121 protein-coding genes and 3 tRNA genes (1 of these 124 only partly in view) are annotated in these 110,566 nt (G+C 64.7%); 75 read left to right on the top strand and 49 right to left on the bottom strand.

The window, feature by feature from the left end; translation table 11 throughout:
* Positions 1-252 precede the first annotated feature (252 nt).
* Positions 253-987: a class I SAM-dependent methyltransferase gene (locus ACYQ3J_RS01810; RefSeq protein WP_460123672.1), complete on the bottom strand. Its 735-nt coding sequence runs from the start codon at positions 985-987 to the stop codon at positions 253-255.
* A gap of 61 nt (positions 988-1,048) precedes the next feature.
* On the opposite strand from ACYQ3J_RS01810, the gene ACYQ3J_RS01805 reads away from it, so the two are divergent.
* Positions 1,049-1,735 carry a hypothetical protein gene (locus ACYQ3J_RS01805; protein ID WP_460123670.1) on the top strand — a complete coding sequence of 229 codons (687 nt, stop codon included), beginning with the start codon at positions 1,049-1,051 and terminating at the stop codon, positions 1,733-1,735.
* A 215-nt stretch (positions 1,736-1,950) separates the two neighbouring features.
* The gene (gene cyoE / locus ACYQ3J_RS01800; protein ID WP_460123667.1) at positions 1,951-2,832 is read left to right on the top strand and encodes a heme o synthase; all 882 of its coding nucleotides are present in this window, start codon (positions 1,951-1,953) and stop codon (positions 2,830-2,832) included.
* A gap of 631 nt (positions 2,833-3,463) precedes the next feature.
* Here the strand turns inward: cyoE and moaA are convergent.
* Together moaA and ACYQ3J_RS01790 are read right to left on the bottom strand one after the other, a co-directional pair.
* Positions 3,464-4,555 (bottom strand): GTP 3',8-cyclase MoaA, encoded by a 1,092-nt coding sequence (gene moaA, locus ACYQ3J_RS01795; RefSeq protein WP_460123664.1) that lies wholly within the window; start codon positions 4,553-4,555, stop codon positions 3,464-3,466.
* Positions 4,556-4,655: 100 nt separating this feature from the next.
* Positions 4,656-4,732, bottom strand: a tRNA-Ala gene (locus ACYQ3J_RS01790).
* A 221-nt stretch (positions 4,733-4,953) separates the two neighbouring features.
* Between ACYQ3J_RS01790 and ACYQ3J_RS01785 the strand changes: the two genes are divergently transcribed.
* The 3 genes from ACYQ3J_RS01785 to ACYQ3J_RS01775 all read left to right on the top strand — a co-directional run bounded on the left by ACYQ3J_RS01785 (position 4,954) and on the right by ACYQ3J_RS01775 (position 7,756).
* Positions 4,954-6,201, top strand: a complete 1,248-nt coding sequence (locus tag ACYQ3J_RS01785; RefSeq protein WP_460123662.1) for an ORC1-type DNA replication protein — start codon at positions 4,954-4,956, stop codon at positions 6,199-6,201.
* Complete coding sequence (locus ACYQ3J_RS01780; protein ID WP_460123659.1) at positions 6,170-6,733, top strand: endonuclease dU; 564 nt, start codon at positions 6,170-6,172, stop codon at positions 6,731-6,733. Before ACYQ3J_RS01785 ends, ACYQ3J_RS01780 begins: the two co-directional genes overlap by 32 nt.
* Before the next feature lie 93 nt (positions 6,734-6,826).
* A complete protein-coding gene (locus ACYQ3J_RS01775; protein WP_460123656.1) occupies positions 6,827-7,756 on the top strand; it encodes a malate dehydrogenase in 930 nt (309 codons plus the stop codon).
* A 31-nt stretch (positions 7,757-7,787) separates the two neighbouring features.
* Here the strand turns inward: ACYQ3J_RS01775 and ACYQ3J_RS01770 are convergent, their stop codons facing one another.
* From ACYQ3J_RS01770 to ACYQ3J_RS01760, 3 genes are read right to left on the bottom strand one after another with little or no spacing between them, the layout of a single operon-like run.
* A complete protein-coding gene (locus ACYQ3J_RS01770) occupies positions 7,788-8,081 on the bottom strand; it encodes a hypothetical protein (RefSeq protein ID WP_460123653.1) in 294 nt (97 codons plus the stop codon).
* Positions 8,082-8,083: 2 nt separating this feature from the next.
* Positions 8,084-9,088, bottom strand: coding sequence for a methionine synthase (locus ACYQ3J_RS01765; protein WP_460123651.1), 1,005 nt, complete (start codon positions 9,086-9,088; stop codon positions 8,084-8,086).
* 14 nt (positions 9,089-9,102) lie between these two features.
* Positions 9,103-10,122, bottom strand: coding sequence for a uroporphyrinogen decarboxylase/cobalamine-independent methonine synthase family protein (locus tag ACYQ3J_RS01760; RefSeq protein ID WP_460123648.1), 1,020 nt, complete (start codon positions 10,120-10,122; stop codon positions 9,103-9,105).
* Between the two features lie 178 nt (positions 10,123-10,300).
* Here ACYQ3J_RS01760 and ACYQ3J_RS01755 point away from each other — a divergent pair.
* Positions 10,301-10,379, top strand: a tRNA-Gly gene (locus ACYQ3J_RS01755).
* A 35-nt stretch (positions 10,380-10,414) separates the two neighbouring features.
* On the opposite strand, the gene ACYQ3J_RS01750 is transcribed toward ACYQ3J_RS01755, so the two are convergent.
* From ACYQ3J_RS01750 to ACYQ3J_RS01740, 3 genes are read right to left on the bottom strand one after another with little or no spacing between them, the layout of a single operon-like run.
* On the bottom strand, positions 10,415-10,786 hold the full coding sequence (locus ACYQ3J_RS01750) for a hypothetical protein (RefSeq protein WP_460123645.1): 372 nt from the start codon (positions 10,784-10,786) through the stop codon (positions 10,415-10,417).
* Positions 10,732-11,748 (bottom strand): hypothetical protein, encoded by a 1,017-nt coding sequence (locus ACYQ3J_RS01745; RefSeq protein ID WP_460123642.1) that lies wholly within the window; start codon positions 11,746-11,748, stop codon positions 10,732-10,734. Before ACYQ3J_RS01745 ends, ACYQ3J_RS01750 begins: the two co-directional genes overlap by 55 nt.
* A complete protein-coding gene (locus ACYQ3J_RS01740; protein WP_460123639.1) occupies positions 11,745-12,401 on the bottom strand; it encodes an HAD family hydrolase in 657 nt (218 codons plus the stop codon). Before ACYQ3J_RS01740 ends, ACYQ3J_RS01745 begins: the two co-directional genes overlap by 4 nt.
* Positions 12,402-12,542: 141 nt before the next feature.
* Here ACYQ3J_RS01740 and ACYQ3J_RS01735 point away from each other — a divergent pair, with 141 nt between their 5' ends.
* Positions 12,543-12,731 carry a 50S ribosomal protein L24e gene (locus tag ACYQ3J_RS01735; RefSeq protein WP_460123636.1) on the top strand — a complete coding sequence of 63 codons (189 nt, stop codon included), beginning with the start codon at positions 12,543-12,545 and terminating at the stop codon, positions 12,729-12,731.
* Positions 12,732-12,776: 45 nt separating this feature from the next.
* Positions 12,777-13,205: a nucleoside-diphosphate kinase gene (gene ndk, locus ACYQ3J_RS01730; RefSeq protein ID WP_460123634.1), complete on the top strand. Its 429-nt coding sequence runs from the start codon at positions 12,777-12,779 to the stop codon at positions 13,203-13,205.
* On the opposite strand, the gene infB is transcribed toward ndk, so the two are convergent.
* Positions 13,202-15,052 (bottom strand): translation initiation factor IF-2, encoded by a 1,851-nt coding sequence (infB, locus tag ACYQ3J_RS01725; RefSeq protein WP_460123631.1) that lies wholly within the window; start codon positions 15,050-15,052, stop codon positions 13,202-13,204. The genes ndk and infB overlap by 4 nt on opposite strands.
* A gap of 117 nt (positions 15,053-15,169) precedes the next feature.
* On the opposite strand from infB, the gene ACYQ3J_RS01720 reads away from it, so the two are divergent.
* Both ACYQ3J_RS01720 and ACYQ3J_RS01715 read left to right on the top strand, forming a co-directional pair.
* Positions 15,170-15,880, top strand: coding sequence for a S6e family ribosomal protein (locus ACYQ3J_RS01720; protein WP_460123628.1), 711 nt, complete (start codon positions 15,170-15,172; stop codon positions 15,878-15,880).
* 2 nt (positions 15,881-15,882) lie between these two features.
* Positions 15,883-16,302, top strand: coding sequence for a hypothetical protein (locus ACYQ3J_RS01715; protein WP_460123625.1), 420 nt, complete (start codon positions 15,883-15,885; stop codon positions 16,300-16,302).
* A gap of 28 nt (positions 16,303-16,330) precedes the next feature.
* Here the strand turns inward: ACYQ3J_RS01715 and ACYQ3J_RS01710 are convergent, their stop codons facing one another.
* Positions 16,331-17,128, bottom strand: a complete 798-nt coding sequence (locus ACYQ3J_RS01710) for a carbon-nitrogen hydrolase family protein (RefSeq protein ID WP_460123622.1) — start codon at positions 17,126-17,128, stop codon at positions 16,331-16,333.
* 128 nt (positions 17,129-17,256) lie between these two features.
* Here ACYQ3J_RS01710 and surE point away from each other — a divergent pair, with 128 nt between their 5' ends.
* Genes surE through ACYQ3J_RS01695 form a run of 3 tightly spaced genes read left to right on the top strand, consistent with a single transcriptional unit; the run spans position 17,257 to position 21,032 of the window.
* Positions 17,257-18,093, top strand: coding sequence for a 5'/3'-nucleotidase SurE (surE, locus tag ACYQ3J_RS01705; RefSeq protein ID WP_460123619.1), 837 nt, complete (start codon positions 17,257-17,259; stop codon positions 18,091-18,093).
* On the top strand, positions 18,074-19,342 hold the full coding sequence (locus ACYQ3J_RS01700) for a molybdopterin molybdotransferase MoeA (RefSeq protein WP_460123616.1): 1,269 nt from the start codon (positions 18,074-18,076) through the stop codon (positions 19,340-19,342). Before surE ends, ACYQ3J_RS01700 begins: the two co-directional genes overlap by 20 nt.
* Positions 19,335-21,032 carry a molybdopterin molybdotransferase MoeA gene (locus ACYQ3J_RS01695; RefSeq protein WP_460123613.1) on the top strand — a complete coding sequence of 566 codons (1,698 nt, stop codon included), beginning with the start codon at positions 19,335-19,337 and terminating at the stop codon, positions 21,030-21,032. The genes ACYQ3J_RS01700 and ACYQ3J_RS01695 overlap by 8 nt, the downstream gene beginning before the upstream one ends.
* 489 nt (positions 21,033-21,521) lie before the next feature.
* Here ACYQ3J_RS01695 and ACYQ3J_RS01690 read toward each other — a convergent pair whose 3' ends face one another.
* The 5 genes from ACYQ3J_RS01690 to ACYQ3J_RS01670 all read right to left on the bottom strand — a co-directional run bounded on the left by ACYQ3J_RS01690 (position 21,522) and on the right by ACYQ3J_RS01670 (position 24,064).
* On the bottom strand, positions 21,522-21,707 hold the full coding sequence (locus tag ACYQ3J_RS01690) for a chromatin protein Cren7 (protein WP_460123610.1): 186 nt from the start codon (positions 21,705-21,707) through the stop codon (positions 21,522-21,524).
* Positions 21,708-21,850: 143 nt separating this feature from the next.
* Positions 21,851-22,384 carry a hypothetical protein gene (locus ACYQ3J_RS01685; RefSeq protein WP_460123607.1) on the bottom strand — a complete coding sequence of 178 codons (534 nt, stop codon included), beginning with the start codon at positions 22,382-22,384 and terminating at the stop codon, positions 21,851-21,853.
* Positions 22,385-22,441: 57 nt separating this feature from the next.
* Positions 22,442-22,786, bottom strand: a complete 345-nt coding sequence (locus ACYQ3J_RS01680) for a hypothetical protein (protein WP_460123604.1) — start codon at positions 22,784-22,786, stop codon at positions 22,442-22,444.
* Positions 22,787-22,795: 9 nt separating this feature from the next.
* Positions 22,796-23,119, bottom strand: coding sequence for a hypothetical protein (locus ACYQ3J_RS01675; protein ID WP_460123601.1), 324 nt, complete (start codon positions 23,117-23,119; stop codon positions 22,796-22,798).
* Between the two features lie 486 nt (positions 23,120-23,605).
* Positions 23,606-24,064: a 30S ribosomal protein S15 gene (locus ACYQ3J_RS01670; protein WP_460123598.1), complete on the bottom strand. Its 459-nt coding sequence runs from the start codon at positions 24,062-24,064 to the stop codon at positions 23,606-23,608.
* Positions 24,065-24,167: 103 nt separating this feature from the next.
* Between ACYQ3J_RS01670 and ACYQ3J_RS01665 the strand changes: the two genes are divergently transcribed.
* The 4 genes from ACYQ3J_RS01665 to ACYQ3J_RS01650 all read left to right on the top strand — a co-directional run bounded on the left by ACYQ3J_RS01665 (position 24,168) and on the right by ACYQ3J_RS01650 (position 27,500).
* Positions 24,168-25,427, top strand: a complete 1,260-nt coding sequence (locus ACYQ3J_RS01665) for a hypothetical protein (RefSeq protein ID WP_460123595.1) — start codon at positions 24,168-24,170, stop codon at positions 25,425-25,427.
* A 20-nt stretch (positions 25,428-25,447) separates the two neighbouring features.
* A complete protein-coding gene (locus ACYQ3J_RS01660) occupies positions 25,448-25,699 on the top strand; it encodes a KEOPS complex subunit Pcc1 (protein ID WP_460123592.1) in 252 nt (83 codons plus the stop codon).
* Between the two features lie 51 nt (positions 25,700-25,750).
* Positions 25,751-26,401, top strand: coding sequence for a 30S ribosomal protein S3ae (locus ACYQ3J_RS01655; protein ID WP_460123590.1), 651 nt, complete (start codon positions 25,751-25,753; stop codon positions 26,399-26,401).
* Positions 26,402-26,489: 88 nt separating this feature from the next.
* A complete protein-coding gene (locus ACYQ3J_RS01650) occupies positions 26,490-27,500 on the top strand; it encodes an MraY family glycosyltransferase (RefSeq protein WP_460123587.1) in 1,011 nt (336 codons plus the stop codon).
* A 35-nt stretch (positions 27,501-27,535) separates the two neighbouring features.
* Here ACYQ3J_RS01650 and ACYQ3J_RS01645 read toward each other — a convergent pair whose 3' ends face one another.
* Together ACYQ3J_RS01645 and ACYQ3J_RS01640 are read right to left on the bottom strand one after the other, a co-directional pair.
* On the bottom strand, positions 27,536-28,306 hold the full coding sequence (locus ACYQ3J_RS01645; protein ID WP_460123584.1) for a rhomboid family intramembrane serine protease: 771 nt from the start codon (positions 28,304-28,306) through the stop codon (positions 27,536-27,538).
* A gap of 18 nt (positions 28,307-28,324) precedes the next feature.
* Positions 28,325-29,134: a hypothetical protein gene (locus ACYQ3J_RS01640; RefSeq protein ID WP_460123581.1), complete on the bottom strand. Its 810-nt coding sequence runs from the start codon at positions 29,132-29,134 to the stop codon at positions 28,325-28,327.
* Between the two features lie 21 nt (positions 29,135-29,155).
* Between ACYQ3J_RS01640 and ACYQ3J_RS01635 the strand changes: the two genes are divergently transcribed.
* Positions 29,156-29,536, top strand: a complete 381-nt coding sequence (locus ACYQ3J_RS01635) for a hypothetical protein (protein ID WP_460123578.1) — start codon at positions 29,156-29,158, stop codon at positions 29,534-29,536.
* A gap of 426 nt (positions 29,537-29,962) precedes the next feature.
* Here ACYQ3J_RS01635 and ACYQ3J_RS01630 read toward each other — a convergent pair whose 3' ends face one another.
* Both ACYQ3J_RS01630 and ACYQ3J_RS01625 read right to left on the bottom strand, forming a co-directional pair.
* A complete protein-coding gene (locus tag ACYQ3J_RS01630) occupies positions 29,963-30,628 on the bottom strand; it encodes a LysE family transporter (RefSeq protein ID WP_460123575.1) in 666 nt (221 codons plus the stop codon).
* Positions 30,603-30,995 (bottom strand): DUF120 domain-containing protein, encoded by a 393-nt coding sequence (locus ACYQ3J_RS01625; protein ID WP_460123572.1) that lies wholly within the window; start codon positions 30,993-30,995, stop codon positions 30,603-30,605. Before ACYQ3J_RS01625 ends, ACYQ3J_RS01630 begins: the two co-directional genes overlap by 26 nt.
* Positions 30,996-31,094: 99 nt before the next feature.
* Here ACYQ3J_RS01625 and ACYQ3J_RS01620 point away from each other — a divergent pair, with 99 nt between their 5' ends.
* From ACYQ3J_RS01620 to ACYQ3J_RS01610, 3 genes are all read left to right on the top strand, one after another.
* Positions 31,095-32,477 (top strand): hypothetical protein, encoded by a 1,383-nt coding sequence (locus tag ACYQ3J_RS01620; protein ID WP_460123569.1) that lies wholly within the window; start codon positions 31,095-31,097, stop codon positions 32,475-32,477.
* Positions 32,478-32,630: 153 nt separating this feature from the next.
* Positions 32,631-32,903, top strand: coding sequence for a hypothetical protein (locus ACYQ3J_RS01615; RefSeq protein WP_460123566.1), 273 nt, complete (start codon positions 32,631-32,633; stop codon positions 32,901-32,903).
* 28 nt (positions 32,904-32,931) lie between these two features.
* Positions 32,932-33,957 (top strand): hypothetical protein, encoded by a 1,026-nt coding sequence (locus ACYQ3J_RS01610; RefSeq protein ID WP_460124605.1) that lies wholly within the window; start codon positions 32,932-32,934, stop codon positions 33,955-33,957.
* On the opposite strand, the gene ACYQ3J_RS01605 is transcribed toward ACYQ3J_RS01610, so the two are convergent.
* Positions 33,920-34,513 carry a tRNA-wybutosine modification methyltransferase TYW3 gene (locus ACYQ3J_RS01605; RefSeq protein WP_460123563.1) on the bottom strand — a complete coding sequence of 198 codons (594 nt, stop codon included), beginning with the start codon at positions 34,511-34,513 and terminating at the stop codon, positions 33,920-33,922. The two genes, ACYQ3J_RS01610 and ACYQ3J_RS01605, sit on opposite strands and share 38 nt — an antisense overlap.
* A complete protein-coding gene (locus ACYQ3J_RS01600) occupies positions 34,479-35,354 on the bottom strand; it encodes a class I SAM-dependent methyltransferase (protein ID WP_460123560.1) in 876 nt (291 codons plus the stop codon). Before ACYQ3J_RS01600 ends, ACYQ3J_RS01605 begins: the two co-directional genes overlap by 35 nt.
* A gap of 145 nt (positions 35,355-35,499) precedes the next feature.
* Here ACYQ3J_RS01600 and ACYQ3J_RS01595 point away from each other — a divergent pair, with 145 nt between their 5' ends.
* Positions 35,500-35,775, top strand: a complete 276-nt coding sequence (locus tag ACYQ3J_RS01595) for a PolB1-binding protein PBP2 family protein (RefSeq protein WP_460123557.1) — start codon at positions 35,500-35,502, stop codon at positions 35,773-35,775.
* Between the two features lie 50 nt (positions 35,776-35,825).
* Here ACYQ3J_RS01595 and ACYQ3J_RS01590 read toward each other — a convergent pair whose 3' ends face one another.
* The 3 genes from ACYQ3J_RS01590 to ACYQ3J_RS01580 all read right to left on the bottom strand — a co-directional run bounded on the left by ACYQ3J_RS01590 (position 35,826) and on the right by ACYQ3J_RS01580 (position 38,471).
* The gene (locus tag ACYQ3J_RS01590) at positions 35,826-36,905 is read right to left on the bottom strand and encodes a CARDB domain-containing protein (protein WP_460123554.1); all 1,080 of its coding nucleotides are present in this window, start codon (positions 36,903-36,905) and stop codon (positions 35,826-35,828) included.
* A gap of 74 nt (positions 36,906-36,979) precedes the next feature.
* Positions 36,980-37,993, bottom strand: coding sequence for a hypothetical protein (locus tag ACYQ3J_RS01585; protein WP_460124603.1), 1,014 nt, complete (start codon positions 37,991-37,993; stop codon positions 36,980-36,982).
* 25 nt (positions 37,994-38,018) lie between these two features.
* The gene (locus ACYQ3J_RS01580; RefSeq protein ID WP_460123551.1) at positions 38,019-38,471 is read right to left on the bottom strand and encodes a hypothetical protein; all 453 of its coding nucleotides are present in this window, start codon (positions 38,469-38,471) and stop codon (positions 38,019-38,021) included.
* A gap of 342 nt (positions 38,472-38,813) precedes the next feature.
* On the opposite strand from ACYQ3J_RS01580, the gene ACYQ3J_RS01575 reads away from it, so the two are divergent.
* Both ACYQ3J_RS01575 and ACYQ3J_RS01570 read left to right on the top strand, forming a co-directional pair.
* A complete protein-coding gene (locus tag ACYQ3J_RS01575; protein ID WP_460123548.1) occupies positions 38,814-39,965 on the top strand; it encodes an AAA family ATPase in 1,152 nt (383 codons plus the stop codon).
* Positions 39,966-39,975: 10 nt separating this feature from the next.
* Positions 39,976-41,355, top strand: a complete 1,380-nt coding sequence (locus tag ACYQ3J_RS01570; protein ID WP_460123545.1) for a vWA domain-containing protein — start codon at positions 39,976-39,978, stop codon at positions 41,353-41,355.
* Positions 41,356-41,363: 8 nt separating this feature from the next.
* Here ACYQ3J_RS01570 and ACYQ3J_RS01565 read toward each other — a convergent pair whose 3' ends face one another.
* The gene (locus ACYQ3J_RS01565; protein ID WP_460123542.1) at positions 41,364-42,230 is read right to left on the bottom strand and encodes a TatD family hydrolase; all 867 of its coding nucleotides are present in this window, start codon (positions 42,228-42,230) and stop codon (positions 41,364-41,366) included.
* A gap of 153 nt (positions 42,231-42,383) precedes the next feature.
* Here ACYQ3J_RS01565 and ACYQ3J_RS01560 point away from each other — a divergent pair, with 153 nt between their 5' ends.
* Complete coding sequence (locus tag ACYQ3J_RS01560; protein WP_460123539.1) at positions 42,384-42,716, top strand: hypothetical protein; 333 nt, start codon at positions 42,384-42,386, stop codon at positions 42,714-42,716.
* Positions 42,717-42,735: 19 nt separating this feature from the next.
* Here the strand turns inward: ACYQ3J_RS01560 and ACYQ3J_RS01555 are convergent, their stop codons facing one another.
* Together ACYQ3J_RS01555 and ACYQ3J_RS01550 are read right to left on the bottom strand one after the other, a co-directional pair.
* Positions 42,736-43,899 (bottom strand): PhoH family protein, encoded by a 1,164-nt coding sequence (locus ACYQ3J_RS01555; protein WP_460124600.1) that lies wholly within the window; start codon positions 43,897-43,899, stop codon positions 42,736-42,738.
* 118 nt (positions 43,900-44,017) lie between these two features.
* Entirely contained in the window at positions 44,018-45,175 is a 1,158-nt protein-coding gene (locus ACYQ3J_RS01550) for a glycosyltransferase family 39 protein (RefSeq protein ID WP_460123536.1), read from the bottom strand.
* A 170-nt stretch (positions 45,176-45,345) separates the two neighbouring features.
* Between ACYQ3J_RS01550 and ACYQ3J_RS01545 the strand changes: the two genes are divergently transcribed.
* Entirely contained in the window at positions 45,346-45,936 is a 591-nt protein-coding gene (locus tag ACYQ3J_RS01545; protein WP_460123533.1) for a hypothetical protein, read from the top strand.
* On the opposite strand, the gene ACYQ3J_RS01540 is transcribed toward ACYQ3J_RS01545, so the two are convergent.
* Positions 45,887-46,978 carry a geranylgeranyl reductase family protein gene (locus tag ACYQ3J_RS01540; protein ID WP_460123531.1) on the bottom strand — a complete coding sequence of 364 codons (1,092 nt, stop codon included), beginning with the start codon at positions 46,976-46,978 and terminating at the stop codon, positions 45,887-45,889. The two genes, ACYQ3J_RS01545 and ACYQ3J_RS01540, sit on opposite strands and share 50 nt — an antisense overlap.
* A 122-nt stretch (positions 46,979-47,100) precedes the next feature.
* Here ACYQ3J_RS01540 and ACYQ3J_RS01535 point away from each other — a divergent pair, with 122 nt between their 5' ends.
* Entirely contained in the window at positions 47,101-47,541 is a 441-nt protein-coding gene (locus ACYQ3J_RS01535; protein WP_460123527.1) for a hypothetical protein, read from the top strand.
* Here ACYQ3J_RS01535 and ACYQ3J_RS01530 read toward each other — a convergent pair.
* Positions 47,521-48,267: a DUF72 domain-containing protein gene (locus tag ACYQ3J_RS01530; RefSeq protein ID WP_460124597.1), complete on the bottom strand. Its 747-nt coding sequence runs from the start codon at positions 48,265-48,267 to the stop codon at positions 47,521-47,523. The genes ACYQ3J_RS01535 and ACYQ3J_RS01530 overlap by 21 nt on opposite strands.
* A gap of 138 nt (positions 48,268-48,405) precedes the next feature.
* Between ACYQ3J_RS01530 and ACYQ3J_RS01525 the strand changes: the two genes are divergently transcribed.
* A complete protein-coding gene (locus ACYQ3J_RS01525) occupies positions 48,406-50,673 on the top strand; it encodes a DEAD/DEAH box helicase (protein WP_460124594.1) in 2,268 nt (755 codons plus the stop codon).
* Here ACYQ3J_RS01525 and ACYQ3J_RS01520 read toward each other — a convergent pair.
* From ACYQ3J_RS01520 to ACYQ3J_RS01510, 3 genes are all read right to left on the bottom strand, one after another.
* Complete coding sequence (locus tag ACYQ3J_RS01520) at positions 50,648-51,511, bottom strand: potassium channel family protein (RefSeq protein ID WP_460123524.1); 864 nt, start codon at positions 51,509-51,511, stop codon at positions 50,648-50,650. The two genes, ACYQ3J_RS01525 and ACYQ3J_RS01520, sit on opposite strands and share 26 nt — an antisense overlap.
* Before the next feature lie 158 nt (positions 51,512-51,669).
* Entirely contained in the window at positions 51,670-53,511 is a 1,842-nt protein-coding gene (locus tag ACYQ3J_RS01515) for a phosphoenolpyruvate carboxykinase (GTP) (protein WP_460124591.1), read from the bottom strand.
* A 118-nt stretch (positions 53,512-53,629) separates the two neighbouring features.
* Positions 53,630-54,937 (bottom strand): BPG-independent phosphoglycerate mutase family protein, encoded by a 1,308-nt coding sequence (locus ACYQ3J_RS01510; RefSeq protein ID WP_460123521.1) that lies wholly within the window; start codon positions 54,935-54,937, stop codon positions 53,630-53,632.
* Positions 54,938-55,099: 162 nt separating this feature from the next.
* Here ACYQ3J_RS01510 and ACYQ3J_RS01505 point away from each other — a divergent pair, with 162 nt between their 5' ends.
* The 6 genes from ACYQ3J_RS01505 to ACYQ3J_RS01480 all read left to right on the top strand — a co-directional run bounded on the left by ACYQ3J_RS01505 (position 55,100) and on the right by ACYQ3J_RS01480 (position 60,346).
* Entirely contained in the window at positions 55,100-55,342 is a 243-nt protein-coding gene (locus ACYQ3J_RS01505; RefSeq protein WP_460123518.1) for an Lrp/AsnC ligand binding domain-containing protein, read from the top strand.
* Positions 55,343-55,513: 171 nt separating this feature from the next.
* Positions 55,514-56,914 carry a TiaS agmantine-binding domain-containing protein gene (locus ACYQ3J_RS01500; RefSeq protein WP_460123515.1) on the top strand — a complete coding sequence of 467 codons (1,401 nt, stop codon included), beginning with the start codon at positions 55,514-55,516 and terminating at the stop codon, positions 56,912-56,914.
* A gap of 316 nt (positions 56,915-57,230) precedes the next feature.
* On the top strand, positions 57,231-57,776 hold the full coding sequence (locus ACYQ3J_RS01495) for a 2-oxoacid:acceptor oxidoreductase subunit gamma family protein (RefSeq protein ID WP_460124588.1): 546 nt from the start codon (positions 57,231-57,233) through the stop codon (positions 57,774-57,776).
* Between the two features lie 111 nt (positions 57,777-57,887).
* Complete coding sequence (locus ACYQ3J_RS01490; protein ID WP_460123512.1) at positions 57,888-58,187, top strand: 4Fe-4S binding protein; 300 nt, start codon at positions 57,888-57,890, stop codon at positions 58,185-58,187.
* Between the two features lie 7 nt (positions 58,188-58,194).
* On the top strand, positions 58,195-59,406 hold the full coding sequence (locus ACYQ3J_RS01485) for a transketolase C-terminal domain-containing protein (RefSeq protein WP_460123509.1): 1,212 nt from the start codon (positions 58,195-58,197) through the stop codon (positions 59,404-59,406).
* The gene (locus ACYQ3J_RS01480) at positions 59,390-60,346 is read left to right on the top strand and encodes a 3-methyl-2-oxobutanoate dehydrogenase subunit beta (RefSeq protein ID WP_460123507.1); all 957 of its coding nucleotides are present in this window, start codon (positions 59,390-59,392) and stop codon (positions 60,344-60,346) included. Before ACYQ3J_RS01485 ends, ACYQ3J_RS01480 begins: the two co-directional genes overlap by 17 nt.
* Before the next feature lie 44 nt (positions 60,347-60,390).
* Here ACYQ3J_RS01480 and ACYQ3J_RS01475 read toward each other — a convergent pair whose 3' ends face one another.
* Together ACYQ3J_RS01475 and ACYQ3J_RS01470 are read right to left on the bottom strand one after the other, a co-directional pair.
* Entirely contained in the window at positions 60,391-61,230 is an 840-nt protein-coding gene (locus tag ACYQ3J_RS01475; RefSeq protein WP_460123504.1) for an ABC transporter permease, read from the bottom strand.
* Positions 61,231-61,237: 7 nt separating this feature from the next.
* Complete coding sequence (locus tag ACYQ3J_RS01470) at positions 61,238-62,230, bottom strand: ATP-binding cassette domain-containing protein (protein ID WP_460123501.1); 993 nt, start codon at positions 62,228-62,230, stop codon at positions 61,238-61,240.
* Between the two features lie 189 nt (positions 62,231-62,419).
* On the opposite strand from ACYQ3J_RS01470, the gene purB reads away from it, so the two are divergent.
* Genes purB through ACYQ3J_RS01455 form a run of 3 tightly spaced genes read left to right on the top strand, consistent with a single transcriptional unit; the run spans position 62,420 to position 66,264 of the window.
* Entirely contained in the window at positions 62,420-63,769 is a 1,350-nt protein-coding gene (gene purB, locus ACYQ3J_RS01465) for an adenylosuccinate lyase (protein WP_460123499.1), read from the top strand.
* 16 nt (positions 63,770-63,785) lie between these two features.
* Positions 63,786-64,805, top strand: coding sequence for an adenylosuccinate synthetase (locus ACYQ3J_RS01460; protein WP_460123496.1), 1,020 nt, complete (start codon positions 63,786-63,788; stop codon positions 64,803-64,805).
* 13 nt (positions 64,806-64,818) lie between these two features.
* Entirely contained in the window at positions 64,819-66,264 is a 1,446-nt protein-coding gene (locus ACYQ3J_RS01455; RefSeq protein ID WP_460123493.1) for an NAD(P)/FAD-dependent oxidoreductase, read from the top strand.
* A gap of 31 nt (positions 66,265-66,295) precedes the next feature.
* Here the strand turns inward: ACYQ3J_RS01455 and ACYQ3J_RS01450 are convergent, their stop codons facing one another.
* The gene (locus ACYQ3J_RS01450) at positions 66,296-67,009 is read right to left on the bottom strand and encodes a phosphoribosyltransferase family protein (RefSeq protein ID WP_460123490.1); all 714 of its coding nucleotides are present in this window, start codon (positions 67,007-67,009) and stop codon (positions 66,296-66,298) included.
* 166 nt (positions 67,010-67,175) lie between these two features.
* Between ACYQ3J_RS01450 and ACYQ3J_RS01445 the strand changes: the two genes are divergently transcribed.
* From ACYQ3J_RS01445 to ACYQ3J_RS01380, 14 genes are all read left to right on the top strand, one after another.
* The gene (locus ACYQ3J_RS01445) at positions 67,176-67,916 is read left to right on the top strand and encodes a phosphoribosylaminoimidazolesuccinocarboxamide synthase (protein ID WP_460123487.1); all 741 of its coding nucleotides are present in this window, start codon (positions 67,176-67,178) and stop codon (positions 67,914-67,916) included.
* Positions 67,916-68,200, top strand: coding sequence for a phosphoribosylformylglycinamidine synthase subunit PurS (purS, locus tag ACYQ3J_RS01440; RefSeq protein ID WP_460123484.1), 285 nt, complete (start codon positions 67,916-67,918; stop codon positions 68,198-68,200). Before ACYQ3J_RS01445 ends, purS begins: the two co-directional genes overlap by 1 nt.
* On the top strand, positions 68,172-68,840 hold the full coding sequence (gene purQ, locus ACYQ3J_RS01435) for a phosphoribosylformylglycinamidine synthase I (RefSeq protein WP_460124585.1): 669 nt from the start codon (positions 68,172-68,174) through the stop codon (positions 68,838-68,840). The genes purS and purQ overlap by 29 nt, the downstream gene beginning before the upstream one ends.
* A gap of 2 nt (positions 68,841-68,842) precedes the next feature.
* On the top strand, positions 68,843-71,008 hold the full coding sequence (purL, locus tag ACYQ3J_RS01430; protein ID WP_460123481.1) for a phosphoribosylformylglycinamidine synthase subunit PurL: 2,166 nt from the start codon (positions 68,843-68,845) through the stop codon (positions 71,006-71,008).
* Position 71,009: 1 nt separating this feature from the next.
* Entirely contained in the window at positions 71,010-72,383 is a 1,374-nt protein-coding gene (locus tag ACYQ3J_RS01425; RefSeq protein WP_460123478.1) for an amidophosphoribosyltransferase, read from the top strand.
* Between the two features lie 6 nt (positions 72,384-72,389).
* A complete protein-coding gene (locus tag ACYQ3J_RS01420; protein ID WP_460123475.1) occupies positions 72,390-73,607 on the top strand; it encodes a phosphoribosyltransferase family protein in 1,218 nt (405 codons plus the stop codon).
* Complete coding sequence (gene purD / locus ACYQ3J_RS01415; RefSeq protein ID WP_460123472.1) at positions 73,604-75,082, top strand: phosphoribosylamine--glycine ligase; 1,479 nt, start codon at positions 73,604-73,606, stop codon at positions 75,080-75,082. Before ACYQ3J_RS01420 ends, purD begins: the two co-directional genes overlap by 4 nt.
* A gap of 72 nt (positions 75,083-75,154) precedes the next feature.
* On the top strand, positions 75,155-76,390 hold the full coding sequence (purT, locus tag ACYQ3J_RS01410; RefSeq protein ID WP_460123469.1) for a formate-dependent phosphoribosylglycinamide formyltransferase: 1,236 nt from the start codon (positions 75,155-75,157) through the stop codon (positions 76,388-76,390).
* A gap of 2 nt (positions 76,391-76,392) precedes the next feature.
* Positions 76,393-77,436 (top strand): phosphoribosylformylglycinamidine cyclo-ligase, encoded by a 1,044-nt coding sequence (purM, locus tag ACYQ3J_RS01405; protein WP_460123466.1) that lies wholly within the window; start codon positions 76,393-76,395, stop codon positions 77,434-77,436.
* The gene (locus ACYQ3J_RS01400; protein ID WP_460123462.1) at positions 77,402-78,511 is read left to right on the top strand and encodes a formate--phosphoribosylaminoimidazolecarboxamide ligase family protein; all 1,110 of its coding nucleotides are present in this window, start codon (positions 77,402-77,404) and stop codon (positions 78,509-78,511) included. Before purM ends, ACYQ3J_RS01400 begins: the two co-directional genes overlap by 35 nt.
* A gap of 1 nt (position 78,512) precedes the next feature.
* Positions 78,513-78,947, top strand: coding sequence for a 5-(carboxyamino)imidazole ribonucleotide mutase (purE, locus tag ACYQ3J_RS01395; RefSeq protein WP_460123459.1), 435 nt, complete (start codon positions 78,513-78,515; stop codon positions 78,945-78,947).
* 49 nt (positions 78,948-78,996) lie between these two features.
* Positions 78,997-80,016, top strand: a complete 1,020-nt coding sequence (locus ACYQ3J_RS01390; protein ID WP_460124582.1) for a formate--phosphoribosylaminoimidazolecarboxamide ligase — start codon at positions 78,997-78,999, stop codon at positions 80,014-80,016.
* 45 nt (positions 80,017-80,061) lie between these two features.
* The gene (gene rpiA / locus ACYQ3J_RS01385) at positions 80,062-80,775 is read left to right on the top strand and encodes a ribose 5-phosphate isomerase A (RefSeq protein ID WP_460123457.1); all 714 of its coding nucleotides are present in this window, start codon (positions 80,062-80,064) and stop codon (positions 80,773-80,775) included.
* 42 nt (positions 80,776-80,817) lie between these two features.
* The gene (locus ACYQ3J_RS01380) at positions 80,818-81,189 is read left to right on the top strand and encodes a hypothetical protein (protein ID WP_460123454.1); all 372 of its coding nucleotides are present in this window, start codon (positions 80,818-80,820) and stop codon (positions 81,187-81,189) included.
* Here the strand turns inward: ACYQ3J_RS01380 and ACYQ3J_RS01375 are convergent.
* The gene (locus ACYQ3J_RS01375; protein ID WP_460123452.1) at positions 81,186-81,344 is read right to left on the bottom strand and encodes a preprotein translocase subunit Sec61beta; all 159 of its coding nucleotides are present in this window, start codon (positions 81,342-81,344) and stop codon (positions 81,186-81,188) included. The two genes, ACYQ3J_RS01380 and ACYQ3J_RS01375, sit on opposite strands and share 4 nt — an antisense overlap.
* A gap of 270 nt (positions 81,345-81,614) precedes the next feature.
* Here ACYQ3J_RS01375 and ACYQ3J_RS01370 point away from each other — a divergent pair, with 270 nt between their 5' ends.
* Positions 81,615-81,899 (top strand): MazG nucleotide pyrophosphohydrolase domain-containing protein, encoded by a 285-nt coding sequence (locus ACYQ3J_RS01370; protein ID WP_460124579.1) that lies wholly within the window; start codon positions 81,615-81,617, stop codon positions 81,897-81,899.
* Positions 81,900-82,116: 217 nt separating this feature from the next.
* Here ACYQ3J_RS01370 and ACYQ3J_RS01365 read toward each other — a convergent pair whose 3' ends face one another.
* Together ACYQ3J_RS01365 and ACYQ3J_RS01360 are read right to left on the bottom strand one after the other, a co-directional pair.
* Positions 82,117-82,878, bottom strand: a complete 762-nt coding sequence (locus ACYQ3J_RS01365) for a phosphoglycerol geranylgeranyltransferase (protein WP_460123449.1) — start codon at positions 82,876-82,878, stop codon at positions 82,117-82,119.
* Positions 82,823-83,173, bottom strand: a complete 351-nt coding sequence (locus ACYQ3J_RS01360; RefSeq protein WP_460123446.1) for a hypothetical protein — start codon at positions 83,171-83,173, stop codon at positions 82,823-82,825. The genes ACYQ3J_RS01365 and ACYQ3J_RS01360 overlap by 56 nt, the downstream gene beginning before the upstream one ends.
* Positions 83,174-83,257: 84 nt before the next feature.
* Here ACYQ3J_RS01360 and ahcY point away from each other — a divergent pair, with 84 nt between their 5' ends.
* Complete coding sequence (gene ahcY / locus ACYQ3J_RS01355) at positions 83,258-84,505, top strand: adenosylhomocysteinase (RefSeq protein ID WP_460123443.1); 1,248 nt, start codon at positions 83,258-83,260, stop codon at positions 84,503-84,505.
* Between the two features lie 72 nt (positions 84,506-84,577).
* Positions 84,578-84,654, top strand: a tRNA-Ile gene (locus ACYQ3J_RS01350).
* A gap of 429 nt (positions 84,655-85,083) precedes the next feature.
* Here ACYQ3J_RS01350 and ACYQ3J_RS01345 read toward each other — a convergent pair.
* Positions 85,084-86,934 (bottom strand): CBS domain-containing protein, encoded by a 1,851-nt coding sequence (locus ACYQ3J_RS01345; RefSeq protein WP_460123441.1) that lies wholly within the window; start codon positions 86,932-86,934, stop codon positions 85,084-85,086.
* 278 nt (positions 86,935-87,212) lie between these two features.
* Here ACYQ3J_RS01345 and ACYQ3J_RS01340 point away from each other — a divergent pair, with 278 nt between their 5' ends.
* The 3 genes from ACYQ3J_RS01340 to ACYQ3J_RS01330 all read left to right on the top strand — a co-directional run bounded on the left by ACYQ3J_RS01340 (position 87,213) and on the right by ACYQ3J_RS01330 (position 88,811).
* A complete protein-coding gene (locus ACYQ3J_RS01340) occupies positions 87,213-87,554 on the top strand; it encodes a TFIIB-type zinc ribbon-containing protein (protein ID WP_460123437.1) in 342 nt (113 codons plus the stop codon).
* 129 nt (positions 87,555-87,683) lie between these two features.
* Entirely contained in the window at positions 87,684-88,073 is a 390-nt protein-coding gene (locus ACYQ3J_RS01335) for a Rid family detoxifying hydrolase (RefSeq protein WP_460123432.1), read from the top strand.
* A 114-nt stretch (positions 88,074-88,187) separates the two neighbouring features.
* Positions 88,188-88,811, top strand: coding sequence for a hypothetical protein (locus ACYQ3J_RS01330; RefSeq protein ID WP_460123429.1), 624 nt, complete (start codon positions 88,188-88,190; stop codon positions 88,809-88,811).
* Positions 88,812-88,814: 3 nt separating this feature from the next.
* Here the strand turns inward: ACYQ3J_RS01330 and ACYQ3J_RS01325 are convergent, their stop codons facing one another.
* Positions 88,815-90,065 carry a M20 family metallopeptidase gene (locus ACYQ3J_RS01325; RefSeq protein WP_460123426.1) on the bottom strand — a complete coding sequence of 417 codons (1,251 nt, stop codon included), beginning with the start codon at positions 90,063-90,065 and terminating at the stop codon, positions 88,815-88,817.
* Between the two features lie 91 nt (positions 90,066-90,156).
* Here ACYQ3J_RS01325 and ACYQ3J_RS01320 point away from each other — a divergent pair, with 91 nt between their 5' ends.
* Entirely contained in the window at positions 90,157-90,882 is a 726-nt protein-coding gene (locus tag ACYQ3J_RS01320) for an MBL fold metallo-hydrolase (RefSeq protein ID WP_460123423.1), read from the top strand.
* Positions 90,883-90,983: 101 nt separating this feature from the next.
* On the opposite strand, the gene speD is transcribed toward ACYQ3J_RS01320, so the two are convergent.
* Complete coding sequence (gene speD, locus ACYQ3J_RS01315; protein ID WP_460124576.1) at positions 90,984-91,340, bottom strand: adenosylmethionine decarboxylase; 357 nt, start codon at positions 91,338-91,340, stop codon at positions 90,984-90,986.
* A 147-nt stretch (positions 91,341-91,487) separates the two neighbouring features.
* Here speD and ACYQ3J_RS01310 point away from each other — a divergent pair, with 147 nt between their 5' ends.
* Together ACYQ3J_RS01310 and ACYQ3J_RS01305 are read left to right on the top strand one after the other, a co-directional pair.
* Positions 91,488-92,264, top strand: coding sequence for a nucleoside phosphorylase-I family protein (locus ACYQ3J_RS01310; RefSeq protein WP_460123420.1), 777 nt, complete (start codon positions 91,488-91,490; stop codon positions 92,262-92,264).
* Between the two features lie 27 nt (positions 92,265-92,291).
* Positions 92,292-92,486, top strand: coding sequence for a hypothetical protein (locus tag ACYQ3J_RS01305; RefSeq protein WP_460123417.1), 195 nt, complete (start codon positions 92,292-92,294; stop codon positions 92,484-92,486).
* On the opposite strand, the gene ACYQ3J_RS01300 is transcribed toward ACYQ3J_RS01305, so the two are convergent.
* A complete protein-coding gene (locus ACYQ3J_RS01300; protein ID WP_460123414.1) occupies positions 92,470-93,900 on the bottom strand; it encodes an NfeD family protein in 1,431 nt (476 codons plus the stop codon). The two genes, ACYQ3J_RS01305 and ACYQ3J_RS01300, sit on opposite strands and share 17 nt — an antisense overlap.
* A gap of 4 nt (positions 93,901-93,904) precedes the next feature.
* Complete coding sequence (locus tag ACYQ3J_RS01295) at positions 93,905-94,633, bottom strand: slipin family protein (protein ID WP_460124573.1); 729 nt, start codon at positions 94,631-94,633, stop codon at positions 93,905-93,907.
* Between the two features lie 215 nt (positions 94,634-94,848).
* On the opposite strand from ACYQ3J_RS01295, the gene hjc reads away from it, so the two are divergent.
* Positions 94,849-95,301, top strand: coding sequence for a Holliday junction resolvase Hjc (gene hjc, locus ACYQ3J_RS01290; RefSeq protein ID WP_460123412.1), 453 nt, complete (start codon positions 94,849-94,851; stop codon positions 95,299-95,301).
* A gap of 2 nt (positions 95,302-95,303) precedes the next feature.
* Here the strand turns inward: hjc and ACYQ3J_RS01285 are convergent, their stop codons facing one another.
* A complete protein-coding gene (locus ACYQ3J_RS01285) occupies positions 95,304-96,833 on the bottom strand; it encodes a PINc/VapC family ATPase (RefSeq protein ID WP_460124570.1) in 1,530 nt (509 codons plus the stop codon).
* A gap of 89 nt (positions 96,834-96,922) precedes the next feature.
* On the opposite strand from ACYQ3J_RS01285, the gene ACYQ3J_RS01280 reads away from it, so the two are divergent.
* Positions 96,923-97,798 carry a hypothetical protein gene (locus ACYQ3J_RS01280; protein WP_460123410.1) on the top strand — a complete coding sequence of 292 codons (876 nt, stop codon included), beginning with the start codon at positions 96,923-96,925 and terminating at the stop codon, positions 97,796-97,798.
* Between the two features lie 161 nt (positions 97,799-97,959).
* On the opposite strand, the gene ACYQ3J_RS01275 is transcribed toward ACYQ3J_RS01280, so the two are convergent.
* The gene (locus tag ACYQ3J_RS01275) at positions 97,960-99,156 is read right to left on the bottom strand and encodes a tRNA sulfurtransferase (RefSeq protein ID WP_460123407.1); all 1,197 of its coding nucleotides are present in this window, start codon (positions 99,154-99,156) and stop codon (positions 97,960-97,962) included.
* A gap of 124 nt (positions 99,157-99,280) precedes the next feature.
* Between ACYQ3J_RS01275 and ACYQ3J_RS01270 the strand changes: the two genes are divergently transcribed.
* From ACYQ3J_RS01270 to ACYQ3J_RS01210, 13 genes are all read left to right on the top strand, one after another.
* Positions 99,281-100,540 carry a translation initiation factor IF-2 subunit gamma gene (locus ACYQ3J_RS01270; protein ID WP_460123404.1) on the top strand — a complete coding sequence of 420 codons (1,260 nt, stop codon included), beginning with the start codon at positions 99,281-99,283 and terminating at the stop codon, positions 100,538-100,540.
* On the top strand, positions 100,504-100,953 hold the full coding sequence (locus ACYQ3J_RS01265) for a type II toxin-antitoxin system VapC family toxin (protein ID WP_460123401.1): 450 nt from the start codon (positions 100,504-100,506) through the stop codon (positions 100,951-100,953). The genes ACYQ3J_RS01270 and ACYQ3J_RS01265 overlap by 37 nt, the downstream gene beginning before the upstream one ends.
* A gap of 93 nt (positions 100,954-101,046) precedes the next feature.
* Entirely contained in the window at positions 101,047-101,622 is a 576-nt protein-coding gene (locus ACYQ3J_RS01260; RefSeq protein WP_460124567.1) for a DNA-directed RNA polymerase, read from the top strand.
* Positions 101,612-101,845: a transcription elongation factor subunit Spt4 gene (spt4, locus tag ACYQ3J_RS01255; RefSeq protein ID WP_460123398.1), complete on the top strand. Its 234-nt coding sequence runs from the start codon at positions 101,612-101,614 to the stop codon at positions 101,843-101,845. Before ACYQ3J_RS01260 ends, spt4 begins: the two co-directional genes overlap by 11 nt.
* Complete coding sequence (locus ACYQ3J_RS01250; protein ID WP_460123395.1) at positions 101,842-102,366, top strand: DUF359 domain-containing protein; 525 nt, start codon at positions 101,842-101,844, stop codon at positions 102,364-102,366. The genes spt4 and ACYQ3J_RS01250 overlap by 4 nt, the downstream gene beginning before the upstream one ends.
* Before the next feature lie 182 nt (positions 102,367-102,548).
* Entirely contained in the window at positions 102,549-102,890 is a 342-nt protein-coding gene (locus ACYQ3J_RS01245; RefSeq protein WP_460123392.1) for a 30S ribosomal protein S24e, read from the top strand.
* Positions 102,891-102,906: 16 nt separating this feature from the next.
* Complete coding sequence (locus ACYQ3J_RS01240) at positions 102,907-103,092, top strand: 30S ribosomal protein S27ae (RefSeq protein ID WP_460123389.1); 186 nt, start codon at positions 102,907-102,909, stop codon at positions 103,090-103,092.
* A gap of 100 nt (positions 103,093-103,192) precedes the next feature.
* Positions 103,193-104,206 carry a KEOPS complex N(6)-L-threonylcarbamoyladenine synthase Kae1 gene (kae1, locus tag ACYQ3J_RS01235; protein WP_460123386.1) on the top strand — a complete coding sequence of 338 codons (1,014 nt, stop codon included), beginning with the start codon at positions 103,193-103,195 and terminating at the stop codon, positions 104,204-104,206.
* Positions 104,188-104,874, top strand: coding sequence for a Kae1-associated kinase Bud32 (locus tag ACYQ3J_RS01230; protein WP_460124564.1), 687 nt, complete (start codon positions 104,188-104,190; stop codon positions 104,872-104,874). The genes kae1 and ACYQ3J_RS01230 overlap by 19 nt, the downstream gene beginning before the upstream one ends.
* Before the next feature lie 16 nt (positions 104,875-104,890).
* On the top strand, positions 104,891-105,460 hold the full coding sequence (locus ACYQ3J_RS01225; protein ID WP_460124561.1) for an XTP/dITP diphosphatase: 570 nt from the start codon (positions 104,891-104,893) through the stop codon (positions 105,458-105,460).
* The gene (locus ACYQ3J_RS01220; protein WP_460123383.1) at positions 105,421-106,578 is read left to right on the top strand and encodes an SPOUT family RNA methylase; all 1,158 of its coding nucleotides are present in this window, start codon (positions 105,421-105,423) and stop codon (positions 106,576-106,578) included. The genes ACYQ3J_RS01225 and ACYQ3J_RS01220 overlap by 40 nt, the downstream gene beginning before the upstream one ends.
* Complete coding sequence (gene glmU / locus ACYQ3J_RS01215) at positions 106,541-107,791, top strand: bifunctional sugar-1-phosphate nucleotidylyltransferase/acetyltransferase (protein ID WP_460124558.1); 1,251 nt, start codon at positions 106,541-106,543, stop codon at positions 107,789-107,791. The genes ACYQ3J_RS01220 and glmU overlap by 38 nt, the downstream gene beginning before the upstream one ends.
* On the top strand, positions 107,767-109,275 hold the full coding sequence (locus tag ACYQ3J_RS01210; RefSeq protein ID WP_460123380.1) for a radical SAM protein: 1,509 nt from the start codon (positions 107,767-107,769) through the stop codon (positions 109,273-109,275). Before glmU ends, ACYQ3J_RS01210 begins: the two co-directional genes overlap by 25 nt.
* Here the strand turns inward: ACYQ3J_RS01210 and ACYQ3J_RS01205 are convergent.
* The 3 genes from ACYQ3J_RS01205 to ACYQ3J_RS01195 all read right to left on the bottom strand — a co-directional run.
* Complete coding sequence (locus tag ACYQ3J_RS01205; RefSeq protein ID WP_460123377.1) at positions 109,272-109,940, bottom strand: RNase P subunit p30 family protein; 669 nt, start codon at positions 109,938-109,940, stop codon at positions 109,272-109,274. The two genes, ACYQ3J_RS01210 and ACYQ3J_RS01205, sit on opposite strands and share 4 nt — an antisense overlap.
* A 12-nt stretch (positions 109,941-109,952) precedes the next feature.
* Positions 109,953-110,390, bottom strand: coding sequence for an RNA-binding domain-containing protein (locus tag ACYQ3J_RS01200; protein WP_460123374.1), 438 nt, complete (start codon positions 110,388-110,390; stop codon positions 109,953-109,955).
* A gap of 89 nt (positions 110,391-110,479) precedes the next feature.
* Positions 110,480-110,566: the final stretch of a 50S ribosomal protein L15e gene (locus ACYQ3J_RS01195; RefSeq protein WP_460123370.1), read on the bottom strand. 591 nt of this gene lie beyond the right edge of the window; the window shows 87 of its 678 coding nt (coding positions 592-678); its start codon lies beyond the right edge, outside the window; its stop codon occupies positions 110,480-110,482.

Genomic DNA, 110,566 nt, shown 5'->3' with positions numbered 1-110,566 from the left:
CTGCCCGGCGAAAACACTGTGTAAGCTAGGTCAGCCGAGGGTACTGTCGTCATCCCCTGTCGGGTCCACTCTAAAGCGCTTCATCAATCCCCTCGCCCTCGGAGTCCAATTATTCTTCTCATCGCGGAGATGCCCGCGACCGTTCAGGGCCTCCATTAATCGTGTAACTGTAAATGGGCCATTAAGCTCTACTAGGGGCGGTTGAAGCCGAGCCTTCACGATTTTCTTGGTGGGCTTTTCCGCGATTAAGAATTAAGGGCATACGTCTTTGCGTGGTTTCTCTGCCTTGATTAGCGCTGTGCCCGGGAGTATTTTCTCGGCCTCAACGGTCTTGAAGTACTTACTCAGCATGCCGGTTAACTCGCTAAGCCTAGGCATTCTCTCAATTGTTTTAACCAGGTCGAGGTACCTTAGGAATGCACCCCTCTTGATGCAGCCAAGCATCAGGGCTGCCAGTAGCGGGATAACGGTTATGTACACCTTTACGGCGATCTCCTCTAGGCGCGAGTCGGGCTTAATGAGGTCTAAGATCACGAATAGGCCGTCCTCCTTGAGGACCCTGCAGATCTCGCGCGCCGCCTCCTCATAGTCTATGGCGTCCCTGAAGGCGAACATTGAGATCACGCCGTCGACTGAGCTGTCCGGGAGAGGCATGGATTCGAAGACTCCTACAACCGCCTGGGCCCTGCCCCTCCACTGCTCGAGGCTCTTGTAGGCTACGCCGAGCATCATTTGGCTAGGGTCTAGGAGGATCAGCTTGCTCGGGCCTGCTTCCCTCATCAACTCGACCGAGGAGTACCCCGGCCCGGCGCCGGCGTCGACTACGGTCTCCCTCCCGTGCAGGAGGGAGGCTGCCCTCCTCCTCAGCCTGCCGAGCAGAGCAAGGCTAGTGATGAAGTTGACCCGCTCATAGCACCCTATTTGGGTGAGCTCCTCTATATCCGACACTATGGCGTTCCAGGCTTCATCTACGCCGTTTTTACCCATCTACGTTCACCGGCCCTTATCCAAGGCGGGTTAGGGCGGGTTGAAGAGGCAGGAATTAAGCGTGACTAGGGCGTCAGCAGCCATAGCCATTGCCTACAGCGTCGTCGATGTGATCGAGTCCATATACGAGGATGAAGTCCCGCTCTGGGAGATAGGCGTGGGGGGCTCAGTCCTAGCCCCTCCGAGAAGCAGCACGGTAATCATCGACGTCTGCTACCCCGGCCGGTCTGGGGTCCTCGGCGAGAGGAAGCTGGAGCCCTTGGGGGTCACGGTCCGCGTCGTCGCCGGGGAGCGGGGTGCGCCCGAGTACTCGCTGGTAGACCTCTACCGGGCAATAGCTATGCAGCCACTGCAAGGCGACGGCGAAGTCATTAGGAGGCTCGCCCTCGAAACGGCGAGAACGGGCGTTGAATACGCTCTAATATACACTAGCCAGGGCTACGCGGCAATCCTCGAGGGCGACGTCTACAGGGTTAGACTGCCTTTCATCAAGGCTGCGGTCCTCTACCACACCCACCCCGAGGGGGCGTGCAGCCTCTCATACAAGGACTTGGAGAGCAGCCTCGACCTAATGGTTGAGGGTGGGGTGGGTGGAGGAGCCGCCACTACGTCCTGCGCGGCTGTAGCGTACAGGGTAGGCTTCGTCGTAGAAGACGACTACATTAAGATTAGGGAGGCTATCGTGAGGAAGAAGCAAGTAAACCCCGGCGAGCTTAGAACCGTGAGACTTGAGAGGGTCTCGTACTGAGTGCATCATAAACCAGGGCTTTGGCTGTTAAGCGTTACTCGAGACAGCCGACGATGCTCCATCTTTCAGCCTTTGGGAGCGCCATGCTGGATCCCGCTCACGCTTGATTGCAGGATGATTACTTCAGCGCCAACCGCCATTGACTCGTTACCCTCCTTTATTACTCAACTATTTTAGCCTCCTGACCCAACTTTGCCAGTTGGTGGCGGTGCTCAATGAATATTTCATCGAAGCTGAAAGCGATAATGGTAATGACAAAGCCTATGCAGCTAATGCTATTATCGATAACCATGTACGGCGCGTACTTCGCCGCTGGGGGCCTGCCGAATTTGAACGCCCTACTCCTAGCCGTGGCGGCCTTTGGAGGCATAGGTGGGGTCACCGCTTTAAACATGGTTATCGAGAACGACATCGACAGCCTCATGGAGAGGACTAGGAGCAGGCCGGTGCCGAGCGGGATCCTAGGCAAGGGCGAGGCCGCAGTTTACTCAGTGCTGCTCACGCTAATCGGCGTCTTAGCCGCCGGGCTAATCAACAGGTACGTGGCCGTCGCCGTCCTAGCCGGGTTGTTCTTCGACACTATAATGTACACTGACATAGCTAAGAGGAGCACTCCACTCAACATACTCCTCGGCGGAGTCGCCGGCGGGATGCCCGCACTCGGAGGCTGGGCCGCCGCCCGCGGCGCTATCGACGTCGGCGGGTTGATCCTCTCCGGAATAGTAATGGCGTGGATACCGATGCACATATGGTTCATCTCATACTACTACAAGAGCGACTATGCCAGGGCAGGCATCCCAATGGCGCCTGTGCTGATGCCGGTCAGAGACGTGGTTAGGCTCGTGAAGGCCTCCCTAGCAGTGATGGTCGCGCTCGCCTGGGCCTTCGCCTTCACCCAAGGCTACGGGGTCCTGGCTGCTTTAGTCGTGACGCTGCTATCCATACTCGCCTACGCCAGGATATCGAGGTTTGCTGCTGAACCGTCTCGCACCGCGGCTAGGGGCATCTTCAAGTTTGCAAGTCCAATAATAGCGGCCGTGTTCCTAGCTCTTCCAGTAGACTACTGGCTCATCGGGAGAATGGTGGCAGCGCTATGAGCAGGCTCCTCTACTGGGCCGGCTGCCGCGGCCCTGGAGCGGTTTACTGCATGCTAGTAGCCCTCGCATCCGCGGCCTCGCTCGCGTACGCCGCGGGAGTCCAGGCTGGGGTCTACGCTGCAGCCATCCTAGCCTCGAGCGTCGTGGCCCTAGTCTCCACGGGCAGCACCGTTGCTCCAGCTGCGTGGCTGGCCCTGTCGTCGCTGCTTCTCCTAGCCGCGGGCCCCGGAGCGCTGCCGGCCCGCTACGCCAGCCTTGCCCTGCTGGCCGCCGCTGCTCTCTGGGCGGCGGCTGCGCGCAGGCCTGAGGTCGCCTACGCCGGGCTAGCTGCGGGGGCTTTCGGGGACCCCGCGACGGCAGCTGCCGCGGTGGTGGCCTCGGGGGTGGCAGGCTTGCTCTCGACCCGCAGGCTTCACGCAAGCCTCGCGCTGGCGCTAGTTGCCCCGCTCGTCTACTACTCAACCCCGGCCGCGGCGGCGATGGCTAGCTCAAGCCTAGCCTTAGCCCTCGTCGCCGCCGCTGGGGGGCCCGCTGGGTTGAGGGGCTGTCCCGTGAGGACTGACAGCGCGCTAGCCGTCCCCGCCCTATCCATCGCAGCCGTAGGCTTTGCGCTGGAGCTGGCGGGCTCCAGCTACTGGGCCTCACTGGTGTGGCCCATGGGCTTCATGCTCCAGGCCTCCAGCATTCTAACCCCCGAGCCCGCCTTCTTCGGCAGCTCAAGCCTAAGCCCTGAAGGCGAGAAGCGCCTCCCAGACGGCTCGTAGCCTATCCCCCAGAGGTAGAACGGCCTCCTCAACAGGTTAACCTCGACCAAAGCCTCAACCGCCTTTCTCACCTTCTCTTCCAGCGACTTAGCCCCCCTGACCCTGCCGAGGAGGTCTACGAGGGGCCCCCTCCAGTTTAGGCAGGGCGAGAGCTTCCCCTCGGGGTGGAGGCGCACCCTGCGGCAGCCCGCGCAGAACCACGGGTTGCTGTAGGGCCTCACAACCTCCACTCTCACCCCATCGGGGAGCACGTAGATCGGCCTGTTGTGCAGCCTCCTCCTGGTAACCCTTGCCCCCCTCTCGATCAACTCCCTCTCAATGGCTTCGAGGGAATAGTAGTACTTGGAGAAGAACCTTGCACCCAAGCCGACGGGGTGCAGCTCTATGAGCTGGAGGGTTGCCCCGTAGCGCCTGGCGAGCTCTACTAGATCCCACACCTCCCCGTCGTTAACCCCTTTGAGTATGACGGCGTTCACCTTGAGCTTCAGGCCGTACTCGGCCGCCGCCTCGAGCCCCTTCAAAGCCCTCTCTAAGCCATCCACCCTCGTTATGAACTTGTAGACCTCGCGCCTCGTGCTGTGTATCGAGACGTTAACCCTATTCAGCCCCGCCTCGACCAGCCTGGGGAGTAGCCTGTAAAGGAGGTACCCGTTGGTGGTCATGGATATCCAAGCCTGCGGGTGGCCCTCCTTCAAGCTTGCGATAACTTCGACTATATCCTTCCTCACAAGGGGCTCTCCCCCGGTTATCTTAAACGAGTCAATCCCGAGGACCCGCGCGGCCCTGGCTACGATGTAGTAGTCCCCCGGCTTCATGGCGGGCGGTAGCTGCGTGATCCTTGCAGGCTCGCCAAGCGGGTGCCCCTCAACGTGGCAGAAGATGCAGCGATAGTTGCACTCGGCGGTCACGCTAATACGGAGGTTCGTGAGGGGGCGCCCGTAAGCGTCACGCAACGCCATCAGAGACACCGCGTGCTCCAACCGACACTACAAACCGGCTACGCCCCTTTTATCCACGTGTTCCTGGCGGCGGGCACGCAGGAGGACAGTGTGGGGAGGGTGGTGGACCGGCCGGGATTTGAACCCGGGACCTCCCGGATGCCAACCGGGCGCTCTTCCAGGCTGAGCTACCGGCCCACCCGCCTGCTAGGCCTCCGTGCCGCGCTAGGGCGGTGGAGGGCAGTCCTTTAAAGCGTTACTAGCACCTTGAGCGCGTCCCGGGCGACGCGGGCTCCAGCGTTTAGCCTTATCTCTTTAAACCGGGTTACCCCCCAAGCCGGCCGGGCCCCTTCTAAGCTGCCTCCCCAGGCAACTGGGCTAGTGCGCTTGAATCCAGTGGAGGCTGGAGGTAGCCGGCGTTGTCGTTTATAGACGATATCTTCGAGAGATCGGTGAAGTCCAGGATATTCAAGCGTAGAGAGGTCTTGATGCCCGACTACGTGCCCGAAGTACTGCCTCACAGGGAGGCTGAGATCCGGAGGCTCGCGGCCACGCTCGCCCCCGCCCTGAGGGGCGAGCGCCCGAACAACGTCTTCATCTACGGCTTGACGGGTACAGGCAAGACTGCTGTGACCCGGTTCGTCCTGAAGAAGCTGGAGGAGAAGGCTGGGGAGCTCAGGGTCCCTGTTAGGGGGATCTACGTTAACTGCAGGCACCGCGACACCCCCTACCGTGTTCTAGCCGATATAGCCGAGTCCCTGGAGGTCAGGGTTCCCTTCACGGGCCTCTCCACCGGGGAGGTGTTCTCGAGGCTTGTGAAGAAGCTGCGGGGGCGCGCCGGCGTGTTAATCGTGGTGCTCGACGAGATCGACTTCCTCGTCAAGAGGCATGGGGACGACGTGCTCTACAAGCTCACCAGGATCAACGAGATGCTCGACGGCGGATCGAAGGTCTCGATCATCGGGATAACTAACAGCGTCAGGTTCGTCGAGTCCCTGGATCCGCGGGTGAAGAGCAGCTTGAGCGAGGAGGAAATGGTCTTCCCCCCCTATACCGCCGAGCAGATAAGGGACATCCTCGAGGCCAGGGCTGAGGAGGCTTTCCAGCCCGGCGTTCTAGACGACGACGTTATACCGCTCTGCGCCGCGCTGGCCGCGCGGGAGCACGGCGACGCCAGGAGGGCCCTGGACCTGCTCCGGGTCGCCGGCGAGATCGCCGAGAGGCGGGGCTTGGACCGGGTGACGAGGAGCCACGTCATGGAGGCTAGGAACGAGATTGAGAGGGACAGGGTGGCAGACGTGGTTAGGAGCCTCCCGCTTCACGGCAAGCTTGTGCTGGCAAGCATAGTCATGGCCACCGGCGGAGGCCGGCACTACACCACCACGGGGGAGGTTTACGACTTGTACCTCCAGCTCACGTCGTCCATCAACATCGAGAAGGTCACGTTTAGGAGGGTCTCGGGCATAATAGGGGAGCTCGACATGCTGGGGTTAATAGTTGGGAGGGTGACGAGCAGGGGGAGGTATGGGAAGACCCGCGTCATCGAGCTCGCCAGCGACGCGGAGGCTATAATTGAGGCGCTATCCGAGGATCCCATGCTGGATGGCGTGCTGGAGGTTATCGAGCGCCGTGCTGGTGTCAGCGTGCGACGACGGGAGAGTCCATAAGCTGGGTGGGGGGTACACTACCGCAGCCTGCGTCTGCTACGACGGCCTAGACCCGGTCGGCGTTAGCATGGGGATCCTGCGGGTCGACGGGCTCGAGGCAAGCGGGGTCATAGCGCACCTGGCAGTCTCCGCCTGTAGGGCCCGCCCCGACGCCGTCCTCCTGGACTCCGTAACCATAGCGGGCTTCAACGTTGTGAGCCCCCCGGCGCTTGTAAAGCTCACGGGGGCCAGCGTGATCGTCGCGTACACATACAAGCCCGCCTATGAGAGGCTGGCACCCGCACTCGCCCACGCCCCCGGACCGCTCGGTGTAAGGAGTAGGGTGCTATCCATCGTCGACAGGGCTGTGAGGGTGGATACGCCGAAGGGGCCGCTATACCTAGTGACCTGGGGCACCACGCCGGAGAGGGCCACCGCTCTAGTCTCCAGACTGCAGATCCACGCCAGGATCCCTGAGCCGCTTAGAGTGGCGCATATGGTAGCCTCCGCCGCCAGCGAGGCGCTTAAGGGCCTCCTCCGGCGGTGCGGCTAGCAAGCCTCCCCCGGGGGCCCGCGGGCCGCCTGGCTGCTTGGAAACCGCATTTAACCACCCGCTCCATCCGTGGGCACTGCATGGTGCGCCGCCTTGATCACGATTGTTGGGGCTGGCAGAGTCGGCGTAGCCGCCGCCCTGTTCATGATGCTCAGGGAGCTCGATGACATCCTACTCATCGACATCATCGAGGGGAAGCCGCAGGGTGAGGCGCTTGACCTCGCCCACGCCGCTGCAATCCTAGGCTTAAGCGTCGACGTGAGGGGCTCCAACGACTACAGGGACATGGCTGGGAGTGACTTGGTAGTCGTAACCGCAGGCTTCCCCAGGAAGCCTGGGATGACTAGGGAGGAGCTTCTCGCCAAGAACGCGGGCATCATAGCCGGCATCGCCGATAATATCCTGGAGTACGCCCCCAACTCCGTAGTCATGCTGACGACGAACCCCGTGGACGCGATGACCTACGTCATGTACAAGAGGCTGGGGTGGGAGCGCAGGAGGGTCATAGGCTTTAGCGGAGTCCTCGACGCGGGCCGGCTCGCCTACTACGCGTCGAGGAAGCTGGGGGTCAGCCCGGCTAGCATCACGCCCGTAGTCATAGGGATGCACGGGGAGGCAATGCTCCCGGTCCCCAGGCTCTCGAGCGTCGCCGGCATCCCGCTCACAAGCCTCCTGACGGAAGAGGAGCTGAGGGAGGTGGCCGAGGAGACGGTGAAGGCGGGAGCTGCGATAACCCAGTTGAGGGGGTACAGCAGCAGCTACGGCCCCGGCGCCGGGCTGGCTCTCATGGCTGAGTCGGTGAAGAAGAACCAGCGGAGGGCGTTCACCGCCAGCGTGTACCTGGACGGCGAGTACGGCGAGCGCGACGTCGTCGCCGAGGTGCCCGTGGTCCTAGGGGGCGGGGGCGTGGAGAGGATACTCGAGCTACCGCTCACCGAGGAGGAGAGGAGGGCGTTCCACGAGTCCTGCAGCGCGGTAAGGGATCTAGTGAAGCGGCTACCCAGGGAGCTGCTGGAGCGCTAGGCCCTCGCCGCGCCCGGGGACTCGCTGGCCGCTACTCCTCCTCTTCTTCGAGGACCTCCTCCTCGACCGGGGTGGCGTTGAGGTACTTCCTGGCGAGCTCGTCGACTTCAGAGCCGCTGGCCTCCCTGTACTTCTTGTTGAGGGCCTCCCGCAGCTCCTCGCACGCCTTCAGGAGCTTGTCGGCGGGGATCGGAGTTATGTACTCCTCGTCCTCGAAGAAAACCTGGACCATCTTCTTCCTTTCGTCAAGGACCACGTGTATGCACGGCGGCTCGTCGCATCGGTACTCCCTGGGCAGCCCTTGACGAGCGCCGCGCCTGGGCAAGCTCACCACTCCTCCCTGGCCAGCCTAGCCGCTTCCACCATGTTCCTCAGCTTGGCTTTAGCTATTTCGCGGGGCAGCCTCTTCAGCCCGCAGTCCGGGTCAACATACACCTTCTCGGGGCCTATTATGTCGAGCTTCATCAACGTGTCTATGGCGTCCTTGATCTCCTTAACAGTCTCCACCTGGAAGCTGTGAACGTCGATGACTCCATAGCCCAGCTCCTTGTCGTAACCGTATTCCTTGAGGTACTTGAGGAGTCGGAAGTTGCTGTTCTTGAACTCGAGGTCGAACTGGTCGACCGGGAAGTCGAGGAGGTAGGGCAGTATCTTCTCGATTCTGCCGTAGCATATGTGGACTATCCTCTTAGCCTGCAGGCCCTTGAAGACTATCTCCAGGGCCTCGCGGGCGAGCTCCACCTCCTCCCGCCACGGCCTGGTTGAGAGGGCGGGCTCGTCTATCTGAACATACTCAGCCCCCCGGGCCACGAACTCGTCGAGCTCCCTGCGTATCACTCTGGCGATCTCCATCATGAACTCGCGCCTGTCCCTGTAGTGGAGGTCGAAGCTCCACTCGACCATGGTGTAGGGCCCGGTGAGTATGGCCTTCACAGGCCTCCCCTGGGAGACGCTTGTGGCGTACTCCCAATCCGCAACCGCCATGGGCGCCTTCCAGGCCAGCCTGGACGTGACCACGGGCTTCCTGAAGTAGACGTTGTCGAAGATCCTAGTCCACTCGCCGGGAGCGTAGCCCTCGATCCTCTCGGCGAAGTAAACTACCATGTCCTCCCTCGACTGCTCGCCGTCGCTTATAATGTCGACGCCGGCCTCAATCTGGTCATCCACAACCGCCTTAATCGCGGGTTTCACGAGCTCGTGGAACTCCTCCTCGCTGATCTCCCCCGCCCTCCTCTTCTTTATAGCCTCGTCGGCGGGCGGGATCTTCGGGTAGCTACCCACGACCGTCGTGGGGAACTTCCTCGGAACCTCGTAGAGCGCCACGCCGACCACCCGGGGCTACCCTGCTACACGTGCCTTAGGGGGGTTTTCAGCTCGAAACCCAGCTCCTCAGCGACTCTCTCTGCGAGCCTCCCGAGGAGCGCGGTCTTCCTGAGACTGTACCTGTAGGGTATAAGCTCGAAGCCCGAAGTCGTCGTCACCACGACCTCCTCGAGGCTGAGCGTTTTAGCGGCTGACGCTATCCTGGAGGCGAGCCTCTCAATGTCATCGTCGTAGATTTCTCTACCGTTAATCTCGCCGAAGGCGGGCGTCCACTGGCCCCGGCCGAGGCTCTGGAGCGTGTCGTAGGCGCGGCTCGGTGCGTCGCCGAAGTCGAGGGCGACGTAGTCAGCTTTGACGTCTAGCAGCTTCTCGTAGACCTTCCTGTCGGGGAAGTTGTAGTAGATCGAGACGACTAGCTTGGCCCCGGCGCTCGCCTCCCTGATTGGCTTCAGGAGCTCGTCGAGTAGCTCGGCGTCCTCAGGCTTGGCGTCTACGTCGGCTAGGAAAGGCTCCTGGACCTCGACGAGCCCGGCGCCCGCCTCTACCGCCCCCTTGACCTCCACCGCCAGAACCTTGGCTATGGCCTTGCCCAGCTCCTCGTCCTCAACCCCGGCCTCGTTCTTGGACAGCTTGAGGAATGTGAACGGTCCGGGTATTGTGGCCTTGAAGCCCGCCGGCCACGCCACTGGGTGGAACCTCCTAACCCTCGGCGGTACCAGTACGTCGCTGGGCTCGGGCTCCCCGTGGAACACCGGTATCCTGTAGAAGAAGTTGTTGTCGAAGAACCTGAGCAACCCGCCGAGGCTCACGTTCCTCCAGGAGACTGCGAACGGCCTTAAGACGTCGTGCCAGTCCATGCAGCCGTCCCCGGCGAAGGCTAGGCCAGCCGAGACCTGGGCCCCGATAACCGAGGCGGCGCCCAGGGCTATGGACTCCTCCGCAGCGCCGAAGGGGATGACCCCCCTCTCCCGGTCGCGCAGCGCCAGCCTCACGTGCCTAGGCCTCGGGTAGCCCGCGACCACGAACCCCCAAACCACGCCCATCCAAGCAACACCACGCCTTCCAGCTCGCACTAGGGGCGGGGCTCGAGGGCTCCCTGAAATTCTTTCAACACCTACGCGATAGAATTGAAAGAATGGCCGGAGATAAACTTAAATACCGTCACCTCTAAACCCTATGCCTGGCGGGGGCATCTCCGCGATAGAAATGAAAAGTGGAGGTGCGGCGGTCGTCTAGCCTGGACTAGGACGCCGGCCTGCCAAGCCGGAGGTCCCGGGTTCAAATCCCGGCCGCCGCACCACTCGGCGCCCCGCCACCCCGGGGGGCCGAACCCCTTCACTCCCAGGGCCGCCTTCTCAGGGTCCAGCGCATGGTCTCCACTGCCAGGAGCAGCTGCGCCAGTGTGAGGGCTAGGCTGTAGTAGACGTATGCCAGGTCGCTGAGTATGTTTAGCGACGCGTGCTCCAGCGCCTTGACCACTAGCCTGTTCGGGCTGGGGATGTGGACGTGTGCCCAGAAGCTTACCGGGTACATGAGGGGCCAGAGGCCTGCAAGCAGCGCGACCGCCCCGGATAGGGCCTTGACGGATGGCCTCCCAGCCCTCCCGGCGAGTAGGAGGGCGAGCGCGACGGTGGGGACGAGGTACTGGGGGTTCACCCTCCAGTAGGTAGCGGTGTAGGCGGCGTAGGAGAGGCCGGCAGCCGCCACCGGGTCGCCCGTTTCCCGGCGGCTAGCAGCGCGGCGGCGTAGAGGGGGGCGAAGAGCAGGGGCCACGCGGCGAGCGCTGCCCTAGCCGCGCCCGCGTCGCCCCTGCTCCAGGCGTAGAAGGCTATGCTGGAGAACCCGTTGAAGCTGTAGGCGACCGGCTCGGGGTGGCTCGGCGAGGCGACGGACTCCACCGCCTTAACGTAGACAGCCACGCCATAAGGGTCTGCCAGGGCGAAGGGTAGGTAGGGTAGCAGCGCGCCGGCCAGGAGGGCCGGCAGCGCCTTCAAGGCCCTCCCCCAGCCCCGGCTGGATTCAGCCGCTAGCAGGCCCAGAGCCGCCACGGCCATGGTGGGCTTAACCGACGCGGCGAGTCCGGCGGCTAGGAAGGCCGGGATCCTCCTGCCCTTGAGGAGCAGGTAGAGGCCGGCTAGTAGCGTGAAGAGGGCCACCTGGTCGAACATGCCGTAGATGCTGGACACGTACACGACCAGGGGGTTGTAGAAGTAGAGGAGCATGCACACGGCGGCCCCCCGCTCGCCCGCGCCCAGGAGCCTTGCGACTGCGTATAGGGCAACGGCTGACGCCGCGTCGAATGCTATGAGGAGCGTTTTAACGGCCACTATCCAGTCGGTGGGGACGTAGACGTGGTAAACACCGCCCTCCCAGTGCTTGGTTACCGGCGTGGGGGCGAGGATCCTCAGGGCGGCTAGTGTAACGGCGAGCGGGGGGCCGTAGACGTAGGGCCAAGGGTACGGCCAGCCCTCCCCCGCGGCGTGGGAGCCATCGCTGTAGGAGAAGAAGCGGAGGCCACGCCTAAGCGTCGTGTCGGCGAAGCCGGCGAACTGGGCTATGTCGCTCCCGCAGGTGTACGGCGCCAGGACGGCTCTGAGGAGCAGCCCAGGCAGTAGTAGGACTGCAAGCCTGAGCACCCGCCGGCCCCTCGAAGCCAGCCGAGTCCTCAACGCCCCCGGGGCCCCCGGCATGAGGCCATGGAGAGCACCCTCTCGACAGCGTCATCCCCGGGATCCCAGAGGCCCCGGGTCCTGACGACCCTAACCCCCAGGCTGGAGTAGAGCCCCAAGTCGTAGTCAGTGTCGCCTATGAAGACTACTTCGCCGAGGCCGACCCTCTCGCGCCTGAGAACCTCCTCCAAGTGCTCCCTCCCCTTCCTCAGCCCCCTCTCCTCGTCGTAGCAGAGGACCCCGTCGAAGAGGCTCGTGAGGCCCCTGTTGACGGAGATGACGCGGCACTCGTTATTCGTTGAAAGGTAGACCCTGAGGCCCGCCCTCTTGAGGGCCTCCACCCGCTCCACGACGAGCCCGTCGAGGCTCAGCGAGGCCAGGATCCTCTTCTTAGCCTCCTCGAACGCCCTGGCAACCCTCTCGGCCTCGGCGCCCCGGACACCGAGGATCCTGAGCTGCTCCCTGAAAGCCCTGCCAGCCGTAGCAAGGTAGAGGCGCCTAGCCTCCTCGAGCCCTACGCGCAGGGCGGCGGCGAGCAGGGGGGCAGCCAGGTCGGCGTAGGCCTTCATGGTGTCAACGACCGTCCCGTCAAAGTCCAGCAGCACAACCCTGACGCAGCCGCCCAAGGACCCCACCAGGACGCCTCCCGGCACACCGGGCAGGCAGGGGCCCGGGCCGTCAATTAACTCTAGAAGGCGCTGCACCGAGCCCTACGAGCCCCCAGGGAGGCCGGGGTTTAAGTTGCATTTAAAGAGGCGCCCGCCGCACGGGCGCTGACCCCGGGGAGTAGCGGGATGCCAAAGGCTAGGACCTGCGCGTACTGCGGCAGCTTAATAGAGCCAGGCACGGGGCTGATGTACGTAACCAAGCGCGGCCACATCTACTGGTTCTGCTCCAGCAAGTGCTTCAAGAACTTCGTGAAGCTCCGCAGGAACCCGGCGAAGGTCACGTGGGTTAGGAAGAAGCGCGCTGGAGTGATCTAACCAAGCTAGGGCAGCCGAGCGACCCGAGTCGGGGGTTGAAAGGAGATGGCGGTAGAGAGGACTCTCGTACTCATCAAGCCGGACGGCGTCAGGAGGGGGCTTGTGGGCGAGATAATCTCGAGGTTCGAGAGGAAGGGGTTCAAGATTAAGGCTTTGAAGATGCTCTGGATGACCAGGGAGCAGGCCGAGGAGTTCTACAAGGTGCACAAGGGCAAGCCGTTCTTCGAGGAGCTTGTGGAGTTCATCACCAGCGGCCCAGTGGTGGCCATGATCCTCGAGGGCGACTCGGCTATTTCGGTTGTGAGGCTGATGATCGGCGCTACTGATGGGAGGAAGGCGGCGCCCGGCACCATCAGGGGGGACTACGCCCTCTCGGTGGGGGAGAACGTGGTGCACGCCAGCGACTCCAAGGAGAGCTTCGAGCACGAGTCCAGGGTCGTCTTCAGGGAGGAGGAGCTGGTGGGGGACTACTAGCCCCCCTTCGAGAGCTTCTTGAGCTTGATGAGCACCGTCGTGTAGCTCTTGTCCCCGATCTTCTTCTTGATCTCAGCTATCTCCTTCAACACGCTTATCTCGTCGTCGCTAATGTAGGGCCTTAGCTCGGTGAGCAGCTCTACCGCGTGGGAGGCAGGCACGTCCGTGTAGACCACGTCCCCCTCGTCGACGTGCCTGCCGATGAGCACCCTGCCCTGGATTGAGACGGCTACCGCCATCCCCGGCCTCGCCTCCGGCAGGCTCCTGTCCCTGTCCTTGATCGCCATTATCCTCCCGAGCGGCCTGCCGTCAGCGCTCATCACGGGGTATCCTGGCTTCACCACGCCGCCCAAGACCTCGATGCCTACTATCGCGGGATCGCTCCTCCTGAACACGTAGCCCGGCAGGATCCTGAACTTACCCGGCCTCACCAGCTCGTCGAGCCGCCTCCTCTTCTCGGCCTCCTTCTCCTTCCTCACCCACTCATCGTACTCCTCGATGAGCCTGTAGATAACCTTCTCCTCGAAGATGGGGACGCCGGATGCCGCCGCCTCCTCCCTAGCCTCCGGCAGCACTTTAACGTTGAACGCGAGCACAACCCCCAAGTACTTGTCGCTCGCCCTAACTGCCTCGGCCTCGATCACGTCGTTCCTGGTGACCGGGCCTATGTCAGCCACTCTCACCGGGATCCCCCTCCTCCTGAGGGCCTCGACTAGGGCCTCCAGCGTGCCGAGCGTGTCCGCCTTAACGATGACCCCCACGTTATCCGTCCTTATCCTGAGCTCCTCTAGCTCCCGCCTCACGGCGGCGACCAGCTTCTCGACGTCCTCATCGCTGGCTGCGACGAAGAGCGGGGACCCGGCGATTACCTCGTCCAGGTTCGGGGCCACTATCCTCACGCCCGCGGCCGCGTGGACCTCCTCAACGTGGGCGAACCTGGCCTCCCTGCTCCTGATCTCGTGGAGAGGCTTAGGCATTAGCAAGGCCCTGACGGTCGTCACTATGGGGCCGCTCTTCCCACCCACAACTATCCTATCACCAACCCTGAGCACTCCATCATAGATTATGGCGTCGACCGTAGTCCCGAGGCCGGGCTGCTCCTTGACCTCCAGCACCACGCCCTTCGCCGGCCCCTCGGCGTACCTGAGCCTGCCGCGGAGGTACTGCTGGGTGAGGCCGGCAAGGACTGCGAGTAGCTCCGGGATCCCCTCCCCCGTCTTGGCTGAGACGGGGACGACGGCTATCGCCTTCCTGAAGTCCTTTATCCTAGTGAACAGCTCGGCGGGGATCCCTTTCTCGTAGAGCTTCCCGACTATCTCGTAGACCCTCCTCTCCAGCTCCGCCTGAACCCTGGGATCCTGCTTCCTGATCGTGAATATGAAGGGCTCGCCGGGGTTAGGCTTCCACCCGGGGATCTTGTCGATCTTGTTCGCGGCCACGACGAATGGGACCCTCCTCTGGAGCAGGATCTCGAGCGCCTCGTAGGTCTGGGGCTTGAACCCCTCCATCACGTCGACTACCAGGATGGCGAAGTCCGCCACGCTGCCGCCGCGCCTGCGGAGGTTGCTGAACAACTCGTGGCCAGGCGTGTCTATGAACAGGAGGCCGGGTATGATGAGTTTCACCGGGATAACCTTCTTCAGGGGCTCCGCTATCTTCTCGATCACATCCGCCGGCACGAGGCTCGCTCCAATGTGCTGCGTTATCCCCCCCGCCTCCTTCGCGGCGACAGCAGTCCTCCTAATCTTGTCGAGCAGCGTAGTCTTCCCGTGGTCGACGTGGCCCAGCACCACCACTATCGGCTGCCTGAGCTTCCTCACCGTCTCCCCACGCTGGCTGGCAGCCATCACTCCACACCCGGCAATGTATATGCGGCTCGATAGAGTTTATAGACTCCACAAGCCGGCCCCGCCTCCGCGGCTCAAGAGGAACTGGTCCCCGCAGGGGACCGGGGGTGTGATGGGTTGAGTAGTGAGGAGAGACCTCCCCTTAGAGTGGTCATATCCGACCCCAGGGCTGGCGATAAGGTGGTTAAGGTTAAGGTTACGGCTGACGAGGGGTTGGAGTACACGGAGGAGATGAGGAAGGGGAAGGATAAGGAGAGGACGAAGCTCCCGCCCGCCAAGGTCAGCAGGAAGCTGGCCGAGGAGTTGAGGCTTGACGAGGTCGGGGTTCTAACGCTGCGGTTCAAGGGGGAGGACGGCAAGAAGGTGAACGTACCATTCAAAGTCATCGTAGACGATGGCCTCCAGGACTACGAGGTCAAGGTCCCCATGGAGCTGCTCGGCGAGGTCGCCGGGAACCTGGAGGCCGAGGCTGAAGCCTTCAGGGCGAAGGCGTGGCAGATAGCCGTCCCCGACGATGTCCACGTGAAGCTGGCAGGCCTCGCCATAGGCGACGTCTTCGACGGATCCCTCATCGGCCTGGAGGGAGTGAGGCTGAAGATCAGGGGCGGCAGCGACGCCACCGGCACGCCGATGCACCCGGGAGTCCCGGGCGCCGGGAAGAAGAGGGTCCTCCTCTCCGGCCCCCCGGGCTTCCACCCGAGGAGGAAGGGTGAGAGGAGGAGGAAGCTCGTCAGGGGCCGCGTCATCCCCGACCCGAGGGGCGAGAGGAGGAAGACCGCGCTAGCCCAGCTCAACGTAGTCATCTACTACGGCGAGGGGGAGGAGTAGCCGTGGAGTTCGCTGAGGAGGGGATCCCGGGCCACGCGGCGAAGTCTCCATGGGCCCACAGGCTCCAGTCAAAGCTGAAGGAGCTGCAGGTCCCCTTCGAGGCCGAGGGTGAGGCCACGAGAATCAGGCTAGCTGAGGGCGTCTACGCCGAGGTCAGGGAAGCCGGGGGCGGGAGGGGCTACGCAGTCTCAGTCACCGTGCCCCTGCCCGTGAGCGGCGACGACCCGGAGAGCGCGGCGGAGGCGTTCAAGGCCGCCGCGGGCTTCATCACCGCCCTAGGCAGGGACGTGAAGTACGAGGTCGACGAGAGCCTGCCGGGCTACCCCATGCTCAGGGCCGTCGTGGAGTTCAGCGACCCCAAGGAGCTGGCCGACGCCGTAGTGAAGGCGTTGAAGGCCTCTGAAAAAGCCTCTGGAAGGTAGCCCAGCCCTCCCGGGGGGCGTAAGGGGGCTACATGCTGGGGTAGAGGCTCGGCCTCCTGAGCCTGAGCACCGGCAGGATCCTCCTCGCCTCCTCAACCTCCCCGGGGTCTATCTCGTGCTCCACGTACCTCTCCCCGGGGCCCGCGTCGGCCCTGACCACGCCCATGGGGTCGACTATCATGCTCCTCCCGACGAAGTTCGCGCCTGGGTTTGAGGCCACTACGAGGAAGACCGTGTTCTCGTGCGCCCTGGCCTGGGCTAGGAAGCGGAGCGCCTCCTCCTTCAGCGGGCCCCGGTACCATGCGGCCGGGGTCACCACCAGCTCGGCCCCCCTCAGGGCCTGGGCCCTGAAGATCTCCGGGAACCTGAGCTCGAAGCATATAGCCGCCCCGACCCTCAAGCCGCAGAGGCTGACGGGCTCGAAGAGGCTTTCGCCGGGCTTCGTGAAGGAGGACTCCCTGTACCCATAGGCGTCGAAGAGGTGGGTCTTCCTGTACACGGAGACGAGGGCGCCGTTCCTGTCGATGAAGGCTAGAGTGTTGTAGACCCTCCCGTCCCCCGCCTTCTCTAGCAGCGTCGCGGCGAAGCAGGCCCCCATCTCCCTCGCCTTATCCCTGAAGAACCCGAGCCACTCCCCCTCCAGCTCCTCCGCCTCCCCCTCAATCCTCTCCCTCGGCAGCCCGGTGGGGTCGATCATGAGGTACTCCGGAGTCACGATGAGCGACGGCTCCACGGCCCTGCCCAGGAGGCGGTCCACCGCCTTGAGGGTCTCGGCCTTGGAGCCCCTAGGCGCCGCCTGCACTATGCCTACCCTGAAGCCAGCCAAAACGCCGGCCCCCCGACGCGGCCGGGGCCCGCATCGATTTAAATCCAAGCGACGCCCAAGCGGGCCGGCCCGGGCCACCCACCCCTACTTTACTGCCAAATAGGCAATTACAGGTTGGAGGGGGCGCCTTGGCCGCTCGGGCCAGGATTCTAGTCACCAACGACGACAGCTACCTCTCGAGGGGGCTCTACCTGCTCTACGAGTCCGTCAAGGGCCTCGGCGAGGCTAGGATATACTCGACGGAGTGGCCCAGGAGCGCTGTGGGGCGGAGCGTCTCCTTCAACATGCCCCTGAGGCTGGCTGAGACGGAGTTCATGGGCTACCGGGTCTACGTCACGGACGGGTCGCCCATCGACGCCTTCCACCTCGCCCTGGGGGTCCACGGCTTCGAGCCGGACCTAGTCGTCTCAGGAGTCAACGTGGGGGAGAACCTTAGCCTGCAGCACATCTTCTACAGCGGTACGATCGCCGTGGCGTTGGAGGCCGCCCTCATGGGGATCCCGGCTATAGCATTCTCCGCCGACGTCGGCCTCTTCAGTGAGTTCAACGATAAGAGGCTCTCCACCGCAGTGAGGGTGGTCGCGGGGGGCCTCGCGAGGCACGTGCTGGAGGAGGGCATGCCGGAGGGGGTGGATGTCTTAAGCGTCAACTTCCCCTCACCCCGCGACATCAGGGGGTGCGTCAAGTACACTAGGGCCGCTAGGAGGAGGTGGAAGCCCGCGTTCGAGTCCAGGCTCGACACGAGGGGCAGGCCCTACTACTGGCTCCAGCCCATCCCGGTCCACGGCGCCCCCGGGACCGACGTGTACACCGTGCTCAGCGAGGGCTGCATCTCAGTCACCCCCCTGAGGCTCGACTTAAACGCGCAGCCCGCGAGCAGCGCGGAGTCCAGGCTTAGAGGGATGATTAGCGAGGTCGAGTCGGAGCTTAGGGAGGTGCTGCAGCGTGGCCCGGGAGGTGATTAGGGAGCTCCACCCGGTCGAGGAGGCCGTGGGGCTCCTCCTCAGGTCGAGCTTCAAGCCGTCCACGGAGGAGGTCCCGCTCACGGCTAGCCTCGGGAGGGTCGCCGCGGAGGAGGTGAGGTCCCCAGGGGACGTGCCCCCCGTGGACAGGAGCGTCCTCGACGGCTACGCCGCCAGGTGGGTTGACGTGGCGGCGGCCTCCGAGGAGAGCCCGGTGAGGCTAAGAGTCACCGCCAGGATCCCCATCGACGCAGAGGACCCGGGCTCCATCGGGCCGGGGGAGGCGGCCGAGGTCGCGACGGGGAGCCCGCTCCCCAGGGGCGCCGACGTGGTGGTCCCCGCCGAGTACGCTAGGGAGGACGGCGGCTTCGTCGAGGTCTACAGGGGGTTCGCCGCGGGCTACGGCGTCTCCGCGAGGGGCGAGGACCTCAGGGCGAGCGAGGTCGTGGTTAGGAGGGGGGACGTGGTCACCGAGTATCATATAGGCGTGCTGGCCTCGATTGGCGTCGGCAGGATCAAGGTCTACAGGCGGCCCACGGCGGTGGTCCTCAACACTGGCGACGAGGTGGTCGAGCTCGGGAAGCCCCTGAGGCCCGGCCAGGTCTACAACAGCACCGGGATCCTCGTGGCTGCGTGGCTGGAGAGCAGGGGCGTGAGGGTCGAGGGGGTGAGGGTGCTCCCCGACGACTACGATGTCATCAGGAGCGAGGTGGAGCGGTGGGTGGAGCGGGTGGACTTCGTCTTCACCACGGGCGGGACCAGCGCCGGGAGGAGGGACCTGACCGTCAAGGCGGTCAGGGACCTTGCCGAGGACATGGTGCACGGCCTCGCCTTGACCCCGGGGAGGCCGGGCGGCGTCGCGCTGGTGCAGGGGAGGCCCGTCGTCATGCTAAGCGGAATGCCTGTCGCAGCGTTCAGCGAGCTAGTCGCGGTGTTCGACGAGTTCTACAGGGCCAGGCTCGGGAGGAGGGATCCCTGGGAGCCCGTGGTGAGCGCCAGGCTGAGGCGCAGGTACACCTCCCGCCCCGGCTTCGTGAACGTGGTGAGGAGCCTGGCCTGCAGGGGGGGCGAGGGGCTCGCGGTGGAGCCCCTGAGGGTCACTGGCAGCGGGATCCTGTCGACGCTCATCAAGGCCAACTCCTTCTTCATAGTACCCGCCGACGTCACCGGATACGAGGAGGGGGAGCTGGTTAATATCAGGCTCACCGGCCAGGGGATCCCCGAGTGCAACGGGGTGGCACGCATTGGCTAGCGGTGGCAGGAAGGTCTTCAAGAAGCTCGCCGAGCCCAGGGAGGCGGTGGAGAGGGCGGCGGCGCTCATAGGCTCCAGAGCCCGGAGGCGCCTCCTCTCGGAGGCCGAGACCGTCGGCGTCGAGGACCTCCACGGGAGGCTCCTGGCCCGGCCGGTGAGGGCCCCGAGGAGCCTGCCATGGTACCCCCGCAGCATCGTGGACGGCTGCGCCGTTAGGAGCGTAGACGTCGCCGGAGCCTTCGAGGACAGGCCCGTCGCCCTGGAGTACAGGGGCAGGGTCAAGATAGGGGAGAAGCCGGGGCTCACCCTCGAGCCCGGGTCTTGCATTGAAGTCGACACGGGGTCCTGGGTGCCGCTGGGCGCGGACGCGGTCGTCCCGATAGAGCACGTCAACATCGAGGGCGGCAGGGCGTGGATCCTGAGGGCTGCAACGCCAGGGAGCAACATAGCCGCCCCCGCCAGCGACGTCGCCGAGGGGGACCTAATCGCCCCGGCCGGCACGCCGTGGACCCCGGAGCTCACCCCCGCCCTAGCAGCTCTCGGCATCAGGAGGGTCGAGGCCAGCCGGAGACCCCTCGCCGCCGTGTTCAGCGTTGGCGACGAGCTCGTGGAGCCGGGCAGCGACCCCGGGGAGGCCGGGGTGTTCGACGCGAACAGGTACTACCTCGCCTCCGCCCTGAAGGCGATGGGGTGGAGGGTGCTAGACCTCGGCATAGCCGGGGACAGGGTTGAAGACGTGGAGGACCGGGTCGCCAGGGCCCTCGAGCGCGGGGCCGACCTGGTGCTCACCAGCGGGGGGACGAGCGCGGGAATCGACGACGTCGTCTACAGGGTGGCCTCGCGGATGGGGTCCCTCGTCGCCCACGGGCTCAGGATCAAGCCCGGGAAGCCCACCGTGATCTCGGTAGTCGACTCAACCCCCTTCATAGGGCTCCCCGGGAACCCGAGGAGCGCGTTCAACGTCTTCCTCAAGGTCGTGGTTGACCTGCTGGACACGCTGAGGCTCCCCACCTGGCCCTTCACGAGGAGGGGCAGGGTGAGGGCGGTGCTCACCTCGATGCTGGCGGGAGAGCGGGGCAGGGACACCACGGTCCCCGTTGCTCTCGTCGGCGAGGCGGAGCCGGCGGCGGTGCCGGTGGCGAGGGATAGCTACATGATAGCCTCGCAGGCGTGGAGCGATGGAGACGTCGTCGTCCCCGCCAGCCTCCACTCGCCCTACGAGCCCGGGGAGGCCGTGGAGGTGGAGACCCGGGGATCCCACCGCCGGAGGCTGCTAGTCCTAGCCGACGATATCGACGTCGCGGGCGTGGTTGAAGAGCACGGCCTCGACGGGGCGGTCTACGCGCCCACTGCGAAGCCGAGCCAGGTCATGAGCCTCCTCCCTAGGGGAGCGCTCGTAGTGGCCTCAACCATCACCCTCCCAAGCACGCCCGAGGGCTGGACGGTCGAGGGCGAGCTCGGCGAGAGAAGAGTCTCCATAGCCAAGTCCTCAAGCGGCGACTGCCAAAGGACTGCGATCCCGGCAGTCTACACGAGCCTCAGGCCAGCCAACACCATACCCTACCCCGTCCCCAGGATCCAGAGCGCCCGCATACTCCTAAGCCAGGGCTACGTGGACTGCGCAATCCTCCCAGGCAGCGAGGGGGAAGTCGTGGGGGAGGAGAGAATCCTCATCCTAAGGAAGAAGTAAGCCCCCCACAGCAGCTCACTATTAAGCCCCTCCCGGCGACTGCACCCCTAACCGGGCTGTGAGGAAAGCGCCGGAAGCTGCGCTGAAGGAGTGAAGACATTCTGGGGACCTCACCGAGCCCAACCCTCCCCTCCACGCGGGCAGGACTCTGCGAGCCACGGGAGGAGTAGGAGCCCCCGCTCAGACCCGGTGGAGGCTCGTCACAGCACCCCGGACACCCGGGGGGCTCCGGGACGTGCAAACCTCATCATTACTACCAATAATCCAACCAGTAACCTGCCCGGACAAGGGATCCCGGGGGCTGCTAATAAGCCTTCCAGCACGTGCGCCGCTTAGGAGGACCGGGGGGATCCCGCGTTTCAGCCTCCCCTCGGGGCGTGTTTAGCCTTTGCAGGCAGGGGAACCGGCTGCACGGGAAGGAGAATTAAAAGGGTAAGGAAAAGAATTAGGGGAGACTTGAGGCCCTTAACGGTCTCCCTTTCTACTCGTCTAGGGCGCTGGGTAGTCGTCGGGCACCTTGGCCCTGAAGTACTTGCCGGACTCGCTCTTGAAGAGGCCGATCTTCACGCCTTTCCTGGTCCTGGGCGCTAGCACCCACACCTTGATGGGGACTAGCTCGACCTCCTTACCCGTGTAGGGGTCCTTTACCTTTACCGGGGGTAGCTGCTTGGACATACCCTCTCACCCCTCTCCCATGGGTTCTAGCCGTGCTTCTATGTACGTCGAGCAAAGGTAATAAAGATTATTGGTCTGTTTCGCCGGCGCATACCATTACCGGGGTCTTACGTTCAAAGGTCTAATTAAAGGAATCCTTTAACCTAGCACCTCGCCCCGGCCTCCCTCGAGCACTTGGCTAGGTCCGTCTCTACCGCTCTTAGATGGGCCTCCAGCCTCTTCAGAGCGTAGGAGATGAGGTAGTACCGTGTGTAGATTGTTTCCACGTCCGTCAGCTCCACCTCCTCGGGCTTCCTCGTGTCGCCCGCGCGGAGCCTTAGCACGAGCCTGCCGGGCGTGACCGTTATCCCCACGTTTTCATCGTCCACGGAGACGGCGCCGTCCTCGATGGAGGCGGAGAACGCGTGGCTCCCGATCTTCCACACCCTAACAGAGCCCTCACCGGCTAGGGCGTAGATCCCCGCGCAGCCGGTGTTGTAGAGGATCCCGGCGCCCGACTTGGCCTGCAGGCCCTTAACCGTGGCCAGGCACTCCGCCCTGGAGGCTATCGCCTCGAGCCTCGAAGCTAACCCGGCCAGCCTCAGGACGAGGCCCGTGACCCTGGTCGCCTTCAGGCCGCTCTTGGGGAACGACTCCATGAGCCTCTCTAGCCTCTTAACGAGCGCCTCCGCGCTCACCCGAACCCACCCCAGGTGGATGGAGGCACCGGCCGGGTCGAGGCTATTATGGACTCCTCACCAGGCAACAGGCCGTACGACCCTGAGCGCGAGCCGCGCCGCCCCCCTCAGCCGAGCCGGCGAGGGCCTGGGCCTCACACCCCTCCTGTAGCACTCCACGCACACCCTCCTCACGTTGTCGATTTGAACAGAGCACTCCACGCAGACGAGCCTACCGCAGGAGACGCAGTAGCCCACGCTGAGCCTCTCCCCGCAGATCATGCAGAGGGCCTGCTCGCACACCGCGCAGATAGGCCTGCCGCTCCGAGGATCCCGGCGCAGGTGCCTCTCGCACACCCTCCGCCCGCACACGCTACAGGAGGCGACGGCGGGGCGCTCGCCGCAAACCTCGCACGCGGCCAAGAGCCGCCGTCACCACTCCACGACTCCCAGCGTATCCGGGATAACGCCCCTGCGGACGAGCGTCTCGTATACCCTCCAGATCCTCTTATCAGTCACGAGCCCCACGTAGAAGCCCTTCTCCTCCAAGTGCTCCCTCACGAGGTCCGGGAACTCCTGGGGGTCAGAGCCCCGGGCGGCCAGGGCCACCTCCCTCACAGCCTCAGCTATATCCCTCGCAGAGGGGTACCTACGCCTAGGCCTCCTCCCGCCACCAACCTCCCTCTCAATCTCCTCCATAGCCTCCTTCAGCTCCTCAAGGACATCCTCCGGGATCCCATCCAACTCTCCCGCCAAGCGCTCGACACCAAAAAGAATAAACCTAGTGAACCGCGGGTTAAAATGCACGACCGAGTCCCCCTTGTTTTTAATGAACAGCATGGACGAGGGGAGGGGTTAACCCGGGCTTGAAGGAGTCAAGCATCGCGGGCCACCTCCTCTCCTCCGGGGGCAGAGGGATCCAGGCAGGAGTTGGCCCACTAGCCTAACCCCTAACCCCGGGATCCCGCGCGTGCACCCACCAATCCCCCTTAACGACTCTAGGGGTGCCGCCGGAAGCTGAGGAGCCGGGACTCAGGCCCCAGGGGGAGGCGTTTGCGTTTTGGGGAAAGAGGGCGAGGGGAGGGGCCGCCCTACTGGGGACTCAAAGCCAACCCTGCAAGGATGCGGGAGCATCCCGGGGTTCTTCCCAGGGGAAAGCGGTGGTGGACCCGTCTAAGGGGGAGGGCTGGCTGTGGCGCTCCCTCCTTCCTACGTTGCCCGCCACTAGTAGCCCTGGATGGGTTACCCGGCCTTGGCGATGAGTAGCTTTGCCTGCTCTGGGTCGTACTTCCAGTCGGGCGGCAGCTTCCCGACCCTCTTGTAGTACTTGACTAGCCTGTGTATCTTGCTCTCCAGGTCCATTAGCCCCTTCTTGGCGTGGAGGTCTTTCGGGTGCTCCTCCAGGTGCCTCCTGAGGTTGACGGCCTTCCTTATGAGTGCCATCAAGTCCTCGGGCAGCGGGGGCGCTAGGCCCTTCTCCTCCAGCACCTGGGTTATCTTCTTCCCCAGTATAGGCTTGACTAGGGGGATCCCGAACTGGTCCCTGAGGATTATCCCGATCATGCTGGGCCCGTAGCCCTTCTTCGCCAGCTCAGTTATGAGCAGCTCTATGTCCTCGGGCTTGAAGGTTAGCCAGGTAGGCGGGGTAAGCCTGGCTGGCCTCGTGGAGTGGGATTGACCCTTCTCTCTGCGCTTGTTCATAGTCCTACACCTTCCCCTCAGCCGCCCGCCTGGGGGCCCGGGGCCCGCTAGCCTCTTAAAGCGTTTCCCAGCCCAGCATCTCCGGCGAGGTGCTCCAGGCGCCTTGCTGAAGCTCACCCTCACTCCTGGGGACGTCGACAGGGTCCTTGATGCAGCGGCTAAGGCGTATGTTAGGGTGCTCGACAACGCGCTGAAGGGGGGCGTGCTCAGGATCTACTTCTACCCGGACCCCGACTCAATGGTCGCAGCTGCATACACAGCCTCCCACGCCTACTACTCCGGGGCCAGGCCCTCCCTCAAGGCCTCCCTGAAGCCCCCGGCGCGGGTGGCCGTCCCCACGGTGCTCCTAGGCTTCAACACCCTCCAGCTCAAGGCCTCGGACGTGGAGGCCACGGTGCTAGCCGTGGCCTCGGGATCCCTCCAGGGCACCCCCCCGCCGGACGCTTTCTTCCTCGAAGCGGAGGGGAGCGTGTCGGCCTCCATGCTCCTGGTGACCTCTAGGGCGGGACCCAGGCCCCCGTTGAGCGTCGCAGCCCTAGCCTTCGCAGGCCTCTACGGGGGCAGGTACGTCGCCCCGCACGGCGCCTTCGCCGGGCTCGACAAGCACCTCCTCGACCACGCCGAGGACCTGCTCGGCCTCAAGCCGGTAATGACCACAACCGTCAAGGTCTACAAGCCCTCGGAGGGGACGCTCTGCGAGGCCATAGCCAGGACGGTGAACCCCTACTACCCGGGGCTCACCGGGGACCCCGAGGCGTGCAGGGAGGCGCTGGGCGACCCCGGGCTCTACAATAAGAAGGCGTCCGCCCTCGAGAAGGGCGAGATAACCAAGTCGCTCGACTCCATCCTGAACCGCGTAGAGTCCATAGTAGGCGAGGTCGACCCGCGCCTCTACATAGGTGGGATCCTGGAGTTCAGCGACGTGGCGCCCCGGGATCCCAGGGAGGCGCTGGACGCGCTGATCCACGCAGCGGAGGCAGCGGGGGACCAGTCAGTCCCCCTCGCCGCGCTCCTCGACCCGGAGCTGGAGTACAGGCCGCTCGAGGCGGCCCTGGAGGAGTACGCCAAAGAGCTGGCGGAGGGCCCGCCCAAGGCGAGGAGGCTCAAAGGCCCCGGCTGGCTCAGGATATACGCCGTGGACGAGCCTCACACTCCCAGCCTCGCCTGGAGAGCCCTACGGGTGGCCAAGAGGGTGGAGGAGGACGCAGTGATAGCCATTCACCTCCCCAGCGATGAATACGTCGCCTCCCCCTTCCAGGTCGAGGGGGCCCTGGGGCCCGGGGGCGCGAGGCGGCTGGTGGAGACGAGGGTCGCCTCGATGCAGGGCCTGTGGCTTAAGCTCCAGCTCAGCCAGCAACAGTAACCCAGGGAGGCGTTGACGCCATGCCCCACTGTAGGGCCGTGCTGGAGGTCGAGGACCCCCACGCCGAGGCGCTTGCCAGGGCGCTGGAGCCGGACAACCTCCAAGCCCCCAGCGGCGTCGAGGTCGCCTGCCGGGCCGAGGGGCGGAGACTCGTCTGCGAGGCGCTGGTGGACTGTAGCGAGCCCCGGGGGGTGCTCAGGCTGAGGAACACGCTCGACGACCTCATACTAAACCTTAAGGCTGCCCTCTCGGCGCTCGAGGAGGGAGGTTAAGCTCTAAAAGGCTCTTGGCGGCCAGCCCGCGGAGCCCGGGAGGGTGCTGGTATGGCTAGGAGGAAGGTTAGGGTAGGCGACACTTGGAAGGAGAAGAAGTGGTACAATGTAGTCGCGCCCCCAGTCTTCGGGGAGGCGCCGCTCGGCCTGACTCCGGCCGACGACCCTGACAAGCTGATAGGGAGGGTTATGGAGGCCACGCTCTACGACATAACCGGCGACTTCGCCCATATACACGTAAAGCTGTACTTCCAGATAATCAAGGTTGAGGGCGACACTGCGTACACCAGGTTCAAGGGCCACGAGCTCATGAGGGACTACATCAGGAGCCTGACGAGGAGGAAGACGAGTAAGATCACCGGCATCTTCAACGTGTGGACCAAGGACGGCTACGGGCTCAGGGTAACCACGATGGTGTTCACGAGGTACAGGTGCAAGACGAGCCAGAAGAAGCTGATCAGGAAGCGCGCCCAGGAGGTGGTGACCCGCAGGGCGGCTAACAGCACGCTCGACGAGTTCATCCAGGCAATGGTGTTCAGCGACCGGGAGGGCAGCCTGGCCCAGGAGATCGAGGAGGCCGCTAGGAAGATCTACGCCATAAGGAAGGTTGAGATCGCGAAGAGCAAGCTGCTCTGGATACCGGGGCCGGAGGGGCCGGTGAAGGCGGTCGTAGTGTCGCCCCTCCAGCTGAAGAAGACGTAGCAGCCGGCCACAGAGCCCGGGCCCCAGCGGCGCCTACTCCTTAATCCACAGCCGCCCCTGCCCTTCAGGGCCTGAGCCGGTGAGTGTGGTGGGTGAGTGGCGCCTCTACCTGGCCGCCGCCTCCCTCCTGGCTGAGGGCTTAACTGTAGCCATGCTCAGGGCCTGGGTGTCCCTAGCCACCCGGGCCGGCCTGGTTGGCAGGGACATGAACAAGCCGGGCAGGCCGGGGGTTGCCGAGGCGGGCGGGGTGTGGGTGGTCTTCTCGGCCGTGATAGGCCTCCTCGCCTTCGAGTCGTTCTTCGTCTACACCAGGGGCTCGCTCGTCTACTTCAGCCAGCTCGCCAGCCTGGCGCTCACCCTCTCCCTGGCAGGCCTCATGGGGTTCGTCGACGACGTGCTCGGCTGGAGGAGGGGGCTCCCCGTGGCTTACAGGATCGCCCTGGTGGCCCCCATCTCCGCCCCCCTGGCTCTCCTGAAGCACGGCGTCTCAAGGGTGGACCTGCCTTTCGTGGGCGTGGTGGACTTCGGGGTCTACTACCCCCTGGTCATCGTGCCCGTAGGAGTCGTGGGCGCGGCCAACGCTTTCAACATGCTCGCAGGCTACAACGGCCTCGAGGCTGGGATGGGCCTCCTCCTCATGGCCTTCACCTCCCTCTACGCCGCCTCCAAGGGGCTTGAAGCCGTCGCCGCTGCAGCGCTCGTCATGGCGGCGGCGCTGGCCGGCTTCCTCGCCTTCAACTGGTACCCGGCGGCGGTGTTCCCGGGCAACGCTCTAACCTACGCGGTGGGAGCGTACTACGCGGGCCTCGTGGTCATCGGCGACTTCCAGAAGTTCGGCCTCTCTCTCTTCGCCCTCTACTTCCTCGAGCTCGCCCTGTTCCTCAGGGGCCTCCTGCACGGCGTCTACAAGCAGAACTTCGGGGTCCCGCAGCCGGACGGCTCGCTTAAGCCCCCCTACGAGAGGTCCTACAGCCTCACCCACCTAGCCATAACGGTGCTCAGGAGGCTGGGGGTTAAGGCCACTGAGGCCAGGGTGGTAGCGTTAATCCTCGCAGCCCAGACTGCCATCGGGGCTGCTTGCCTGGCCTACTTCACCTAGCCCTCCCCGGGCCTCCCCAGGCGTGTCGGGGCGCGCTACTCAGCTGCTAGAGTGGGCGTGTAGTAGTAGAGCAGCGTCACCCTGGCTAGCCTGGCCTTGCTCACGAACAAGGGCGTGAGGGCTACCCCGGTTAGGAACCCGCCCACGTGGGCCCAGAACGCTACCCCAGCGGTGACCCCCGTGAGGCTCACCGCGAGCCCCATTATCAGCTGGTAGATGAACCACACCAGTATGTAGATGAAGGCGGGGAGGCGCAGGACTATCGGGAAGAACCCCCAGAAGGTGAGTATCCTGATGTTGGCGGTGGGGAAGAGGAGCGTGTACGCCCCGAGGACTCCTGAGATGGCTCCTGAGGCCCCTATGGCCGGGATCAGCCAGGGCGACACGCCCGAGGTGAGGATACTGTTTATCAGGGCGCTCTCAGGCATTAGTGCTATGCTTGCTATGTGGAAGAGCGCGGCTCCGAGGCCTGAGAGTAGGTAGAAGGCTAGGTACCTGAGCCTGCCCATCAGGGCTTCAACGTTGTCCCCGAAGATGTAGAGGTAGAGCATGTTGCCGAGGAGATGCGCTAGGCCCCCGTGGAGGAACATGCTTGTCACGAGCGTGTAGAGCCTCCGGCCGGCCAACACGTCCGCCGGCACCATGCCGAGGCTCCTTACCACCTCCTCGTAGCTCGAGGCCCCGGGCAGTAGGAGGGCGGGCGCCGTCACGCCCAGGAAGAACACGGCCACGTTAACCGCTATCAGGGCCATGTTGACGACCGCAGGCTCCCCCCGGTGTGCCTCGTCGCCGATAGGTATCTCCATTAGGAGGCCTCCACCCCGCTACGTAACCGGTAGACCGGGATTCTCGTCTAAGACTAAAACTGTTGCAGCGAAAGTCAGCCCGAGCAGGCCGTCCAGCCTCGCCTTCCTCCTGATCTCCCTGTCCGCCTCAATCAGCTTCCTCAGGCTGCCCGCTTGGAGCCTGTAGCCCGCCCTCCCGGCGGCCTCCAGGTAGGCTAGCAGGATAGCCGCCGCGAGGCTCTTACCCCTAGACGCGGCCCTCGCCAGGTCCACCACCCTTGAGTACCCCCTTATGTTGATGGAGAAGCCTTGGTCCACCGCTTCAAGCTTCTCGAACACGTCCCCGAGGGGCACGTTCTCCAGCCTTATAGTGCTCTTAGTCAGCCCCCCATCCTCAAGCCTCCCTATGAGGTCCGACGCCCCCGTCGCCTCGAGCCCCTCGATGAACGTTACGGTATCCTCGCCGGGGTTGTTGTAGAGCAGCGCGGTCACTGCCTGGCGGAGCCCCTCCCTCAAGGGCTTCCCCAGAGCCGAGAGGTACCCCGCGGCGGCCGACATGGCTAGGACGGAGGCTGAGAGGCCGTGGAGCGGCCTGACGTCAACCTGCTCAAGCACCCTCCTGTAGAGGAGGGAGAGCTGGGATCCCAGCCCAATCATCCCTGACGGTATCCTCCCCCTCGCGACGCTGACCCCCCTCTCGTAGACAGTGGGTATGAAGTCCATGATTAGTACCGCCTCGGCCAGCCTCCTCTCGAACTCGGCGGACTCCATGAGCCTGTGGAGGCTGCCCGGCTTGACGGGCGTCGAGAGCGTTAGAGCTAGAACGGTTCTTAGCTCGTTCACGTTCACCATACACCCACCCAGGCCAGCGTGGGGCTGCGGGGTGAATTAACCCTGAGCAACGGTTGCCCGGCTAGCCTTGGGCTACTCGTCCTAGGCAGGTTCCCCGGCGACGAGTCGAAGATAATCAGCGTCATAGAGGAGGTGCTAGCGGAGAGGAGCTGCGAGAGCATACGCTTCAACGGCTGGATCTTCTCCTGCTGCAACGGCTCCACAGTAAAGGCCTACGCCACCATAGAGCAGGCCGGCCTCGGAGCCGCATTGCCGAGGGTCAGGGTTTCACTGGAAGGGGAGTGCAGGGAGGTCCTGGCACTCGCCGGAGCCCTCGCCGAGGCGGCCCGGAGGAGCGGCTACCCCACGCTAATGGACGGCCAGGAGGGCCTCATAGGAGGCGGGCCGCCCCTGGGATAGGAGCCTCCACCCTAAGCGCCTGCGCCGAGGCAAGGGCCTACAGGGACCCCGAGGCGGGCTCCCAACGCTTTCACCACACCCCACCCAGACGCGGCTGGCGACGCGAGTGAACGCCGCCTTCAAACTGGGGGCGCCAAAGTTGCCGTATCGAGCCGGCGGCTACGCGGGCTGAAGGCGGCCACCAAGGCAAGGACGCGAGGGCCTCCTGAGGAGCCTGGGCGTCGAGGCCCTAGCCGGCCGGAGGCGGGCTTCAAGGCATCCAAGCGGCTGTAGCCGAGACCGGGGAGGGCAACGCCGTTAAGGCTGACGGGCCAGCGCCCCGCTCCACGGGCCCCACTGCGGGATCCCCCTCGTCACGGCGGCGGGGCTGCTCGTGGAGGCGTTAAACCCTAGGAGGGCCGGGGAGGGTGTCGGTCCCCCGGGGCCTTACCGCTTCCAGGCAAGGGAGCTTGCAGCCATCTTGACGCCATAGTAGACTAGGATGGCTCCTATCAGCGCCATTAGCGCGGCGTAGAGCCTCATGTTACCCATGAGCAGGTTCGCGGCGAGGGCTAGGAGCGAGAGCCAGGCGAAGTCCATCCAGAGGTGGGCCGTGTACATGACTGCGAACCCTGCTAGGCCGTGGGTGGCCGCCCCCTCAACCATTGGCATGCCGACGCTGAGCCACCAGAGGAGGAAGTGGGGGTTGAGAATGGTCATCGCCGAGCCTACGCCTAGAGCCCCAAGGAGGCTTCCGGCGCTTCTCCCGCCGCTGAATACAGCCTCCTCCCCCCTCCACGCCGCCGCGGCCGCCTTGAATGTTAGGGCCGCGAAGAAGAATATGAAGGCCGAGGCGAAGAGGCCGAGTACCCAGCCCTTCCTCCTCAGCAGGCTCTTCATCCTGATGGATGAGTACATGACTAGGAGTACGTAGGGGATCTCGGCTAGCATGTGGCCGAGCGCCAGCGCCAGGCCACCCATCACGCCTAGCTGGGCCCCGATCACCATGGCGCTGGCGCTCAGGGGGCCGGGGCTGAGCGCCCCGCTCGGGGTTAGGGCTAGTGTGACCCGGATGAGGGAGCTGTAGTCAGCCGCAGTCAACCTCGACCTCAACCCTATCACCGTCCGAGAGGTTTAGGAGGCCCCGCAGGTAAGCCTCGGATATGAGCTCGATCACGTCGTAGCCGTAGACCGTTACGTCGGGGCGTACAACGTAGGCCGGGATCCCCTCGATCCTCGCCGGGTACACCCTGACCCTTGCGAGCCTCTCCCCAGCTATCCTAGGGGGCTCCACCAAAACACCCCCCCGGCTGAGGCAGTTCCTCAACGCATCCCCACCCCTATCGATTTTAACGTTTAAAGTGCCCGGGTAGGGCGTGAACCCCAGCGCCCTCCTGAACGACCTAGCGTAGATGCTGACGTAGAAGCCGCCCTCGCCCCTGCCGCTGAACACTGTTCCCTCGACGCGTATCTTTCCCATAGCCACCACACCGGCTGCCGGGCGCTTGAGGGGGGCCGTGCTGGAGCCACGATACGCTAATTATTCCACTTAAACGTGCATGGGCGCAGGGGTCTTAGGTTGCAGGGGCCCAGGCTCCGGGGAGGATCGAGGCCTTCAGTTGTTAAGCTGGCCGCCCTGGCTCTAGCCCTCCTCGCCGCCTCCCACGCATCGTTCTTCGCTAGAGCCCTAGCCCAGGCCGGAGGGTGGTACGCTGTCGACGAGAACAAGGGCCTCGTCAACGTGGAGACAGACTTCTTCAACGTCACCCTGGACCTGAGCAAGGGGGGCGGGTTGACCTCGGCCACGCTCCTCTACGGTGGGGTGGAGGCGAACCCCCTCCAGGCCGCGGGCTGCCTCCCCTCGCTCTTCATCTACGCCTACTCCAACACTTCATCCAACGCCCCAGGCGCCTCCATGATTAACGTCACCTGCGGCGGCAAGACTAGCGCGGTCTCCTACCCAGGCCTGCTGGCGTTGAAGCCGTGGAGGGCCAGCGTCGTCTACGCTGACGACGAGACCCTACTGCTCCGGCTAGAGCCGGGGCCGGAGGCCTCAGTGGATATAGAGCCCATCAAGCTCACGGTCGAGGCTAGGTTCTACAGGCACCTGCCAGTCATCGACTACACTATCACGTTCACGAACCCCGCGAGCGAGCCCGTGGAGCTGTACAGCCTGGAGCTGGCGGGATCCCGCTGGGGGCCAATCGTGGAGCTAGTCGCCGGCGACGAGTCCCCGGAGAGCTGGAATCTAACCGTGCTCTACACCCTAGAATCCGGCGGGGCCCGGCTGGAGTCGTCGAGCAAGTCCGGGTACCTGGTCAGCTTCGCCAACGCCTCACGCGTCGACGCAGTGGCCCTCCTTAAATCCCAGCCCACCCCGAGGTACCTGGTTGCAGTGGAGCCCTACACGAAGCCCGCCCTCGCCGAGCTGGTGAAGGGCTACGCAGACCTCTCCAGTGAAGCAGTGAGGGCGAGGCTCATCTACCCCCTCGCGGTGCTCCAGCCCGGTGAGTCCTACGTGATCAGCTTCAGGGTAGCGCTCGCATGGTGGGACCCGGGATCCCTGAGCCTCGCGGGCCTAGGCGGCCTCTACTGCAAGCTCGGGGATCCCACCCGCCTCAAGTCGGTCTTCGAGCACGAGTCAACCATAGAGAACCTCACGAGGCAGCTGTCCAGCCTCAGGGAGCAGCTCAACGAGACCAAGGCCAGGCTTGAGGAGGCCGAGAAGAGGGCTGAGGACGCGGAGAAAAGGGCTGGCGAGCTCAAGGGCCTCCTCTCAAAGTGCATGGCCGACTACAACTACACGAAGGCGAGGCTCGAGGCGGCCAACGCTAAGGTCAAGAGGGCCGGCGCCCAGGCTGTTGCAGCGCTGCTCGCGGGGGTAGTCCTTGGACTGGCCGGCTACAGGTATGCGATCCAGCCACTCCTGGAAGCGTCGGTCAGGCGTAGAAGGCTGAGGTGAAGCCGTAGCCGAGGACGCCTTCCACCGCCCCCAGCATCCCGGGGGTTACCCAAGCCCAAGCTTCTGCCTCTAACCATGGGTTGGAGCCCCGCCGGGGCGGCCCCGGCTTATAGGAGCCCCCGCCGGGAGCGTTTCCACTGGTGCGGCCCGGGCTTGATGGGAGCGGAGCGCGCTGAGCGGGAGCTGGAGGAGCTGATACTTACCGCCTGCAGCAACCCCTGCCTTGAAGCCGAGTGCAGGGCCATCAGGAGCGTCGCGGCCGCCGCCTTGGGCGGTTCAAGGCTTTCCGTTGAGGCGCTGAGGCTCCTGAGGAGGATCCTGGCCGACGCCGCGGAGTCGGCGAGGGCGAAGGGGTGCTTCGAGGAGGCTGCTAGCCTCGACAAGGCGGCTTGGCTGGCCCGGGTTTTAGCTAGAGCCCTGGGCTAGCGGCGCTGCGGGAGGGTGCCCCGGCTTGGTGCTGCTGAACCGCTACCCCTTCACAGTGTCCCTCAAGAGCTACAGCCGGGCGGTGGCCGGCGTCGAGCTGGGAGTCGAGAGCCTGGCTAGAGACGAGGCGATTAGGAGGCTAGCCCTCAGGAGGTTTAGGGCCGGCATGGAGGGCTCCGAGTACAAGCCCAGCCCCGACGCCACTGTCGACGATGAAGTCTTCTCGTTCCACCTAGCCCTAGCCCTCGCCGCCGCCGTGGGGCCCGCTGCCCTCAAGAGGTTCGCCGAAGCCGAGGCCTCCCGCGCCCGGAGAGCCTTCAGCCTTGAAGGCGAGGCCACTCTGCTCGAGCTAGCCTCCAAGCTGGGAGTGAAGGTGGAGATGGGCCGCCAGTCGCTGGCGTGGCTCGTCTCCCCTAGGGGGGACGTCAGGAGGAGGATCCTGACATACCGGGTCCACGTCTCGGACTTCCTCAGGGTCCACGCTGAAAGCGAGAGGGATGACGCCCTCTCCAACTCGTTCCTGCTGGGCGGCTGGGTCTACCTCGACAGGCAGGGGTTGGAGGAGCTTCTCTACGACGCCGTGAAGCTGAGGATAGAGAGGCTGGCCGGCGAGCTGGACTACTCGGAGCTGCCGGGCGAGGTCGTGGCGAGGGCTAGGGCTATCTTCGAGGAGGCGCTCGACTCGAGGAGCCGCAGGCTTCTGGACCTTAAACCCGAAGCCTTCCCCCCATGCGTCAACGCCATAGTGGAGAAGGCTTCGAGGGAGGGGCTCAGGTCCCTAACGGATGAGGAGGGCTACACGCTCGCAACTTTCCTAGCCTACACCAGGGTCGACCCGGACGCGGTGAAGAAGCTGCTCGGCGCCGACGACAGGGACGCCATCGCCCTCGTCTCGCTGGCGAGGTACGCCCGCTCCAGGGGCTTCAGGCCCTTGAAGTGCAGCGCCGCGCGGGAGGTGGGCGTGTGCAGGTGGGAGTGCAGGGGGCCAACGCCCCTAGCAGAGTACAGGAGGCTCCTCAGGAGCAGTCCCGGAGGGCCTCGGGGGCCAGGCTGAGCAGCTTGGCGAGCCTGCTCCTACCCTCCGCGAGGGCCCTGTTAGCAAGCTCCACCGCCTCGACGAGGGCCCAGCCCGTCACGAGGATCCTGCCCCGTATCTTGAGCGGGATCGCCACCTCCGTCGGGGACGAGACCTCGACGACGCAGCAGCCCGGGTCCCCTGCGAGCGTTATGGCCCCGCTGTGCTTGAAGCCCGCCGCCCTCGCCGCCCTCAGGAGGGCCTCTCCGCACTCCATCGAGTAGACCCTGAAGTGTATTATCGGCCCGGACGCCTTGAGCCAGAGGTTGTCGAAGGGCCTAGCCATGACCATGGCGACCCTCTCCGGCGAGAGGCGCGTGTGGCTCTTCAGCACTATCCTAGTCTCCTCCCTCCGCTCCCACGGCCACTCCCCCTCAATCACCGTCACCCTGCCCATGCAGCTGCTGGTAGTCTCGGCCACGCCCTCGACGTTGAGCGCTCTGAGCACGCCCTCAGCGCCGGGGTCCAGGTAGCCTATGAGCCTCTCCTCAAGCAGCACCTCATCCAGGCTTTTCGACGTGCGCGTCGACGACAACCTGGAACAGCCTCGGCCCCACCTTCCTCACGACCCTGGCGTGGAGGATCTTCACTCTAACCCCCAGCCTCTCCGCTGCCCCCGCCACCATGCCGGCGGCCCTGGCCCTCGGGTCCTCCCCCCGCCCAGCCCTGACGTGGAGGTACACGTGCACCACTCCCCTTGAGTCGAGGGCCTCGACGGCGTAGGGGAAGTAGTCTAAGGCAAGCTCGGGGAGCGGCATGAGGACCCGGTCAGCCGCTCCCCGCAGCTTCTCGAGCACCACCTCCTTGGCGTCCCCCAGGTAGGGGATCACGATCCCCTCCACCTTGTTCAGCCTGATGTTCTCAACCATAGCCCTGTAGGCGTGGGGGTTGACGTCGATGCTGTGGACGACCCTGGGCTTTGCCTTGCAGGCTATTATTATGGAGAAGAGGCCGGCCCCCGCGAACATGTTAACCACCCTCTCCCCCTCCCCGACGAGGCGTGCGACCCGGATGTGCTCGAAGCTAAGCCTGGGGGTGATGAATACCCTAGCTATGTCAACCTTGAACCTGCACCCGTGCTCGACGTAGACCGTCTCAGTCCTCCTCTCCCCAGCCAGGTGCACGAACTCCCTAACCCTCTCCGCGCCCATCATGGGGCTTGCCGCTAGCCAGACGGATTTAACGTAGGGCAGCCTCCTGGCTAGCTCCTCGGCGAGCCTCCTGAAGTCCTCCAGGGTCAAGCCCTCCACGCCGCCGTGGATCGCGGGCGACTTTATTATGGCAATGTCCCCGACTAGGTCGATGCGGCTCCACACCCTCCTAGCCTTCTCCGGCCCCAGCACCTCCTCGGCTATCCTCCTCAAAACCCTGCTCAAAGGGCGCGCTCCCTGCAAACCCAGCGGTAGCCTGCCCGGGTTGAAGAGCCCGGCCCCGGGGGCTGAGTGGATTTAGGGGTGGCTGACTCCTAAGAGTGCGGTGCGCCTGACTCCTTCCAGCAGAGCCGCGTTGAGGTGGCCCGTGTTGGCTGAGGAGTGGCTGATAGAGGCCTCCAGGCTCCTCGAGAAGGCTAGGAGGCTTAGCCGGGACGAGAAGGCGGTCTTCAACTACTTCATGGACAACGTCTCGGTGGGGACTATAAGGGCGGTAAAGGAGCTCAAGTACAAGGGCGTCAGCGACCCCATGAAGATTATTATGAAGCTAGTGGACGAAGGCCTCCTGGAGAAGGGCTACGACTGCTTCAACCTACCAAAACCGCTCAGGGTATACAGGACCAGGAGGGGCCCCGTCAAGGTTTGAGTGGAGGATGCAGGCCCCGGGGAGTGGGCTAGCCTGCCCTCCCCTCAGGCCTAGGCGTAGCTGACCTGGGATTCGCTCACGTAAACCCGGCCCAGGTTGTTCCACACAGCCCTTACCACAGCCGTCGAGGCGTTCTCCGGCAACCTCGACTTGTCTATCTTCAGGGTCACATCCCTGGACTCGCCCGGCTTCAGGGGGTCTACCTCGAGCCTGGCCACTGGGAGGCCTGCGACTATCACTGACAGGATGACCTTGCTCGGCTCTGCATTGCCATCGTTTCTCAGCGTCACCTGAATCTTCAAGGAGTCTCCTCCAGACTCTACGCCTGCGATGCTCAGCTTCAGGTTGGCCCTTGGTGCTATGGCTTCACTCACGACGACGCTGGTCAGGTAGGCTACCTTCGGGTAGACGTGGGCCGATCCGGACTTGTAGTCGACGACAACCCTCACCCTCTCCCCCTCCACGTGTGCAGGCAGCTCTACAAGGACTGGGCCCACTATGCCCGTGATGTTCCTAACGCTGTCACCCACCCTAACCTCCATCTCGGAGAACCTTGAAGGCACCACCAGGCCTACCTGCACGCTCTTAGAGGGGGTCTTGGACTCTGGGAGCTTGGCGTTGACTACTATCTCCTCGCCCGGCTCGAAGCCGATGGCCCCGGCCATGTAGACGTAGGAGTGCCACGACTCCTCAATGTTGTAGACTACTAGAAGCCCGACATCGTCCACGTTGACTATTCTCGAGGAGTCGTAGATTAGGCTAACCCTGTGCTGCGGCCTGGACTTCAACCTAGCCGCCGCTAGGGACCTCACGTCATACACTGCCTTAGCGTAGCTCCCCTCATCCCCCTTGCAGACGAATTGGGGCTTGAACTCCCTCGTTACCGTGGCGCCGTTGAGGAGCACCTTCATCCTTATGGGGAACTTCACGTCCTTACCAGCGTAAACGCCGAGGTCCAGGATGGCCTTGGAGATCTCGTAGTCGCCCTCGACGCCCGTTGTCACGTAGACGACCTCCTTCTTCCTCGCCCCCGGCCCGCTGCCAAGGCTGAGCCTGCCCACATAGGCCCCCCTAACAACGTACCCGGGGCCCGACCCCTGATCCAGGGCCGCAAGCCTTCCCGCAGCCACTGCGGCTACCTCCCTGCTACTCGGCGTTACCCCTTGAAGGGTAAGGGATAATAGAGGTGTGAGTCCCAGGGCCTCTAATAGTACCAGGTATTGAGGTAGACGTGCTCGTTAACCAGGTACCTGCGGTCGGCCCTCGCGAGGCATAGGTCCTCAAGCAGCGCCTTGCCCCCGCGGCACCCCCCGATTCTCTCGCACTCCTCGGTGCACCCGTAGATGCAGGCTGGCCGCTCCCTCGTGCAGCAGCTCCTCCCGTAGAGCCAGAGCATGTCATCCATTATGAAGGGGTCCACGCCCCCCGCCCTGGCCGCCTCCTTGTAAGCCATCCTGGCCGCCGTCCGAATCAATACATCCTCCTCCCACGTGAACTCTACCCCGGCGGCTATCTTCTCAATCGCCTCATCGTCGAGTGTGACCGCGCCTATCCTAACCGCTATCCTAGCCAGGTGGTTGTCGACGGGGACCTCCTTGTTCCAGGGATCCCTGACCTCGAGGATCCCCCTCCTCTCCAGGAACTTCGCGAGGAGGAACGGCTTCTTCTCAACCGGGTCCTGGTACGCCCGGAAAACCTTCAGCCTGTCTATGAAGCCCTCGACGCCCCTCTCCCCCCTGAGGAGCCCGTGGCTCTCGGCTACCAGCCTGTAGGCCTCCCCGCCGTAGAGTTTAGCCAGTTTAACGCCTATGTCCCGGAGAAGCCAGGCCCTCACCCCGGGATCCGGCGGCCTAGCCACGCCGCCCCTCGGCTTGGGGGCGCTGAGCCACTCAACCACGTCGCGCTCCGTAACCCTGGCGAGCCTCTCGGCGGTGAAGAAGTCCGGGTCCTCCTCCAGCTTCTTGGCTCCTAGCCTGTAGAGCAGGTCGGCCCCGTGGTAGAGTTCGCCGTCAACCAAGCCCTCGTACGGCCTCCCCGGCCTGCTGAGCCGGTGGTCCATTGCAACCATCACGAGGAAGTACATCACCACCGTTTCCCTATCAGCGCTGGCCCTCGGGTATAGCCTGGGGTCGATGAAGGGGTCAGGCTCGATCCCCCTCAGGGCTTCAGCCAGCCGGGAGCCCGCGGCTCTAGCCCGCTCGACGTTAACGCCGAACATCAAGGGCCAGCACCCCCGCCCGGGGCTAGACTAGCATTATCCTCTTAAGGCGGCCCTCATCCATAACGTAGACCTGGCGCCTCCCCAGCGTCTTTAGGAACATGCACCTAGTCGTTATCACCGCGTAGTCGTAGAGGAAGCCGGGCGGCGGGTGCACGGTTAAATAATACTCGACGCCGTCGAGCACGGTGTAGACTACGCCGAAGGGTCCAACGCCGAGTTCGGTGGAGCTGAGCATCAGCGCGGGCGGCGTCCCGCCACTCTTACCCCTTAGGGGGAAAGCGAAGTGAATGTAGATCCCCTTCCTTTCCTGGCGTCCATCGAGGAAGTGCTCGCTCAACCCATAGTATAATCCGTCGATGTCGACCTCGCGGGGTAGTAGCGTTATCCGAGAGTTCCCCGCCTCCACGACTAGCCCGTCATCCACATATACCTCAACATACCCTCCAAGCCACGCGAAAGCGACGCGCCTAGGCATCCCTTACAGGCCCGCTCTTCCCGCGTTGGTCGAGGGCTTTATAGTAGAGATGCTTCCCGTCAAGTCAACCCACATAAACCCCGAAAGCGCCCCTTAAGGCCCTGCGCGGCGGGATGAGCGCTGCCTCGGTTTCAGCGGATCGTGCATGATGAAAGGTTACTCCAGCGACCGCCGGGGGGCCAGGCGTCTTAACCTGCTAGGAAGCCGCGGGTGGCCCAACTCAAAGCCTCGGGGCTCGAGCCATGGACTTCTGCCCCGCCTCCTTCCAGGGAGCCGGCGGCGGGCGTTGGGGAGTAATAGTAATAATTCCTGGCTGCATCCCACCGGTAGGGGTATTCGGGCTTGAGCGATGCTCAATCAGTAAAGGCGCTCCTAGCGAAGCTCAGGGACTTTATTAGCTTGCTTAAGGCGCCCTTCGTGGGCAGGGATGATGAGGCTCTAGTTATAACCATGGCTATAGTTAGCGGCGAGCACGCAGTCCTCATCGGCGAGCCTGGAACCGCTAAGAGCGCGATGGCTAGGAGGGCTGCCGACCTGCTTCATGCAAGGTTTTTCAAGTACCTGCTCACCAAGTTCACTGAGCCCGGCGAGCTCTTCGGCCCCCTCGACGTTAAGGCGCTGAGGGAGGGGGAGTACAGGAGGATAACTAGGGGCAAGCTCCCCGAAGCCGAGATAGCTTTCCTGGACGAGATATTCAACGCCAACAGCGCGGTGCTCAACAGCCTGCTGAGCGTGCTCCAGGAGAGGATTTTCTACGACGGGTACACCGAGATCAGGGTGCCGCTGTGGAGCCTCATAGCGGCCAGTAACAGGGTCCCCGACGACCCCGAGCTAGAAGCGCTCTACGACAGGCTCCTTTACAGGCACCACGTGAAGCCGCTCAGCGAGGATCTATGGGATAAGCTACTCGACGCCGCTTGGGCCATCGAGTCCGGCGCCTACGACAAGCCGAAGCCCGTGCTCTCGATGGGCGAGATTAAGGAGTTGAACAAGCTGCTCTTCAAAGTCGACCTCTCACCTGTCAAGAACCAGCTCCTCAGGCTCTTCACAGTGTTCGAGGAGAAGGGAATGCACGTCAGCGATAGGAGGAAGGGGAAGGCGCTGAAGGCCATAGCGGCGCACGCCCTGATAGAGGGCAGGCTCGCCGCCACCGAGACCGACCTCATGGCCCTAAGGTACGTGATCCCCAAAGACATAGACGACTTCGAGAAGGTCGATGTTATACTGAGGGAGGAGGTGAGGAGCAAGGAGCGCATCCTCCGGGAGATCGAGGAGATAAGGCTCAACATAAGGAGGTTCGCGGAGGAAGTCAGGAGGAGCATGGAGTTCGACATGAGGCTGACGGAGTACTACAAGCGGCTCACCCAGGCAAAGGCTAAGCTGTCCAAGATAGGCGAGTCAAGCGACGACCCCGAGATCAGGAAGAGCGTGGAGACCCTAAACGATGAAATCGACGACCTCATACAGGAGATAATGATGAAGCTCAACCTGTGAGGGGTCCCGCATGGATCATTCGGGTGAGGGGGAGGGGAAGGTTAAGGTTAGGTACTCCTTCATAGCCGGAGTCGGCATCATCGACGACCTCAGATACTACAGGGGCGACAAGATAGTCAGGACTGTGGAGAGACTGACGGGGATGAAGATTGACAGGAAGATTCTAGGCCCATACACGGCCGTCGACATCTACTACTCCCTCTTCCTGCCAGCGCCCCTGCTTGAGGACAACCCCCCGCCTATCCAGGATAAGGCGGACGCCGTTAGGTATACTATAATCCAGAAGCTGCTCTCAGACAGGACTCTAAGCAAGGTTAGGAATTACACGGTCGCAGATTCACTAACGAGCGTAGTGGCATCGGTCTCAATCATGGAGAAGCTGAGCAAGCTGCTACCCAAGTCGCCCGCCGGCTCTAAGGGTGATAACGTCGAGGAGCAGAAGGGCGGGGAAGGCTCGGAGGACTCGAACGCCAAACCCGGCGGTGAGTATGAGAGGGCGATTGAAAGCGCTGTGAAGAGGGCTCTGGAGGAGGCGGCGAGGGAGGCCAGGATAGCGAAGGACATCAAGGCTGTCATGATGAAGAGCGGAGTCGGCTCCGGCTCCATGCTCGCCTTCGATGAGAGCCCCGAGGAGATCCTGAGACTCGCAAGGGAGACCGACGTTGAGGCCGTACTCAAGTACGTCTCGGGTCTCAGCGTGGTTGTGAAGGAGGAAAGGAGGATGACCCGGCACAGCAAGGGCTGGTTCAGGGGGCTGGAGTACGGCAGCGACCTGGAGAGGCTGCACCCCTCCCAGCTGGCGTTGCCCGACGAGGTCTTCTACTTCGAGTACGCTAACAGTAGACTCCTGCTGTTCGAGAAGGCGCTGCCCGCCGAGAGGGGGCCCGTGTACGTGCTGCTCGACAAGAGCGGCAGCATGATCGGGGAGAAGATCAACTGGGCGCGGGCGGTCGCCGTCGCCCTGCTCCAGAGGGCTGTCAAGGAGCGCAGGGCGTTCTATGCCAGGTTCTTCGACAGCATGGTCTACCCCCTCCTCGGGGTGAGGAGGGCCGCTAGCTCAAGGGAGTTCCTCAAGGCCCTGGACTACCTGGCGAGAGTCAAGGCTGGAGGCGGGACCAGGATAATGACTGCCATCTACACCGCCTCGGAGGATATCAGGTCTAGGAGCTTGCCCGACAGGGTCAGCGACATCGTGCTGATAACCGATGGGGAGGACAGGATAAACGTTGACGCCGTGAATAGGGCTAAGAAGAAGGCCTCTGCGAGGCTCCACACGGTGATGATCATGGGCGACAACCACTACCTGCGGAAGGCGAGCGACAACTACATGGAGGTTAGGAGGAGCCTGGACAGGAGGAGTATACTGAAGGTGGTCGAGTCCCTCGACTAGGGCTAGCCTTAGGGTGGCTCGACCCCGTAGATTTTTACCACGTTATCAACGTTAACCCTGTAGAGGTACTCCTCGCTCACCACGCCCCTCCTGTGGAGCCTCGCCATGGCCTCCGCTATGTCCCACGGGTAGACGACTACCCCCGGCCGGGCCGGGTCGTCGAGGAAGTCGCTCTCAACCACGTAGACAGGCTCCAGCTCCCTAACGGCGTGCTCGAGCAGCCTCGGGATACCCGGCAGCGTGGCGGAGTAGCCCAGCTTGGCCGCCTCCACCGCCATTGACGGCTTGGAGTGGTGGAACACCACCCTCGGGGTGGGCCGTAGCCCCAGCCTCTCGGCGACTATGTGCGTCAGCCTCACGCTGGCCGCGCCGGCATTCTCTAGGTGGAGGTGCACAACGCAACCGTTATCCCTCGCCGCCTCGAGGGCCCGCTCCATTATGAGGGCTGAGACGAGAGCCTTCTCCGCCGTGGTCCTGTAGTGCTGCCTCCCCACCTCCCCTATGCCGTCGAGTACGCCTTCCCTGCAGAGGCTGGCCACGTAGTCCACGACCCTGTAGCCCAGGTTGAGCACCTCTACGGGGTCCATCTTGTACTTGTCAATGAGCTTGTCTACGTCGGCCGGGTGGAAGCCCGCGAGGCAGGCAACCTTAACCCCGGCCTCCTCGGCCTGGCTGCACTCACGGATGTGGACGTCGACAACCTCCTTGTAAGCCTCGAAGCCTCGGGGCTCTATGGAGTAGCTGGTGGGGCTCAAAGCCACGAGGGCCATGAACCACCCGCCGGCCTGCTTAAACCTCTCCGCTATCCTACCCGCACCCATCCCCTTAACAGGGTTCGAGTGGCCGTGGCCGTCGGCGAACAGCAGCTTAGCCAACCCCGGCACCCACACGCGACACCCGGGAGGGGAGCCCCATTTTACCTAATCCCCCCGGGCGGCCCTGGGGGCGGCGGCTCAGCCGCGCCGCTTTATCTTGATTTAAATCTAATTAAGGGCCCTCGCGCCTGCTTCTGTTTCGGTGTAAGGGTTTTGGCGAGTGGTAACGAGAAGCACTCCAAGTCATTCGAGGGGGAGGCTAGGATCGGTAAGGCCATGAAGAACCTTGCAACGGTGACGCTTAGGCCCGAGGACTTCTCCAGCCCTATAGCTCTGCAGATGGCTCTCTCGAGGATTTACGAGAGTATCGCTAAGATGTTCGAGTCCGGGGGGCCTAGGCCTACCTACGTAGCCGAGGTTCGCTTCACCGACGACCTGGGTAACGCTGTCGCCTTCGCAGTCGACCTGGGGGAGGCGCCTCCGCCGTTCTCCAAGGACAGGGTGAGGGCTAGGATAATAGTTGAGCTTTACGAGGAAGAGGAGTAGGAGGAGTAGCCCGGGCGGGCTACCTGCGCTTCCTCCTCTTGGACTGGCCCTCGACTTCAACAGCTTCAGCGTAGACGCCCACGCCTATGAGGCTCCTGAAGACGTCGTCCAGGAACTTTATGTGGGCACCCCTCTGGCCTATCATCGGGCCCATGGCGTCCTTGGCCACCTTTATCCTCAGCCTGGGGCCTGCGAAGTCCATCTCGACGACGTGCTTGTGTATCCAGGAGACGGGGTGGACGGCCCTAACTATCTCCTTGAAATCGAGCGTGTGCTCCACAGCCCTCAGCCTGAGGCCGGTGTCCTCCTCTATCGCCGCTATCCTGGAGCCCCCTGTCCCTATGAGCCTGGCCATGTGGCCCTGCTTCACTATCACCAGGGCGTCGGGTGTGTGCTCGCTGGTTATGTTCCACCTCTTCTTCGCCTCCTGGAGGTCGACGACTGTTATCACATCGGCGTCTGGGGCGTTGGCCCTGATGCTGTCCATCACCGCCTTCTCCGTGTCGCTCAGATTCCTCTTACGCATCACGAGCTCCAGCAGCATCTTCACGCCCCTCCTAGCTCCCGGCCTGACTATGTCCTTGAGGCCGAGGTCGACCACTACAGCGGACTCCTCGTTCACCAGTATGTCCCTCGCCAGGCTGGCCCCGTCCATGCCCAGCTCTGCGCTCCTCTGGAACACGGGATCCCCTGCTATGACGAGCCTGCTGTTGTTCCCGAGCCTTGTTATAACTTCGACAATCACCTCGGGCGGCACGCTCTGGGCGTCGTCCAGTATTATGACCGAGTCGTCGAACGTCCTCCCGCGGAGGAAGTGGGGGTCGGCCAGCACTATCTTACCCTGCCTTACCAGCTCGTCTACGAGGCCCGGCTCCGCGACGCCTGTGAGTATGTCGTGAATGTACTCGACCGCTATCGACTCGTAGGCCTCCTTGTCGGAGAGCACCGTTAACTCCCTGCCGCTGACGACGTCGATGATTGGCCTCGACAGTATGAGCCTCTTGAACCTGCCCTTAGCCACCTCGCTTATGCCGTAGACTACGCTGAACAAGCTCTTACCCGACCCCGTGGGCCCGAAGACCCCCACTAGGTCCTTGTCGCTCCTGAGCGCCTCCACGAGCTCCTTTTGGCCGGGGCTCGCGGGCTCCAGCTTCTCAAACAGCTCCGCCGCCGCAACCGTCATGATGAGCACCCGGGGTGTTCCGTGATAGGTGCAGGGCCTTAAAGCTCACCGCGGGTCAAGCAATGCTGGAGCACGACGGGGAACCCGGGCCGCTCGAGGCCCAGGGGCGCCGTGGAGCCTACCCCGCCGCCCTGCCCGCAGCGCTTGGGGCGAGCGTGAGGTCTCCCATGACCCCCGCCGCCGCGGGGGTTAGGTGGACGGCGTAGAAGCTGTAGAGCGTGTTGTTGCCGGCGAGGTACACCGCGGTGTAGCCGAGCATTATCCAGGCGAGCGAGTAGGACCCCGCAGCCGGGCACCTCCTCGGAGCGCAGGCGGCCGCAAGCCCCGCAGCCGCTGGGAGGGCAGCCGCGTGGATGAGCGTGGAGACCTCGCCGCCGATCACTGGCTGGTAGGAGAGGTGTGAGGGGTTCCAGTTGAGCCACCAGAGCCAGGGGGGCGAGGTGGGGGGCCCGCTCGGCCGGGGGCTGGTGTGCCAGGAGAGCGCGCCTGTGAACTGGTCGAGAAGCCAGCGGGGCCAGTCGCCGCCGCCCAGCTTCACGGCTAGCGGCGCCCAGAGGGCGAGCTGCACGAGGAGAGCGGCTAGGAGGGACTCCCCCACGAGCCTGGCCAGCCCGCGCCTGTCCCTGGCCCAGTAGAGTGAGGCTAGCCATACGGCTGGGAGTATGAAGGCCCCGCTGTACTTCACCGCGGCCGCCAGCGCTGCCGAGGTGTAGGCTAGCCTCACCCTGCCGGCCGCTGCCGCGGCGACTGCGACCGCCGTGAAGAAGGCTAAGTGTATGTCTAGCATTGCAACGGCTGACTCCTCGACCAGGATCCTGTCCCCCGCCGCCGCTGCCGCCGCGGCTACCCCCGCGGCGGCGCCCAGCGCGGGCGAGCCGAGCCTCCTACCCGCCGCAGCGTAGCCTAGGTAGAGGATGACCGGGATGGCGGCCGCCTCCAGGGATCCCGGGAGCCTCCAGCACCCCGGCCTGTCGCCGCAGAGGAGCATGGATAAGCCTATGATATACTTGCCGAGGGGAGGGTGCTCCGTGTTCATGTAGCCCTCGTCAGTCTTCCCGCTGTAGCCCCACCAGGAAACCGAGTGGACCCCGAAAACCCGCTGCAGGATCCTCCTAGCGGTGTCCACGTAGTAGATCTCATCGCTCGTGTAGGGCTCTAGAGACGCAGCGATCCCCCGGGACTCCCTGTAGACCATGACCCCTAGGGCCGCGGAGAGCGCCAAGCCCGCGAGGAGCAGGGCCGCGGGCCAGGCGTCAGCGTAGCTCAGCCTCTTCACCGGTCCGACCCCGAATCCTCCTCACCGCCCAGCCCGCCCGGGCTAGCGTGGTTAAGGAGCCTGGCCCCTTAAACGTGATAGCCCGCCGGAGGCCCTCTGCCCCTGCAGGGACGCGGCGTTAAACGCCCCGCGGGGACACGTCAGACTGTGAGTGGAAGGGGTGTCCAGGGGTGAGCGGGGACTCCGTGGAGGCCTGCAGCCCGTCCAAGGACTTCCTCAGGCACATAGCCAACCCCATCATATCCAGGTACTCCGGCAAGCTCCCCCTGCCGGTCATGGACGAGGTTAAGAAGAGGCTGGCGAGGGCTGAGGACAAGTACAGGTTCTCCATCTACAACGGGGATCCCTCCAGGATAGCCAGCTACCTCGACAGCGAGGACTTCCTGGACCTGGCCAAGTACCTGAAGGCGGTTAACAACGAGTGGATACTCGAGGAGATCCTCAAGGCGTTGGCGGAGGAGTACGCTGAGGAGTGCCCGAAGGTGGCTGAGAAGGCCAGGGAGGCCGCAGGGAAGCTTAAGGAGGGCAGGCTGGAGCGCGAGCAATCCACTATAACTGTGGACGGCATCGCCAGGATGCTGAAGATGGCCGGGTACAGCGTGGAGCGGACGGAGGACGGCAAGCTCGTGATTAAGGAGCCCTTCGTAACCGTCACCATATGGCAGTCGGGGGACAGCCTGAACTACCAGATATGCAGGAGGGGTAAGGTCACTACTTTCGACGCGCTGCTCGCGAAGATTTCGAAGATAAGAGAAGCCTAGCGAGGCCTAGGGCGAGCGCGGGCCTCCTGGCGACGGCTTTCAGCAGCATCCCCCAGCCCAGCCGGTCGCCCGCTATCAGGCTCCTCCAGAAGCCCTCGGGGAGCCCCGCTACGACGGGGGCCGCCGCTCTGGGGGAGGAGGCTACGAGGGCTAGGAGCCTGCGCGACAGCGCCGCCTCAGCCGCCTGGGGCCCCACCAGCCGGGGGTACTCCCTCTCCACGCACGCAGCGCTCCCCCCGCACCTCCTAGCGGCCTCCCCGAGGGCTAGGCCGCTCTCCACCGCCTGCCTGATGCCCTCGCCGGTCACGCTAACCACGAACCCGGCGGCCTCCCCTACCGCCACCCTGCCCGGGAGCGGGGCCGGGTCGACGGGGCCCGCCACCCTTAGGGGCGCAGCCCTCTCGTCGACGACCTCGACTGCACCCGCCACTTCACGGGCGTACTTGAGGCTCCACGCCCTCGCCTCCTCCACGCTCCTGGAGCGGTTAAGCCAGCCCACCCCGACGTTGACCCTCCCGCTTCCCGCCGGGAAGACCCAGTAGAGCCCGACGCGGTCGAGGTCGTAGCCTATCACCGCCTCCCCCGGGGGCCACCCCGGCGCCCTCGCTATGACCCTGTAGACCATGATCCACCCGGGCGCCCCTGTGTAGGGGCCCCTCGCGTCGACGTACAGCACCCCCCGGGGGATCCTCCTGGGCGCGGGGGCGTAGCGCAGCGCCGCCCCCTCGGACCCCGCCTCCTCCCTCAGCGCCTGGACGAAGCCTGTCTTGTCGATGATCACCCAGGCCCTTCCGTGGAAGTCGACGACCGCCGCCTCCGAGCCGTTGACTAGCACCCTGAACAGGCCCACATCGTCAACCACGACCCCGGCCTTCTCGGCGATCCTAGCCACGACGCCCCCGGCGGGGCTAGCGTCCCCGCACGCCTTCCTGTAAACCCTCACAGGGTCGTAGGCCTCAACGCGGAGGCCCGCCCGAGCGAGGGCGGCCGCGGCCGTGGCGCCTCCGGGACCCAGGCCCGCGATGACAGCATCTAGCGTCAAGCAGCCCACCCGAGGGTTGAGGCCACGCCACGCTTCACGCTTAGGGAGGGCGGCTAGGGCTTTTTAACGCCGGCTCAAGATGGGCCGGGCGCGTTTATCCCCCGCCCAGGGGCCTCCCCCGGGTGGAGGGCGTGCAGTGGATGGGCACGGTTGAGGTCGTGGTTGAGGCTACGAGGAGCAGGAGGGGGAGGCACGTCGCTAGGGCTGTCGCGCTAGTCGTGGGCCCGGCCGGGGCTAGGCCCGTGAGGCCCGGGGCGGGATCCCGGCGGGTTAGGGGCACGTACTCCCGTGGCGCCGCGTACGCCGTCGAGGTAAGCCTCAACCCTGGGGAGGCGCTGGTGCTGGCGAGGCTGGTGAGGGGGCCCGGGGGGAGGGTGAAGGGGGAGTTCCTCGTCTACAACCACGAGGGCAGGCTCGTCCTGGAGGCCGTGTACAGGAGGCTGAAGGTTAGGAGGCGCCGGGGGGATCCCGGGTACGCCTGGGCGGTGGAGGAGGCTGTCAAGGCGCTGGGCATTGAGAGGTACGTGAAGAGGTTCAACTGGTCAACCGGGTCCCCGGCCTAGCCCTCCCCCAGGGGCCGCCATGGATTCGAGTATCTCCTTGAACCTCCTCGCGTTCCCGAGCATCCAGTGGTCGTTGTTGAAGAAAGCGTAGACCGCCCGCGGGTTCAGCCTCAGCACGGATGCAGCCACCTCCCTCAGCTCGTCCTCCGTGTAGTCGTGGCTGTACCAGGAGATCCTGCCGTGCATCCTAAGGTAGACGAGCCCGTTACTCGACACTATCCAGGTCGCCATGGGGGAGTCTATGGAGACGAGGGTGAAGCCCAGGCCCCCGGCCCACTCCACAACCTCGCCCGTGAACCATGACGGGTGCCTGAACTCCACGGCCAGCATTCTGGGCTCAACCCGGGATCCCTCCACGAACCCCTCCACCCTCCCCACGTTCCCGGGGGTCCTCCGGAAGCGTGGGGGCAGCTGGAGGAGGTAGAAGTCGAGGAGCCCGGCGTCCTCCAGGGGTTTGAAGAGCGCCCTGAACCTCTCCCACGCCTGGAGGGAGGCGCCGCCCAGCATCCTGTAGTGGGTTATGCTCCTGTGGACCTTAACCGCCCACCGGATCCCCCTCCCGAGGCTGGCCCTAGCCCAGGACTCCACCTGCCCCCTGGATGGGAACCTGTAGAAGGAGGCGTTCAACTCCACAGCGTTGAGCCCGGACTCCTCGGCGTACCACTTGAAGGAGCCCCCCGCGTTCCAGTCGTACATCCACCCACTCGTGCCCACGAAGACGCTCAGGGGCAAGACCCCATCCTCTCCACGCCAACCCGGGAGGCTCCGAGGGTTTAACCCCCTGCAGGCACTTCGCCTTAGGAGCCTCTATAGTCTCCCGCCGGCTAGAATCCCGGCTTGGAGGCGGCGCCGGTATTGGACGGGGTGAGCCAGGAGCTCGAGGAGTCCATTAAGTGGGTGGAGTCCAGGCTCGCGCCGGTTAGGTCCCACATAGTTTACAGGCACTTGGAGGTAGCCGGGGATCCCCCTCCGGGGCCCCCCCTTGAGGAGGCCGGGCTCCACCCGAGGCTAGTGGAGGCGCTCAAGTCCCTGGGCTTCGAGAGGCTCTACGAGTTCCAGTATAGGGCGCTTAAGGCCGTGAGGAGCGGCAGGGACGCGGTGATCGTGTCCGGCACTGGCACCGGGAAGACTGAGGCGTTCCTCCTCCCCGTGCTCGACGGCCTGCTGTCGAGGTGGAGGAGCGTAGAGAAGCCGTACGCCCTCGTGCTCTACCCGACGAAGGCGCTCGCCAGGGACCAGCTCGTCCGCTTCAAGAGGCTGGCCGAGGGCCTCCTAGGCTTCAGGGTCGCAGTCCTCGACGGCGACACGCCTAAGGCGGAGAGGTCGAGGATCTACGCCGAGCCGCCCGACATCCTGGTCTCGAACCCTGACATGCTTCACGTGGGGATGGCGTTCTCGGACAGGTTCAGGAGGCTCGTCTCCAGGGCCAGCGTCGTGGTGCTCGACGAGCTCCACGTCTACAGCGGGGTGTTCGGGAGCCACGTGAAGTGGGTGCTCTACAGGCTCTCCAGGCTGGCGGGCGACGCCACGTTCGTGGGGGCAGGCGCGACAATCGGGAACCCCGGGGAGCTTGGGAGGACCCTGTTCGGGAGGGACGTCGAGGTCATCGAGGGCCCCCCGAGGAGGAGGGGTGCGGCGCTGCACGTCTTCCTAGACCAGGGATCCGGGAGCCGGTGGACGATGGCCGCGTTCCTCGTCTCAGCCCTCGTCCGCGGGGGCATGAAGGTCCTGGCCTTCGTCGACTCCCAGCAGATGGCCGAGCTCATGGCTAGGATAGCGTCGAGGCGCTACGGCGTCAGGGTTGGCGTGCACCGGGCGGGGCTCTCGCCCGAGGCTAGGAGGAGCGTGGAGGAGGAGTTCAGGGAAGGCGAGCTCAGGGCGGTCGTGGCCACGCCCACCATGGAGCTGGGTGTCGACATAGGCGACCTGGACGCAGTCGTCATGGCCCACCTGCCCAGGAGCTACTCGAGCTACGTTCAGAGGGCGGGGAGGGCCGGTAGGAGGGGCAGGGCCGGCCTGGTGGCGACGATCCTGGGCGACGACCCCATCGAGGCCTACTACCTCAGGAAGCCTCAGGAGTACTTCAAGCAGAGGCCGAACCCGAGCTACGTGGAGCCCGGGAACAGGGAGGTGGCGAAGGTGCACGCCGCCGCCCTCCTCCTCCAGTCCGGCGTAGTCGAGGCCTCCAGCGTCCCCGAGCCCCTCAGGGACGCCCTCGAGGGCCTCGAGAAGTCCGGGCTGGCCGTGAAGGTGGACGGCAAGTACTACCCGAAGTGGAGGGCTGTCAGGGACTTCCTGGAGGCCCAGTCAAGCCTGAGGAGCAGCGGGCCCATGGTGAGGATCTACGAGGACGGGAAGGTCATAGGCTACAGGGAGCTCCCCCAGGCGCTCTTCGACCTCTACCCCGACGCGGTCTACTACCACGGCGGCAGGGTCTACATCTCCAGGAAGCTCGACGTCGTCTCCCTGAGGGCCGAGGTTAAGAGGGTGGACGCCGACCTAGGGGTCTACACTAAGCCGAAGTACACGGTGGAGGTCGCCGAGATCGTTCCGCTCGAGGAGAGGAGGGCGGGCCCCCTCAAGCTGGTCTACGGCGACGTCAGGATAATAGTCCTAGTCGAGGGCTACATTGTGAGGGAGGAGTACTCGGGATCCCTCGTCGCAGAGAGGGACTACGAGGAGCCCATCCGCTGGGAGTACTGGACTAAGGGCCTGGCCACGCTCTTCCCCAACCCCGGGATAACGAACCCCACGAAGCTCCTGAGCGCCTACCACGCGGTGGAGCACACCCTGATAGCGGCGGCGAGGCCCGTCGTGGGGGCCGCGGACACCGACCTGGGCGGCGTGAGCTACCCGAGCGGCCACGTCGTGATTTACGACAGCGCCCCCGGAGGGCACGGGGCGTCGAGGCTGGTCTTCGAGCGGTTCGAGCGCGTCATGGAGCTTGCAGCTGACATACTCAGGGGGTGCAACTGCGAGGACGGATGCCCGAGGTGCGTCTACTCCCCCTACTGCGGCAGCGGGAACAGGTTCCTCTCCAGGACCGCCGCTTTGAAGGTGCTCGACTACGTGCTTGAGGGGAGGCTGTGGAGGGTCCCCGAGAGGCCTATGAGTGGGAAGCCGCTTGCCTAGCCACCCGGGCCCCCGCGCTCATCCCCTTAGCCGCGAGGACCCTCTCCTCCGCCCCCGCGGTGAGGAGCACGTGGAGCACCCTAATCTTGTTGATCAGGACCTCGACCTCCTCCTCGCTTAGCTCCTCGATACGGAGCAACGCCTTGGCTAGGAGCCTCTTCTCCCTCTCAAGCACCGGCAGCCCCTCCCCGTACTCCTCCTGGGAGAGCGCCCTGGCCACCCTCGCCGCGGCGTCGGATAGGAAGAGGCCCACGCTTCCTATCCCGACGATCATCAACGCCACCGCTATAGCCCTACCCGCCGGAGTCTCCGGGACGACGTCGCCGTAGCCCACGGTGGTCGCGGTGACCACCGCCCACCAGAGGGCGTCCCAGAACGACTCAAACCCCCCACGGCCCCCCTCGACGGCGTAGAGCCCCGCGGCGCCGAGGACCACTGCGAGCCCCGCGGTCAGCGCCAGCTGGACGAGGGTCGCGTCAGCACCGAGGGTTAGGGAGGAGTACCTGAGCACCCCCCGGGCGGCTAGGGCCGCGAGGACCGCCCTACCGGCAGCCCAGGCCGCCAGCATGGCCGCACGGGCGACGCCCGGGGGCAGCAAGCCGGCCCAGTCGAGCAACGTGGGGGGGAGGGCGAGGGGGAGCCAGTAGGGCCCGGTGACGCCGAGGCTCCAAGCCTTCGCCAGCGAGGCGAGTAGCGCCGCGGACGCCGCCAGGTCTAGGGGGAGGAGGCCCGGAGAGCCGCCCAGGGCTGCCGGGAGCGACCCCACGCCGGCGGCGACGGAGGCCAGTAGAAGCGTGAACCCCCTGCTGAACACCCTCCCCCCGCCGCGCTCAACCAACCCCGCCACCACCACATCATGCCACGAGCCCCGGGTATCTGGGAGCGGATGCAAGGTAATACCGGCCCCAGGCGGGGAGGGGGGATCCCCACAGGGCGGGGGAGGAGCCCCTTGAAGGGCCTCCCTCGTTGAACCGGAGAAAGGGGGGTACCCCGGCTCTACCTCCGGTCGAGCTTGAAGGGCGAAATCTTATCCCCGTACCTCGACAGGGCCTGCTTCAGCCTCTCCCTCTGCCTCTTGAGCTCCTCCAGCGCCTCCCTGGGCGTGTCGGGTATCTCCGTGTATATCTTGAGTATCCTCTCCACCTTCTCTAGGTGCCTGCGGACCCTCACGGCGAACTGCTTCTCGTAGTCCTCCTCGCTGTACTCCTTGCCGAGCTCCCTTTCGAAGAGCCTCTGGAGGTCGGGGTACGTTGGTATGAGGCCTGTGGGGGTCTCCACGGCGTCGGCCTCGCCGTGCACCCGGAGGTCTATCCACTTCAGCCACACTCTCTTGTCCCTCTTGCTGTTGAGGTACCTCCCGTTCTCGTCCCGGAGGAAGTAGTTGACCCCGTATATCCTCGGGGGCCTCTCAAGCTTCTCCGCGAAGTCTAGGTGGAGCTTTATGAACGCTCCGATGGATATGGGTAGGAAGTCGAGTATGGCGAAGGGGTTGAACTCTACCACCCCCGCCTTGCCGAGGACTGCGCTCGTCTTCTCCGACTCGAGGGCGGCGGCCTTCGTGGCTATGCCGTGGAGCCAGTTGAAGGCCTCCTCCACCGGGGCCCAGGTGTCGGGGTCCCTCCCGCCGAACACCATGGCGTGAACCGGCACCCCGAGGGGGTCGTCTACCCTCGGGTCGAGGTGGGGGAGGGCCCTGAGGGAGAGCGTGAACCTAGCGTTGGGGTGGCTGGGCCTGACCTCGGAGCCGTCCTCCCCCCTCTTGCCCGGCCACCACTCGCCCTGGTAGTTCACCCCGGGCTCGGGTGGCTCGGGCCTGCCGTTCCACCAGGGGATCCCGCTCCTGGTTAGGAGCACGTTGGTGAATATCACCTCGTTCCCGGGGTCGGTTAGGGCCTTGTAGAGAACCGGGTCGTCATCCGGGTTCACGCCGTCTATAATCCCGAACATCCCCGTCTCGGGGTTGACTGCCCTCGCCTCCCCGTCCACGGGCCTGATTATGGCCAGGTCGTCCCCAACAATGGTGTCGGCTGTGAACGCTGTGGAGGTCTTCCCGCAGCCGGCGGGGTAGGCTCCGGTTATGTAGGTCACCCTCCCCCCGGGCCCCCTGACGCCTGCGATGAACATGTGCTCGCAGAGCCAGCCCTCCCTGTAGCCCTTGTAGATGCAGAGCCTGAACATGGGCTTCTTCATGCCTATAGTGTTGCCGCCGTACTGGGTGTTGGCTACGTAGACCGAGAACCCCTCTAGGTCGATGTAGATCCTCCTCTTGTCAATGTTCTTGGCCCACCCGTTCTCATCCCTCTCCCCCACGGCGTGGAGGAGCCTGGCGTACTCCAGGTTAGGCGCCCTCTCCCTGAAGACGTCGTAGCAGTTCCTGTAGAGTATCAACTCGTTGTGGACAACGTAGGCCGAGTCGGTCGCCTGCACCGCGTGGAGAGTGAAGGGCGACCCCTTGGGGCCGAAGCAGAAGAAGCCGAGGAACAGCTCCCTACCCCTCATTATCCCCCTCATGATCCCCTTGATCTCCTCGAGCCCCTCCCTCCTATCCATGGTGTTGATGAACGGGATCCTTGCCCCTCCCTCCACGAGGATCCTGGTGTTCCTCCTATCCCTAGCCAGGTCCCTGGGGCCGTCGAAGTGGACGGTGTGCCTCGGGATCCTTGTGGGGAGTTCCTCCCTGTTCTCCAGAGCCCTCCTCCTCACGTACTCGTAGTCCCCGGGGTCGTCGGTGACCACGTAGACGCTCCTGGGCTGGAGAGTCTCGATTACACTGGCCACCCACCTGTGCAGGCCGGGATCCCGGATTGCTAGGAGCCTCTCAAGCATCCGGTCATCCATTCTCTCGCTCAAAACCTCGTAAACATCCCTCACGGGAGCCTCCAAAGCATCCAACCGGAACCGACACCCCGGAGGGCTCTTAGCCCCCCGGGGACCCCTTGTCGAGGGGTTAAAAGGGTTAACCCCCCAGGATCCCCTGGGACCAGTTGGGTAGCTTCTTCAGGGCGAGCGGTATAACCTTCCACCCGCCCTCTATCACGCCCAGCGTCCCCGACTGGCAGATGCGCTCGTCGAACCTGCCGGGGCCGTCGATGTAGTAGTCCTCGTAGCTTATCAGCAGCGGCACCGGGTCGGCGCTGTGGGCCTTGAGGGTCCATGGGGTTGCGTGGTCCGACGTGATTATGAAGGCTGTGTCCACGTCGAGGTTGTCCAGCAGCGTCCCGAAGAAGTACCTGTCTATGTCCTCTATGGCGTCGACCTTCTTCTCGAAGTCCCCGTCGTGCCCCGGCTCGTCGGGGCCCTTGAGGTGGACGTAGACTAGATCGTGGGACCTGAGGGCCTCTATCGCCTTTACCGCCTCCTCCCTCAGCACGTCCCTCCTGTCCCTGCCCTCCACCTTCACCGGGACCTCGTCCATGCCGATCGCCCTCACTATCCCCCTCTCCACCGGCATCTCGACGATGCTCGCAGCCCTCAGGCCGAACTTCTCCCTGAACGGCTCCGCGGGGGGTAGCCTGTCGCCGGCGTCCCTGATGAGGACTGCGTTGGCGGGCGGGAGCTTCTTGCGCCTCCTCACCTCGTTGATGTGGTGCCTGTCCAGTATCTCCAGGGCCTCGTCGATGAACTCGTTAGCGAGTTCCGCGGTGAGCCTGGCCTCGGGCGTGTCCTCCAGCGGCTCCACCCTTGCGAGGAAGGGCTCGTACTTCTCCCTCGCCACCGACATGTAGCCCCTCCTCTCGTAGGCCGGGTCGCTGTTGGAGACCATCCCGCTCAGCCGCGACCTCCTGTGGCCCAGGACTAGCACGCCGCGGTGGCCTATGGTAGCCTTGAACCTGGCGTAGCCCTCCCCGCCCGCGAGCTCCATGCCGTCCAGAGCCTTGGCCAGCTCCCTAGCCTCCTCGCTACTCAGGCTCCTCCCCACCCTCCTGTCGAGGATCCTCCGCGTCTCCGGGTCTATGGTGGCGAAGTTCGCCCTGAACGCGACCTCGCCCTCCCTGAACTCGACTCCAGCCCCCAGGGCCTCCAGCGGCCCGCGGCCAGTGTAGTAGCGGGAAGGCTCGTAGCCGAGGAGGCTCATCACAGCCATGTCGCTCTCGGGGGCAATGCCGCGGCCGACCACGTAGAGGAGGCCGCACTCCCCGTGCGCCGCGAGGGAGTCGATGTTTGGCTTGCTAGCCTCCTCCAGCGCCCGCCTCGGAGCCTCAAGGTTGTCAGCAGCCCCGTCGAGGACCACGAACATTATCCTAGGCCTCCTAGGCCTAGCCACGCCTGAACACACCGGGGTGGGTAAGACGGGGGAGCGGGTAAAATTAGACGCGGCGGCGCACTAAGCCGCAGCCTCCAGTGGGGGGTGTGGATGTATTAAAATAACGCTTAAATCCCGCCTGGATAGAGCACTATACTTCAGCATAGGATTGGGTGGAATGCCGTGCCCCAGGCGATAATAATGATCAACGTCGAGGTCGGGAAGGAGAATGACGCCTTCGAGAAGCTCTCCAAGCTCAACGAGGTCAAGGAGATCTACATGGTCTACGGGGTCCACGACATAATAGCGATCGTTGAAACCAAGAGCCTCGACGACCTCAGGAAGCTGTTAACCGAGAAGATAAGGAAGATGGATGAGGTTAAGGACACCCTCACGTCTATAGTCGTGAACTACAGGAAGAAATAGCCGCCAGCCCGCAAGGGCTTACTTACCATGCCGCTTCTTTCAAGGCTCCACGCATAGCTGAGGCTTTACCGCGCCGGCTAGGAGCCCTCCCCCCGGGTGCCCGGGGGCCTTGCCTCTTGAAGGGGCCTGCCCCGGTACCCTGGGGGCGCTGGCTGGAGAGGGATCCCGGCCTTGAACATCGTAACGCTAGCGTTTGACGACGTGGACAGCCCGGATGGCGGGTGCACTACCCACTTCGCCGCCCTCTTCCTCGTGGAGGCCTCGAGGCTGGCGGGGGTTGAGCTGCTCGACTACCCGCTCCTGGTCAGGCTGAACCCTGGGATCCCGTGGAAGACTAGGGGCAACGCTGCGGTCGCCGTGAGGCTGCTCGTCGAGAGGGACCCGGCTGACTTGTGGGAGCTCGCGGTGTCGATGGCGGAGGAGTACAGCGTCGGGAGGGGGTGGTGGCGGTGGAAGTGGTTCGGCGTCGCGGCTTACCCTGGGGAGGCGTGGCGGGATCCCAGGCTCCGCTGGCTCTACCGCAGGGCCCTCACGGGAGTCGTGACCCGCGACGTCGCCGAGAACGCTGCTCGTGGGGCGAGATTCACGGGGGGCCGGGGGGTGGTGGGGGCCCTCGCAGCGCTCGCAGCCCTCGCCCCCGGGGAGGACTACACGTTCGAGCTCACCGCGTACAGGCAGCCCTGGCTCTGGGGGCTGCCGAGGTGCGTGGTCGAGGGCGGTGAGGCACTGAGGGTGGAGGCCGGGATCCCGGCGTGCGCATTCAACAACGTCTCCCCCGAGGGCAGGGTGGTCGCCGCGCCCCGGGGGCCCGACCCGGTGCTCGCCGGCTTCCGGGGGGACTGCCCGGGGTACCTGGGCCTCTACTCCAGGCTCCTCTGCGAGCCCCCAGCGCTCTGGGTCCTCTACAGGAGCAACCAGCACACCGACGCCCACGGCTCCCCCCTAGGGGAGGTGAGGCCCTACAACGCGGGCAGGATCCCGGGCCACGTCGCGGAGCCCCCCGAGAGGATCCCGGGCGGCCACGTAGTCGTTAGACTCGACACCCCGAAGGGCCTCGTGGACGCCGCGTTCTACAGGGAGACCGGGCCCGTGGCTAGGGCGGCCTCGCTCCTGAGGCCGGGGGACTCGGTGGTCGTGCAGGGGACGGTGAGGCCCTACGCCCCCCGCGGGATCCCGACGATAGCAGTGGACAAACTCGTCGTGCTCAGCCTCGCCCCCGAGTGGAGGAGCGTCGCCCCCAGGTGCCCCAGGTGCGGGGCTAGGATGAAGAGCATGGGGAGGGGGAAGGGGTACAGGTGCCCCCGCTGCGGCTACCGCGACCCCCACGCGAGGCCGCTCAGGATCCCGGCGCCCCGGGGGCTCTCGCCGGGCGTCTACACGCCCCCACCCGGGTGGATAAGCCACCTCACCGCCCCGCCGTGGAGGAGGGCTAGGCGCGACCCCCCACGGAGGCCCGCGTGGGGGGAGGTCCTCTCAACCCAGAGCCACCCCCCTGTTTCCAGTGGAGCCCACCAGTCAACCCTCCCTGCACCCCCACACCCCCCGGCTTCAAGTGGACCCGCCCAAGCGTAGGGGCAGCCTGTCCGGCTGGGTTGGAAGGGCTCAGCTATAGCGTTTGTATAACTGTAAACACCCTGTTTACAGTGCCGCCTGGAGGCCCGGGGTCCTTGGAGTTCCAGGGGCTACCCTCCCCTAGTGAGCTCCACTGGAAGGAGGGGGGTGCGGGGGCGGCCATGGAGAGGCAAGGGGACCCCTCGGTTTCCAGTGGAGCCCACCAGGCGGCCCTGGGCGGCAGTGGAGGGGCTGCGGGGGCTTTGCCCGGGTAGCGTGCCGCTATACTGTTAAACTCCGCCCACCCCGGAGGGGTGGAGGGAGGAGTCCAGGCTTGATGGTCGAGGTGCGCTTCCACGGGAGGGGCGGCCAGGGGGCTGTGACGGCCGCCAACCTGCTCGTCGAGGCGGCGGTGCTCGAGGGGAAGTATGCGCAGGCGTTCCCCCACTTCGGGGCTGAGAGGCGTGGGGCGCCCGTCGTGGCTTTCGCTAGGATAAGCGACAGGCCGATAGACAGGCACAGCCAGGTTAGGAGCCCCGACGTCGCAGTAGTCCTGGACCCGGTCCTCTTCAGCCTGGTGGACGTAACGGAGGGCCTCAAGCCGGGGGGAGTCGTCGTGGTCAACTCCCCCTCGAGGCCCCGGGAGCTCAAAGCTGGCAGGGTGGTCTGCGTCGACGCCACGGGGATAGCGAGGAGCCTGGGCCTAGTCGTGGCCGGCTGGCCGGTGGTTAACACCGGGATCCTCGGCGCCCTAGTCAAGGCGACGGGGCTCGTGTCCCTAGAGTCGGTGGTGAAGGCGATAAAGTCGAGGTGGCCGGGGAGCCTCGGGGAGGCGAACGCCGAGGCCGCCACGCGGGCCTACGAGGAGGCGAGGGAGTGTTAGGATCCCGCCTGTCCGGTTCACTCCTTATAAAACCCTTTATTCAAGGATTTGCAGGGCGCACTATTTAAACGCTGGCTGGCTCGGTGGAGGGGAGAGCGGTGGGGGTTGCTAGTGGGCCAGCGGAGCCTGCCGGTTAACGTGGAGGAGCCGAAGACGTTCTTCTACGCCCCCCTATCCAGGCCCGCCCCCGGCTCCTCGGGCAAGACGGGGACGTGGAGGGACTACAGGCCGGTGGTTGACGAGTCCAAGTGCACCCGCTGCCTCCTCTGCTGGCTCTACTGCCCCGAGGACACAATACTCCGCAGGGAGGACGACATGGTCTACGTTGACTACGAGTACTGCAAGGGTTGCGGGATATGTGCCAACGTATGCCCGGTTGACGCCATAAAGATGGTTCCCGAGGAGAGGTGACCCAGGAGTGCCCGTACTCGCATTGACTGGGAACAGCGCCGTCGCCCACGCGGTTAAGCTAGCCAGGGTTAAGGTGATAGCCGCCTACCCGATAACCCCCCAGACCACGATAGTGGAGAAGCTCTCCGAGATGGTTGAGAAGGGCGAGCTCGACGCTAAGCTGATCAGGGTGGAGAGCGAGCATAGCGCCCTCGCGGCGGTCTACGGCGCAGCCTCCGCGGGGGCGAGGGCCTTCACCGCCACCGCGAGCCACGGCCTCCTCTACATGCACGAGGTCCTCTGGTGGGCGGCGGGGGCGAGGATCCCGCTCGTCATGGCAGTGGTCGCTAGGGCCATAGGGCCCCCGTGGAACATACACGTCGACCACCAGGACTTTATGGATCAGAGGGACACCGGCTGGATCATAGCCGTCGCGCAGGACAACCAGGAGGTGCTGGACCTCACCCTGCAAGCCTTCAGGGTGAGCGAGGATCCCAGGGTCTACCTCCCATTCATGGTGGCCCTCGACGGCTTCATACTATCACACACCACCGCGCCGGTCGACGTGCCGGAGCAGGAGGCGGTGGACTCGTGGCTCCCGCCCCGCAGGCAGCCCTACGTGATAGCCCCGGAGACCGGCGTCTCCATGGGTAACATAGTGCCTGACGAGGACTACTTCATGATGAGGCTCTCCATCCAGGAGGCGATGAACGCCGCTAAGACGGTGATAGAGGAGGTTGACAGGGACTACGGGAAGACTTTCGGGAGGAGCTACGGCGGCCTAGTAGACTGCTACAGGTGCGGGGATGCAGACTACTTCATCGTGATAACTGGCAGCTGGGCGGGGGAGGCGAGGATAGCGGCCGACCAGCTGAGGGAGCAGGCCGGCGTCAAGGTTGGCGTGGCCAGGGTCAGAGTGGTGAGGCCGTGGCCCGAGGAGAGGCTGAAGGAGATCCTGGGCAGCGCTAGGGGCGTCGTGGTCTTCGACAGGGCGGTGAGCTTCGGGGCAAAGGGCCAGCTCTTCACGGACACCGCCGCGAGCCTCTACGGCTCCAAGGTCAGCCTGAGGGGCGTGATAGCAGGCCTCGGGGGCGTAGACGTGGCCGCCGAGGACATGGCCCCCGTGGTTCTCGACTTCGTGGAGAGGGTGGAGGAGCAGGGGTTCGTGTACGAGCCCACCCATTGGCTTCTCCCACCCAAGTACAGGAAGGGGGTTGAGAGGGTTGCCCGTGAGGCTTAGGGACCTCCCCAGGCGGAGGTATGGGATGCCCGGGAACGCCGCGTGCCCCGGCTGCCCCGAGACCATGGGGCTGAGGTATGTTAAAATGGCGCTCGGCGACAACGCGGTCCTCGTGATACCGGCGGGTTGCAGCAGCGTCATACAGGGCTTCGCCCCAAGGAACGGGATAAACTTCCCCGTCCTCAACATAGTCTTCGCCGCGGCAGCTGCCTCGGCGGCGGGCATGAAGGCCGCGTTCGAGGCCCTGGGCAGGGGCGACGTCCAGGTGGTTGTGTGGGCAGGCGACGGGGGCACGGGTGACATAGGCTTCCAGGCGCTGAGCGGCGCCGCGGAGAGGAACGACGACATAATATACATCTGCGTCGACAACGAGGCCTACATGAACACGGGGATACAGAGGAGCAGCCTCACGCCCACGGGCGCGTGGACGACCACGACGTGGACCGGCAAGAGGGAGCCGAAGAAGAACCTCCCACTCATAATGATAGCCCACGACGTCCCCTACGTCGCCACTGCGAGCGTGGGGTACCCCCAGGACTTCATAGAGAAGCTCAGGACCGCCGCGAAGATCAGGGGGTTCAAGTACATCCACCTACACGCCCCCTGCCCCGTCGGCTGGCGCTTCGACCCCGGCCTAACCCCGAAGGTTGCGCAGCTAGCGGTGCAGACGGGCCTCTGGCCGCTCTACGAGTACAACCAGGGCCGGTTCAGGGTGAGCCCCTTCAGCAGGCTCTACATGAAGCCCGAGAGGAGGGTGCCCGTCGTTGAGTACCTGAAGCTGCAGGGCAGGTTCAAGGTAGCCCTCAAGAACCCAGAGCTGGTCAAGGCCATCGAGGCTGAAGCGGAGAGGATGTGGCGCTGGATAGAGGTGCTAGAAAAGAGCCTCAACCCAGCCGAGGACGCCAGGAGGATCGTTAAGGGGCGGCAGCCGCCCCCCTAAACGCCGGGCCCCGCGGCTCGATGCCCGCGGGATCCCTCCCCTTCCTAGGCTTCTCTGAGCCCGCGCCTGGCTAGGGCGTAGCCTGCTATGGTTAGCAGCGCAGCGGCGCCGGCTAGGTAGGCTAGGCTCGCGACGGGATCCTCCACCTGCTTTCCGATGAGGAAGTACCTAGCTAGATCCGCAGCGTGCGTTATCGGGTTCACCGCCGCCAGGGATTGCAGCCAGCTCGGCATCTGCTCCCTGGGGAAGAGGGCGCTGGAGGTGAACATGAGCGGGAGGTTGGCTAGGTTCACGATCGAGAATAGGACTTCGTGGTTGTCCACGTTGAACGCTATCCCCGTGAATATGGAGGATAAGCCGAGGCTTAGGAGCGCTATGACCGCCCACGTCGTTGCGAGGTCCAGGATCCCCAGGCCGGGCTTGAACTCGGCTCCCATGCCGTAGGCCACGGCTAGGAGTATGCCTGATAGCACGGTTATCCTGAATATGGTCCCGAGGACCTTCGACATGAATATGCTGAGCCTCGGTATCGGGGCGACGAGGAGCCTGGTCAGGTAGCCTATCCTGCGATCGAATACAACTCCTATGGCCCCACTCATGCTCTGGAAGAGGGCGAAGACCGCCAGCATGCCTGTGGCGACGTAGGTGAAGTAGTCGGTGGTCCCGAAGAGCCTCTCCACCGCCCTGGCGACCGCCTCCCTGATAGCCGCGGCCATCCTCGGGTCTACATTCGCCCCCATGGAGTTGAGGATGTTTAGTATGTTGAAGCTCTTGCCGAAGAGCGCTATCCAGAATATAGGCGTCACTATGCTCATGGCCAGCACTGCTCTGCGGTTGACCCACTTGAGGACCTCTCTCTTGAACAGCACCAGCGTGGCGCCCACGCCTCTGTCACCCCCTAATCCTCCTCACCATCCTCCGGAACTTGAAGGTGTCCACGCGCTCCTCCCCGCCGGCCAGCCTCTCGCCGGTGAGGCGTATGAAGACCTCCTCGAGGGTGGGCTTAGCTATGCTTATGGACTTCACCTCGAAGCCACTGATCACCTTGGCGATGGCTGGCAGGATGTTCTCAGCCTTGCTGACCGTGACGGCCACGGAGCCGTTTACTATTGAAGCGTTGAACCCGGCCGCCTTCAGCGACTCTAGGAGGCCCTGCAGAATGGCCGGGTCGGCTGGCTCGATGTAGACGGTGTCGCCCTGCACCCTTGACTTCAACTCGTCCGGGGATCCCGTGGCGACTATCCTGCCCCGGTGTATTATGGCCACCCGGTCCGAGAGCCTCTCAGCCTCCTCCATGTAGTGGGTGGTCAGTATGATCGTGACCCCCCTCCTCTTCAGGTTCTCTATGTGCCTCCAGAGAGTCCTGCGCGACTGGACGTCGAGGCCTAGGGTTGGCTCGTCTAGGAAGAGCACGCTGGGCTCGTGGACCAGGCTCATGGCTATCTCGAGCCTCCTCCTCATCCCCCCACTGTACGTCGCCACCTTCCTGCGGGCGGCGTCGAGGAGGTCGAGCTCCTCCAGCACCTCCCTAGTCCTCCTCCTGGCCTCGCCGGCGCTCAGCCCGTAGAGCCTGGCCTGTATGTAGACGTTGTCCCAACCCGTCATCTCGTCGTCGGCGGTGAGGTCCTGCGGCACAAGGCCTATGACCCTCCTAACCCTGCCGGGATCCCGGGTCACGCTGTAACCCTCGATCAAGGCGTCCCCGCTAGTCGGCCTGAGGAGCGTGCTAAGCATCTTGATCGTCGTAGTCTTCCCGGCCCCATTGGGGCCGAGTAGGGAGAAGAGCTCGCCCCTCCTAACCTTGAATGAGACGCCATCCACCGCCTTAACGCCGCTGGGGTAGACCTTCGTCAGCCCCAGGGCCTCCACGGAGTACACCGTCATGTATCGGACCCAGATACATCACCCGGGTGCAAGCCCGACTTATAAGGGTTTCTACCTAAAAGCGCAGGGAAAGTTGCGTCGCCAATGCAACGAGTCCATTGCATTGAATGCTGGGAAACGTATTGGCATTAGGTTACAGCGTAACAATTAAAAGAGCCCGCGGGCAGGCCGGGTTCGTAGGATAGCGTTATGGACCCGAGGAGCGTGTGCGTCCTCGACTGGCGCTACGGCTCTGAGGAGGTGCGCAGGCTCTTCAGACCGGATAGCATGGTGAAGAGGTACATCCTCGTCGAGAAGGCCCTGGTTAAGGGCCTGGCAGAGGCGGGGCTTGCCCCTAGGGAGTGCGCCGAGCTGATAGACAGGTGCGCCGACGACATCACCCCCGGGGAGGTATACGAGCTGGAGAAGAAGACGGGGCACGACATCTCCTCGCTCGCCTACCTCATGGGGAAGCGCTGCGGGGAGTGCGGGAGGTACGTCCACCTGGGCGCTACGAGTTATGACATAGTCGACACCGCCTGGGCCCTCGCGTTGAGGGACGCGCTCTCCATAATAAAATCCAAGCTCAGGAGCGTAGTAGAGGCGCTCGTCGACCTCGCGCTGAAGTACAGGGACCTCGTGATGCCTGGCAGGACGCACGGCCAGCACGCCCTCCCAATAACTCTTGGCTTCAAGCTAGCGAACTACGCCTACGAGCTCGCCCGCAGCTACGAGAGGCTCTGCGGCGCCGAGGAGAGGGTCGTGCTCGGCAAGATGGCTGGAGCCGTTGGAACAATGGCTGCCTGGGGCGGCAGGGGGCTCCTGGTTGAGGAGAAGACTCTGGGCATCCTCGGCCTCAAGCCACACAGGATCACGACCCAGGTGGCTCCACGCGACGGCTTCGCGGAGCTAGTCTCCGCCCTGGCCATAATGGGATCCCAGCTCGACCGGCTGGCGCTCGAGGTCAGGGAGCTGAGCCGCCCGGAGATAGGGGAGCTGTACGAGGCGGTGGAGAGGGTCGGGAGCAGCACGATGCCCCACAAGCGGAACCCCGTCACGGCGGAGCGCATCTCGGGCCTGGCCAGGGTGCTGAGGTCGCTAACGGTGGCGGCGCTAGAGAACATAGTCTTGATGCACGAGAGGGACCTCACGAACAGTAGCTCCGAGAGGATCCTCATACCGCACGCCATCCTAGTAGCCGACCAGATGCTGGAGGACACTAGGTTCCTCCTCAGCCACCTCGGAGTAGACCCCGAGGCGGCTAGGAGGAACCTCGAGCTAACCCGGGGGCTCATCATGAGCGAGGCCGTGATGGTCAAGCTGGTCGAGAAAGGCGTGCCGAGGCACGAGGCCCACAGGCGCCTAGTCGAGATCTCGAGGAGGGCGGCGGCTGAGGGGAAGACCCTGGCCCAGGCGCTCCTCGAGGACGAGCTCGCCTCGAAGCTCCTCTCCAGGGAGGAGGTGGAGGAGTTAATGGATCCCTCCAAGTACCTGGGGAGCTACGACGCCCTCATACGGAGGGCGGTTGACTACGCGAGGAGCGCCGTCTCCAAGTGCTGAGCGGGGTGCTGCCGGGGTGCCGCTCGGGATAGTGGTCGGGGGCTTCTTCGGGGATGAGGGTAAGGGGAAGATAGCAGCGTACCTAGCCCTCAAGGACAAGCCCGCCGCGGCGGTGAGGTGCGGCGCCGTCAACGCCGGCCACACGGTGGTCTACAATGGCAGGGTGTGGAAGCTCAGGGTCGTGCCCTCCTTCTTCGTCAACCCGTCCACGAGGCTCATGGTCGCCCCCGGCGCGCTTGTCAGGCTGGACGTACTCTTCAGGGAGGTAGAGGAGACAGGCGTCAGGGGCAGGTTCCTTGTCGACGCGAACACTGGGGTGATCGAGGATAGGCACGTCGAGGAGGAGAGGAGGAGCGCCCACCTCTCGGGGAGGATAGGCTCCACGCTCCAGGGCGTGGGCGCGGCGATGGCTGACAGGGTGCTGAGGAAGCTCAAGCTGGCCAGGGACTACCCCGAGCTCAGGGGCATGCTGGGGGACGTCGCGCTCGAAGTCAACGAAGCCCTGGACAGGGGGGAGCTGGTCTACATCGAGGGGACGCAGGGGACGTTCCTGAGCCTCTACCACGGCACCTACCCCTACGTCACCAGCCGGGACACCACCGCCTCAGCCTTCGCCTCCGAGGTCGGGGTGGGGCCGAGGCGCGTCGACGAGGTTATAGTGGTGTTCAAGTCCTACGTGACTAGGGTTGGCGGGGGCCCGCTGCCGGGCGAGATCCCGCCCAAGGAGGCCGAGAGGAGGGGCTGGCTCGAGAGGGCCTCGGTGACGGGAAGGCTCAGGAGGGCCGCCCCGTTCAACTTCGACCTAGCAAGGAGGGCGGTGATGCTCAACTCGGCCTCCCAGGCCGCGGTCACGAAGCTCGACATACTCTTCCCCGAGGCCCGGGGGGTCAGGGAGTGGGAGAGGCTCCCCAGGGAGGCCCGGGCCTGGGTCGAGGAGGTGGAGAGCCAGCTCGGGATCCCGGTCACCCTGATCGGGACCGGGGAGGGGGCCTTCGACGTCGTCGACCGCAGGCGTGACCTGGGCTTGGAGTGGTGAGGGGTGGAGAGCCGTGGCTGGCGAGTTCGACGTGGTGATAGTCGGGGGAGGCCCAGCGGGTCTCTTCGCGGCATACGAGATCGCCGCGCACGCGGGGGGCAAGGTCAGGGTCGCCCTCGTTGAGAGGGGTCTCCGCGCGGCGCAGAGGCGCTGCCCGATGTTCGACTTCAAGAAGAAGCTGAGGATTCGGGAGTGCGTTGCCTGCACCCCGTGCCACGTGATGCAGGGCATAGGCGGGGCGGGGGCGCTCAGCAGTGGAACCATAAACCTCAGGCCAGACGTGGGCGGGGACCTGGACAGGCTCCTAGACAGCTGGGACGAGGCGCAGCGGCTCATAGACTACGTTGACAGCGTCTTCGCAGCGTTCGGGGCGCCCGACGCCGTCTACAGGATAAGCGACGAGGAGTCCTCCGAGCTAGAGAGGCTGGCCGCCCGCGCCGGGGCGAAGTTCATACCGACGCCCCAGAGGCACATGGGGACCGAGAACACTGTGAAGGTGATAGAGAACATCACCAGGTTCATAGAGGAGAGGGGGGTGAAGGTCTACACCCTCACCCAGGCCCACGACGTCGAGCCGGGCGAATCGTGGATAAGGGTCAAGACAAGCAGGGGGGAGTTCAAGGCGAGGTACGTCATACTAGCTCCCGGGAGGAGCGGGGCGGACTGGTTCGCCCAGCTCGCTAGGAGGCGGGGGATAGAGACGGAGCCTGGCCCCCTAGACGTTGGCGTCCGCGTCGAGGTCCCAGCGTACATCACCGAGCCGATAACCAGGATCGTTAGGGACCCGAAGATAATCATGTACACGAGGGTGTACGACGACAAGGTCAGGACTTTCTGCGTCAACCCCAACGGCTTCGTGGTGGAGGAGAGGTACCCCGACGGGACCGTCGGCGTGAACGGGGAGAGCTACATGGCCGTGAAGTCGAAGAACACTAACTTCGCCCTGCTCGTGACGCTCAGGCTCACCGACCCGATGGAGGACACGATCGAGTATGGCAAGAGCATCGCGAGGCTCGCCACCAAGCTCGGGGGCGGGAAGCCGATAATCCAGAGGTTCGGCGACCTCGAGGCGGGGCGTAGGAGCACGTGGAGCAGGGTTGAGAGGAGCGCTATCGAGCCGACTCTGAAGAGCGTCACCCCGGGCGACATAGGCATGGCCTACCCGTACAGGGTGGTGGCGAACATAATCGAGGGCCTGGAGAGGCTCGACAAGATAATGCCCGGAGTGGCGTCCCCCCAGACGCTCCTCTACGCCCCCGAGATCAAGTTCTACAGCGTCAGGGCCGTGGTCTCCAGGGAGCTGGAGACCAGCCAGCCGAACATATTCGCCGCGGGCGACGGCGCCGGGCTCTCGAGGGGCATCAACGTGGCCGCGGCGACGGGAGTGATAGCGGCTAGGAGCGTGCTCAGAAGGCTAGGCGTGGACGTCGATGAGGACCGGGGCGTAGAGGCGCGCTAGGGCAGCAGCGCCCCAGCCACGGCGGGCGTAGCTAGGTTATTTCCAGGAATGCGTGGAGACTCCTCACCCCCAGGCTTCTGAGCCTCTCGCGCCACGTAGTCCCTAAGGCTATCAGGGTCACGGCGGCCTCGACCCTCGACCCCGCCTTCTCGACGCCCCGCGCGAGCGCCTCGAACGTCACCCCCGTGCGGGCAAGGTCGTCGACTAGGAGCACCCTGGAGTTGGGGGGCATCTTGGATTTCGGGATGTAGAAGACCTTAGTCCCGAACGGGGGCTCCCCCGCCTCGGCCCTGATGTACTCCTTCATGGGGCTCTCGGGGTTGCGCCTCGCTATAACCAGCGGGGCGCCTAGGGAGAGGCTGATAGCCGTCGCCAGGGGCACGCCTATGGTCTCCGCGGATAGCACCACGTCCACCCAGCCCTTGTACCTTGACTCCACCCAGAGCGACGCCAGGTTCAAGACTAGGGGGTCTAGCACCACGTCCTCCAGGTCCGCTATGCTCCCCATAGTCTTCAGCTTCGACGTTATGACCTGGGCCAGGTTGACGGCCTCCAGCACCCTGTTGATTATCAGGGCCGCCTGCGCCGGGCTCGGGATCCTCGAGCCCGTGGCGTACTGGGCCAGCGCGGACCTGGGGATCCCCAGCATCCCCTCGAGCTCCCTGTAGCTGAAGCTCTGGTGGAGGAGCCTCAGGACCTCTGCCGCCCTCACTTGAGCCTTGACCGTGTCCAGCCGCTTAGCCACGGCGCACACCCTTTTACTTAACCCAGTAAATGGGTGAAGAGTTGCAATTAAACCCCTCCACAAGGGGCGGGGTGTATTTAAGCTTACCCTAGAAGGGTGTATAGAGGGGAAAACGTTAAAGGGGGACCCCCCGCCGGCTTTACTTGAAGGAGGTAAGTAGCCGGGCATGCCGGGGCTTGGCTCGCATCCTAAGCTCATCTACGAGGGTAAGGCGAAGAGGGTCTTCCAGGCCGGCCCAGGCGAGGCTGTGCTCGAGTTTAAGGACGACGTGACGGCGTTCAACGGGCGCTTCCACGACACCGTCCCCGGGAAGGGGGAGCTCTCGGCCCTCCTCTCGGCCAGGCTCTTCGAGCTGCTCGAGGAGTCCGGCGTGGAGACGCACTACCTCTGCTACGAGGGCGGGGCTAGGGTGCGTGTGAGGCTGCTGGAGGTCCTCCCCCTGGAGGTGACGGTGAGGAACTACGTCTACGGCAGCATGGCTAAGCGTATACCGCTGGCGAAGCCCTTCACCCCCATAAAGCCGGCGCTGGTGGAGCTGCACTACAAGGACGACGCGCTCGGCGACCCCCTGCTCCACCCCCGCGACGCCGTCATCGCGGGCCTGCTCAGCGAGGAGGAGCTGGGGGAGCTGGAGTCTCTGGCGTTGAGGGTTAACGACGTCCTCACTGGGTTCTGGGCTGAGAGGGGGCTCACCCTGGTCGACTTCAAGATCGAGGTCGCCAGGGGGCCCGGGGGCTTCGTGGTGGTTGACGAGATCAGCGGGGACACGATGAGACTCGTCGACGGGGAGGGCAGGCACTTCGACAAGGAGATCTACAGGAGGACGAGGGACACGCGGGCGCTGGCCTCCGCCTATGCCAGGCTCGTCGAGCTAGCCGGCCGGCCGTCGAGGAGGTGCGGGGCGTGATGCCTGTCTACAGGGTGCTCCTGACGGTGTTCTACAAGAAGGGCGCCCGGGACCCGGAGGGGGAGACGCTCGCCCACGAGTTGAGGGCACTCGGCTACAGGGACGTCGAGGATGTGAGGGCGGGCAAGGCGTTCGCCTTCACGGTGGAGGCCGGCGGCAGGGAGGAGGCGTCGAGGAGGGTGCTGGAGATCGCCGGGAAGACGAGGCTCTACAACCCGGTGGTCCACGAGGTAGAGGTGGTCGTGCTTGGCGAGAGTGGCGGTGCTGAAGTTCCCAGGCACTAACTGCGAGGAGGAGACTGCTTACGCCGCGAGGGAGGTGGGCAGGGTAGAGGCTAGCGTGGTGTGGCACGAGGACTTCAGGTGGAGGGGGTGGGACGCTGTAATCCTCCCCGGCGGCTTCAGCTACGGCGACTACGGCAGGGCGGGGTTGATAGCCTCCTGGAGCAGGGCGGCGGGCGAGGTGAGGGAGGCCGCCGACAACGGCGTCCCCATCCTCGGGATTTGCAACGGGTTCCAGGTCCTCACGGAGGCAGGCCTACTCCCCGGGAGCCTACTAGCCAACGAGGGGGGCTCCTTCGTGGCCCGCTGGCTGAGGGTGAGGATCCACAACCCCCGGGGGCCCTGGCTCCTCCTAGCCAGGGAGGGCGAGTGGTACTCCATGCCAGTAGCCCACGCTGAGGGCAGGTTCTACGCGGGGGACCCGGAGGGCCTGCTCGCCGGGCGCCCCTGGCTCGAGTACGACGAGAACCCGAACGGCAGCGTGGCCGGCGTGGCGGGCCTCGGCAGCCCCGACGGAGCGGTGCTAGGCCTCATGCCCCACCCCGAGAGGGCCTCGTTCCCCTGGCAGCCCCCACCGGGCTTCGACGCCGGCGGCAGGGTGGTGTTCGAGAGCATAGGGGAGGCGCTGAGGAGGGGGTGGTAGCGGTGCCTCTGAGCGAGTACGAGTTGAGGTACGCGGAGGAGAGGCTTGGGAGGAGGCTGACGAGGGAGGAGGCCGCGCTGCTCGAGGCGGAGTGGAGCGAGCACTGCAGCTACAAGAGCACCCGCCGCCTCCTCTCGAGGCTCCCCACGAGGGCGCCCTGGGTGCTCGTGGGCCCGGGCCGCGACGCCGGCGCGGTCAAGCTGTTCGACGACGTCGCTCTCGTCGCGAGGATTGAGAGCCACAACCACCCCTCGGCGGTGGACCCCTACAACGGGGCCGCGACGGGTGTGGGCGGGATCATAAGGGACGTCCTGAGCCTCGGGGCTAGGCCGGTCATGCTCCTCGACGCCCTCTACCTGGGGGACCCCAGCTCGCCGAGGGCCAGGTGGCTGGCCAGGAACATCGTGAGGGGGATAAGCGACTACGGCAACCGAGTCGGGATCCCAACCGCCGCCGGCTACACCTGGTTCTCGCCCAGCTACAACAACCAGCCCCTAGTCAACGTGGCCTGCATAGGCGTAGTCCACCCCTCCAGGATCCTGGAGGGGAGGGTGGAGCCCGGGGACGTCATCGTGCTGGCGGGGAACACGACGGGCAGGGACGGCCTCCTCGGCAGCAGCTTCGCGAGCAAGCCCCTCGGTGGGGACGAGGAGGACCTAGCCGCCATCCAGGTGGGGAACCCGTTCCTGGAGAAGCTTCTAATCGACGCTTTAACCGAGGCCTTCCAGCGCGGGATCCTGAGGCACGTCAAGGACCTCGGCGGGGGCGGGCTGGCGACCGCAACGGTTGAAACCGCCGCCTCGAGCGGCGTGGGCTTCGTGGTCCACCTGGACAGGGTACACTTGAGGGAGCACAACCTCACCCCCGCCGAGATACTAGTCTCCGAGAGCCAGGAGAGGATGCTCCTCGTCCCCAGGAGGGGGAGGCTCGGGGACCTCCTGGCGGTGCTCGACAAGTACTCGGTCGAGTACAGCGTGATAGGCTACTTCACCGGCGACGGGAGGGTCCGCTTCCTCTACCGCGGGATCCCGGTGGTCGACCTTCCAGTGGAGCTCGCGGCCAACCCGCCCCTCCCCGAGAGGGGGGCCCAGGCGCCGCCGCCCCCGCCCGAGCTGCCCCCGCTGGAGGGCGACGTGAGGGAGATTCTCCTCAACCTCCTGGCCAGGCCGAACGTGGGGTCGAAGAGGTTCGTCTACGAGAAGTACGACTGGGGCGTCGGGGGGAGGACGGTGGGCCAGCCCGGCTACTACGACGCCGCAGTCGCCTGGCTCAGGGACGGCACGGTGAGGGGGTTCGCGGCGGCGGTCGCCGGGAACCCGCGCTACACGAGGCTCGACCCGTTCCGCGGCGCCGCCCTCAGCCTCCTGGAGGCTTACCGTAGAGTCGCCGCGGTCGGCGCGGAGCCTCTGGCGGCGCTGGACAACGTGAACTCGGGGAACCCCGAGAAGCCCGAGCAGCACGGCTACACCGCCAGGATCATCGAGGGGCTCGCCTGGGCGGCGTCGGGGGTGGGAGTGCCGTTCATCGGGGGCAACGTGAGCCTCTACAACGAGGACAGCAGGGGGAACATGATCGACCCCGTAGCCTCAGTCCTCGTCGTCGGCAGGATCCGGGACGTCTCGAAGGCCCTGCCCAACGCCCTCCACTGCGGAGGCCTCATCGTGGCTGCGGGGGAGACGAGGCCGGAGCTCGGGGGGAGCGAGGCCGCGGAGGCAATCCTCGGCCGCCCAGCCGGGGAGCCCCCGGAGCCCAGGCCAGAGGATGAGAGGAGGCTCGCCCGCCTCGCCGCCGAGGCGGCCTCCCGGGGGCTTGCGTGCTCCGCCCACAGCGTGGGCCTGGGCGGCCTGCTCGTCGCCGTGGCTAAGATGGCTGTCAGGGGGGGAGTCGGCGTGGAGGTCGACCTCTCCCGGGCCTGCAGCGGCTGCTCCCCCCTGGAGGCGGCCTTCTCCGAGACCCCGGCTCGCATGGTGTTCGAGGTGCCCCCAGGGAGGCTCGACGAGTTCCTGGAGGCCGCGAGGAGCCACGGGGTCCCCGCGGCGGTGATCGGGAGGGCCACCGGCGGGGAGGTGCTGGAGGTCCGCTTCGCCGGCTCAGGCTTCACGGTTGGGCTGGAGGAGGCCGGGGAGGCCTACGAGTCCGCGCTCAGGGCGCTGGAGGGGGTGGCGTAGCGTGTGCGGCATCGCAGCCTGGCTGGGCCCCGGGGCGTACGCGAGCGTCTACGAGATCCTGGTCGGGGAGCAGCATAGGGGCCACGACGCCGCGGGCGTAGCGTTCCCTGCGGGCGGGGAGGTCAGGGTTGTGGGTGGGAGCGGCTACGTGTGGCAGGCCCTCCCCAGCCCCCGGGAGTCGCCTGGCCCCCTCGCCCGTGCGGGCGTCGTGATCGGGCATGTGAGGTACTCCACTAGTGGGGGCTACTCTGGGTACCAGCCCGTCAAGTCCTCCAGGGGCCTGGTCACGGTGGCTTTCAACGGGACTATCCACAACTACGTGGAGGCAGCCGGCGAGGTCCTCGGGTCGAGGGGGTACGCGTGGGACGCGCAGGCCCTAGCTGATATAATCGAGCACTTCTACCTCGAGGAGGGGAGCCTGGCGGACGCGGTGCGAGAGGCCTCCCGGGTCCTGAGGGGGGCCTACAGCCTGGTAGCCCTCACCCCCCGCGGGGAGCTTGTGGCCGCCAGGGATCCCCTGGGGGTTAGGCCCCTAGCTTACGCTTACGAGCCAGGCGTGCTCCTAGCCGTCGCCTCGGAGACGGGCCCCCTCGCGGGCCTGGGGCTGGAGTGGAGGGAGCTAGGGGCGGCGGGCTACCTCCACTGCCACGCCGACGGGGGGAGGCCCGAGTGCTACGCCGGCAGCCTCCCCGGGGCGGGGGAGCCTAGGCCCTGCGCCTTCGAGTACATCTACTTCCTCAGGCCCGACAGTGTCTTCGAGGGCGTCGTGGCCCACGAGGCGAGGAAGAGGATGGGGGCCCTCCTCGCCGGCATCGACGGGGAGGAGGTAGACGTAGCCGTCCCCGTGCCCGACAGCGGGAGGAGCGCCGCGATAGGCTACGCCGAGGCGAGGGGGGTCCCATTCGACGAGGCCCTCTACCGAAACAGGTTCACGGGCAGGGCCTTCATCTCATCCCCCGGCGTGAGGCGGGAGGTGCTCAGGTCCAAGTTCACAGTCATACCCTCAGCCCTCCAGGGGAAGAGCGTCGCCGTCATTGACGACTCCATAGTGAGGGGGGACACCTCCCGCCACATAGTCAAGCTCCTCAGGAGGGCGGGGGCGTGGAGGGTCCACTTCAGGAGCGCCTCGCCCCCCATACTCTTCCCCTGCTTCTACGGCGTCGACATCCCCAGCAGGTCCGAGCTTATTGCGAGGAGGCTCGGCGTGGAGGGGGTTGCCAAGTTTATCGGGGCCGACTCCCTCCTGTATAACACCGTCGAGAACCTGGTTAGGGCGATCGGGCGGCCCGTCTGCCTCGGCTGCTTTACGGGGGCCTACCCCCACGACTTGGACTTGGACCTCTTGGAGGGGAGGTTCAGCCTTGGGAGGAGGTGAGCGGCCGTGGGCCTCCTGCTAGCGTACTTCTACGAGCAGGACCAGGACGCCGGTAGGTACGCCTACTACGGGGTCATGGGCCTCAGGCACAGGGGGTACAGGGTGAGCTACGCCGTCCTAACCAGCGAGGGATTCAAGACCGGCGAGGCCGACCCGTGGGGGGACTTCGATCTCCCCAGCGGCTACGCAGTCGCAGCCGCAGTCGCCCCAGCCGCCAAGCTGGCCACGGTGAAGGCCAACGGCTTGAGGGCGGTTGCGGCAGTCGACGGGGGCTGCCCCGCCGCGAGGCTCGCGGAGCTGGCGCTCGAGGGGAGGGGCGAGGAGGCTGCCGAGGCCATCGCCGGGTGGGAGGAGTACTCGCCCTGCGCGGCGGTGGTGCTGAGGAGCGACGGGGTCTACGTGGCCGGGAGGGGGAGGGAGCCCAGGAGGCCCCTCAGCCTCGGCGGCTACGGCTTCGAGGCCCTCTACGCTGCAAGCGAGACTGCCCCGGTAACCCTCATGGGCGGCTCGCCCCGCTACGACATAAAGGCCGGCGAGGCCGTCTACGGGGACAGGTTCACGTTCGACCGCGTCCGAGTGGGCGGCGTGAGGAGGACCTCCCTCATGGAGTACGTCTACGTCGCCAGGCCCGACAGCATCGTGGACGGGGTGAACGTCTACGAGTTCCGGAGGGAGATGGGGAGGAGGCTGGCGAGGCGCCACGAGGCCGAGGTCGACGTGGCAGCGGGCGTGCCGGAGACGGCTATACCCTACGCCATAGGCTACGCCGAGGAGAAGGGGGCGAGGCTGGAGTACGGCTTCACCTCGACGGTGGGCAGGGTGAGGACCGCCGTCGCCCCAATGAGCTTCGAGGAGAGGCTCATGACCCTCAGCCTCAAGCTGAACCCTGTCCCGGGCGTCTTCAAGGGCAAGTCCGTGGCGATAGTGGATGACAGCGTCGTCACCGGCCTCACCCTGAAGGTGGTGATCCAGAGGCTGAGGCGTGCCTACGGCGCCCGGGAGGTCCACGTCGCCGTGTCGAGCCCGAAGATAGTGGGCACCTGCCCGTACAGGCTCCAGGAGTTCAACCCGGAGACGCTGATCGCCAGGCACCTCGACGACGAGGTCATCACTAGGGCCCTGGACGCTGACAGCCTCGCCTGGCTCCCCCTGCGCGAGGCCGTCGAGTACCTCAGGCGGTTCGGGGTGGAGCCCTGCACGCTCTGCATGGGTGGTGAGGGGTGAAGGTACTCATAGTAGGTGATGGGGGTAGGGAGCACGCGCTCGCCCTCCTAGTGGCCCGCAGCCCCCTCGAGCCGAGGGTGGGGGTGCTCGCGGGCCACTGGAACCCCGGGCTCGCGAGGGTCGCCGAGGAGACTGGGGGAGCGTACTACAGGGGATCCCCGACGAGCCCAGGCGACGTGGCGAGGGCTGCAGAGGCGTTCTCGCCGGACCTTGTCGTGGTCGGCCCTGAGGAGCCCCTCTTCGCCGGGGTGGCCGACGCGCTGAGGGAGAAGGGGTTCACGGTGTTCGGGCCGAGCTCCAGGGCCGCCGTGATAGAGAAGGATAAGGTGTTCGCGAGGAGCCTGATGTGGAAGCACAGGATCCCCGGCAGGCTCAGGTTCATGGCGTTCAAGGACCCCGAGGAGGCAGCGAGGTACGCGAGGGCCCTTGGAGACGTCGCGGTGAAGCCGGCGAGGCAGGCGGGGGGCAGGGGCGTCAGGGTGTTCCCCGAGTCCTTCGAGCACCTGAGGGGCGCCGTGAGGGAGGCGGCCTCGGGCTACGCAGCCCGAGTCGCGGGCCTCGTCAAGTCCAAGTACAGCGACATCGAGCACTCGGTCATAGTTGAGGAGAGGGTGGAGGGCGTCGAGTACACGGTGATGACTGTGACGGACGGCGAGAGCCTCGTAGCCCTGCCAGCGGTCCAGGACCACCCCCACCTCTTCCCCTTCGACCTGGGCCCGGAGACGGGTGGGATGGGAGCCATAAGCGGGCCCTGCGAGACCCTCCCCTTCATAACCAGGAGGGAGTACGAGGAGAGCGTTGAGATAGTCAGGAGGACCGTGGAGGCGCTCCGCGCCGAGATCGGGGAGCCCTACATCGGCGCGCTGAGCGGGCAGATGATGCTCACAGGCTTCTGGGGGCCGACGCTCATCGAGTACTACTCCAGGTTCGGCGACCCCGAGACCGCCGCCCTCCTCTACATGGTTGAGAGCGACTTCCTCGAGCTGCTCGACAGGGCGGCTACGCGCCGCCTGGCCGGGTACACCCTCAGGCTGAGCTGCGACACGTACGTCGTCGTCAAGGCCGCCGCCCCCGCCGGCTACCCGGCGGATAGGGGGAGGGCGCGCGGGCACCCCCTAGCGGTCGACGAGGAGAAGGCAAGGAGAGCCGGCTGCACAGTGCTCTACGCAGGCGTCGACAGGGCCCCCGACGGGTCCATCGTGACCACGGGCTCCAGGGCGGTGGAGGTGGCCTGCAGCGGCGGCAGCTTCCAGGAGGCCTCGGAGCGCGCGGAGAAGGTGTTGGAAGGCGTCAGGCTGCTGGACGGCCACCCGCTCATACACCGGTGGGACATAGGCTCGGAGGCGCTCCTCAGGGAGCGCATGGAGCAGGCGGAGGCGGCCAGGCTATCCTACACTAGGCGCAGGGAGAAGGGGCTCTTCACCCTCTACGACTGGATCCCGGGCAGGGGTGTTTTGTCTTATGACTACTCCTAGCCCCTCGAACCCCATGCCCGGCCCCAGAGGGGCCGGGAGGCTTTACAGTTCCCTGTCTAGGGGTGGAAAGGCGTGAGCCGGGCTAGGCCCCTCGAGTTCATACCCTCCCCACTCGGCCCCGAGGCGGCTAGGATCCTCCTCCTCGGCGGCGGGGAGCTGGGCAAAGAGGTGGCCATCGAGGCCCAGCGCCTGGGCCTCGAGGTCGTGGTGGTCGACAGGTACCAGTGGCCCCCGGCGGCGCACGTGGCCCACAGGAGCTACGCCTTCAACATGCTCGACTACAAGGCCGTCGTCAGCGTGGTGGAGAGGGAGAAGCCGCTGGCGGTGATCCCGGAGGTCGAGGCGATATCCACTGATGCGCTGGAGTACCTAGAGGGCAAGGGCTACAGGGTTATCCCGAACGCTAGGGCGGTGAAGATAGCGATGAACAGGATCGAGCTGCGCCGCTTCGCCGCCGAGCAGCTCGGGCTCCCCACGACGAGGTACGCCTTCGCATCCAGCGAGGAGGAGGCATACGAGGCCTGCGAGAAGGTCGGCTACCCGTGCCTCATCAAGCCCGAGATGAGTAGCAGCGGCCACGGGCACGTGAAGGTCTCGGAGCCTTCGAGGGAGGCGGTTTACAGGGCCTACAGGGAGTCGATAAGCCACGCTAGGGGCGAGAGCAGGAGGGTCATTGTGGAGGAGTTCGTGAACCTGAAGTCCGAGCTCACCGTGATCGCCTACCGCTACCTCGACGGGGACCGCGTCGCCACGGGCGTGCTGGAGCCCATAGAGCACTGGCGCTACGGGGAGTTCCACTACATCGAGTCCTGGCAGCCCGCAACGCTCCCCAGGAGCGTCCTCGACGAGGCCAGGAGCATCGCCGCCCGCGTCGCCGACGCGCTCGGAGGCCTCGGCGTTTTCGCGGTCGAATTCCTCTACTCCGGCGACGGGCGGCTCCTCTTCAGCGAGCTAGCCCCGAGACCCCACGACACCGGCATGGTGACGCTGGCCAGCCAGGACCTGAGCGAGTTCGCCATCCACGTCAGGGCCGCAGTCGGGCTCCCGGTGCCCGAGGTGAAGCTGCTGACCCCGGCGGCGAGCTACGCCGTCTACACCGACCTGGAGGGCGAGTGGTTCCCCAGGCTCGACGGCGCCGCCAGGGCTCTGGCGTTGAAGGGCGTGGACCTGCGCTGGTTCGGCAAGCCCGTGACGTACAGGGGCAGGAGGATGGCGGTGGTCCTGGCGAGGGGCGAAACCGTGGAGGAGGCCAGGGAGAAGGCGAGGAGGGCGGCCAGCCTGCTAAGGGTGGCCCCGAGGGGAGGCTAGGCTTGGAAGGGTGGACGTACAAGAAGGCGGGAGTTGACCTCGACGCACACAGAGCCATGCATGATGAGGCGTTGGAGGCCGTCGTGGAGACCGCGAGCCGCTGCGGGATGAAGCTGGGGGGCCTCGGGGGCTACGCCGCGTGGGCCGAGCTGTGGGGGAAGCGCGTGGCCCTCCACGTTGACGGCGTTGGCACGAAGACGCTAGTCCTCGAGAGGCTTGGCAGGCTCTGGGTGGCGGGCTGGGACTGCGTAGCGATGAACGTGAACGACCTCGCCGTGGCCGGCTTCAAGCCCCTGCTCATGGTCGACTACGTGGCGATGCCCCGCAGCGACCCGGAGGGGTTCAGGGAGGTCCTCCGGGGGGTCCGGGAGGCGGCTGTGAGGAGCGGTGTCGCCCTCGTGGGCGGGGAGACCGCCATACTCCCGGGCCTGGCTGGCGGCTACGACGTAGTGTGCACCGTGCTCGGGGTGGCCGTCGAGGCCGGGTACGAGGGCAAGGCGCGCCCCGGCGACGTCCTGGTTGGGGTGGAGAGCAACGGCTTGCACGCTAACGGCTACAGCCTGGCGAGGAGGGTGGTGGAGGAGAAGCTGGGCGGCTACGACGTGGAGTATGGTGGCGTGAGGATCGGGGAGGAGCTAGCGAGGCCGACTCACATATATTCAAACCTTGTCCTGGAGGCGATACGCAGGGGCCTAGCCTCGGCGGCAGCTCACGTGACTGGGGGAGGCTTCACGAAGCTTGCCAGGATCCTGAGGGGCGACTCCTACATCGAGGTCGAGCCCCCCGAGCCCCCCGCGGTGTTCAGGGTGCTCCAGGAGCTCGGGGGGATCCCGGTGGAGGAGATGTACAGGGTGTTCAACATGGGCGTCGGCCTCGTCCTCGCCGCCGAGCCGGGGGCGGCCGAGGAGCTGGTCAAGCTCGCGGGATCCCACGGCTTCCGGGCCTGGGTCATAGGCCGCGTCCGCCGGGGCAGCCCGAGGGTGGTGGTGAAGCCGCCCGGGGGTGGGGTTGTTGAGTATAAGGTTCGACCCGCGGGAGCTGCTTGAGGGCTACGACCTGGAGAGGCTTACGATAGCGGCGGTGGCGAGCCACTCCGCGCTAGACGTCTTCGACGGGGCGAAGGACGAGGGGTTCCCAACGCTCGCCATCTGCCAGAGGGGCAGGGAGAAGCCGTACCTCAGGTTCAGGAGGGTAGTGGACGAGGCCATAGTGCTCGATAGGTTCTCCCAGGTGGCCCTCCCGGAGAACGTTGAGCTGTTGAGGAGGAGGAACGCGCTGCTAGTCCCGAACAGGAGCTTCGCGGTCTACGTAGGCTACGACGTCATAGAGGAGAGGTTCAGGGTCCCGATCTACGGGAACAGGTACCTCCTGCGCTACGAGGAGAGGACGGGCGAGAAGAACTACTACAAGCTACTCGACGAGGCCGGCGTGAGGAGGCCGCGGACGTTCGAGTCCCCGGACGACATCGACAGGCCGGTCATAGTGAAGATGCCCCACGCGAGGAAGAGGGTTGAGAGGGGCTTCTTCATAGCGGCGGATAGGGACGGCTTCTGGAGGACCTTCCGCCGCCTCGTGCGGGACGGCGTGGTGAGGGAGGAGGACCTGGCGCAGGCATCGATAGAGGAGCTCGTCGTAGGCGCCCACTTCAACGTCAACTACTTCCACAGCATAGCTCGCGGGGAGGTTGAGCTCCTCAGCATAGACAGGCGGATACAGACCAACCTAGACGGCCTGCTGCGCATGCCGGCCGACGCGCAGCTGGAGGTACTCAAGTACGTTGACGTGGAGTACGTTGAGATAGGGCATGAGCCCGCGACGATTAGGGAGAGCATGCTCTCCAAGCTGTTCGAGATAGGCGACGCCTTCGTGGAGGCAGCCAAGCGTGTGGAGCCGCCGGGCGTCATAGGCCCCTTCACGCTCCAGCTCATGGTGACCCCAGACCTAGACGTGGTCGTCTTCGACGTCGCCCTGAGGATCGGTGGGGGGACGAACGCCTACATGGGGGTGGGGAGCCAGTACAGCAAGCTCTACTTCGGCCGCCCCATAAGCATGGGGAGGAGGATCGCCATGGAGATTAGGGAGTGCCTCGAGAAGGGATGCCTGGAGGAGGTGGTGACCTAGCATGGCCGCGGGGGCGCAGGGCGGCCGGGGATCCCCCTGCTCTGGGAGGGTTGCCGTGATCGTTGGGAGCGAGCGTGACCTGGAGTATGCCGAGAAGGCTGCTGGGATCCTGAGGGACTCCGGGGTCGAGGTTGAGGTGAGGGTGCTGAGCGCCCACAGGAACCCCGAGGAGCTGGAGAGGTACATCAGGGAGAGGGACGGGGAGATAGACGTCTACATCGCCATGGCTGGGCTCTCCGCCGCGCTGCCGGGCTTCATAGCGTCGAGGACGAGGAAGCCCGTGATAGGGGTCCCGCTCCCCGTCGGCCCCCTAAACGGGCTGGACGCGCTGCTCTCGATAGTCCAGATGCCCCGGGGCGTTCCGGTTGCAACGGTGGGCATAGGCTCTGCGGAGAACGCCGCCCTTCTAGCATTGAGGATCCTGGGGTGCGGGTGAGTTGGAGCCCCTCGGGCGGAGGCTCGTCGAGGCCTACGACGAGGGGGACCTGACGGTTGCGACGCTCGCTAGCCACTCGGCGCTGCAGATCCTCCACGGGGCGAGCAAGGAGGGCTTCAGGACCGCCGTCATCGGGCCGGCGGAGAGGCTCCGCTTCTACGCCAACTTCAAGCACTTCATAGACGAGTTCATCGAGGTCCCCGGGTGGAGCGGGGCCTGCACGGGATCCCTGGCCGGGAGGCTCAGGGGGCTGAACGCGATACTCGTGCCCCACGGGAGCGCCGTCGAGTACCTCGGGCCGGAGTGCATGGAGAGGATCGAGGTCCCCATCTTCGGCCTCAGGAGCCTCGTGAGGGTGGAGGCGGACCAGAGGCTGAAGCTCTCCCTCCTAAGGGAGGCCGGGATCCCTGTTCCGAGGAGCTACGAGCCCGGCGAGAGCTTCGAGGGGCTAATTATAGTGAAGCTTCCCGGGGCGAAGGGTGGCAGGGGCTACTTCCTTTCCAGGGACCCAGGCGAGGTGGCGGAGAGGCTCGAGGAGCTGGCGCGGAGGGGGGTTATTGAGTCGCCGCGCGACGCCTTGATCCAGGAGTACGTCGTGGGCGTCCCGGCCTACTACCACTTCTTCTACAGCCCGATACTCGGCAGGCTCGAGATCATGGGGGCCGACGTGAGGTATGAGTCGAACGTAGACGGCCTCAGGAGGCTCCCCCCAAGCCTCGCCGAGGGTGTGGAGCCGAGCTTCGTCGTCGCCGGGAACATACCCCTGGTGATGAGGGAGAGCCTCCTCCCCAGGATCATGGAGTACGGGGAGCGCTTCGTGGAGGCGACGAGGAGGAGGCTGCCCCCGGGCGTGATAGGCCCCTTCAGCCTCGAGAGCGTGGTGACCGAGAACCTCGACATCGTCGTCTTCGAGTTCTCCGGGAGGATAGTGGCCGGCACGAACCTCTACATAACGGGAAGCCCCTACTCGGCGCTCTACTGGGACGAGCCCATGAGCACGGGGCGCAGGATAGCGAGGGAGATCCGCCTAGCCGCCTCCCAGGGGAGGCTCGCCGACGTGGTAACCTGAGGCGGCCGGGCAGCCCCCTCTTGAGCCGGGCGGGGTGCTCCCGAGGTGGCGAGGTGCAACGCTAAACTCGAGGCTGGCAGGGGGCTCGTGGAGAGGTTCAGGGGGTTGATTGAGGAGGCGAGGGTCCTCGGCGTTGGGACTGGGTCGACGGTGAGGGCCGCGCTCAGGGTACTGCGGGATGAGGGGCTCCTGGAGGGGAGGATCCTGGTCGCTTCAAGCGTCGACACAGCCCTCGAACTCGCCGGGATGGGCTACAGGCCGGTGATGCCCAGCGTGGTGTCGGGCGTGGACTTCTACTTCGACGGAGCCGACGAGGTGGACCCTGGGGGGAACCTGCTGAAGGGGAGGGGGGCCGCCATGCTGGGGGAGAAGATACTCGCCTCCATGGCAAGGGTTAGGGTGTACGTTGTGACGGAGGAGAAGCTGGTCGACAGGCTGGGATCCCGCCGCCCCCTTCCCGTCGAGGCAGTCCCCTGGGCGGCTGAGTACGTGAGGAGGAGGCTGGAGGGCATGGGCTACAGGGCCGAGTACAGGCGCTGCCAGGGCAAGGACGGGCCTGTGGTCACTGACTGGGGCGGGGTGGTGATAGACGTCCACACGGGCCCCATGGAGGATCCCCGGGCGGTGGAGGCGGAGGTCTCCTCCATACCCGGAGTGGTGGCGACCGGCCTCTTCATAGGGCTGACCGACTACGTGGTGGTCGCGGGCCCGGGCTGCGGCTACAGGGTCCTCGACTTCACGGGGAGACGGCCCCGCTAACAGGGCCTCCACGCTGAGGGGCAACACTGCTGGGGGTGACCGGTGGAAGGCCCGCCCGTGGACGTCGCCGAGGCCCTCTCAGCCGGGATCCCGGGGGAGCTGGAGCGCAGGGCCCGGGAGGCCGGGCTCTCCTGGAGGTTCGTCAGGGTCTCGAGGGAGCCGGAGGTCTGGGTGTACCTAGGCGAGTCCGGGGACTACATCGTGATCCCCGGCCTCTACTGCAGCTGCCCCCGCTTCCAGCTGGGCCTCTCCTCCACGCCCTTCCACGGCTGCCACCACGTGCACGGGGTCAGGTACGCCGTTGAGGAGGGGAGGTACAGGGAGGTCGAGGGCCTGGACCTGGCCCAGGTGGTGAGGGAGGTCTTCACCCTCGGCAGGGCGGTCTCGGTTAGGAGGGCGGTCTTCACAGGCTAACCCACTATGTGGGCCACCACGACCACGAGAGTGAACAGGGACGCCAGCAGGACGACCGTCGTGGGGCTAACCCTGACAGCGCCCTCGTACTCCTCGTAGAACGATATGAGGCCGGCGGCAGTCATGGGACCGCCTCTCCTCTGCCTCTTAGACAAGGCCCTGGAACCCCCTCCCCGGGGTACCCGAGGCTGGCCCGCGGGCTGCTAAAACAGTTACCCACCCCGCGGCGCGCCGGGGCCGGGGGCGGAGAGTTTAACGGGTAGCTTCAATTACATGCGTGCGAGCCTAGTGCCGCCGGCCCCGAGGGCCGCCCACGACTCTGCAGTTCTCCAGAAAAGCTAGAAAGGGTTGTGGGGAGGCGGAGGCCCCTACCGTAGGCGCGGAAGCGGCTCGGTAGCGGTGAAGGGGTGGCTCCGGGGTTGGGGTTGGACCTCGCCTGCCTCCAGGAGGCTATCCGGAGGGCGTACTATGAGAGGGACTCGGCTAGGGGTCTCTACGCCACGTTCGCCTGGTTCGTGGAGGAGGTCGGGGAGCTCGCCGAGGCGCTGCTGGGGAAGCGCGACGCCGAGGGCGTGCGGGAGGAGATAGCTGACGTGCTAGCCTGGCTCCTAAGCATAGCCAACCTGGCCGGCGTGGACGTTGAGGAGGCCTTCAAATCCAAGTATGGGCGTGACCTCGAGGCGGTGGGCGGCTGCCGGTCGAGGGCCTAGGCTCCCCACGCCTTTAGGCGCCTAGCCCGAGGGTCAGGGCTATGTACCACTCAAGGTCCTCCCTGTCCCTTGCGGTCACGTTGAAGGCCGCCCTCCTGGCCTCCCTCCTCTCTAGACTTACTGCGGCCACTGTGCTCACCCCGCCCTGTTAGTCGGTAGCCTACAGTAATAAAGGGGAGGGCTAAGCTTCTGAAGTCGATCGACTAAAGGGAGGGTTCTAGGCGCTCTTGAAGGCCTCCACGAGCGGGGCCAGCTTCTCGGGGTCCTCCTCGACGATCGTGCCCGTCACCAGGGCGTCCGCCCCGGCTCTCGCGAGATCCCTGGCAGTCGAGGGATCCCTCACCCCGCCCCCCACGACGATGAGGGTCTCCTTGAACCCGGCCTTGTCGAGGAGCTTCCTCGAGAGCGCCACGGCCTCGGGCGGGACGGGCCGGGGGGCGCCGCTGCCGGCCTCCAGGTAGATTATGGAGGAGCCCGTGAAGGCGCCCGCGAGGACGTGGGCCGCTATTATCTCGTGCCGCTCGTAGGGTATGGGCCTAGCCCTCCCTATGAACCCCGCCGCGCCCCCGTGGCCGACGATGATGTAGGTTGAGGGTATAGGCTCCAGCCCCATGGACGCCACGAGTGGGGCGGCCTGGACCTGGACGCCTGAGAGGTAGTAGGGGTCGTCGCTGTTCAGGAGGACCATGAAGAGCACCGCGTCGGCCTTCGGCGTGAGGCCGTTGATGTTCCCCGGGAAGAGTATGACTGGGAGGCTGCAAGCCTTCTTGATGGACTCCACAACCTCGCTCAGCTGGGGCTCGTACACTCCGAGGGAGCCGCCGACGAGGATCGAGTCGGAGCCCGCCTTGCCCGCTAGCACGGCTAGCTCTGCAGCCTCGCGCGGCGTCACCTTATCCGGGTCCAGGAGGGTGAAGTGGAGCCTACCCTTCAGTCTCCTCTCTAGCAGGTAGCTCAGCACCCTCCTCTTCCTCAACATTCTCAGCCTCTAACTCGCCACCCTCAGCCTCAGCCGCCTCTATCTCCCCCGAGTGGACCTTATCCACTACAAGCCCGTAGACGTCTACCGCCTCATACACCTCGGGGACCTCTAGGTTCAGGTTTAGCCCGCAGCTCCCACACCTCACCACGGCGATCTTCGTCCCAGGCTTGTCGCTCTTCTTGAAGTCTATGGTTAGAGTGAACTTGTGGCACACCGGGCAGGTGAAGTACCTAGCCGGCTTCTTAACCCTCCTCACTACGCCGAGTTTTCTCCTCCTCCTTCTCCTGGCCAACTAATTCTCCACCCTGGCCAACGCGTTCCCCGAGGCTATGCCTTTAAACCTCAACAGCGCCGGGGGCTCTGCCGGTGCCCGTGAATGGTGGAGTTCAAGGTTAAAGACGTTAGCCTGGCCCGGGAGGGGCGGGTCATCATAGAGTGGGCTGAGGCCCACATGCCCGTCCTCATGGAGCTGAGACGCAGGTACTCCGGGGAGAAGCCCCTGGCGGGCGTGACCGTCTCAGCATGCCTCCACGTCACCAAGGAGACCGCGGTGCTGGCGAGGACCCTGAAGGCTTGGGGGGCCGAGGTCTACCTGGCCGCCAGCAACCCCCTCTCGACGCAGGACCACGTGGCGGCGGCGCTGGTCGAGGATGGCGTGAACGTGTTCGCCTGGAGGGGGATGAGTAGCGAGGAGTACTTCTGGGCTATAGAGAGGGTCGCCTCCGCCGGGCCCGACATAGTGATAGATGACGGTGGAGACCTGCACGTGACCATCCACGAGAAGCTCCCCCAGCTCGCAGGGAAAATCTGGGGTGGCACCGAGGAGACCACGACGGGCGTCATAAGGCTCAAGGCGCTGGAGAGGGCGGGCAGGCTCCTCTACCCGGTGATAGCGGTCAACGACGCATACACGAAGTTCCTGTTCGACAACAGGTACGGGACGGGCCAGAGCACGGTGGACGGGATCCTGAGGGCGACGAACATCCTCATAGCCGGCAAGACCGCGGTCGTCGCCGGCTACGGGTGGGTCGGCAGGGGCATAGCGATGAGGCTCCGGGGCATGGGGGCCAGGGTTATAGTGACGGAGGTCGACCCTATACGTGCCCTCGAGGCGGTGATGGACGGCTTCGAGGTTATGCCGATGAGGGAGGCCGCCAGGAGGGGGGACATATTCGTCACCGCCACCGGCAACAGGGACGTGATTAGGGGGGAGCACATCGAGCTGATGAAGGACGGGGCTATCCTAGCCAACGCCGGCCATTTCAACGTGGAGATAAGCATTAGAGACCTAGAGTCCATGGCGGTGTCGAAGAGGAGGATCAGGCCGTACCTCGACGAGTACAGGCTCAAGGATGGGAGGCGCATCTACCTGCTAGCCGAGGGCAGGCTGGTGAACCTCGTAGCCGCGGAGGGCCACCCGAGCGAGGTGATGGACATGAGCTTCGCCAACCAGGCACTGGCCACGCTGTACATCAAGAGGAACAGGGGCAAGCTGGAGCCCAGAGTCTACAGGGTCCCAGAGGAGCAGGACCGGGAGGTCGCATCGCTCAAACTCAAAGTCATGGGCGTGGAGATAGACACGCTAACCCCCGAGCAGAAGGAGTACCTCTCATCGTGGAAGTAACTCTCCACGAAGCCACTGCGGGCTGTTAAAGTTAAAAGCTCAAACCGGGGAAACAGGAACACTCACGGCCCAGGGCCCGTAGCTCAGCCCGGTAGAGCGCCCGGCTCATAACCGGGTGGTCGGGGGTTCAAATCCCCCCGGGCCCACCACGCTCAATAAACCCTAAACAACCCCGAGAGCCCTCTTGACCTCCAAGCCGACGCGGCCATGCACGCTCGGCCCGTGAAGGGCCTGTACCCAACCAGCTATCGTGCGGCTCTCCTCTTTCACCAGCCGGCGCCACCGCTAAGCGCTCTCCAGCGGCGTTGCAGTGAGCGTCGGCGCCGAGGAGCCCGGGGAAACTAGCTACCTGGCTGAAGCGCCGGCAGGCCCAGCTAGGCACTAATTGAGTGGTGCAAAGAGGATGCAAAGCGGCGCGCCGCCCCGCGGGATCCCCGGGGGTGGCCTCGGGTTTAATGGTGGGGTGCGGCGCGCCTAAAGGGTGCCCTGGGAGCCTTGGGGGTGCAGCACCAATCAACCCCCAGGGCCGTGTAGAGCGTGGAAGCACTTGCCCCGGGCCACTTCCGGGCCGCTTAATGCTATGCGCCCTTTTTGGTGATCCTCTTCGCGGTTTCGACTGCGACCTCCGCGTAGCGGGCCATCTCTCTTAGTATGTCGTTCTTTGTTATAGTGCCGATCACTCTTCCATCCTCGTCCACGACGGGTACTCCGTCGACGTTGCTCTCCTTCATGATTTCTATGGCTTTGAACGCGTCGTCCTTGGGTGACACGTAGCGCTGCAGGGGTGTTGTGGCGTGTATCACGAGCAGCGGGGCTATGACTACATACCTCGCGAGCTTGCGCCCGCCCCTCATGAGCCTCCTAACCCACACGAGCCTCCTGCTCTTGCTAGCCCTTAGGGCGTCCTCAAACGCCACGAATGGCAGCCGGTTGGCGGAGACGACGCCCAGGATCCTCGAGCCGTCGTAGACCGTTAGCGCGTCGAGGTGGAACGTGAGCATTCTGCGTACCGCGTGCGCTAGGCTGTGGTGCGGGTGGACAACGCTCACCCTCCCAGGCATTATCAGGTTCTCCACGAGTATGCGGCCCGTCTGCGTCCTAGTGTATGCGTCGACTAGGTCATCCTTAGTTATGAAGCCAATGAGGTTGCCCTCCTCATCCTCTACGGTGGCCACCTCGCTTCCGCTGGAGAGGAGCTGCAGCGCAACCTTCTCAATCGGGTCGTCCGCCTTGACCTTGGGTATGTTCTTATTCATAATGAAGTCGATGAAGAACTTGTCGTAAACCCTCCTCCTCCAGATGGGTCCCTTGAAGGCTATAGCCTTCAGCATGTCGAACTTCGAGATGACTCCAACAATCCGGCCGGCCTCATCCACTACGAGGAGGTAGTTTGTCTTCCTCCTCAGCATCTCCTTCCTTGCATGCTCAACAGTGTCGTTGATAGTGATCGCCGGCATGTGCAGCCTTGCAATATCCTTTGCGGTGAGGCCTGAGACGACGTATGCCTTCTCCGCCTTGACGACGACCTCCTGGAGCAGCTCCCTGTCGGTGCGGTAGGTAACCTTCTCCTCCGCCGCGGGTATAGGCTTCTCGATGGGCTTGACCGGGACGCGGCCGGGCTTCCTGCCCTTGAGGTACGCCTTGACCACGTCGGCCATAGTCACTATCCCAGCGAGCTTGCCCTCCTCGTCGACGACCGGGACCACGGTAAAGTCGTTTTCAACCATCACGGTTGCAACGTCCTCAACCAGGCTCCTGACGTCGGCGACCACTATGCCTCTCGTCATTATCCTCCTGACCTTGGCGGGCGTCGTTATCTTGCCTGCCCGGATCTCCCTATGGAACCTCCACCTACCCTTCCTGATCAGGTCGAAGGGCGTAATGATGCCTATGGGGGTCCTGTCCTCCTTGCTCCTAACAACTATGACAGCCGGGAGCCCCTTGAAGACGAACTTACTCCAGACCTTGTTTATAGGCGTGTCCGGAGTCACCACGTAATCGTCGAGGTCCTCTGTAGTCATGATTTCAGACACGGTTTCAGCCTTCGGCTCGTAGCCTAGGCTCCTCAGCGCCTGGATAGCGTCCCTCAACGTGAAGACTCCAACAAGGTTCCCATTTTCATCGACAACAGGAGCCTCGTAGGCCTTGAACTCTTCCAGCATTTCAACGGCCTCGTCAAGGTTCATGTCGGGCCTTAGCGTGGGGTAGTCCCTCGCTACATCCCTAACCCTAAGGCGGGACTTGGTGCTCGTGGGTATTATCGCCTCCACCCTCGTGAGGAAGCCGATGTACTTGTCCTCCTTCTCACTCTTGACTATAGGGATTATCCTCTCCTCCGTTGAGCGGAATAGAGCCCTAGCATGTACTAGCGGCGTGTTAGGGTACACTTTAGCTCTCGGCTCCCTAGCGACGTCTGCCACCTTAACCATTCTGCCTCACCCTGCTCCAGCGGTGCCAGCCCGCCTAGCTAGGCTAAAAGTATCAAGGTGGTAAGGTAAAGATAATAACAATGCATAATCGCGGCTTCTACAACGTGGCCTCAAACCGAGTGAAACGTGGAAGACTACGAGGCCAGTCTGGCAGGGTAAAATTTATGTCTGTTAAACTGGTATGACCAGCAGGCTAGAGGAGGCTGCAGGGCACGCCCTTAGAGGCGTGTAGCCAAGGCCTGCCAGGCGTGAAGTGTAAGCGGGGGTGTATCGGTATAATGCATGACGGCAAGCAAGTGCTGTGCCCGCGCTGCGGGATCCCCATGGACTACGTTATGGAGTCGGAAATCGTGGGCTCGGAGAAGAGGCTGATACGCTACCACCAGTGCCCCGCCTGCAGGGCCAAGCTGCTCGACGAAAAGATCGTCATTAGAGCCAATGGCTCTAAGATAATTGTCGTGGTAGATGACTACACGACCAGCGGGTTCAGGCCGATAATATCATCAATGACCGGCAGGGGCAACGGCAGGAAAGGCTTGGCCAGGAGGATAGGTAATCATAAAGGGGCGGGCGCCCCCAGGAGGCCTGTAAAGCCGGCGTCGGCCCCGAGTAGCTCGTAGAAAAATTTTTTCCACGGTTTACATGCTCGAACAGCCCCAGGCTTTCATGAAATCGCTCTAGGCGCTCAATGGATGGGTGTCAACGCCTTAACCGTACCCTTCTACTTTAATGTTCTGGGGTGGCTGCTTGTGAAGGAGTCGGTATTCACCGAGAAGGCTCCTAGGCCTACGGGTCCTTATAGCCAGGCGATCAAGGCAGGCGGCTTCATATTCGTCTCCGGCCAGATCCCCCTTGACCCTGCTACCGGCAAGCTTGTAGAGGGGGGCTTCGAGGAGAAAGCTAGGAGGGTTATGGAGAATGTTAAGGCTATACTTGAAGCCGCCGGGGCATCCATGGATGACGTAGTCTATGTCAGGGTTTACCTGAGCGATTTAGGGATGCTCCCCGAGTTCAACAGGGTTTACGCTGAATACTTTAAGGGGCTCCCTCCAGCCCGCGTTGTCGTGGAGGCGCCTCGCCTCCCCCTAGGCGCTGAGGTGGCTGTCGAGGCCGTTGCATACGTTGGAGCCGACGGCTGAGAGGTGCGCGAAGGCTTGCGGGCCCGTTGGGCAGGGTGTGTTGCATAATAACTGTTTCTCGGCGCCGGGGTAGGTGGTGTCAGCCGCCGTTAAACCCTCATGGGTGATGGGTGGTTGGGGTTAGTTTTGAGGGTGAAGACGTTTATCAATGATTTCAGGAGCCTCGCGAGCTTCAGTGATGTAAGGGCGATTGCCAGGAGGATGTTTGTAACGAACAGCTTCGACACGCTGCTAACCGTCATTGGGGTAGACGTGGGTGGGTTCTCGCCCAACGCCGACCCGAGGATCATGGCGATGAGCATCATAGGCGGGGGCGTGGCTATGGGTGTATTCAGCGGGTTTATCGGGATATACCTCTCCGAGAGGGCGGAGAGGTTGAAGGAGGTCAGGGAGCTGGAGAAGAAGCTGGCGAGGTCTCTGAGGAACAGTGTTTACTGGCGGCTCGCCCTGGTTGCGCCGCTCTATGTTGCCGCGTGGAGTAGCTTCGGCGTTTTGATGGTCACCTGCCTGGTTGCAAGCCCCTACATACTCGCCGGCCTGGGCTTGATCGGGGTGAAGACTGCGTTCCTCTCCAGCGTCACGCTCGCGCTCGCCCTCACAGCGCTCCTAGGCTTGTACCTCGGCAGGATCAGCGGTGAGGGGCTGGCTAAGTCGGCGTTCAGGGCGCTGTCGCTGGGGGTTGGCGGAGTGCTGCTAGTGCTGTTCCTCAAGAAAATAGCGGGGATCCCCGTGGCGTAGCCTTCAACCCGGCATGTTCAGCGTCGCCACGGCTAGGATCCTGAGGAGGCTCGAGAGCTCCTCCACACTCACGTACTCGTCGGGCGCGTGGGCCAGCGTCCCGTCCGGCCCGTAGCTTACAACTTCGGAACCGACCTCGGTGTAGTACCTGAGGTCGAGGCCTCCAGGGCATATCACGGGCTCGGGCCTCCTCCCCCTCACTGCTTCAGCAGCGGCGGCTAGGGTCTCGTAGACGACGCCGATCCTGCTCACGGCGGGCTCCATGGACTGGAGCATCTCAAGCCTCGCCGAGGCGTTGCTTGCTATGGCGGCCATCCTTAGAGCGGCCTCCATCTCCTTGAAAACCTCGTCAACGCTCTCCTCGGGGATGAGCCTGCGGTCTATCGTGAACTCGAACGCGCCGGGGACCTGGTTCGTCTTCCCACCGCCCGGGACTCCCGCCCTCCCCCCGATGGCGAACGTCGGGTAGGCAGCCTCCTCCGGGACTATCTTGTGCCTGCTCCTCCTCGTCGAGTACATCGCCGCCAGGATCTCGCTGAGGGCCAGGGCCACCCTTGACGCTGACAGGAACGCGTTGGAGCCCAGCCAGGGAGTGCTCGCATGGGCGGGCCTGCCCTCCACCACAACCTTAACCCATAGCAGCCCCTTGTGGCCGTACCAGGCGTAGTCGAGGCCGCTCGGCTCGGGTATGATCACGTAGTCCGGTCTAACCCCCATCTCCCTGACCAGGTAGCCCGTGCCGCACTCCCCGCCGATCTCCTCGTCAGGGACGAAGGCAGCCTCAACCCCTACTGGGGGCTCGAGGCCGGCGTCCGCTATCGCCTTCAGCGCCCCGACGGTGGCGGCTATGCCCCCCTTCATGTCGACGGCGCCGCGACCGTAGATCCTGCCGTCGACTATGACCGGCTTGAAGGGGTCCGTTACCGTCCAGCCCGCCCCACCCGGGACGACGTCGTAGTGGCCGTTGAAGTGGAGGGTCTTGGAGCCGCCCCAGGCCCTGCCGAGCACTATTACCCTGGGGGCCTCGCTGGCCAGAGGGCAGTGCCTAGCCGCGTACTCCCTAGGCACCCTAGCCACTTCGACCTTGAAGCCGAGGCTCGAGAGCTGGTCGGCCAGGAAGCCGGCGGCCTCCTCGTACCCCTCGCCCGCCGGTGAAACTGTGGGTATCGCCAGCAGCTTGAGTAGAACGTCGACGGCGTACTTCTCGGCCTGGGGGAAGGCCTGCTCAAGGGCATCGGGGACGGTGGCTTTCAAGGCTCCCCCACCCTCCGGTTGCATTGCGTAACGCCGAAATTAATCGGTTGCAGCAACCGGGCCAGCCGCCTGGGGCCTGGGTGCACGCGTCTTGCCCTGCATTAACGTGGTCTTCGCCGGGACCGGCTCCGCCCTGCACCCGTACCGGGGGCAGTCGAGCGTGGTGCTCGAGGTCGCCGGGATCCTCCTAGCCGTGGACCTCGGCTGCGCGGCGCTCAACGTCCTGGAGAGGACGGGCTTAGACCCCGTGGAGGTTAACCACGTGATAGTGACGCACGGCCACTACGACCACATCTGCGGGATCCCGCACCTAGCCTTCCTGAAGTCGTTCAGGGGGACGCCCAGAATCTCGCTAGCCGGCCCGGCGGAGGCGCTCGACGCCCTCTCAAGGATGGTCTCCGCCGTACGCGGGGACAGGAGGGTCTCAATCTCCTACAACGCCGTGAGCGAGCTCTACTCCGCCGGAGTGAGGGTTGTGATGTTCGAGGCGGCCCATACCGTGCCAGCGTTCAGCGTCTCCGTAGAGCATGGAGGCGTGAGGGTGGTCATAAGCGGGGACACTAGGCCGATGGAGAGCTACAAGAGGATGGCGGCGGATGCGGCGCTGGCTGTTCACGAGGCAACAATGCCGCCCGGCATGGAGGACGCCGCAGCCGCAAAGGGCCACTCCACCGTGAGCCAGGCGGCTGAGCAGGTCAGCGCGGCTAGCCTCGGCGCCCTCTACCACTTAACCGTAGAGAGCGAGAGGGCGGCGCTGAAGGCGAGCGGCGGCCGCGTGCTAGTTCCATTCGACGGCACAGTCCTCAAGGTATGCTAGCCACTCAGCACTGCAAAGACAGAAAAATGGGAGCAGGGATGGGGAGCCTCGGGGCTTGTGCCCCCCCAGGGGCGCTGGAGGGCCCCTGGGAGGGTGCAAGCCTATTCCAGCGACCTGTCGGCTACCCCGCTCGTCGTCCTCTCAGGCTGCAGTTTTTCCACGATGTACTCGAACGCCTTCCCCGGGTTCGTGTGCGCGCCGCAGCTGTAGACGTCGACCGTTGCGAAGCTGTACTCCGGCCAGGTGTGTATGGCGATGTGGCTCTCGAGGACGATGCCAACCACGCTGACGCCCTCACCTATCTTCCACGACTTAACGTCGAGCAGGGTCATGTTGCCGCGCTTAGCGGCCTCCCTCACGAGCCTCTCTAGACCCTCGGGGTCCCTGAGGAGGTCCACGTTGCGGCAGTTGTAGAGGTTGGCGTATATGTGGCGCCCGACAACCCTGTACTTCTCCATCTCGAAGCTCTTAAGTGCAGTCACTTCCCCCACCCCCCTTTTAATAGGGGGTTGGGGGGTGCCCTGCAAATTATAAGGGTTACCCCCTCGGGTTGCCCTATTACAGCTGTATAGGGTGCCCGGGCGCGGGAGGGGCTGGGCTCGGCTTTGAGTCAGGTTGGCGTTTCGACGGGGCTTAAGGATGTGAGCCTGAAGGGGGCCAACGTTTTCATCACCGATAGTAGGCTTGCCTATGAGGGGCTCGCTAGGAGTATTGGAGGCGTCACTGTGGGGGAGTTTGAGGGTCTTCCAGGCGTTAAGGTTCATGTGCTGGACGCTAATGGGGAGAGGTTCGTTGTAATACTGGCTCCCCCCTTCCCGGCCCCGGTCTTCGAGATAGCGAGCGAGGTAATAATGTTCGGGGGGAGGAGGATCATCGCCATCACGAGGGGTTACAGGGTGAAGAGGAGCACTCCTCCCCCCAAGATCGGCATAGTCGTGGGCAGCGTCGCTATAGGGCTGGACTCCGTGAGCCCCAAGCTAGCCCCCGAGAAGCTCCCCCTAATAGCGGATGAGGCCCTCGTCAACGCTATAACCTCGATAGACGCGGAGCTCAGCAGCGCCGGCAGGACTACCTTCCGCGGCTACGTGCTGACAGTCGACTCGGCGAGGCTTGTTGCGGGCGACCAGGCGGTTCAGGAGTACATTAAGGCGAGGCAGGTTGTGGCGGTAGACACCGTGACTGCCCCCCTCTACGCTTTAAGGTACATCTACCCAGGGCTCGAGCCCCTCAGCATAGTCGTCTTGAGGAGGCACTGGAGCCAGGCTGCGGAGCCCGTGGAGAGCGAGAAGGAGTCTATGGAGGAGAATGGGAGGCTGGTTGCTGAAAGGGTGGAGACCGCTGTGAAGCTAGCGCTGAGGGCGGTTGAGAGCCTGAGAGGGTGAGGAGGGCTGGGCGACGGGAAGGCCTGCGTGGATGCGGATGAAGCCGCCAAGTTGATTGACGAGATATACGCGAGGATCGAGAAGATAGAGGAGCTCATGGCCCGAAGCTCTAGGATGAGCGGGGGCAGGGTTGACTTCATGCAGGCGGTGCTGATAGAGGAGGTGTACGACAGGCTCTCCAGGCTGAGGCGTTTGATAGCGGAGTCTACTCCTTGCCGCTAGGCCTCGAGCCCGAAGCAGGCTTAACCTTCAGGACAGCTCCATCCTTTCCAACGACGACTACCTCATCCCCGGGCTTCACGGGCTCGTCGCTCAAGGCCTTCCAGTATTCACCCTCCACGACCACAAAGCCCGGCTTCCCGGGGCCTATGGGGTCTATTGCCCTCCCCCGCGCGCCTTTAATAGTCCAGATCTCCGGCTTCCTCTTCCTGACCTGGATCACCTTGTAGACCACTAGGGCGGTGAAGCCGCCCATGAGCCCGCCTAGGGCGTAGATTATGTAGAGGAATCTGTTGGCGTAGCTCGGCGTTACGGCGAAGCCCTTCGGCGAGACCGGCGTGAGGGCTGCGCCTAGGATCAGCATCACGATCCCGGTGCCCCCGATTACCCCGAAGCCCGGAGTATTGATCTCTATGAGCACGAGGATCCCGCCGATGACCAGCAGCGCTATGGCTGCGATGTTAGGGTTGAACCCGCTGCCGGCTAGCCCGAGCAGGAGGAGGAGCACGCCTATCGTGGCGAAGGCCGCGTGGCCCGATGCGAGTGTGAAGAGCAGTATCAGAGTCCCGAGGGAGAGTAGCAGGCTGGAGACCATGGGGTCCGACAGGGCGTGGAGCAGGGTAGCCCTAAGGCCTGGCCTGTACTCCACCACCGACCCGTTTAGGATCAGCTTGTACTTCCCGGCCCGCGTGGCGACTATTGACCCGTTAACCTTTGATATAAGGTCGCCGAGATCATCGGCGACGAATTCAACCACGTGGTACCTGACCGCCTCGTCCGGGCCGAGGTTCAAGTTCTCGGTCACGAACATGCGGAGAGCGGTCTCGTTCCTGCCCTTGCTGGCCGCGTGTTGGTCGAGGAACTCTAGTATAGCGTTGATCAGCTTGCTCTCATTCACCGGCTCATACGAGCCCGTGGCGGGGTTGTAGGCGACCGGCTGCATGGACCCTATTTGCGTGCCTGGAGCCATCGCCGCGACGTGGGTCGAGACCAGTATCAGGGTGCCAGCGCTCATCGCCCAGCCGTCCTCGACGAAGCCTATCACCGGCACCCTGGACTTGTCTATGCTCCACACTATGTTCATGGCGCTCTCCAGGAAGCCCCCGGGCGTGTTTAATATTATGACGAGCGGCATGTTCGCCTCCTCGGCCCTGGCTATCGCCGAGTCCAGGTAATCCTCTACGCCCTTATCTATAACACCGTCAACCCTGGCCACGAGGACGGCCGGGCCGACCACGCCGTCGTAGGACCCGTTGAAGCCGAGGAACCCTAGCCGCTGGCGCCCAGAGGCTTCGCTAGCGGCGACGGCGTGGCTCGCCGCAACTACCAGTGCCAAGAGTGACGCCCAAAAAAGCACGTGGAACTTGAGCCTGCCCACCCGGGCCACCAGCTGGAAGCCGCTTGTCTTCCAGAACACTTATTCATTCAGCTTGCTGGCCAGGCGGGCTCTGCGCGGCTGCCTTGGCTAGGGCCAGTACTTCGCCTATGGGCGAGGATCTCGGGGTCACCACTATCAAATTCTTCTCCTTCGACACCTCAATTAGGGTCTGAAGCTCCCTCAGGACGAGGGCGGCAGGGTGCTTCTCGTAGTACTCGGCCGCCTTAGCCATTAACTCGGCGGCCTGCTTCTCGGCCTCAGCCTCGATTATCCTGGCCCTCCTCCACCTCTCCGCCTCCGCCTGCTTTGCCATAGCCCTGAGCATGTTTTCCGGCAGCCTGACCTCCTTCAACGTGACGGCGGTGACCTTGATCCCCCACGCGTCGGTGAGCGTGTCCAGTATATCCTGGAGCCTCTTGTTTATCTCATCCCTCTTAGTGAGCAGGTCGTCGAGGTCAACCTGGCCTATCACGTCCCTCAGGGTGGTTTGCGCAAGCATCAAGACGCCGTAGTGGTAGTTCTCAATCCTCGTCACAGCCTTAATGGGGTCCATGACCCTGTAGTAGACAACAGCGTCGACGCCAACGGTGACGTTGTCCTTCGTTATAATCCTTTGCTCCGGCACGTCGGCAGTCACTATTCTAAGGTCCACCTTCACGAAGGAGTCTATGAAGGGGATTATGAAGAAGAGGCCTGGACCCTTAGCGCCCAGGAGCCTCCCCAGCCTGAAGATGACGGCCCTCTCGTACTCCTTCACAACCCTAATGCTCATCGACAGCAGCACGGCTACGATTAGGATTAGGAACAAGAGCTGGATAGCCACGTCCGGGCTAAGAGGCAAGCAACCCACACCCCAGTAAGGGCTACGAGAGCTGTGCTAGAGGCTCTGGAGGAGAAAAGTCGACGGCAACGTTTAAAAGGTTTTAACGGCGGGGGCTTTCGGCGTTTTTGCCTCATACCGCTAAGAGACCCTCTACGGGGGGCTTTTTGCCGGGGAGGACGGGCGGCTCGAGGGCTAAGCGGAAGGGCTCTCTCTACGAGAACGAGCTGGCTAACATCCTCTGGGAGCAGGGATTCGCAGTCGTCAGGGGCCCATCGAGTGGGGGAGGCGTGAGGAGGAGGTTCCAGCCGGACCTGGTCGCCATGAGGGGTGGCGTTATCCTAGTGTTCGAGGTTAAGACGGCTGGGGAGAAGCCGCTCTACATTGACGGGGATAAGGTTAGGAGGCTCGCCGAGTTCGCGAGGAGGGCGGGGGCGAGGGCTTTCATCGCGGTCAGGGTCAAGGGTGGCGGGTGGAGGTTCCACAGCCTCGAGAGCCTGGAGGAGACTGTGGGCGGGAACTTCAAGCTGGCCAAGCCCCTCTCGGGCTTGAGGCTTGAGGGGCTGAGGGCGCTCGTCGAGGGCTGGCCTAGGCTGACGGACTTCATTAGCGAAGGGTAGCCTCAGAGCGGGACGAAGCGGACCTCGAACCCGCGCTTCTCGGCCAGCCTCTTAACCCTCTTGATCCTCCTGGCCGTGAGCCGGGGGCTGTGCCTCGGGACCTTCACGATTAAAACGTTCCCGTTGGCCTCCACCTCGGAGCCGGGTATCAGGTGCTTTATCGCCCCCTCGAGCTTCTCGAGGGCGGCGTTCCTCCTCTCCCTCACCGGGACAACCATGGTCTGCTCTCCGAACGTGTAGATCTCGTACTCCAGCTCGCCTGTGAGGAAGTCCCTGACCTCGACGACTGGCCTTGAGAGCTCTGCTTCCTTGAGGCCGGTGGGCAGCTTAACCGTCATGCGCAGCTCGTAGACCTTCCTAACCTCGCCCTCGTGTATGAATATCACTGTATCGATAATGCTGGGTATCATGCCCAGCTCCACCCTCCTGATGAACCTCTGCACCGCGTCGATGGGGCTCGTCGCGTGGACGACGCCAATCATCCCTATGCCGGCTAGCCTCAGGTCCACGTAGAGCTTGAAGTCCTCGTCGCTCCTAAGCTCGTCGAACACCGTGTAGTCGGGCCTGCTCAGGAGGAGTATGTCGTGCAGCTCTCCGAGGTCGGCGTAGTTCTTTGAGTACTGGGTTATAATGGGTGGGAGCCTCATGTCCCTCGGGGACTCGATGGTCTTAACTATCTTGCCCTGCCTGGCGTAGAACTCGGCGAGCGCCTGCGCGAACGTTGTCTTACCCATGCCCGGAGCGCCCGCTATCAGGATGCCCTCAGCCCTCTCCGTCAGCCTCGCGAGGAGCTTCTCGGGCAGGTTGTAGTCCTCCAGCCTGAGCTTCACCGTGGGCTTGACGATCGTTATCTCCCACCCCTCGCTGAGCGGCGGGCGGGTTATCACGATCCTGTAGTCGCCGAGCTGCACTATCGTGGATCCCAGCCTGTCTATCTCGACGAAGCCGTCCCTCCGCTGCGTCGCCGCCTCGATGATCTCCCTCGCCATCCTCTCCAGCTCCTCCCTCGCCATGGGCTGGTCGGAGAGCTGGACGAACACCCAGCGGCCCGGCCTGCCCTGCTTCGCTAGTGGAGGCGCCCCCTCCTTGAGGTGCACGCTCATCGTCCTGTTAGTGAAGTACTTCTCGAACTCCAGCTTCTCACTGACCTGCTTGCCGGAGAAGATCACGGGTATGCCTAGAGCCTTGGCTGCCCTCATCTGGGCCTCGTCGCTCGTGACTAGGACCGCGCCGATCCTCCAGGCGTAGTCCCTGACCAGCCTCTTCACCGTCTCATAGCTCAGCTCGTGCGGCATCCTCTCGTCCTCTACAAGCGCCACCTCCACTCCGGGGGCTCCACTGGTGAGCGCGGTCAGCTCGTCGAGGCCCGCTATGCCCGAGCTCATGCCCCTCCTCGCCTCGGAGTAGAAGAACTCGACTATCGCCTTGTGCACTATTATCTTCCCGGAGATCTCCCCGGACTCCACCAGCCTCCTAGCGCTACCGTCGAGCACTGCGTCAACGTCCAAGACGTAGACGTTCCTCTCAGTCATCCACCTCACCGGCCCGAGCTAGCCTGGCGCGCTCCGAGAGGTATAACTCCTAGGCCCCCCGGGTTTAACCCGTGTGGGGGTGCAGCGTTTTGGGCTTCGACGTGCTTATTATGGCCTCGAAGGTCTACACGGGCACCAGCGTGATTAGCGACGGGTACATCTACATTAAGAGCGGCCGGGTCGTGGACTTTGGAGAGTCCCCCGTGCCGGAGGACTACACGTACGCCACGCTAGTCCTCGGGGGCGAGGGCAGGATCGCCGCTCCGGGGCTCGCTGCGTACATCGACGCCCCCGCGTACCCGATAAGGGGGCTGAGGCCGGGCCTCGCCGACAGGGTCAGGTTCTACCGCCAGCTCGACGAGGAGTCCCTGGCCGCGGTCTCCCTGCCCGCGGTCTACGAGGCCCACATGGCGGGGGTCACTACGCTAGTCGTGGAGTCCCCCTCGCCCTCCATCGCGGCCGACCTGGCGAGTAGGGTCGGCGGCTACTACCTGGCGGCGGTGCCCTCCTGCATCGAGGCCTCTGAGGCCCAGGTGAGGGTGGGCGGTGAGGGCTGCCCGGTGGAGGGGGCGAGCCTCGTCGTGGAGGACGGCAGGGTTAAGGCCGGCGGGCGCGTAGTGCTCGGGGCCTACTCGGCGCTCAACTACGCCGCAGCCTGGTCCAGGCTCCCCCGCATCCACGAGGCGTCCCTCCAGCTCAGGAGGGCGCTCGGGATCCCCGGGGGAGTCATAGAGAAGGAGGCAAGGGCGGAAATCGTGGTCTACGATGCAAGAACACCCCCAGGCATGCTGGCAGACCTCTACGACCTCAGCCTGGACGACGTCTACAGGCTAGGCCTCCGCGTCGAAAGCCTCATCGCGGGGGAGGAAGTACTAGTGGACGCCGGCGAACACCTAAGGATAACGATGAAGCACTTCAACGAAGTAAGGAGGCTAGCCACGCACTCGATCCTATCGCAGAGATGATGTTGAGGGGCTACCGGGCCGTGGCTGGCCTAGCCCGTGCTCCTTTCGATTCGCGAGACCCCCCGGAGGCGCCGGCAGGGTCCGGCCCTTCCATGGGAGGAGCGGTCGCTGATCGAGGGCCCGCTCAACGGCCCCGTGGGGGTGGGGCCTCGCCCTCGTCATCAGCGCTCATCCCTGAGTAGCCAGTGCTCGATCGAGGATATTATTTCCTCGACGCTGCCCTCCTTCAGGGCGAACACTTTATGGGTTATCAGGGACTCATAGTCTGACAGCTTGCGTAGCTCCCTCTCGAACACTTCCGGGTCGGCCCTGGGCGTTGCGGGGCTTCCCAGGCCGCACACCTCTATCTGTGAGGCGTTGACGTCGTACGTTCCAATCCTCCTGGTGAGCGCTACGACCTCGTCCTTGTCGAAGGCGATGACAGGCCTTAGGACTGGGAGCTCGAGGGATCCCTCGATGAGCTTCATGTTCGCCAGCGTCTGGGAGGCCACCTGGCCGATGCTGTCCCCCGTCGCTAGGGCATCCGCCCCCAGCTCCCCGGCCACCTTGTGGGCGTAGAGCAGCCTCACCCGCCTCGCAACGAGCACTCTGTACTCTGGCTTCACGCTGGCCAGCCTCTCGACGACCCTCCTGAAGTCGGCGACCACTAGTTTCATGTCGTACCCGTACGCCCACGACTCGGCGAGGATCTTGGCGGCTTTAACGGCGGTCCTCCTGAACGTGGGGTGGCCGTAGTCGTAGAGGAGGAGGTCGACAGGGGCCCCGCGCTTCATGATGAGCCAGGCGGAGGCCGTCGAGTCGAAGCCGCCGCTGAAGAGCAGGAGGACCTTGCCCTCGCTCCCCAGGGGTAGCCCTCCGGGGCCCTCAATGATTTCATCGTAGAAGTAGGCCCTGTCCCTCCTAACCTCCACGTAGGCGCTGTACTCGGGGTTCGTCAGGTCAACGCCGCTCGCGCCGCAGGACTCGAGCAGCCTCGCCCCAAGGAGCCTCTCGACATCCTTACTAGTGAAGTCGTGGACACCCGCCCTCCTCGCCCTGACCCTGAACTTCCTCCCCCTCACGCGGCTGCAGAAGTAGGCGGCGCCGGACTCCACGATGTCCTCGAGGCTATTGAACCGGACCTCGACGGCGGGGGAGGTGCTCTTGACTCCGAAGACCCTCGCGGCGGCCCTAGCGGCGTCGGGGCCCGCGTCGAGTATGATTATTCTACCCTCATCCACAACGATGCCGCCGTACCCGACGCCCTGGCTCCTCAGGGCCTCCTCTAGGTTGCTGCGGAGCAGTGACTCCATGCGAGACCTCGTGGCGCGCCCCTTAACGGCTATCTCGGAGTACCTGACAAGGACAACGCTCCTCACCAGCCGACCCCCCAGTGTAGTGTGTGGTTAAGAGGAGCTAATACCTCAACTGAATGCCCACACCGGAAGAGCGCGGGGGGACGCCCCCGAGTTTAATACCGGCCTCTGCGCCAGCTGCTTCTGGGTGAAGGCGTTAGTGGGGGAGGCTGGAGCGAGGCAGCCCGAGGTTAACATTGGAGTGGTTGGACACGTTGACCATGGGAAGACTACTCTCGTCAAGGCGCTGACGGGCCTCTGGACTATGAGGCACAGCGAGGAGATCAGGAGGGGTATGACTATCAAGCTTGGCTACGCCGACGGTGACATATGGTACTGCGAGGACTGCGAGGGTATCGATGCCTACAGCCCGGAGCCTGTGTGCACGTGCAAGCCCGGAGCTAGGCCCGTGCTGAGGAGGAGGGTTTCATACGTCGACGCGCCGGGCCACGAGATCCTCATGGCCACCATGCTCTCCGGAGCCGCGCTCATGGATGGAGCGCTTCTGGTCATCGCCGCCAACGAGCCCTGCCCCCAGCCGCAGACCGTCGAGCACCTGGTCGCGCTCGAGATAATTGGAGTCAAGAATATTGTCGTGATTCAGAACAAGGTTGACGTGGTGAGCAGGGAGAGGGCGCTGAAGAGCTACGAGGAGATAAAGAACTTCATCAAGGGGACGATCGCGGAGGACGCGCCCATAATACCGGTCAGCGCGTTGAAGAAGGCTAACATAGACTCCGTGCTGGCGGCTATAGAGGAGTACATTCCAACCCCGAAGAGGGACCTCGACAAGCCTCCCCTCATGTTCGTCGCTAGAAGCTTCGACGTCAACAAGCCGGGCACCCCGCCGGAGAAGCTGATCGGCGGCGTCATCGGGGGAGCGGTGATGCAGGGCGTCTTCAGGGTTGGAGACGAGATAGAGATCAGGCCCGGCGTCGCGCTCAGGAAGCCCGGGGGCAGGATTGAGTACGTCCCGCTGTACACGACGATAACGGGGCTCAGGTACGGCAACATCGAGGTCAAGGAGGCGAAGCCCGGGGGGCTCGTCGCGATGAGCACGACACTCGACGCTAGCCTGACGAAGTCCGACAACCTCGTCGGGAACGCGGTGGGCAAGCCCGGCCAGCTCCCGCCGGTCTTCGACGAGCTGACCATTGAGTACCACCTCTTGGAGAGGGTTGTGGGGGCCAGGCAGCAGCTCAAGGTTGAGAACCTCAAGAAGGGGGAGCCCCTGATGCTGACCGTTGGGACGGGGATAACGCTGGGCGTGGTCTCCTCCATCAAGGGGAACGTCGCCGACATTAAGCTGAGGAGGCCAGTCGTCGCGTGGAACGGTGCCAGGGTGGCTATAAGCAGGAGGGTGCTGGGTAAGTGGAGGCTGATAGGCTGGGGCATCGTGAAGGCCTAGCCGCGGTTGTAGTGGTCGTCGACACGAGCTTCCTCATAAGCCTCTCCGAGGGGCTAGCGGCTCCCTCAATGATCCTTGACGCTCTGGAGGCCTCCTTCCGCCTAGTAGCCCCCAGGCAGGTTGTCGTGGAGCTGGAGAGGCTCTCCACCCAGGCGAAGCCTAAGGTGAGGCGCGCGGCTAGGAAGGCGCTCTGGCTCCTGGGGAGGCTGGGCGTTGAAGTGGTCGACGTGGAGGCCGGGCAGGCGGATGACGCCGTCGAGAGCCTGGCTAGAAGGCTGAAGGGGGAGGGCTTCAGGGTGGTGGTGGCGACTAACGACAGGGAGCTGAGGAGGCGCGTCAGGAGCCTGGGGATCCCGAGCCTGTACTACAGGGAGAGCACCGGCGGGCTCGAGGTGGAGTGGGGGATTCTCTAGCCGGGGCCCTCTTAACAATATAATTTCTTAGCGATATAACCAGCCTCCGGCTAGCGCGGCCCCGTAGCCCCGGGGGTGCTGTGGTTGTACATAGTGTACGAGTTCGAGGAGTGGGTGGGGGTCGACCCCGACTCCTACTATAGCGGGGAGAACGTTGACAGGGTGGTGCTAGAGACGCTTAGGGAGAACATGGAGAGCACCGGCTCCATTGAGCACGGCATCTTCGTCGCCGTGCTGGAGGCCAAGGTGCTCGGGGACGGGTTGCTACTCTACGAGGACCCGAAGGTGTACCTGCTGACCCGCTACAAGGTGCTGGCCTACAAACCCGTCAACCTGGAAGTCGTGAGGGGTAAGGTGGTCGACGCCAGGGAGCAGGGCATCTTCGTCAACCTCGGCCCGGTCGACGGCCTAGTGTACAGGACCCAGATAATGGATGAGAGGGTTGAGCTCCTCCCGGACAGGAGCGGCTTCAGGGGCGTCGAGTCCGGCCGCATCGTGTCCATAGACGACGTGGTTAGGGCTAGGATCGTGCAGATAGGTAAGGAGTCGAGGAGGGCAAGGCTGTTCAGGGTGGGCCTCACGATGAGGCAGCCATACCTTGGGAGGGAGGACTGGGTAAGGGAGCAGGTTGAGAAGGAGCTGGGCGGGGGTGGCGCTGGTGCCGGCTAGAGGGTCCCGTAGGAGGCCTCTGCTCAAGGCGTGCCTCCACTGCGGGGCACTAGTCTTCAGGGACGTCGAGGTGTGCCCCGTCTGCGGGGGCACAAGGTTCACCGACGAGTGGGAGGGGATGGTGATAATCCTGGATGAGAACAGCTATGTTGCCAGGGTCCTGGAGAGGAAGCCCGGGATCTACGCGATAAAAGTCGCTGGAAGGGTGGTCGCCAGGCATTGACGCCCTGGGCGCCCGCTCTCCTCCTCCCCCCGGAGCTGCGAGGCTTCTTCGCCACCCCGAGGGGCCTGCTCGCCAGGGATCCCTCGGCCATACTTGGGAGTGCGGCGATGGCGGTGTGCGTGGGGGACCACGTCTCCCGCCTCTGCGAGTCCCTCCTGGGCCCCAGCCGCTCCTCCATAGTCTTCGACGGGAGGAGCGGGAGGAGGGAGGCGGAGCCGCCGAGCGCAGCAGGCTACAGGCTGGTCGAGGCCTGGAACCCGGCGGGGTCGATAACGCTCGAGGCGAGGGCGGCGGTCTGCGAGGCCTCGCGGCAGCCGGGAGTCGCGGTAAGGGTGAAGGGGGAGGAGGACATGCTCGCACTCGTCGCGCTGGAGTGCGCGAGCCCCGGATCCCTCGTCGCCTACGGGCTCCCGGGCCGGGGGGTGGTGGTCTTGAGGACCACGCGGCGGGAGTCGGCTGACGCGGCTGACAGCATCATGAACCTCAGGCTAGGAGCTGTACGCTCGCAGAGCCGCCAGTAAACCCCCGGGCCCCCGCGAGCCGGAAGCGGCAGCGTTGCCTTCGCTGCATTCATTCTCAAAAACTGGCTCCCCCGGTGGCCGTCAATGATTGTTTAACGAATTCTTGGGGGTAATGGCCGCCGCGGCGATAAGGGTAATAAAGGTTGCATAATGTTACGGCCGGCCGGGGCGGTGAAGCGGAGTTGAGCCAGGCCAGCGCGGCGAGGCGCCTAGACTTAGGGGGAGGGGTCTGGGCTGAGGTTGTGAGGGACTGGTACAACCCGGTGATTAAGAGGAGGGAGCTGACGCTTGTCGTGCACCATACCCTCAAGCCGACGCCGATGAGGTTCGTCCTGAGGTCAGCGGTGGCCAACGCTTACGGCGTCGACATCTCCAGGGTCTACGTGAGGGAGATAAGGACGGAGTACGGCATCGGCAGGTCGAGGGTGCAGGTCCACATCTACGACTCCAAGGAGAGGGCCCTCCAGTTCGAGCCGGAGTATATTATTGAGAGGAACGGTGGAGTGGAGCCTGAGGCCATGTAAGCCGGGGGTGGTCTAGGTGGGTAAGCAGGGCGTTAAAGCGGCGGTGAGGCTCTACTACGAGGTGGACGTGAAGAACTGGAAGATCAGGCTGAAGAATAAGAAGTGCCCGCGCTGCGGGAGGGTGATGGCGCACCACCTGAAGCCCGTGGAGAGGTGGCACTGCGGCTACTGCGGTTACACAGAGTTCGTGGGCAAGCAGTAACCCTCCCCCCGGGGAAGGGATCCCGGGGGCCTCTCGCCTCCCGGGAGCTCGCTTGGTTAAACCGCGCCGTCCAGCCCTCTTCGGCGGGGTGTGCAGTGGCTTGATAGTGGTTGGCATCGAGTCTACAGCGCACACCTTCGGGGTGGGCGTCGTCTCCGATGAGCCCCCCTACATCCTCGCGGATGTGAGGAGGCGCTACAGGCCCAGGAGTGGCGGGATCCTGCCGAGGGAGGTGGCCTCGTTCTTCTCGGAGGTCGCTGGGGGGGCGGTTCGCGAGGCTCTAGAGTCCTCGGGCGTCTCGCCGAGGGACGTGGACGGCGTCGCGGTCGCCCTCGGCCCCGGGCTCGGGCCTGCGCTGAGGGTTGGCGCCACCGTTGCGAGGGCGCTGGCGGCTGCTTGGGGGAAGCCCCTGGTGCCTGTGAACCACGCCGTCGCGCACCTGGAGATAGCAAGGTTCACCGCCCGCCTGCGGGATCCGGTGATCCTCTACGTTGCAGGGGGTAACACTATGGTCACGACGTTCCTCGACGGGAGGTATAGGGTGTTCGGGGAGACCCTCGACATAGCCCTGGGGAACCTCCTAGACACGTTCGCCAGGGAGGCGGGGATAGCGCCCCCCTACTTCAACGAGAAGGGGCACGTGGTCGACCAGTGCGCTGAGGGAGGGGAGTTCCTGGACGGGTTCCCCTACGTGGTTAAGGGGCAGGACGTGAGCTTCTCCGGCCTCCTCACGGCGGCCTTGAAGGCCCTCAAGTCGGGGGCGAGGCTGGCTGACGTCTGCTTCACGCTGAGGGAGATAGCCTACGCTAGCGTGGTCGAGGTCACCGAGCGGTGCCTGGCCCACACGGGGAAGAGGGAGGTAACCGTGACCGGGGGCGTGGCGTCGAACGAGCCCTTGAGGGCTAAGATGGCCGCCATGGCCGAGTCGATGGGGGCGGTCTTCAGGCCCGTCGCCCGGGAGTACGCGGTCGACAACGGGGTCATGATAGCCCTCACCGGCCTCGCCGCCCTCAGGTCAGGCGTCTCCATCCCGCCGGAGAGGGCGTTCGTGAGGCAGAGGTGGAGGGTCGACGAGGTGGACGTGCCTTGGTACCCGTGGCTTCCAGGCTTCTAGCCGGGAGCGCCTCCAGGCTCCCCCTCGTAGCCCGGGGCGCGGAGGCGGAGATCCACGTGGGGGCCTTCATGGGGCTGAGGGCGGTCTACAAGCTCAGGGTGCCGAAGGGGTACATGCACCCCCGCCTCGACGCCAGCCTCAGGCTGAGGAGGACGAGGAGGGAGGCGAGGGTGATGATAGCCGCCCGGAGGGCCGGCGCCCGCGTGCCCAGGGTCTACGCAGTCTTCCCCGCCGCCGGGCTGGTGGTGATGGAGTACCTGGAGGGGCCGACGCTGAGGGAGGTCTTCAACAGGGACCCCGGCCTCGGCGTCTCGCTCTCCAGGGAGGCGGGGAGGATCCTGGGCCTAATCCACAGGGCTGGAGTGGTGCACGGGGACTACACCACCTCCAACCTGGTCCAGACGGAGAGGGGCCTCTACGCCATAGACTTCGGGCTCGCCGACTTCTCGGAGTCGCTGGAGGAGAGGGCGGTGGACATCCACCTCTACCGGAGGAGCCTCGAGAGCGCCCACGCCAGCCACGCCCCCCAAGCCTTCAAGGAGTTCACTGAGGGCTACAGGGAGACCGCCCCGAACCCCGGGGAGGTGCTGGAGAGGGCCGAGGAGATCAGGCTGAGGGGTAGGTACGTCGAGGCTAGGAGGCGCAGCGTCTGGGCCAGGATGGGGTGACCAAGCCTTGGAGGCCGTGATCTACCTGGTGACGGGGAACAGGCACAAGCTGGAGGAGGCGAGGGACGCGCTTAGAGGGTACCCTCTGAGGCTTGAAGCGGCGGGCGTGGGCAAGCTCGAGGTGCAGAGCGAGAGCGTCGAGGAGATAGCGCTCACCGCGGCGCGCCACGCCTACGCCCAGCTCAGGAGGCCCGTGGCGGTGGACGACACCGCGCTCGAGGTCGCCGCCCTCAACGGGTTCCCCGGGCCGTACGCTAGCTACGTCTACAAGACGCTTGGGGTCTGGGGGATACTGAAGCTCCTGGAGGGATCCCGGGACAGGAGGGCGTGCTTCAAGACGGCAGTCGCCCTCGTGATCCCGCCCCACGAGAAGGTCTTCACCGGGGTGACCTGCGGGGTGATAGTGGAGGAGCCCCGGGGATCCCGGGGCTTCGGCTTCGACCCAATCTTCGCCCCGGAGGGGTCGAGCAGGACGTACGCCGAGATGACGGTGGAGGAGAAGAACAGGTACTCCCACAGGGCTAAAGCCTTCCGGGCCATGGCGGAGTGGCTGGTGGAGGAGTACAGCCTAGGTGGCAGGGGTTGAACGGGGATCCCTGCATACTGGTGAAGACCCAGCTGGGCCTCGAGCGCGTGGCGGCGGCGAGGATCGAGGAGGAGGCCCCCTGGCTCAGGGCCCAGCCCTCGCCTAGGGGCTTCAAGGGCCTGGTCCTCGTCTACGGCTGCCGGGATCCCCAGGGGGACGCCAGGCTCATAGAGGACAGGGTGGTGGAGGCGGACAGGGTCATAGTGATCGAGGCAAGGGCGCCCGCGGAGCCGGAGGCGATAGCCAGGAAGGCCGCGGAGCTGGCGGCCGGGAGGATCTCGCGTGACGAGTGCTTCGCGGTGAGGACGACGAGGAGGGGGAGGCACGGCTTCACGAGCATAGACGTCAACGTCGCCGCCGGGAGGGCGGTGCAGGAGGCGACGGGGGCCTGCGTGAACCTCACCTACCCCGACAAGATAGTCCTCGTCGAGATCATAGGAGGGGACGCGTTCATCTCAATAGTCCCCGGCTCCTTCGAGTGGAAGAAGATGAAGCCCGGCAAGAACCCCGTCTACAGGCTCTTCAAGAGGATCGCTGTCGTGCAGATGCCCTACCTCGGCCCCCTTGACGCCTGCAGGAACATGGGGGTGAGGATAGGGAGGGAGGTCCAGAACTTCGAGGTGCGGGAGCTCGTCGTGGCCCCCGCCGGCCTGGTGAGCGGCAGGGAGCTCGCGGAGTTCCTGAACGGCGTCTTCGAGGGGATCGAGTCGAGGTACCAGGTCCAGGCCAGGAGCTACCATAGGAGGGCGGAGAGGGTCCCGGTCTACGTCCAGGACATACACCAGCTCGTGAGGGATAGGAGGGGGGAGCCGATAATAGTCCTGGAGCCGGAGGGCGAGCCCGTCTCCAGGGTCGCCGACAAGCTCTGGGAGATCGTGAAGGGGAGGGGGAGGGTGAACATACTCGTAGGCTCCCGGGAGGGGATCCCCCTCGGGGTCTACAGGTACGCCGACCTCGTGGTCGACATAGCCCCGGGAGTGACGCTCTCCACCGAGTACGCCGCGGCAGCCGCCCTCATAGCCCTGGCGACGGTGCTGCACGACAGGCTCTCGGAGCTAGGGGAGGGTGGAGAGGTTGAAGGTGGTGCTGCTAGCCGCGGGGAGGGGCGAGAGGCTTGAGCCGCTAACCGAGACCAGGCCCAAGCCCCTCATGCCGATACTCGGCGAGCCCGTGGCGTGCAGGCAGCTCAGGCTGGCGCTCGAGGCCACGGGCGCCAGGGAGGTGGTGGTAGTCTACTCGAGCCACACGAGGCGGGTCACGGAGGAGCTAGCCCGCTGCGCCGGCGGGGGCGTGGAGCTGGAGTTCGTCGACCAGGGCGCGCCCCTCGGCACGGGGCACGCGGTGCTGAGGGCGGTGGAGGAGACGGGGGTGGACGACGTTCTAGTCGTCTACTCCGACCTCTACCTGGCCCGCTCGGCGGTCGAGGCGGTTAGAGCCATGAGGCCCCCCTCCATCCTCGTGGGCGAGACGGACAGGCCCTGGGAGTACGGAGTGGTGAGAGTCGAGGACGGGCTGGTGGCTGGGCTCGAGGAGAAGCCCGGCAGGGAGAGGGCGCCTCCGAGGGCGAAGGTGTTCCTAGGCGTCGCCGCCCTGAGGGCGGAGGACGTTGAGGCCCTGAAGAGCCTCAAGCCATCCCCCCGTGGAGAGTACGAGCTCACGGACCTCCTCGCCGGCATCGCGAGGCGTGGGGAGCTCGCGGCGGTCGAGCTCCCCGAGCCGGGGGCGTGGAGGGACATCGGGAGGCCGTGGGACCTGCTGGAGGCGAACCGGGCCGAGTTGGAGCGGGTGGAGCCGAGGGTGGAGGGGGAGGTCCACCCCACCGCGGTGCTCGAGGGGCCGGTGGTGGTCGAGGAGGGCGCGGTCGTGGGCCCGCACACGGTGGTCGAGGGCCCCGCCTACATAGCCCGGGGGGCGGCCGTGGGCCCCGGGGCGCATGTGAGGCCCTACACCGTCATACTCGAGGGGGCCCGGGTGGGCTTCGCTAGCGAGGTGAAGGCCTCGCTGGTCATGGAGCACGCCAGGATCCCGCATCTCAACTACGTCGGCGACAGCATTGTTGGGGAGCACGCCAACCTAGGGGCAGGGACGGTTACCGCGAACCTGCGCTTCGACAGGGGGACGGTCAAGATGACCGTGAGGGGGGCCCGGGTGGACACGGGGCTGAGGAAGCTGGGGGCGGTGATAGGCGGCTACGCGCAGACGGGTGTGAACGTGTCCATAATGCCGGGGGTGAAGATAGGATCACACGCCGTGGTCTACCCGGGCTGCGTGGTCTACAGGGACGTCCCGAGGGGTGGAGTGTTTAAGTGCGGAGGCCCCTCGTCGGGATAGCCTACCCGGCCCCCTACCGGGCCGCGCTCTCCAGCCTAGCCTACCACCTCCTCAAGGGGCTCCTCGCCGGGGAGGGGATCCCGTACACCGAGGTATTCATGGAGGAGGAACCCTGGAGCCCGGGGAGGTACAGGCCGCCCACCGCCCTCTTCGCCAGCCTCCCCTACGAGCTCATGTACCCGGACATGGTCAGGCTCCTGGACCAGCTCAGGGTACCCGTGAGGGCGGGGGAGCGGGGCGAGGAGGATCCCGTGGTGATCGCCGGGGGCCCCGCGGTGACCGCTAACCCCCTCCCCGTCTCGGGGATAGTAGACGCGGTGCTCATAGGCGAGGTGGAGCCGGTCTTCCACGACATCATCGACGCCCTGGGCTACCCCTCCAGGAAGTCGAGGCTCGAGGCCCTCGCCCAGGTCGACGGCGTCTACGTCCCCAGCCTCGGGAACGAGCCGGTGACGCGGGTCTACGCTCGCGACCTCGACTCGGCGTGGTACCCGGTGAGGCAGGAGATCCCGAGGGGCGTGGAGCCCGTCTGGGGCAGGAGCTTCATGCTGGAGACTACGAGGGGCTGCGCGAGGGGCTGCAGGTTCTGCATGGAGGGCTTCATATTCAGGCCCAAGCGGGACAGGAGCCTCAAGCGCATACTCGAGCTCATGGAGGAAGGCGTCAGGGTTAACAGGGTGGGCAAGGTCGCGTTCTACAGCCTCGCATTCTTCGACAACCCGGCTGCCGAGCGGGCCCTGGAGCACGCAGTGGAAGCCCTCGGACTCGAGGTCTCCGTGCCTAGCCTCAGGCTGGAGACGCTCACGGAGAGGAGGGCCAGGCTGATCGCCGCCGGGGGCCAGAGGACCCTAACCATAGCCCCCGAGACGGGCAGCTGCAGGGTGGCGAGGGCGATAAACAAGTACGCCGGCAACGAGAGGGTGCTGGAGGCCGTCGAGACAGCCGTGGCGGCCGGGTTGAGGAGCGTGAAGATGTACCTCATAACAGGCTTCCCGGGGGAGACGGAGGAGGACCTGGAGGCCACGGTCGAGCTGGTGGCCGGGGCCCAGAGGGTGGCGGCCTCGAGGGGCGGGAGGGTGAAGGTCTCGGTGAACCCCTTCATCCCCAAGCCGGTGACGCCCCTGCAGTGGGCGCCGATGGCGCCGCTCGGCGAGCTGCGCAGGAGGATAAGCATGCTCAGGAGGAGGCTCGCACGGCTGGGGGTGGAGGTTGACGCCTACGACCCGCGGTACGCAGTCGCGCAGGCGGTGATCGCCCGCGGAGGCCCCGAGGCGTCGGAGCTGGTGGTCGAGTGGGGCAGGAGGGGCGGGGGCCTCGGGGGCTTCAGGGCGGCGGCGAAGGCGCTGGGGGTTGAAGTCGAGAGGTACCTGGCCGGCATGGATCCGAGGGAGGATCCCCCCTGGCACAGGGTCGCGGTGCACCCCTACGCCAGGCTCGAGACCCTCAGACTGGAGTACAAGGCGTACCTGGACGCCATGGGCTAACCCGGGCTAGCCCCGTACCTCCTGGCCAGCGCCCGGTAGGGGTTGTTGTAGACCGCGGAGAGCGCGGCGTGCTCCGGGATCCCGGCCACCACGGGGATCCCGGCGATGCCGGCCGGGCTCCACAGCTCCCCCGGCTCGCTTGCGTCGCTCACGAACACCAGGCTGACCCCGTTGCCGAAGCCCCTGCGGATCATCAAGTGGATCCTGCGCCACGAGTCCTCCCTGAGACCCCTCACCGTTAGGGGCCTGAGCGTGACCTCCACGAAGCCCCAGCCCCTCTCGCGGAAGAGGCGCGCCTGGCTCCTGTCGGTCGCGTACGCCTCCAGTCCGGGGCCCGGCCTGATCAAGTCAACCCTCTTATTCACCGCCGCGTAGCGCAGAACCTCCAGGCTCCTAGCCTCCACCACCACTATAGCGTTGCGCGGCGCGGAGTCGATGCCCCTCCTAGCCTCCCTCCTAGTCGCGGCAGAGACGGTGTGCCTTAGGAACACCCTGACCCCGAGCCTGGACGCCTCCCGCTCAACCTCGCCCAGGTCTCCCTCGAACACCGTGGACTCTACGGCGACACCCTTAACCCCTAGGCGGGCGGCCACCCTAAGCAGGGAGACGGCTTCCTCCACCGTCCTGGGCCTGACTGAGAGGTCGTAGAACGCCCGGAGCCCCATCCCGGCGGGACCTCACGCCTGCCCGCTCAGCAGCTTCTCGTAGTCCTTCAGCGCCCTGCTCCTCCTGCCGGAGTAGTGGATGGAGACCCTTATCACGTCGTCGGACTCGTAGACGTAGATCCTGCCCTGGTACGCCTCCTGCTTGCTGAGCCTCAGGTAGAACGTCCCATGCCTGTCGACGCGGTCCTCGATGCTGGAGGCGAGCAGGCCCCTATCCGCGGGGGAGAGCTTGGAGAAGAGGTACTCAACAACCCTCAGCGCGGCGTCCCCCTCCACGCGGAGCGTCAGCTTCGTTATAGGGTTCCCGTAGTGGCCGCTCAGCCTCTCCTCCGCCACCCTAACCTCCTGCCTCAGCTCGGCCGGCAGTATCTCGAGGAGCGCCTTCAACACCTTGTCCTTATCCTCAGTCGCGTGGACGAAGACCCTGGCCTCAACCGACCTGACCGGCAAGGCCCGCACTCCCGCCCCCTGGCCCCTTAGCTGCTCCCGGTGTGGTGGAGGAGGGGGGCTGGAGGCCTAAAGGGCTAGCGGGCGAGGGGCTACTGCAGGTCGCCCTTGTGGTACTTCTCCCTTATCTCGTCCGGCGCTATCAGCCTGGCGCCCCTGCTCGCCTCGTGGCGCTTCTT

The organism is Stetteria hydrogenophila, assembly GCF_054657575.1.
The sequence above is the reverse complement of the archived record's forward strand: the minus strand, read 5'-3'. Positions and strand labels throughout refer to the sequence as shown.

What these genes read in the sequence shown, in the direction of transcription:
- purS (WP_460123484.1), top strand. Translation starts at nt 67,916, where the DNA reads ATGCCTGTCTACAGGGTGCTCCTGACGGTGTTCTACAAGAAGGGCGCC.
- ACYQ3J_RS01735 (WP_460123636.1), top strand. Translation starts at nt 12,543, where the DNA reads ATGCCAAAGGCTAGGACCTGCGCGTACTGCGGCAGCTTAATAGAGCCA.
- ACYQ3J_RS01365 (WP_460123449.1), bottom strand. Translation starts at nt 82,878, where the DNA reads ATGTTGAGGAAGAGGAGGGTGCTGAGCTACCTGCTAGAGAGGAGACTG.
- ACYQ3J_RS01205 (WP_460123377.1), bottom strand. Translation starts at nt 109,940, where the DNA reads ATGGGGCTCCGGGCGTTCTACGACCTCTCAGTCAGGCCCAGGACGGTG.
- ACYQ3J_RS01670 (WP_460123598.1), bottom strand. Translation starts at nt 24,064, where the DNA reads ATGAACAAGCGCAGAGAGAAGGGTCAATCCCACTCCACGAGGCCAGCC.
- purE (WP_460123459.1), top strand. Translation starts at nt 78,513, where the DNA reads ATGGCCGCGGGGGCGCAGGGCGGCCGGGGATCCCCCTGCTCTGGGAGG.
- ndk (WP_460123634.1), top strand. Translation starts at nt 12,777, where the DNA reads ATGGCGGTAGAGAGGACTCTCGTACTCATCAAGCCGGACGGCGTCAGG.
- ACYQ3J_RS01555 (WP_460124600.1), bottom strand. Translation starts at nt 43,899, where the DNA reads ATGACGGTTGCGGCGGCGGAGCTGTTTGAGAAGCTGGAGCCCGCGAGC.
- ACYQ3J_RS01345 (WP_460123441.1), bottom strand. Translation starts at nt 86,934, where the DNA reads ATGGTTAAGGTGGCAGACGTCGCTAGGGAGCCGAGAGCTAAAGTGTAC.
- ACYQ3J_RS01625 (WP_460123572.1), bottom strand. Translation starts at nt 30,995, where the DNA reads ATGGGAAAGATACGCGTCGAGGGAACAGTGTTCAGCGGCAGGGGCGAG.
- ACYQ3J_RS01580 (WP_460123551.1), bottom strand. Translation starts at nt 38,471, where the DNA reads ATGCCTAGGCGCGTCGCTTTCGCGTGGCTTGGAGGGTATGTTGAGGTA.
- ACYQ3J_RS01515 (WP_460124591.1), bottom strand. Translation starts at nt 53,511, where the DNA reads ATGGATGACCGGATGCTTGAGAGGCTCCTAGCAATCCGGGATCCCGGC.
- speD (WP_460124576.1), bottom strand. Translation starts at nt 91,340, where the DNA reads ATGGAGAAGTACAGGGTTGTCGGGCGCCACATATACGCCAACCTCTAC.
- ACYQ3J_RS01570 (WP_460123545.1), top strand. Translation starts at nt 39,976, where the DNA reads ATGGATCATTCGGGTGAGGGGGAGGGGAAGGTTAAGGTTAGGTACTCC.
- ACYQ3J_RS01495 (WP_460124588.1), top strand. Translation starts at nt 57,231, where the DNA reads ATGGTCGAGGTGCGCTTCCACGGGAGGGGCGGCCAGGGGGCTGTGACG.
- purB (WP_460123499.1), top strand. Translation starts at nt 62,420, where the DNA reads ATGGACCCGAGGAGCGTGTGCGTCCTCGACTGGCGCTACGGCTCTGAG.
- ACYQ3J_RS01340 (WP_460123437.1), top strand. Translation starts at nt 87,213, where the DNA reads ATGCATGACGGCAAGCAAGTGCTGTGCCCGCGCTGCGGGATCCCCATG.
- ACYQ3J_RS01445 (WP_460123487.1), top strand. Translation starts at nt 67,176, where the DNA reads ATGCCGGGGCTTGGCTCGCATCCTAAGCTCATCTACGAGGGTAAGGCG.
- moaA (WP_460123664.1), bottom strand. Translation starts at nt 4,555, where the DNA reads ATGGCGTTGCGTGACGCTTACGGGCGCCCCCTCACGAACCTCCGTATT.
- ACYQ3J_RS01690 (WP_460123610.1), bottom strand. Translation starts at nt 21,707, where the DNA reads ATGTCCAAGCAGCTACCCCCGGTAAAGGTAAAGGACCCCTACACGGGT.
- ACYQ3J_RS01645 (WP_460123584.1), bottom strand. Translation starts at nt 28,306, where the DNA reads ATGGAGATACCTATCGGCGACGAGGCACACCGGGGGGAGCCTGCGGTC.
- cyoE (WP_460123667.1), top strand. Translation starts at nt 1,951, where the DNA reads ATGAATATTTCATCGAAGCTGAAAGCGATAATGGTAATGACAAAGCCT.
- ACYQ3J_RS01810 (WP_460123672.1), bottom strand. Translation starts at nt 987, where the DNA reads ATGGGTAAAAACGGCGTAGATGAAGCCTGGAACGCCATAGTGTCGGAT.
- ACYQ3J_RS01285 (WP_460124570.1), bottom strand. Translation starts at nt 96,833, where the DNA reads ATGACTGAGAGGAACGTCTACGTCTTGGACGTTGACGCAGTGCTCGAC.
- ahcY (WP_460123443.1), top strand. Translation starts at nt 83,258, where the DNA reads ATGGTGGAGTTCAAGGTTAAAGACGTTAGCCTGGCCCGGGAGGGGCGG.
- ACYQ3J_RS01655 (WP_460123590.1), top strand. Translation starts at nt 25,751, where the DNA reads ATGGCTAGGAGGAAGGTTAGGGTAGGCGACACTTGGAAGGAGAAGAAG.
- infB (WP_460123631.1), bottom strand. Translation starts at nt 15,052, where the DNA reads ATGGCTGCCAGCCAGCGTGGGGAGACGGTGAGGAAGCTCAGGCAGCCG.
- ACYQ3J_RS01660 (WP_460123592.1), top strand. Translation starts at nt 25,448, where the DNA reads ATGCCCCACTGTAGGGCCGTGCTGGAGGTCGAGGACCCCCACGCCGAG.
- ACYQ3J_RS01760 (WP_460123648.1), bottom strand. Translation starts at nt 10,122, where the DNA reads ATGGGCGTGGTTTGGGGGTTCGTGGTCGCGGGCTACCCGAGGCCTAGG.
- ACYQ3J_RS01470 (WP_460123501.1), bottom strand. Translation starts at nt 62,230, where the DNA reads ATGACGGTGTACTCCGTGGAGGCCCTGGGGCTGACGAAGGTCTACCCC.
- ACYQ3J_RS01295 (WP_460124573.1), bottom strand. Translation starts at nt 94,633, where the DNA reads ATGAGCATTAGGGTTGTGAAGGAGTACGAGAGGGCCGTCATCTTCAGG.
- ACYQ3J_RS01585 (WP_460124603.1), bottom strand. Translation starts at nt 37,993, where the DNA reads ATGTTCGGCGTTAACGTCGAGCGGGCTAGAGCCGCGGGCTCCCGGCTG.